This is a genomic window from Salegentibacter salegens (assembly GCF_900142975.1).
Taxonomy (GTDB): Bacteria; Bacteroidota; Bacteroidia; order Flavobacteriales; family Flavobacteriaceae; genus Salegentibacter; species Salegentibacter salegens.
In genome coordinates this window covers 401822-517164 of sequence record NZ_LT670848.1, presented here as the reverse complement: position 1 = coordinate 517164, position 115343 = coordinate 401822, and the positions used below count along the sequence as shown (strand labels likewise).

Genomic DNA, 115343 nt, shown 5'->3' with positions numbered 1-115343 from the left:
TCTATGGTAAAGGATATCAAAACCTGTATGCTGGTAACCGATTTTGGCAATAAACCCCTAAGCGCGGTGCCAATGACGACCAAAGAAGTAGATAAGGAAGGAAATATCTGGTTTTTTAGCAGGTTAGATAGCGACCACAACGGTGATATCGCAAAAGATAATGATGTACAGTTGTTATTTAGCGACACTTCAGATATGGAATTTATAAGTATCTATGGTAAAGCAAGTATTGAAACCAATGAGGGTGTTTTAAAAGAATTTTATGGAAAAATGGACGATGCCTGGTTTGACGGAGTAGATGATCCTAATTTAACCGCTATAAAAGTGGTTCCCAAAGAAGCCTACTTTTGGGATAACAAGCAAAATAAATTTGTGACTTTCTTAAAAATAGGAGCTGCAGCAGTAAGCGGTGATAAAAAAGGAGATATTGGAGAAAAAGGAAAATTGAATCTTTAAACTTAGAAATTTTTAAGGAAAGACCTTGTAACAGCGCATTTGTTATGAGGTCTTTTTTATTATTTCTATTTTAGCCGAATCTAAATTGAATATTATGAACGCATATATTTTTCCCGGCCAGGGAGCTCAGTTTTCAGGAATGGGTTTAGACCTGTTTGAAAAATCTACCAAAGCACAGGATCTATTTAAAAAAGCCAATTCAATTTTAGGCTTTTCTATCACTGATATTATGTTTGAAGGTTCTGCTGAAGACCTTAAGCAAACTAAAGTTACCCAACCGGCAGTATTTTTACACTCGGTTATTCTAAGCAAAGTTTTAGGCGAAGATTTTAAGCCCGATATGGTTGCCGGCCACTCTCTTGGAGAACTTTCTGCCCTAGTCGCCAATAACACCCTTTCTTTTGAAGACGGTTTAAAGTTGGTTTATAAACGCGCTATGGCGATGCAGGAGGCCTGCGAATTAGAACCTTCTACAATGGCCGCTGTTTTAGGTCTTGAAGATGAAGTTGTTGAAGCTGTTTGTGCCGAAACAGAAGGAATCGTAGTAGCTGCCAATTATAACTGCCCGGGACAATTAGTAATTTCTGGTGATGTAAAAGCTGTGGAAGCTGCCTGTGAAACTTTAAAAGAACGCGGTGCCAAAAGAGCAATGATCTTACCTGTGGGCGGTGCTTTCCACTCACCTTTAATGGAACCAGCCCGAAAAGAACTTGCAGCTGCAATAGAAAATACAACCTTCAATATCCCGACTTGCCCAATTTATCAAAACGTAAGTACTTTTGCGGTAACCGACCCGGAAGAGATTAAGAAAAACCTGGTTTTTCAATTAACCTCCCCGGTAAAATGGACGCAAAGTGTTCAAAATATGATTAAAGATGGCGCTACAAATTTTACCGAAGTAGGTCCCGGAAAAGTTTTACAGGGATTAGTAAAAAAGATAGACCGAAAAATGGAAACCGCTTCAGCTACTGTTTGAGACTGAAAAAAAATCATAATTAAAAGGCTTTTTGAATAACCAGCTTTCGTCAAGCTGAACGCGTTTCAGCTTCTAATATGTTAGATCCTGAAATAAATTCAGGATGACCTTCAAAACATCCTGGATTTCAATAGACCAAAGAAATTCCAAAAAATAAAAAATCCTGAAGTTCATAACTTCAGGATTTTTTATTTTTATGTGTTTACAGACAAAACTTCTCCACTCCGCTCGAAGTGACAAAGGAATTTAATTTTTATAGATCTTTCCTTCTTTCATTACAAATTTCACTTCTTTTAAAGTCTCAATATTCTTGGTAGGATCTTCGTCTACCGCAATAATGTCGGCATAAAAACCTTCAGCGATCTGGCCGATCTCATCTTCCATTTTTAAAATTTTAGCCGCAGTAATTGTAGCACTTTGAATTGCTTCCATTGCCGGCATTCCCGCTTCAGTCATATAAACAAACTCCCGTGCATTTTCACCGTGTTTAAATACACCGGCATCGGTACCAAAGGCAATACCCACGCCCCTTTTGTATGCCCGGCCAAACATATCCTGAATTTGGGGACCAATTTCCCTGGCTTTTGGCACTACGAGCTCAGGATAATAATTTTCAATTTCAGCATTTTGAGTTACCTCTTTCCCGGCTGTGATTGTTGGTACAAGATAAGCGTCATGCTCCTTCATTAAATCCATCGTTTCATCACTCATTTTTGTACCATGTTCAATGGTTTTTACACCGGCTCTAATGGCGCGTTGCATTCCTTCATCACCGTGCGCGTGCGCGGCCACATGAAAATCATAATCATTTGCCGTTTTTACAATAGCTCTTATTTCCTCTTCGGTAAACTGCGGATTTGAACTGCTTTTAGCTACACTTAAAACCCCGCCCGTAGCAGTAATTTTGATTAAATCGGCGCCATTTTTATAGCGTTGGCGTACTGCTTTGGCTGCCTCATCAGGCCCGTTAACCACCCCTTCTTTTGGTCCCGGATCTCCGGTTAATTCTTTATTCATTCCGTTACTGGGATCGGCGTGACCTCCTGTAGTTGCTAAAGATTTTCCGGCGGTAAAAATTCTAGGACCGTCAATTTTTCCTTTATTTATAGCATCGCGAAGGGCAATATTTACCCCGCTTCCGCCTAATTCCCTAACTGTAGTAAAACCGGCCAATAACGTGGTTTTAGCAAAACCAACCGAGTTAAACGCCGCATCTTCTGGATCGTTTATAAAACGCTCCATATATTTTTGCGGATTTGTTTCACTTTCCAGATGCACATGCATATCGGTTAGTCCCGGAAGCACGGTTTTATCACGTAGATCTATTACTGAATCATTTTCATTTTCCGGATTTACAAATCCGTTTTCTACACTTTTAATCCTTTTTTCAGAAACAATAATTGTTTTTTTAGTTAGTACTTTTCCTGATTTTGTATCTACCAATTTCCCGGCCTGTATGTAGAAATCCTGCGCCTGAAGCCCTGCAGATAAAAATATTCCGAAGCAAAAAATTAAAAGTTTTTTCATTTTTAAAATTTATGAGTTTAAAAATTCTTTGATTGTTTCGGTAATATAGTCAATTTGTTTTTTATTTAAATCAGCATCATTTGAAGATGAACTATTACAGGAATTAGCTAAAAAGTTAGATCTAAAATTGGAAAAGGCTTTAGCCGAAATGATGGTTATAAAGTTTTCGCAAAACAGGCCCAATTAATACTGAGATTTTATATATTAATATTTTTCATTACATTATTCTCAAATTTAATTAACTTTAATTATTCGGTTAATTCTTCAATTTATAAACTCCTATTAAACTATATTCTAATATTTTACTATGATTTGCGCTTCATATAGAAACCTATTATTACTCCCTTTATTTTTTATTACACTAAGTAGCCTAGCCCAAAATGAAATCACCAATGAAAAAGAATTGAAGGAAAAATATGCAGAATATTTTAAATTAAACAGAGAGGCAGTTTACCTACATCTTAATAAATCTACCTTTTTACCAAAGGAAAACATTTGGTTTGCTGCCTATGTAGTTGATCAGCAGCAAGGACTTCCATCCTTAGCAACAACCAATTTAAATGTTGAGTTATACGACTCACAGGGGGAGCATTTAAAAACAAAAACTCTTTTCATAAATGGCGGTAAAGGAACAGGTTTTTTTGAATTGGAGCCGGGTGAATACAGACCAGGAGATTATTTTATAAAGGCTTCAACGAGCTATATGAACAACTTTAAAGAAGACCTAAGTTTTGTTGTCAATTTTAAGATAGCAGGAGAAAATGAGAATAAGGAGATCAAACCCAATTATGAACTTTATATTTTACCCGAAGGCGGTCATTTACTGGCTGATGTTCAAAATACTCTTGGTATAAAACTCATAAATAGCGCCGGAGATGGAGTAAAGTTTAAAGACGCAAAGATTATAGACGATACTAATCAAGTAATTACCACATTTAAATCTAACCGATTTGGAATGGGAAAAGCAAGTTTCACCCCGGAATCGGGTAAAAGTTATAAGCTTCAATTAACCACCTCCAATGGTGATGTTATAAATAGAAATATTGAAAAGGCCGAAGAAACCGGGCTTACTTTAACGAATAATTTTTTAAAAGATAAACTTATAATTTCTCTAAAAACCAATGAGAAAACGCTTTCTCAAATTGAAAAGAAAGACTTTTTAGTTGCTATACATAAGAATGGAGAAATGAGACAGTATAAGTTTCAATTTCCAAAAGGGAAAACAATTGCGCCTATTGACATATCAACTGATTCACTTTTTTCTGGAGTCAACACCATCACGGTCTTCAATGAAGACTTTCAGCCATTGCTAGAACGACTTATTTTCAATTATTCAAAAATTAAAAGAGTTAATGTAAATGCCAAACAAGTAACTAAAGCAAGAGACAGCCTCGAAATTCAGCTAAATTCTAAACTGGATAATATTAGAAGTAATACGCTTAGCATATCTGTACTTCCCGGAAACACCAGCGCCTATGCAACTCAGCAAACAATACTTTCAGAATTTCTATTAGAGCCTTACGTTAAAGGTGAGGTTGAAAATTCGGCCTATTATTTCAGGAAAAAAACTGATAAAAGAAGAAGGAATTATGATCTGGACCTACTGTTATTAACCCAGGGCTGGAGCAAATATTCGTGGAATAATATTTTTAATGAGACTCCAAAAGAGCTTTATACTGCTGAAAAAGGCTTTACCATAAATGGTACGGTAAACGATAAAAAAGTTTCTGAAGACCAGCTTGTGTTCTTACAATCAGACAATTCAAGCCTTTTCGAGATATTACAATTGGATGATAGCAAAAGTTTTAAGGCTAAAAATTTATACCTTTTAGATAGTGCCGCTGTAAATATTGGCCTTGCCAAGAAAAATAACCGAATTAAGAAACCAGCTATGTACGCCACTGTTCTACCTCAAAAAAATGAATCAGAACTCGATGAAATTTTCTTAAGAAAAGAGCTTAAAAATTCAAATCCAAATCCGGGAATATCACCCGGAAGTATTGGCAACTTTATTAAAAATTCTGAAGCTTTAGATACAGTGGTTGTAAAAGCTAGTTCAAAAACCTCTAAAGAAATAGCTCAAAAGATGGGTTCTATGGGCCAAACAGAAATAATTGGTAAAGAAACAGGACAAGCCTTCACTTTCTTCACCAATTATTTAAAGATGCGAGGCTTCCAGGTAAAACGAAATGTAGGTAGTGGGGAATTACTAATTCTATCACAAAGAATGGGAAAAGCCTATCCGCCAATTATATTTATGGATGGCGTAAGGATGCAGAATTATGATTTTCTTACCCAATTACGCACATCAGAAGTAGAGGCAATATATATTAATAAAAGTGGCGGCGGTATTATGGGCCCCACTGGAGTTGGTGGAGTAATAAAAATAAAAACCGGCCAAAACTATAAAAGCAAAGATTCAGACGCAACTTACAACGATTCTACGTTTAAATTCATTACTGAAAATGGTTTTGCTTCAGATAAAGAATTCTATGCTCCAAAATACCGATCATATTCCAACAATTTATTTGAAGATTATGGTGTTATTCACTGGATAGGTGATACATTTTTGAATCAAGAAGGAAACACCAGTTTCAAAATACTTGACACACAAACTCCCAAAATAAAAATCTTCGTTGAAGGTATGACGGAAAATGGAGCATTGATTTCCGAAGAAATTAATTTAGAAACTCCTTAAAATTTCAGCCTCATCAAATTCTAGCTATTCAAAAATCTAAAATAGTTTTTGAAATATACTCAATTTGCTCATCATCCAATTCGGTATGCATTGGTAAGGAAAGTACTTCCTGAACCAAATGATTGGTCACCGGGAAATCGGCTTCGTTATATCTTGAATCTACATAAGCTTTTTGCTTGTGTAGTGGAATAGGATAATAAATCCCGAAAGGAATTCCTTTTTCCTGAAGATGTTTGGCCAGGGCGTCACGTTTTCCGTTTATAATTTTCAGTGTATATTGGTGATAAACGTGTGTATCTTCCTTGCCAAGAAGCACCGGTGTAATTACATCTTCCTGCCCTTTCAAAGCTTCAGAATACTTAACCGCCGATTTCTTTCTGGCTTCATTATAAGAATCTAATTTTGGAAGTTTTGCTCGTAAAACTGCCGCTTGCAAACTATCCAATCGGGAATTCACACCCACCACATCGTGATGATAACGCTCGTACATTCCGTGGTTCACAATGCCACGAATAGTATGCGCCATTTCATCATCATTGGTGAAAATCGCACCACCATCGCCGTAGCACCCTAAGTTTTTAGAAGGAAAAAACGAAGTAGCACCAATATGGCCAATAGCTCCCGTTTTTTGAGTTTTGCCATTTTTAGAATGGTAGTTTCCACCAATAGCTTGCGCATTATCTTCAATCACATAGAGATTATGTTCTTCGGCAATTTCCATAATCGCATCCATATTTGCCGGCTGGCCAAAAAGATGAACAGGAACAATGGCTTTTGTTTTTGGGGTAATCGCTTTTTTTATGGCTTCGGGATCTATATTAAAGGTATCGGGTTCTACATCTACCAACACTGGAGTAAGCTGAAGAAGCGCTATAACCTCAACCGTAGCCGCAAAAGTGAAATCGGCAGTAATTACTTCGTCTCCCGGTTTTAAACCAAGACCCATCATTGCTATTTGCAGCGCATCGGTACCGTTCGCACAGGGTATTACGTGTTTAACCTGAAGATAATCTTCTAAATCTTTCTGAAATTGCTGAACTTCAGGACCGTTAATAAATGCTGCATTTTCTATAACTTCCTGAAAAGAAGTATTCACCTGATCTTTTATGCCCTCATATTGACCCTTAAGATCAACCATTTGTATCTTTTTCATCTGTTTTTTTTGAGTAGCACGAAAATACGAAATAAGCTTTCTATTGCCAATCAATTTTAATTAAAGGCCTATTTTCGCATAAGAAACAAGTATTTTGAAACCACTTTACAACTTAGTCACAAAAATTGCCGAAAAAGCATTACCGTTGGCCGGCAGGTTTAATCCTAAACTCAAACTATTCATCGAAGGCCGTAAATCGGTTTTCGCTAAACTGGAGGCAGAAATAGATCCTGCTTCAGATTATCTTTGGTTTCACGCTGCTTCTTTAGGGGAGTTTGAACAAGCTTTACCCATTATTGAAGAGGTAAAAAATGAATTTTCGAAGTATAAGATTCTCATCACTTTTTTTTCACCTTCGGGATATGAAAACAAGAAAAATCACCCGCTGGCTGATGTGATTACCTATCTTCCGTTAGATACCCCAAATAATGCAAAACGATTCCTTGAGCTTGTGAATCCGAAAATTGCTTTCTTTATTAAATATGAAATCTGGCCCAATTTCTTAACCGAATTAAATAAACGAAACATTAAAAGTATATTGGTCTCTGGTGCCTTTAGAGAAAACCAGGTCTATTTTAAAGCTTACGGAGGTTTTATGCGGAAAGCGCTTTCAAATTTTGATCACTTTTTTGTTCAAAATGAAGCTTCAATGAATTTACTTCAATCTATTGGTTTGAATAACATCACCCTAAGTGGCGATACGCGCTTTGATCGTGTTTCAAGACAAATTCAGTATAACAATACACTTAATTTTGCTGAAGAGTTTATAAATAACAAAACCTGTCTGGTAGCTGGAAGTACCTGGCCCGAAGATGAAGAAATTTTGTTTCCATTTATTAATAAAACTTCCGCAGAAATCAAGATAATAATTGCTCCTCATGAGATTAAAGAAGAGAAAATAAAGGCGCTGGAACAAAAAATCAAAAAGAGATCTATTCGATATTCAAATATAGAAAACCAAGATCTGGCTAATTTCGATGTATTAATCTTAGACACCATAGGTTTGCTGGGCAAAGTTTACAGTTATGCCAATATTGCCTATGTAGGCGGTGCCGCCGGTAATACCGGACTTCATAACATTCTGGAACCTGCTACTTTTGGAATTCCGATTATTATTGGTGAAAATTATAAGAACTTTCCAGAAGCTATTCGGCTAAGACAACTTGCTGGTTTATTTTCGGTAGAAAACTCTTTAGAATTTAGTGAGGTGACAGAAAAACTTATTGCCAATAAAAAATACAGAGAGAAAACCGGGATGATTTCCGGTCACTTTATCAACAGTAATACCGGTGCTACCAAAACTGTAATTAAATACCTAAGGAGCTTACCCGGGTTTAGCTAAAATTTCCTAAAAAATAAATGCACCTAACATTTATATTGTAATTTCGGTGTATAAACCAATAAATTAAACATTATGAGACGAGTACTTATTACTGGAGTAATTTTACTGTTTACCGCAATGAGCTTTACTTCATGCCGGGAAACTACAGAAAAAGAAACCGTGGTTAGGGAAGTTGAAGTGGAAAAAGAGGAAACTGTTGAGCCCGAAGAAGAGCGCAAAGGGATCCTGGAACGTGCCGGTGAAAAAGTAGACGGAAAGGTAAATAAAGAAATAGACGAGGAGATAGATAAAATTGACGACAATTAAGCAAAAGCAATAAAACAGCTGAAAACAAACTGTTTTCGTGGTTTTTTAAGAAAATTTTAATATTGTTTCTGTTAAAATCCACTTTTACATTTCTAATTTTGCTTTAACAAACTAGAAACAACCAAATTTATGAAAAGATCAATTTTAATGCTCGCTATGTTTTTTACCCTTAGTACAGCTTTTACTTCTTGCCGTGAGGTTAATGAAGAAGAGAACGAAATGGAAATGGAGGGTGAAGAAATGGAAGGCGAAATGCACGAGGATATGGATCATGCTGGAGACGACATTGAAGACGCCGCCAACGATGCCGGGGACGCTGTAGAAAATGCGGCTAACGAAACCGGTGACGCAGTGGAAGATGCTGCCAACGAAGTTGAGGATGAAGTTGAAGGTAACGACGACTATTAATTCTATTAATAATTAACTAAACTTAGAACTATGAAAAAATTAATTTTAATGCTCGCTATTACCTTTAGTACCGCTGCGGTTTTTACTTCTTGTAGAGAAGAAAAATCTGGTGTGGAAAAAGCTGCAGACGATATTGAAGATGCTGCAGATGATGTAGGAGACGAAGTAGAAGATGCTACAGACGACATGTAGTAGCTGAAATTTTAACCAACCAAAGAAAAAATCCTTTTTGATTAAGTTCAAAAAGGATTTTTTTATTTAAGCCTGTTTCTTAAACGATTTTAATTCTCGTTTAAGATCTTCCATAGATTGTTTTAATTCTCTAAAAAGTCCGCTTTCTGAAGGATTATCTAAGTTAAAAGTAAGCTTGGAGTTTACCTGCCAGAGTTCCTGAATTTCGTTAATATTCACTTCAATTGGTAGATATTCTTCATTTAATGAAATTAAAAGAACCTTAGAAGCATCGGGGAGTTTTTGAAGTTTTTTAACCAGCACTGAATCCTGCAACACCACTACATAGATTTTATTATTACTGGCCTGATCTAAATCGGGAACGGCTTTAGCCAAAACCCATTCATTAGGATAATAATTGGGCAGCATACTATCTCCTTCAATTTGAAAACCGCGATAGGTTGCATTTCTAAATTCAGGTAACGGAATATCAAAAGCGGGTAATTGCTGGTACCATTCTACATCCTGAACGTTATGTGGATATCCGGCAGCAGCTTTTTGATTCACCATTACCATATTTTCATTATCTGAAGAATCTACGGTAACAACTTTTGGGCTTACATCGCCCTTGCTTAATTGCAAATATTTTTGCCCACTCTGTCCAAAAAGCCACAACGGATTTATCCCAAACTGACTTAAAAGCTCGGCTACCACTTTTCCTGATAGTTTAGTACGGCCGCGTTCAATATCGGCCGTAGAGTTTTTTATCCCTAAAAGTTCGGCAAATTCAGATTGCGTAAAGTTATTTTCCTCCCTTACTTCTTTAAAATGTTTAATGTCAATAGATGGTGGCTGCCCCATAATTTCTAATGTTTAGGAATTTATCCAATAATAATCAAATTTATTGGATAAATTCCATAATCGCAAAAGAAAATGTTTCCTATTCCTTGTTGGCAGCAAGTATTATTTCTATTTTTTCGGTAAGTTCTTCCACCTCAAATGGTTTTGCGATAAAATCGTTTGCTCCTGCATCTCTACATTTAGGCCCGGCATCGTGCAATGCCGACATCATAAGTACAGGGGTTTCGGCAATCTCCGGGTTTTTTCTTATTCCCGCACAAACATCGGTACCATCAACGCCAGAAATTAACATATCTAAAAGTACAATATCTATATTTTCCTTCTGAATTAATTCTTCTGCTATAAGTGGCTTTTCGGTGACAATTACCTCATAACCGTAAAATTCCAGTAATGTTTTTAACATTTCCCCAATTCCCGAATCATCATCTACCACTAGAATCTTTGTATTTTTCTCCATATTAATTATTTAAGAAGTAATTTGCTTGGCATCCAGAATAAATGAAAATTCTGAACCTTCGCCTAATTTACTTTTCACTTTTATTTCTCCGTTATGTCTTTCCATAATCTCGTTCGCCAAATATAATCCAATACCGAAACCAGAATAAGTTTCTTCACTTTTAACCCCAATCCTGTAAAATCGTTTAAAGATTTTTTTATGGTTTTCGGTACTTATTCCAATCCCATAATCTTTTACAATTACTTTTACCTTGTCTTTAGCTTCCTTTACAACGCTTACACTAATATTAAGGCTGCCGGGGGAATATTTTATAGCATTAATAATTAAATTAATAATTACCTGCCCAATACGGTCTCTATCTGCCATCACAACTCCGTTTACTTCACTCTCTAAGTCTATTTTATGCTGTGTATTGGTATAATTTATATCCTGAATAGTTTCGGAAACTAATTCATTTAAATTGAATTCTTCCCTCTTCAATTCCAATTGATTTTCCCGAATCCTGGAAAGATCAAGTATTTCTGAAATTAATCGTGTTAACCTTGAAACCTGGTGATTTATTCTTTCTAAAGAAGGTTGTAACGGCAATTTTGAAACTTCTGCTTCCTGCTGTTTTTTAATTAAACTTAGCAATAGTTGCACATAACCTTTTATAGAGGTAACCGGGGTTTTTAATTCGTGGCTTACCATTTTAAGGAATTCTTCTTTACGCTTTTCCTCTTCCTTAATTTTATCGATTTCAGTATTAGCGGCAATCCACATTTTCACTGAGCCATCGTCTTCCTTAACCGCTTCACACCGGCTTAAATGCCAGATATATTTCCCTTCTTTATTCTTTAATCGCAGTTGCATTTCTAGATCGCAGCCAGTGCCCAGACACTTTTCCCAGGCATCTAAATAAGATTGTTTTTCATCAGGGTGAATAAATGCTACCCAGCCAATTTCTTTAAGGTTTTCACTAGCCCGACCTGTAAAATCTAACCAGTTTTTATTGAAATAAATATCATTTCCATGTCCGTCGGTTTTTGAAACCATTCCCGGCATTAAATCGGCCATTTGCCTGAAATGAAATTCGCTTTCCTTCAACAGCATTTTAGATTTAACCGATTCGGTTACATCTATTGCCATATTTAAAATTCCGTAGATTTCCCCGTTTTTATCCCGTAGTGGTTTGTAAGTAAAGTTATAAAAGCCGGTATGCATTTCACCGTCTATAAGTAAATCTACTTTATCTTCTTTACCCCAATAGATTTCCCCTGTGGTAAACACATTTCTCAACAGTTCCAGGAAGGGCTGCCCATCTAATTCGGGGAGAGCCTTTTCTAAGGGCGTTCCTACAACCGATTTATTTTTTCCCCATAGCTTAAGCATAGCGTCGTTTGCCAACTCAATATTCATATCAATCCCGGTATAAATAGCGGTCGCTACCGTGGCTTCTTTCACTATGCCCTGTAAACGGTGTTCTTTTTCCCGCACCAGGTTTTCTTTTATCCTTTCGTCGTGTACATCTATAACAGTACCAATCATTCCCTCGTACTCGCCGTTGGAGTTAAACCGGGGGCTTCCTTTATCTATAACCCACCGGTAATCTCCCTTTGCACTTTGAAGACGAAAGGTGGAGCTGTAATGTTTTCTTTCCTTTTGGGCTTCAAGAAAAGTCTCTTTAGCACCTTTATAATCTTCAGGATGCGTTGTTTTTAACCAACCAAAGACTTTGGCATCTTCTACTTCCTGGCCGGTATAACTATACCAATTTTTATTTAAAAAGGTACTTTTTCCATTTTCATCGGTTATCCATATAATAGCCGGTACCGCATCAATCACCTGGTTTAACCGGTCTTCACTTTCTTCAATTTTTTTACGAGCCAGCACCTGCTCGGTCACATTAATAGCGTGGACAAAAACTCCATCTATTTTACCTTTTTTGTTCCGGGTAGGTTCATAAACAAAATTGAGGAAAGAATTTTTAATCTCTTCATTTTCGTCCTGAAGCTTAATTGGGGTTTCATTTCCAATATATGGTTCACCGGTAGAATAAACTGTATCTAAAAGATCTATAAAACCTTGATTTCCCACTTCTGGAAGAGCCTTTTTTACGGTTTTTCCTATAATATTTCTATTGCCAATTAATTTTAGGTAATTCTCATTAGCTACTTCAAAAATATGCTCGGGTCCTCTAAGAATGCAAATCGCAGCAGGCGCATTAGAAAGTATATTATCTACAATTTTATTAAAAACTTTCTCCTGGCGGGACAACCCCACACTTGATTTAAGTCTTTTAAAACTCAAGAGAATTAAAGAGTTTTTCTTTGGCAGGGAAAGTAAAGAAGCGTTTACCGAGAATTTTTTTCTTTCATTTTCTGAAAACTTCACCTCAACAGTGCTATCGGAAATCGTTTTTTCCCCGCTTTGAAGTTCTTCCAGAATTTCTCTGAATCCAGCAGTATCAAATTGCTTTTTATTAAAAGTAAAAACTGAACCCCCTTCTTCAATATTACTAATTCTAAATTTTTTCTCAAAATTAGCATTGTATGCCACAACATTTTGGCCTGTATCCAGTACCAATAAGGGCTCTCTAACGGTTTTAATAAATCCGTCAGCATAATTTTTAAGATTGTCTAATTCCTCTTTAGGAAGTTTAGAGGTGCCAGATTCTACCATAAAATGTTAACTAAATCTTCGGTTTAAATGTGCTAAATTAAAGGCACTAAAATACTATTTTTAAACAGTAATTTCCTTTTCTATTTCTTATGAAAATCATAAAGTTATAGATCAAAGAAGGGAGAAAAAATGGCAATAGAAAAACCGATAAAAATGACTTTCTACCGGTTTTGAAGATGTTAAATTGAAAAAAAATTATTGTGCTAAATATCCGCCATCTATAGGATAATAAGCTCCAGTAGCGAAAGACGACTTCTCACCAGCCAGCCACAAAAATAGCTGAGCCACCTCATCGGCTTCTCCTAATCTGCCAATTGGATGTACATTTACCAATTGCGATAATAAATCTTTATCTAAATCTTTTAACATTGGCGTATTTATAAACGCAGGCCCAACAGAATTCACCCTTATTCCTTTAGCTGAATATTCCAATGCAGCAGATTTTGTTAAACCTACCACCCCATGTTTTGCCGCTACATAAGCTGCCGAATTCGCAAAACCCACGCTTCCTAAAATAGAGGCCACATTAATAATTGAACCGTTTCCATTTTTGAGCATTGCTGGAATTTGATACCGCATTCCGTAGAAAACCCCTGAAAGATTTATCGCGATCACCTTATCCCAACCCTCCACAGGATATTCACCAACCGGATGCTGCGGCCCCCCAACCCCGGCATTATTTACGGCAATATCGAGTTTACCAAATTTCTTTACCACTTCGGCAACACTGTTTTCAGAATCTTTGGCTTTTGAAATATCTGCCTTAAAAAATACCGCTTCTCCTCCATCTTCAGTTATTTTCTTCACCAGTTTTTCTCCTTTTTCAACATCGATATCAGTTAAAAAAACCCGGGCACCTTCCTTTGCAAAAAGCAAAGCTGTACTTTCTCCTATTCCCGATGCCGCTCCAGTTATGAGCGCTACTTTACCTTTTAATTCCATGACCTGATTTATTTTAATTAAACAGCTTAAAATTAGCGTTTTAAAACTCTAAATAATATGATGAAGATCAGGAAATAATATTTTAAGTAACTTGGCTTAAAATTCAGTAAAAATGAAAAGCTTAACCTACCTTTTAATTTTTATAATTAACATTACACCAAGCCTGGCACAGGAGCACAAACTTCAAAAAGGTTTTGTATATGTTAATGAAAAAATTCCTGATATTAAATTAGATATTCGATATGCCCGGAGTAATAATTTCATAGGAAAACCGGTAAACGCCTACCATAAACCTGTTGCCATTTTAACGGAGGAAGCTGCCACATCGCTTGAAAAAGCTCAAAAAGATTTAATGGCTGAAGGTTATTGTTTAAAGATTTTTGATGCTTACCGTCCCCAAACCGCAGTAAACCATTTTATAGCATGGGCTAAAAAACCCGAAGACACACTTACCAAACAAAAATTCTATCCCGATGTGGCTAAAAAAGATCTTTTTCAGTTAGGATATATAGCTACTAAGTCTGGGCACTCCCGTGGCAGTACCGTAGATCTTAGCATTATTGATGCCCAGACAGGGGAAGAAGTAGATATGGGTAGCGGCTACGATTTCTTTGGTGATATTTCACACCACGGCACAAATAAGATCACTAAAGAACAAAAAGCCAATCGTTCTTTGCTAAAGCGAATAATGATTAAAAACGGGTTTAGACCTTATCCTGAAGAATGGTGGCATTATACTTTGCGAAATGAACCATATCCTGAAACTTACTTTGATTTTCCCGTTCAGTAATTCTTGAAATTTTATGCAGAAAACTTTACAATTCCCCTACGCTATTAAAATAATTAGTTTAGTCCTGATTCCGGTGACTCTGGCGCTTATAATTTTCTCAGAAAATCTTGCTACCTATTTTAAAGTCGAGAATGAACTACTAAGCTGGATTTCTAAAACCTTTTTCTTCCTGGCTTTAGTTTTACTAAGCCTTTCAAAGGAAAAAAATGAAAGTGAAGAATTAAAATTAATTAGACACAGGTATGCTTCGCAGGCACTAATGTTTGGTGTTTTTCTAATTTTCTATCATTTAATTTTAGAGTTTATTTCCTGGGATGGTAGTGTAGAACTGGAGAGCGGATACAATATAATGACCGCTCTTTTATTATTTTACCTGTTTCTTTTCCATTTTAGAAGAAGAAATAATAAAAAGTAGATATTTCTTATTTTAGCTCTATTATTTAAGCTTTTAACGGAAGTGAAATTAGATCAAGAAAACAAGCAGCGTTTATAAAAATTTCTTCGGAAGAAAACGTTTAAGCCTGAAACTCAGAAACGGAAAAACAAGACATCTTCCAGCTAAAGCCCAGAAAGAGATCCAGGAAATCCAGAATTTTATAAACTCGCAACAGAAAGTAACAAGTTAGATTCTGAAATGATCCCGAAGCGTCGGGACAGAATGACGAGTAAAACAAATCCCCGAAAACATAAAGTTTCCGGGGATTTTAATTAATTCTGACCTAAAAATTAAGCCTCTACATCTAACGCAGCATCTATCCTGGCGATTAGATCTTCCCAGTGATATTGGGTTAACGAATGATTTGTTCCAGATTTTCTTCGATTAATTTCACGCTTTAAAGTTTGCATTTCGCCTCGCATCAAAGGCAAAATATCAGACTTCAGCAATGCCTGGTTATCTTCAGCATTTAATTTCTTAAGATATTCTGAAGCAATATCTACATAAGAACGTTGCAGATTTCGCCGGTAAGCATCAACTTTATTTCGATTATAAAGTTCGCTAAAAATACCATCTCGCAGTTCTTTCATTAAATTCACAGCGGTATAGGCTTCGTCACCATTTACTTCTTCGTTGGCTATCATTCGGTTTAAGCGATCTTCATCCAGCAAATTATTCAGGGCACGGGTTTGTAAACCCTGCACCCGTTCTATCGCTCCCGAAGCTCCAATTCGGTTTAAAATTTCCTGGTTAAGCAACCAATCGGGCTTGGTAAACGCTTCTTCTACCAGGAAGTCAACAGCTTCTTTTTGTTTTTGCTTTGGCACATTTTCGTAAACCACTCCATCCTGATTTGAGGTTTTTCGGGTTTCGTAAACGCCGCCAACATTCGCAACCACGTGAGAAGTATAGCCCCGCCACATATAAGTTAATTCACGATACACTTCTTCAAGATCGTCATAAGCGTAACCATCTTTGGAAGTCCAGGTTATTAAATTTGGAACTACTTTTTTAAGATTTGCCAATCCATATTCGCTGGTTTTTACCTGGTCGTCTCCCAAACTTTCTCGTTGTGATTGCGGGTCTACCCCGGCATAACCATTTCCGAATTCATACCAGGGATCTCCTGCTTTTTCCAAAATCCATTTATCCAACTTTTCTTTTTCTGCTTCAGGAGAATCGGCTTCTGGAATATATCTATAACCCCAATTAATGGCATATTTATCGTACGGCCCCATCATTCTAATATACCGCACCCCTTCATCTTCGGGTTGTGCTACATAATTTACCCGGGCGTAATCCATTATAGAAGGAGTTAAACCATATTTCTGCGTGAATTCAGCCGATCTTAAAGAATCGGTTGGATAAGCCGAGCTGGCTTTCATATTATGCGGAAGTCCCAGCGCGTGGCCAACTTCGTGCGCAATCACCATACGCATCATTTCCCCAATTTCAGACTCGGGAGTGTTTAAGGTTCTCGCATCTTCGGTTTGCGCTCCAGCCTCAATCATATACCGATTTCGGTAAGACCGCAAATGATTGTGGTACCAGATAATATCACTTTCAATAATTTCCCCGGTTCTAGGATCGGTTACTGAAGGTCCCACCGCATTTCTGGTAGTACTCGCCACATAACGAACCACCGAATATCTCACATCTTCCGGGCTAAATTCAGGATCTTCTTCTTTGGTAGGCGGATCTTTAGCGATTATCGCGTTTTTAAAACCTGCTTCTTCAAAAGCTACATTCCAGTCTTCAATTCCCTGCTTAAAATATGGCCTCCATTTTTCTGGAGTGGCAGGATCCAAATAATAAACTATAGGTTCTTCAGGCTCTACGAGTTCTCCACGCTTATAGGCTTCAATATCTTTTGGCACCAATTTCCAGCGGCGAATTAGTTCATAATCATCGGCTTTTAATTCTTCCGAATTATAATCGTATTTATCTATGGTAAACCAGCCCACACGATGGTCTGCAATTCTTGGCTGCATTTTCGCATCGGGCAGTAAGATCATAGATTGATTCATCATCATAGAAATGGTCCCGGCCTGGTCTCTGGTTGGTGGCTCTTCGGCCTCGTAAGTCATTACGTGCTTTATCTCTACATTTTTTGGGTAAGCATTGGCAGATTCTATATAAGACCTGCTCTGGTCTAACTTTTTTACTTTATAACGCTTTCTAAGCGAAGATGAAAGTCCGTTAATAGCCCGTACTTCGTTTTCAAACAAATCTCCAACTTCTATTACCACACTTGTAGAATCGTTGTTATAAGCTTCAATTTTTGAGCTGAAAAGAATTGGAAAATAATTATTGGCCTGCACCGATTTATAAATAGGCGATTCTTCGTCGCTCATATTTTCAAAACTAATCACTTTTACATCTATATTTCCTTTACGTTTGGTCCAGCGAACCACCTGCTCGTTCACTTTAGAACCGGCATTCACATAACCGCCGCCATAACCGTCTGGAACTCCGGCAATACGGCTTACCAGTAGCATATCTTTATCCAGCATCTCCATTGGGATTTCAAAGTAAAGCTTATCGTCTACAAAATGTGTGGTAAAAAGCCCTTCATCAGACGCTGCTTCTGAAGTAATGACCTCTTTATAAGATTTTAATCCGTTTGTGGATTTTTTTGAAGTGTTCTCAGCCGACATATCTTTACCGCCAAAAACCGATTTTTCACTTCCGCAGCCGGCTGCAAGTAACGCCGCCAGCCCCAGAATTGGTAATTTTTTAATCATAGATTTTCATTTTGGCCTCAAGATAAGGAAACCTGCTAAAATTTTTAAAGTATAAGCAGGGAAGAATTTAGATATTTGAACGGCATCCTGAACTGGTTTCAGAGATTAAAAAATATTAATATTCACAAATTATATCCTGAAATAAATTCAGGATGACGTATTAAAACTTCTATAAATTTAAATGCCTTTTTATTCCGAAGAAATTTTAGAACTACTTTCGGTATTCATCCAGCGGTCCCAGAAGGTAAAATAAAGCCCGAAATTGGTCTTAAATTCGGCGTGATGAAAATGATGATGCGTGGCACCAATAAATAATTTTCCCAGGCGGCTTTTTATAAAAGCTTCGGGATAAATTTCAATATCTAAATGATTTATCACACTACTAAGCGTCATAAAAATTAAATAAACCCCAATTACAATTGGATGAACCGGTAAGACCAGTAAAATTGCGGGAATGATAAGCGCTTCCAGCAAAGATTCCCAGGGATGGAACGAAAATGCAGTCCAGGGACTGGGCACTAAACTATCGTGATGTACTTTGTGAATTTTTTTAAAAACTTTGGGGTTATGCATCCAACGGTGCACCCAGTAATAATAAGTTTCGTGAAGTAGAGAAAGTAAAATAAAACTTGACGGCAAATACCAGATTCCAAATTTTTCAATATCCAGATAAATCGCGGTAAAACCTTTTTGCCATAGAAAATAAGTTAGCGCTCCAAAAAACCCAAAAACAACCGAAGACCACATACTCCAGTAAATTTCCTTTTTTAACTGTCCTTTTCTAAAACCGCGCCTACTTAATCTTTTACTCCTGAATTTATCACTTCTTAAGCTATAATAATACCAGTAAAATATCCCTGCGGAAATTAAATATCTTAGAAAAACCGCGGCAAAGAAAATGCCCACACAAACTAAAAAAAGTCCCGGGTTATTAATTTCGAAGAATATCATACAAACCGAATGTAGCGAATAAGACGGTTATTTGAAAATCAAGTTTTCAGAAAATATTCTTAAAACTTAGTAGAATTCAATTGGCTTTGGGGTTTGCAAAACCTTATAATCTCTTCAATTTACTATCTTCGGGATAACTTAGCCAAAATGCCAGTTATGAAGAAAAAAATTGATCTTTTTTATCTGAAATTCATATTTCTAATCGGTTTCCTACTAATTAGCAGTTTACCTGTTAAAGCCCAGTTTCCGTTAGGAAACACTCAAAACAATGAAGCTGCCTCCCAGGAGATTCCTGAGGATATTTTAGGCAGAAGAACGCCACGAGGTACGGTAAACGGATTTATAAATGCTATGGCCGGGCAAAATTATAATCGCGCCGCGAGATATCTCAATTTTCCCGAGACTATTAACTCGGAAGAAGAAAAGGAACGGTTAGTCCTGGTTTTACAACGCTTATTCGATCAAAAAGGAAGTATTTTACCCTATTATTTAATTAGTGATGATCCTAAAGGAAAAACCGATGATGATTTTGAACCAAACCTGGAGAAAGTAGGAAGTATAAATCCTGACGATGAGTTAATTGAGATTTTCTTGAAACAGCACAAGGATGAAACAGGAAATCCAATCTGGCTTTTTTCTGCTGAAACTGTTGGAGCTATAAGCTCGGTTAGCCTTCAAAATTCTGCACTTGTAGATCAAATAATTCCCGGGGTTCTTAATAAGTATCTTTGGGGCGGTGTCCCCGCAGGTCAATGGATAGTTGCCTTGTTACTTATTGGTTTAAGTTACTTAATATCTTTTTTGGTTATTTCTGCACTAATCTTTCTTCTAAAAAAACTATGGAAAAGAATTAGAGAAGAACCAATTTCAGGAATAATTACAGCCGTTAAACTTCCTTTAAAATTATATGTTGCCGTTTGGATATTTGTGGCCCTCACCAGAAACCTTGAACTATCTATTATTTTACGCCAAAAATTTAGTGCGATCACCATAATAGTAGGCATTGTGGCCATCCTTATTCTTCTCTGGCGATTATCTGATTTTATTGGAAAGTTTAGTCAGGAAAAAATGCTATTACGCGGTAATCCGGCGGGAGTTTCAATAGTATTATTTCTTCAACGGGCTGCTAAAATAGCCATTGTAATTTTTGGTATTATATTTAGCTTAGGCGCAATTGGCATTGACGTTACGACTGGTTTGGCCGCCCTGGGAATTGGTGGTATCGCACTGGCCCTGGGTGCCCAAAAAACCATAGAAAATTTTGTGGGAAGTATAACCTTAATTGCCGATAGGCCAATTCGGGTAGGTGATTTTTGTCGGGTAGGAGAAGTAACTGGAAATATTGAAAAAATAGGTATTAGATCTACCCGAATTCGCACATTAGACCGCACCGTGGTAACCATTCCCAACGGAGCATTTTCTTCAGATACTATTGAAAATTATGCGCATCGGGATAGGTTTAGATTTGTAAGTGTCCTAAATTTTAGATACGAAACTTCACCTGACCAGCTACGTTATTTACTTACCGAGTTAAGAAAAGTACTTTATGCTCATCCCAAAGTTTATGAAGAACCTGCAAGAATTCGTTTTATTGGTTTTGGGGCACATTCTTTAGATGTTGAAATTTTTGCCTATCTGGATGCTTTAGACTTTAGTGGATTTATGGAAATTAGGGAAGATCTTATGCTAAGAATGATGGATGTTGTAGAGCGTAGCGGTACCGATTTCGCCTTCCCTTCACAAACTATTTACTTCGGAAAAGACCAGGGACTTTCTAAAGAAAAAACAGCTGAAGCTGAAGCTGCAGTAGAAAACCTAAAAAAGGAACGCGAAATGCCGCTTCCACAATTTACCAGGGAACAAATTGATGCCCTTAGAAACAAATCCAGTTATCCGCCCGAGGGTTCCAGCACATCTATTTAGAAAAATGGGGTTTAATTTCAGTTTCTACAAAATTTCAAGCTTTTTTCTTATTACAAAATTATAAAACCTAGTGATCACTTAAAACACACATTCTTAACAAATACCAGCTACAGATAGTTAATATTATCTTAAATTTATATATTAGCCCCTAACAAATGTTGTAAAAATGAAACTCCAAATTTCAGGACTAATAGCAATTCTTCTTTTGTTTATCGCTTGTGAAAATTCCTCTGAATCTAATGAGAGACCAGGGTCTCCCTATTGTAGTCCCTTATAACGATAGTATTTCTACTTATTCTTAGAACTAATAAGTAAACTACCTCGGGGCAAGCCCACGAGGCATTTTATAAGAAAAACGTTTTGATTCGAGACATCCCGGTGCTTCGGGACGGAGCATTTAAATTTCGATTATCGAGTAAAATCCCTATAGATTTTGGAAAACCTATGCTAGGGGTATAAATTTACATTCCAGCATAATTATAAATAATGAGTGAAACCAAGAGAAAAAGAAAATATCGTGGAGAAGAGGCAAAATGGCCTCATCAAATTCCAATATCTGGCTGGATAGATATTGGGAAACGGGTTTTTAAGGAGATGAAGTTAGATCATGTTCAAATAATTTCAGCCGGCGTAGCTTTTTATTTCTTTCTCGCTATTTTTCCAACTTTTATTGCAGCAATCTCTATCTATAGCCTGGTTTTAGAGCCTTCCGAAATTGAAAGTCAGATTGCACATTTAAGTTCAATTTTACCCAAACAGGCTTTTGGAATGATCACCGAATTCCTGGAACCTATTCTCAAGCGATCCAGAAAGGAAATTGGCTGGGGTTTGTTAATAAGTATTTCAGTAAGTATTTGGAGTGCCAACAAGGGTACAAATGCTCTTTTTGAAGGTGTAAATATTGCTTACGACGAAATTGATGGAAGGGGCATTATCAAAAAAAACCTTCTTAGCCTACTTTTTACCACGGGCGGTTTATTTGTTGGACTTATTAGTTTATTAATTGTTATTTTCTTTCCGTTATTGGTAAAAAACCTGGGATTAAACCCCAGTCTCGAAGCCATCTTGCAATGGTTTCGCTGGGTGTTTCTCGGATTTATTTTAATTCTTAATTTAACTATGATTTATAAAATTGCTCCTTATAGAACTAACCCCAAGTTTATCTGGGTGAGCTGGGGAGCCATAATTGGTGCAATATTTTGGCTTGCCGGTTCTATGTTATTCTCCTGGTATGTAGCTAATTTTGGTAGCTATGCAGATCTCTACGGAAGTTTTGCCGCAGTAGCTATTTTATTGTTATGGCTATTTCTAACCGCCTTTATTGTACTTATGGGCGCCGAAATAAATTCAGAAATGGAACATCAAACTCGCTACGACACCACAGTGGGATTAGAAAAACCCATGGGAGAAAGAAATGCCTACCACGCCGACCATTGCGCTGTAGAAGACCCGGAAGAAAATTGTTGATTGGCTGAAATAATTATAAATCGCATTCGAGATGAAGAAAAATTAGCTAAGATGGAAGAATGGAAAAGCCCGGTAAATGTATTTCGAAATTTGTCGAATAAATGCACGTCTTCCAATAAATTCAAATATTATCTGAAGATTAAGTAAAGCGATTAAAAAAAAGTTAATTTGAAAAGACAAACAACTATTCTATTCTTTTATAAACCTCAGCTTTTCTATCTATAACAACATCTAATTTATTATAGTTTGTATTTGAAATCATGTGCATGGTATTGCTATCAGGGAAAGCAATTTCATCTCGAACATTGCTACCATTCTCACCACTAATTCTATATTTTCCTTCGGAAAGTTGCTCCCAGTTTAAATTTGTAGTAGCCATTTCATTTAAAACACAATCTCCTAATGGTGAATGATAATGAACAGCTTCTAAATTGCCATTTACTTTAAAATAAAGCGTGCTTTTTTCAGAGCATTCAGAAGCTTCAGACTCCATAGTTTCTTCCTCTTCAGGATATTCTATAATACCATTATACCTCCATTTTCCTACAATAGGGTTATCAGAATCTCCTAAATGATCATCTCCGTTAGAACACGCAAATAGAACAAACGGTACTAATAATAAAATTCTTTTCATTAAAATGTGGTTTAAAAGCGCCAAATATAAAAACAACTTCTTTTGTAAAGAAAATATAAGTAAGCACATTCTTTATGGTGAGCTTCTGAGCTTTTCCAGATTAAATATAAATTAAAAAACTTATTACAGAATATTCTAAAGAGATTTAGAAATTGACATAAACAAAAAAGCCTTGAAAATCAGATGATTAACAAGGCTTTAAGTACTCGGGACGGTAGTGTTTCCTTAAAATTTTAAGTTCGTTTCCGATATCAACAAAAACCAGCATAAGCTTAGTAAAATCAACAGCTCACGGCACTATGTTGTCCCAGGTTAAATTGTTATGGATTGCGCAAAATTCTTTTATATTCTTCCTCGTGCGTACATTTTGCGTACAACAAAAATGAATATGTCTTATCTTTATAATTACTCAATAAATCCTTATGGCTACAATATATTTTCTTTACCGTTCCAAAAGGCAACATGCTCCACTTACAGTGCGCCTACAAGATAAGGATAATAATAACAAAAAGTTTCAATTTGAAGCTAAAACAGAGTTGGAGGTTCCAAAAGAGTATTGGAATACTACAAGGCATAAAAGGCGGGGTTTAGATGCAGTTGACAAAAGAAAAATAGCCGAAGTTAATTCAAAACTGTCCGAATTAGAAGACTTTCTTCTTTCTAAGTATAAGAAGCAAAAACCCAAACCTGAACAGAAAAATTGGCTTAAAGAAATTCTTTACAATTTTTACAATCCAGAGGAAGATGAACATGTGGATGATGAAATTAAAAGTGATTTAATAACAGATTGTATTCAAGAATTAATAGATCATTCTCATACCCGAGAAAATGCTCGAGGAGGCTTGGGAATCTCTTTAAGTAGGGTTAAATCCTATAAAAACCTTTTGAACGTTTTCAAAAAGTACCAAGGGGCTAAAAAGTATCGAGTGAAAGATGTAGATATCAAATTTGGTAGAAAATTTTTAGATTGGCTACTCAGTTCACAAAATTATTCTGAAGGTTATGCCAGAAAAAAAATTGATGATCTCAAGTCAGTCTGTGCAGATGCTGAAATAAATGGTTTAGAAGTTAGTCATCAACTTAAGAAGGTAAAAGGAGGAAAAACAAAAAATGACTTCATCATTTATTTAACTCCTGAAGAACTTCTTAAAATTGAAAAGGCCCAATTAGAATCTGATAGTCTTAAGAATGTCAGAAAATGGCTATTATTGGGTTGCAATATTGGTCAAAGGGGAGGTGATCTTCTACGTCTATCAGAGGATAATTTTATCACAAGAAATGGCTTGGAACTAATTGAACTGAAACAACAGAAGACAGGCAAAAATGTTAGTATACCTGTACTTCCCACCACAAAAGAAATTTTAAAGGAAGGACTACCCTACCCAATAGCCCTTCAAAATTTTAATAACGATTTAAAAATTCTATGTAAAACTGTTGGAATAAATTCACTTACAGAAGGAGCAAAAATTGTTATGCTTGGTGAAAACGGAGAAATACTTGAAAAAGATGAAAAAGGCAGGTATAAAGAGAAAGGTACTAAAAGAAAAATAACCGGCACTTTTCCCAAACACGAATTGATTACTTCTCACGTATGCCGCAGGACTTTTGCAACTAACCAATATGGTATATTTCCAACACCATTATTAATGAGAATCACCGCACATAGTACGGAAAAAATGTTCTTAGGATATATAGGAAAATCTGCTATGGATAGTGCCCAGCAAATAGCAGATTTATACGAAAAACTGGCGGCTAAAAGTTGATTTTAGTTAAATGGGAATTATTGTGAATCCAATCATATCGATCTAAAAGATGAAGCCGAAAAATATTGAATATAACCAGTTACAGCTACCAGTTTTAAAGCTATGTTCCTTAAAGCAATTCCAGGAAATCGATATCAATTCCGCATTTTACGATTTTTATTTTAAGAAAGCCCACGGAAGGTATTTTAAGGTTGATATGGAAATCTTTATGAGGGACCTGTATAACGATATTCTAATCTTCATCAATAATTATAAAGTCATGCCTTACCAGGTCAAGGCCTATTTCAATACTACTTATAAAAGACCTCTACTCTATAAAGGAGTACCGTTACAAACAAAAGAAAAATACCACTTTCTATTATTTGAAGCTATTGTTCAGCAAATAACAGGAGTCTTAGCTGTCGATAAAAATTTACCGAGCTTACCCATACAAAGTCAACCCCATCTACTTACTGAATATGATTTTATTCAAGCTTTTCATAATAAACTGGAGGAATTTCATCTTCCAGAGAAGGATAATATTATCACCGAATTTTTCACCTTCCATAATCCGCTACCACAATATTCCCAACAGGACACTCTAGATTTCAAAAAATCTATTCTCAGCCTTGATAAACATTATAAAGTAAATAGTATTTTACAAGAGCGGGAATTGAAAGAATTCCGCGAGGAAAATCGTATTAAATGGCTGGGTACTCCTCTCGAACTGGCCGAGTTAATTAAAGCACTTATCCAGGCTAAAAAAATTAATGGCGGATCCGAAAAAGAAGTATTTGATTTTTTTCAGCAACTATTAGATTTACCTTTTGACAAGCGTGAAAAACTTCAATCTATAAGAAAACGTTCCACAGACTTAACACCCTTAATTCACGAGCTGGAATTCCATTTGAAACAATGGATAAACCGATCTTAACTTAAGAAAAAGTTAAAGTTATGACGTACTAACGACATAGTATGCCAATGGTATGCCATTAGATTTTATTGATTTGCATTGTAAACCAAAAAACACAATGTAATGAAAAAAGTTATCCAACTACACCAGACAACTCCTGAAGAATTAGTAAACGTTATTCTACTTGGAGTGAAAAAAGAAATTGAAATCCTTAAACAAGAATTTCGTCCAAAGGAACCGGAAGAATACCTCACAAGAACTGAAGTTTCTAAAATGCTTAAAATTGACCTTTCAACTGTACACCACTGGACCAAGCGGGGCAAACTGAAACCATATGGATTGGGACGACGTGTGTATTATAAGCGAAGCGAAATTGAACAGGCACTTATTGATTTAAGCCCAATCCATTAGAACCGGTTTCTCAATCCACTTATAAATTTTATTCCTATGAACGGATACGAATTTTCAAGGGCGTGGTTTGATTTCAGTTTTAATCATCCTAACAAAGTTAAACCCGTACATACCGCTATTTACTTTTTTGCCATAGAACGCTGCAATAGATTAGGCTGGAAAGAAACATTTGGCTTTCCTACCGATCTGGCTATGGAAGCTTTGGGAATCAAGAACTATAAAACTTATATCCGCGCCCTTGAAGATCTAGTGGATTGGAATTTTATTCAATGGAAACAGAAAAGCAAAAACCAATACACCTCCAACATTATTGCTTTGGTAAAAAATACCAATGCACCGCCTAAAGCATTGGACAGAGCATTGCATAAAGCAGTGTCCGGGCACTGTACTCAGCAAGTCCGAAGCATTGCGAGTATAGATAAACAATTAAACCTTAAACTAAAAAACCTTAAAACTTTAAATAAAAAAGAATTTCTAAAAGTTGATAAATCTGAAATTCCTGAAAACTACCTGGTCTATTTCAACTGGGCGGTTAAATTTCAGCAACTCTTTTTAAAAAATTTAAAAAATAAAGGCGCACCAACAAAAAAAGTAGACCAGGCGGGATTCGATGATTGTTTGATGCCAATTCGATTGATGCTGGAAAAAGATGGTGTTTCAGAAGAACAACTTCAGCTTGCCTATGAGTTGCTAAATGGTTCTGAAGAATTTTGGAAAGGAATAATCCTAAGCACCCACAAACTCAGAGAGAAAATCGGGCAGTTGATCGCCCAGGGTAATAAGCCGATGAGACTTAAAACAATGGACTTACAGGTTCAGCATAAAATCCAGAGTTATGACTAGCACCCAGTTTCCAGATATTATATCAAAGCCTGTTGTAAAAAATAGGCAACCTGACTTTAAACGAACACTGGTTAGCAAACAAGTGTTCTGGAATTTATTTCGCACTCAGTATCCCGAATTCCAAATAACGGAGGAAAATCAACATATAGTTTTCAGCATTTTCCGGTATTTCCTCCAACAGCCTAATTTTAATGAGTTTGGTATAATAAAAAATAAACCAGGACTTGACAAAGGATTGTTGGTGTATGGAGGTTACGGCGTAGGAAAATCCACGCTTTTTGATGCCATTCATAACATTGGAAGAATAATTCTGGATCGAACCCGAAGTACACAACTTTGGTTTCCTCGGATCTCAACTGTTCACCTACTTACCAGGTATTACGAATCACAAAAAAATAAAAACAGCATTTTTAAACTAGAAGATTATTACCGCGGAAAACTTTATCTGGATGATGTGGGTAAAGAAGATAAAGCCTATAACCGGGAAGAGATCATCGGAAAATTGCTTTATGAAAGACACCAGCGAAGATTAAAAACTTTTGTGACTACCAATGAAAACCCCTCAGCAATATCGGCCCGGTATGGACATCATATTGGAGACCGGTTGCCGGAAATGTTCAATATCATTAAATGGGAAGGTAGAAGTTGGCGAGAATGATTAGTACTTACAAAGTCCTCACCACATTTTCCACGCCTTCGCAAAAGCTACAGCTTAGGAAAAAGAGGTTCGTCCAAAAAAGAGGATTCGGAAGTAAGCCAAAAAAAGAGTTTGATAGCCTAATTTTAGAAGCTCAAAACTAGAAAATGAATCAGGGAAATAAGATTACAGCTATTAACTTTTTTGACTTACCTCCTCAAGAGATTTTAGCCCTAAAAGAATCAAGGGAGAAAGTAGTCAAAGATGGATTTTAGAAAATTTTAAAGGAGTTCCAAGGCTGATCATTAAGCACATGATTTTAGTGATTTAGTGATGTGAAAAAGCTATTTAAATTTTAGAAGCGAAGCGGATGGAATTTGAATAGCAAGAGGGTAACCTGCTAAAGCAAGGTTACAATTTTCAAATTCCTGATATTCAATTATTTATGATTTTTAATACTTAAAACCCTGGTGTATAAACAATAAGGATTATTCGTTAGCTACTGAAAACAGGGGAATAATCTACTGTACATAGTGGATACTTAGGAGCCATACTTTAATTTAAAACACTGTTATTCAGTGCTTTATAAATTATTAAAAATATGTAATAAAATGATCGATGGAGCAAAAACCAGTTCTTTTGTCTGAACAAGCCCAGTAGCAAAGAAAAAAATTACTGTAATGGAAACAAATAAAGATAGAAAAAGCCTGTTTTCTGCAATTAGTATTAATCGTATCACGGCAGCACGATTTCGTAAGTTTTCAAAAAATGTAGCTCCCTCTCATTCGGAAAGCCTGGATGATATGATGGACTTTTTTGAAGTCACAAAGATTCATCCCAGGAGTCCAATTTTTAGGCACTATGTCGGGCTTTATAATTATATAATTGGCCGATTGGATTTTATTATTGCCCTGCTCAGGGAGCACGAAGAAAAATATCATAAGCCTACTTATAATATGCTTGCAGGACTTTTTGATAAAGCTGAAAAAATGGAGGCTAAAACAAGACCACTGGAGGAAACAAATATTAGAAGATTGACCAAGGAGGAATGGGAGCTAGAAGATGGGAAAGTTTCGCAGGAGGAATACGATTTGCTTAAAAATGCACGGCAAAAAGATCGAAGGGAATTTTCAGAAATGATCTCTAAGATTATCAAAGGGATAACTAAAGTAGAACCTACCTTTGGAAAGCCGTACTATAAAATAGATATTAATTTTACCGAACTAGATATTCTTAAAAGAAAATATGAAGAATAGGAAACCCATTATCTAAATAGAACAACGCCCCTATGCTTTTTTTACTTTACGCTTAATTTCCCGTACACTATAAAAACAGCATAGGATCCGGCGAAAGTTATGGTAGATATGGGGCTTAATCATCTTAAATTTGGCTAAGAAATCATATCAGCAAATGTATCTAAAATATTATCTAGAGTATTACAAGTAAATTATGAGGTTCTGCTCTAAACTAATATTACAACACTAATTTTCTAAAGAGGATACTGAACTGACAATGATATTAAAAAGAATCAGAAACTTAAATTCCAATTTAGTGTTTCGATAATTAGAAAAAGGGAGTGTTCTTAAAAATAAGGAAATCGGTGGTAGTTGAAGATTAAATTATCCGCCAGCTCTGCGCATCTTCCGAAGCTATTATAGGTGGACCAGTCAGAGAAAAAATTGCAATAGATTAGATCTCCTTGTTTTGCACAACCATTGCAGTAATCTTTTCATACTTTTGTATAATATGAAAATTCTGGCGATCATATTATCTGCTTATTTCCTGGGGCTTAACTTCATCCCCTGTGATGATGCCGTAGTTTATGATGGTCAGGAAGAATTTTCAGTAGTATTTGATGCTGATCAAGATCACCGGGAAAGTGATAGACAGGATGAATGTCCACCTTTCTGCCAGTGCCATTGCTGCCATGTCCACGTGATTCAATTCAGCACCATTACATTTGAAGTCTTAGAACCTGCCATTTCTACCTTAATTGTTCAAAAAGGAGAAAAATTTGGCGAAGAAATTCCCAATACCCACTTTCAGCCTCCCCGGGTTTAATTCAATTCACAGGATACTTATGTCCTTTTGATATTGATCATTCTTTGATCAATCACATTTTTAATTGAATTAAATCCTTTTTTATGATTAACAAGATCATTGATTTTTCGATCAATAATAAATTTATTATTGGGCTGCTTACCGTAGTCCTCATCGGGGCTGGAATTTGGAGCATGTTACAGGTTCCCGTAGATGCCCAGCCCGATATTACCAATAACCAGGTACAGGTGATTACCCAGGCTCCTAACCTGGGAACCGAAGATATTGAACAGTTCGTAACTTATCCTGTGGAAATTGCTATGAGTAATTTGCCGGGAGTAAATGAAATCAGGTCTGTTTCCAGATTCGGCCTTTCTGTTGTCACTATTGTTTTTGAGGATGATATGGGTACTTACCTCCCGCGGCAGCTTGTGGCTGAAAAGTTAGATGCCGTAAAAGAGGAAATACCCGAAGGTTTCGGCCAGCCCTCTATGGGTCCTATTTCTACAGGTTTGGGAGAGATTTACCAGTACACCCTTGAGGTCGAAGACGAGTTTAAAGATGATTATACCCCTACAGAACTCCGCACTATCCAGGACTGGATCGTTCGAAGACAGATGGCGATGGTGCCTGGCGTTGTAGAAGTGAACGGCGTGGGAGGAAAAATTAAACAATTTGAGGTCGCTGTAGATCCCGAAGAATTAAATGCCATAGGTCTTACGATTTCAGATGTATTCACTGCCCTGGAAAATAATAATCAAAATACAGGAGGTGCCTACATTGAAAAAAATCACCAGGCCAATTTCATTCGTGGGGAAGGTTTGGCCCGCAGTGTAGACGACCTTAAAAAGATCGTAGTTGCGAATCGCGGCGGAGTTCCCATAACCGTAGAAAATGTTGCCGATGTAAAAATAGGCAGTGCTGTAAGATACGGTGCACTTACCAAAAATGGACAGGGCGAGACTGTTGGTGGAATGGTGATGATGCTGAAAGGTGCTAACTCCAATAAAGTCATTGAAAATGTAAAGGAACGGATCGTCCAGATCCAAAAATCTCTTCCCGAAGGGGTCTCCATTGAACCTTTTCTGGATAGGAGTGAACTTATAAGTGATACCACTTCCACGGTTACCACTAATCTGCTCGAAGGAGGATTGATTGTGATTTTCGTACTGGTCATCCTACTTGGAAACTGGCGTGGTGGACTTATAGTGGCTTCTACTATTCCACTTTCCCTCCTTTTTGCTTTTATTCTTATGAATGCTTTTGGTGTATGGGCAAACCTTATGAGCCTGGGCGCAATTGACTTTGGAATTATAGTAGATGGTGCGGTAATTATCGTGGAAAGCACTGTCTTTATGATCTCCCAACGAATGAAGAAAAGAAACGAACTCACTAAATCTGAAAAGAATGAGATCGCAGCATCATCATCAAAAAAGATGATGAATTCTGCCTTTTTTGGGCAGCTAATTATTCTTATCGTATTTCTGCCCATTTTATTTCTGGAAGGTGTGGAAGGCAAGATGTTCAAACCAATGGCACTTACTTTTATTTTTGCAATGTTGGGAGCAATGATCCTGTGTCTCACCTACGTGCCAATGATCTCAGCTCTTTTTTTGAAAGAACCCAAAAACACAAAAAGATCTTTTGGAGATAAAGTGATCATCTGGCTTCAGAATAAATATGAGCCGCTATTGAACAAGTCCCTTAAAAGGGGAAAAATGATCCTCGGTCTTGCAGTTGGATTTTTTGCCCTGGCTGTTTTTATGTTTGCCAGGATGGGAGGAGAATTTATCCCCCAGCTGGATGAAGGGGATATCGCCTTTCATATCATTTTACAACCCGGAAGTTCTCTTGATGAAGGAATAGAAACTTCTACGAAAATCGAAAAATTATTACTGGCAGAATATCCCGAAATCGAGCAGGTAGTAACGCGCTTTGGAGTTTCAGATGTACCTACAGATCCTATGCCGATGGACATTGGAGATAGTTTTATTATTCTCAAAGATAAATCTGAATGGACTTCTGCAACAACAAAAGATGAGCTTATTGCAAAAATTAAGGAAACCATTGAAATTATTCCTGGAGTGAGCTATGAATTCACCCAGCCAGTGGAAATGCGGTTTAACGAGCTGCTCACCGGAGTTAGGGAAGATATAGCTGTCAAATTATACGGAGAAGATCTCGATCTTTTGGCCAGTAAAGCTCAGGAAATGGGTGTAATAATTGGTACTGTCGAAGGAGTTGCAGATATGAAAGTCGAGGCAACAGCAGGTCTGCCGCAAATTACCATAAATTATAACAGGAACAAGACCGCCCAATACGGGTTGCAGATCAAGGATCTAAACACCCTTGTTCAGTCTGCTTTTGCAGGCGGACAAGCAGGCGTAATATTTCAGGGGGAAAAGCGATTTGACCTAGTGGTAAGACTTCAGGAGGAAGATCGTACCAGCATAGAAAATATCCGAAATCTCTATGTTACATTACCCTCTGGAGCTCAGGTTCCATTAAAAGAAGTTGCGGACATTAGCTATCAACCGGGACCGATGCAGATTAGCCGGGATAACACAAACAGGAGAACTTATGTTGGAGTGAATATAAGGAACCGGGATGTTAAATCTGTCGTTGAAGATATACAGAAAAAACTGGATGCTCAGTTCGAATTGCCGCCCGGTTATTATATAAGATACGGCGGAGCCTTTGAAAATTTTGAAAGAGCCAGTAAGAGGTTGCAGGTAGTTGTGCCAATAGCGCTGCTACTTATTTTTATCCTTATCTACTTCGCTTTAAAATCTTTTAAACAAACGACAATGATCTATATAGCCATCCCGCTTGCGGCTATTGGAGGAGTGTTTTCGCTCTGGCTTCGGGATATGCCTTTTAGTATCTCAGCAGGTGTAGGATTTATCGTTTTGTTTGGAGTGGCCGTTCTTAATGGACTGGTACTTATTAGTGCCTTCAACGAATTGAAGGAGGATGGAATAAAAAACATCAACGAAAGGATTATGAAAGGCTCGAAACGCAGAATAAGACCTATTCTATTAACTGCACTAACAGATATTTTAGGCTTCCTGCCTATGGCGATTTCCAATTCGGCGGGAGCTGAAGTTCAAAGACCCCTGGCTACAGTAGTTATTGGAGGTTTGATCACTTCAACTTTATTGACTTTGTTCATTCTGCCAATCCTATACCAGTGGGTAGAAAGTAGAAAGACAAACGTAAACGTCAATAAAAAATTAGTATTAGGAGTAGCTGTTACAGTACTACTGTTATCGGTTCCCTCCACTTTTCAGGCTCAGGAGATTAGTCAGATAAATCCTGAAATTTCTCGTAAAAAAGCTGTGGAATTAGCACTGCAGGAGTATCCGCTTTTGAAAAATAAAAACCGGGAAATTGCGCGAGAACGGGCTTTTAAAAGTTCGGCCTGGAACCTGGGACAAACCCAAATATTTACGGGAGGTGAAGAAATTGGGGATAGTAGAGGAATCTATACAACTATAGGGTTCCAGCAACAAAACATTGATATTTTAGGTATACTTCCAAAGAAAAGATTAGCCGGAGAACGAATTGATCTTGCTGAAGAATCGTACGATCTTTCTCAACTGCAGGTAAGCCGGGAGGTGAAAAAAGCCTGGAGCAAAGCTTTCTTAGGAAAACAGCAGTATCTTTTGTATGAACGGCTCGATTCTCTTTATACTAGGTTGAAAAGATCGGTAGATCTTCGATATGAAGTGGAAGCTATTTCGCGCCTGGAAATGCTTACCGCGCAAAATAGGATAAGTGAGATAGAGATTGAAAAACAACAGGCTCAAAATGATTATATGACCGCCCTTCAAAAACTTAATTTATGGCTTGGCGATGATGCTGTTTACGGAGTTCCTGATGAGTTTGAAGCAGGATTTTTCCCAGGAGAAGAACTCCAGGTTCAGGCTGAACATCCTTTGCTCCAAATGGCTGAGCAGGAAGTCGCCGTCGCCCAGGCACTGGTTTCTGTAGAAAAAGCTGATTTCCTTCCGAAATTCAATTTGCAGTACGGGCTTCAGAAAGTCAACGGTGCCAGCGGATTTTACAGCTACCAGGCAGGAATAAGTATTCCTATTCTCTCCGGCTCTGATTATGCGGACGTCAAGGCAGCAAGAATCGAGAAAAAAATGGCAGAAGAGTCAGCAGCATTTGCAAAAGAGCAGGTGCAGTCGGAATATTTAGTTAAGCTTCAGAATTATAAAAAATGGAAGGCTTCCTGGGAATTTTACAGGGACGAAGTACTTCCATTGCTCGAAGAACAGCGACAGGGATCTCTTCTTGCTTTTAATGAAGGTGCTATTGAATATGTAGCTTTTATCCAGAATCTTGACAATGCCGTTCAATCAGAACTAAAAGCGCTTGAGGCTTATAAAAATTTCCAGATCGCCCTTGCCGAATTACAATTTTACCTTAACAACTAATAAATTCAATATGAAATTTGTAAATATATCATTGCTTTTCACCCTACTCTTTTTTGCTTCCTGTGGTGAGGAAAAGAAACCTGCCGAAAGTCCTCAGGAAGAAACTCCCCCATCTAATACAGCGGCACCGGTCAAAGAAGCTATGCTTTCACAGCAGCAGTACGACGCCCTGGGTATGAAGATCGACACTCTTGGCACCCGCTTGATGACAGGCTTTGTAGAGGCTAATGGGGAGCTGGAAGTACCGCCACAAAACGAGGCCACTGTCACCCCTGTAATTGGTGGAAACGTAGCAAACATTAGGGTAATTGAAGGAGAAAAGGTGAAAAAGGGAAGTGTACTGGCTTCCATTGAACACCCGGATATTATAAAGATCCAGACCGATTTTATTAATGCTGTAAACCAACGGAACTTTCAAGAGAAGGAATTCCAGAGACAGCAAAAATTGTATGATGCCGGAGTTGGTTCCGGGGAAACTTTTCAAAGAGCAGAAGCAGAATTTCAAAGCGTCAAAGGGCAGGTTTACGGCTTAGAGGCCCAGCTAAGGCAGTTGAATATTAATCCTGCTACCATTAAGAACGGAAACATTCAACGGCAAATACCAATTTTAAGTCCTATTGATGGGGCTGTACAAGCAGTCAATATAAAAACAGGACAATTCGTCCAGGCACAAACTAATATGTTTGAGATCATCAATACAGAACACGTTCACGTTGACCTTTTGGTGTTCGAAAAAGATGTGGCTAAGGTAGAGAAGGGCCAGACGGTTAAATTTTCCGTCGAGTCTTTACCGGGTACAGAATTAACTGCCGAAATCATATCCATCAGCCAGAATTTTGAACAGGATCCAAAAGCTTTGCACGTCCATGCTGAAATTAAAAATCGTCCAGACAATTTAGTGCCGGGGATGTATGTCCGTGGAAAAATTGCAGTTGACGATAAACGAAGTATCGCTCTTCCAGAATCTGCACTTGCAAAAGATGGAGATAAATTCTTTGTGTTCACCGCTGAAGAAGAAGGAGATGCCTGGAGCTTTAAACCCGTGAAAGTAATTCCCGGCACCGCAGAAAATGGATGGATTGAAATCAAGCTTTTAGAAGATCTTCCTGCAGATACCAGATTCGCCTTCAATAATGCATATTATTTAATGGCAGAGATGAACAAAGGTGAAGGTGGGCACAGTCATTAGAATTATAAAATAAATGAGATGAACGAAATCGAGAATTTCCTTACTGAAAACCAAATAAGGCCAACGGCCATGAGGATCCTTATCTATAAATTTTTAGCAACCAAGGATTTTGCTGTTTCTCTGGCTGACATTGAATTAGCATTTGAAAAATCTGAAAGGACTACGCTTTATCGTACCCTGAAAACATTTGAAGAAAAGGGAATTGTTCACCAGGTAGATGATGGAACAGGGATAACAAAATATGCATTATGTGAGGTTGGGTGTAACTGTGAAATAGGGACAGATCTTCATTTGCATTTTCATTGCACCTCTTGTGGTGAGACACAATGCCTGACAGAAAGGAAGATACCTGTAGTTAATCTTCCTAAAGGATATACGGCAACAGATGCTAACTTAGTCGTTAAGGGAGTATGCAAGAGATGTAATGTGAAATAATGCACTACTGTTGCATACCTATTTATTTTAGCTTTAACATCAAATAATACACAAGTAGAAATGGCTAAAGAAGACAAAGAGACAAAAGCTCCCGATTCAATGGAGATTTCCTCTCCCAGGACAGCGGAGAAACCAAGACCCAGAATGTCAAAAGAACAGGATGGTTGTTGCCTCCAAATGCTAAAATAGATGACGGTAAGGAGAAGAAAGATTCCTATATCCCTACCATTATTAGTTTAATTCTTCTTCTTGCCGGTATTGCTCTTGATTATTTTGGGACTGAATGGTTTAGCGGGTACATTCGGTTGCTGATTTTTGGAATATCTTACCTTCTCGTAGGAGCCAGAGTAATAAAGTATGCTCTGACCAATATCGCTAAGGGAGATGTTTTTAATGAATTCTTCCTAATGAGCATTGCAACTTTAGGCGCTTTTTACATTGGGGAATATGCTGAAGGAGTTGCGGTAATGTTATTTTACGTAATCGGGGAACATTTCCAGGAAGCTGCAGTTGCACGATCGAGAAGATCTATAAAAGCACTCATTGATAACAGACCAGAAGAAGTAGGTTTGGTGAAAGATGGACAGGTGGTGACAGCCAATCCTCAGACGGTAGGAATCGGTGAAATTATTCAAATTAAGGTAGGTGAAAAAGTTGCACTGGACGGGGAAATCCAGGGCAATGGATCTTCATTCAATACCGCTGCCCTGACCGGGGAGTCCAAACCAGCCAGTAAGACTAAAGGCGAAATGGTGCTCGCCGGAATGATTAACCTTGAGAAGGTGGTGGAAATTAAGGTTACTTCTGCTTATGAGGACAGTGCTTTATCTAAAATACTTCATCTGGTAGAAGAAGCAAGTGGACAAAAAGCAAAAACCCAGAAATTTATTACAAAGTTTGCCAAGATTTATACTCCTATTGTAGTCTTTATGGCGATTGCACTTACCTTATTACCTTTCTTCTTTGTAGAGAATTACATTTTTAATGATTGGCTCTATCGCGCTCTTGTCTTCCTAGTGATTTCGTGTCCTTGCGCTCTGGTCATCTCTATCCCGCTTGGGTATTTTGGAGGAATTGGTGCAGCCTCAAAAAATGGTATGCTTTTTAAGGGTGCGAATTTTTTGGATCTTATTACAGAAGTAAATACTGTGGTAATGGATAAAACCGGCACCCTTACCGAAGGTGTTTTTAAAGTGCAGGAAGTGGAGGTGCAGGAAATGGATGAAAATAAGTTTATTGCTCTTACCGCAGCGCTTGAAGCTAAATCTACCCACCCCATCGCTAAAGCAATTGTTGAATTTTTCGGGGATTCGCATATAAGAGAAACTGTTTCTGAAGTGGAAGAGATTGCCGGTCACGGTTTAAGAGGAAAATGGGAGAATAAAGAAGTTCTTGTAGGTAATACTAAGCTACTTCAGAAATACGATGTCACATTCCCTACCCGCATAACAGAAATAGTAGAAAGTATTGTGGTAGTTGCCATAGACGGCAAATACGCCGGATATATTACCATCGCTGATAAAATTAAGGAAGATGGACCTTCAGCCATTGCAAAACTTCGTGAATATGGAATAAAAACTATAGTTATGTTATCTGGTGATAAAGACACGATTGTTCAAAAAGTAGCTAAGGAATTGAAAATTGATATGGCTTTCGGTGGGTTGTTACCTCAGGATAAAGTTACCCGTGTAAAAGATCTCAAAGCCCAGGGGAAAAAAGTGGCATTTGTTGGTGACGGAATTAATGATGCACCTGTCATAACCTTAGCTGATGTTGGTTTTGCTATGGGAGCTTTAGGATCGGATGCAGCTATTGAAACTGCAGATGTAGTAATTCAGACAGATCAACCTTCCAAAATTGCAACTGCCATAAAAATTGGAAAGAAAACAAAGCAAGTTGTATGGCAGAATATAATCTTAGCCTTTGGAGTAAAAGCTCTTGTACTTGCCTTCGGAGCATTTGGAGTGGCTTCATTGTGGGAGGCAGTATTCGCAGATGTAGGAGTGGCATGCCTTGCAATTCTTAATGCGATAAGAATACAGCGGATGAGATTTTAAAAAATAATTCTTTTTAGATAATTTGTTTTATTATGATTCTGATTTTTCAAATTTTAATGTTATATCAACTTTAGTTTAAATATTCGAATATTGAACTTTTACTTAAATGTGTGCTACCTCTGTGAAACCTTAACAAAAAACTGGCTCTTTCAAGTCGGCTTATCCCTTGTGCCAGAGGATAAACTCGAACTATCACACCGTAAGTAACTAGATCCTAACTTCAAAGAATGAAGACTAAAACAAGACCTCTGGTAGAATAGCATTAGAAGATAGACCAGAGAAGAATGGGAGCCGGAAGGGGAAAATTAGGAAACTCATTAACTAATTCGAATAACGCCCCAATGCTGTTTTTACTTTACGCTTAACTTCCCGTATGCTATAAAAACAGCATAGGATCCGGCGGAAGTTATGGTAGATATGGGGGCTCGAAATAAATTTTAATTACAGTTTAGGTTTATTTTAATCCACAATAACCCTATTTTTAGCTATATTTGTTTACTATAACATACATTATGCTCAACCTCGTAACTATAAAGCAAACCAAAGAAGAACTCGGTAAATGGTGTAAACTTCAAAGAGATCGTTTTGAATTAAGCCAGCAAGAATTGGCTGATCAACTGGGAATATCTAGGTATACTATTCAGAAATTTGAAAGCGGGAGAAATTCAACAATCGATACTGTTTTAAAAATTGCCCATCATTTCGATGATCTGGAGAAGTTTTATAATGGTGTGAAAGCCTACAACGATCAAAATACCAATCGCTCCTTATATTAAAAAATTATGGCTAAAAACACAATTCTTAATGTAAAGCTTTTTAAAAAAGAGATTGGAAAGTTAGGTTACGATTTGGATCAACGTAAAAGTTTCTTTCAGTATAATCCGGAATTTTTAGAAACAAATCAATTACAAAACATTTTCCCATATATCATTAAACGAATAAAACCAGTTCAGGTATTCTCCGAATATGAAGGAAATACTTTTAAAGGACTACCTCCAGCCATAGCAGATTCCCTTCCAGATATGTTTGGAAATATCATTTTTAAGGAATGGTTTGAAGCTAATAATAAAGATAAAACTAAACTCACCCCACTGGAGCAGTTAACCTATGTAGCTAATCGTGGTATGGGTGCTCTGGAATATGAACCGGCACAAAATATTCCCAAAACTTCAGCAATTGACCTTGAAGAAATTATTAGTGTATTAAAGCAAGTTATAGATCAAAAAGAGCAAACTTCAGAAAAGAAGTTTGATAATCTCGCTTTATTAAATATTTTTAAAATGGGAACCTCTGCCGGTGGAGCCAGGCCTAAACTTTTAATTTCCGAAAACATTGAAACAGGAGAGATTATTCCGGGAGATATTGTTTCCTCTAAAGATTACAAGCATTACCTGGTAAAGCTTTCTTTAAATGAAGATAGTTATAATAAAGAAGTAATAGAATATGCTTACTTTAAGATGGCTAGCGCTGCAGGAATAACAATGATGCCTTCTAAATTAATTAATACCAAACATTTTATTACGCTGAGATATGATAGGCAAAACGGAGCAAAACAACACGTTTTAACTGCAAGCGGTATGACCGGATGGGACTTTCAAAAACCAGAGAACTCATCCTATGAAAATCTTTTCAAATTAGCTCTGGATTTAAAAGTACCATACAATGAGATTCAGGAACTTTTTAAGCGAATGGTTTTTAATCTGGTTTTTGCCAATATTGATGACCACTTAAAAAATCATTCTTTTATATATGATAAAAAAACAGACAAATGGAACCTGGCTCCTGCTTATGATCTCACCTACCCATTAAACGTAGACTTCAATTATCATAAAATCAGCCGTGCGTTGTCTATTAATAATAAACGTGATAACATCCAGTTACAGGATTTGCTTGCGTTAGCAGAAGAATTTTCGATAAAAAATCCAAAAGGGATAATCGAGAAAGTCCAGGAACAGATTTCTAATTGGCCGGTATTCACAAAGGAACTTAATATCCCAGAATACGTAGTAGAAAAAATCTCCAAAGACTTCAAAACCTTTATTTAACTACGGGTTTTCCCTTATTTTTTATAGGAAATCATAATTATTTTCAGTAATTATGTTAATCTTATTTGGCCTACCCTACTATTCCAAAAAATGAAAGCGACCCGTTAAGGCCGCTTTAAATGTTTTCACAACGGAATAATCCTTATTGTGAATTGCTTCAAAATTGTATAACAAGTATAAAACAAATATTTGAATTGTACAATGTGGATTTCCGTAAAGGGATAAAACTTGTATTAATTAACTTACCGAAAATCATAGTATATGAAACGTATTTTAGGACTGGATTTGGGTACAAATTCGATTGGATGGTCACTTATTGAGCAAGATTTTAATAAAAAAGAAGGGCAAATTCTGGGCATGGGTGCTCGAATAATTCCTATGAGTCAAGATATTCTTGGTAAGTTTGACAGTGGTAACTCTATTTCACAGACAGCTGAAAGAACTAGTTACCGTGGAATGCGAAGACTAAATGAACGATATTTATTACGTCGCCAACGCTTACATCGTGTTCTAAATATTCTGGGCTTCCTTCCAGATCACTATGCAGCATCCATTGATTTTCATAACAAATTAGGTCAGTTTCTTCCTGGGAAAGAAGTGAAGCTTAATTATATATTAAATGGTGGTCCGAAACATCATTTTATATTTCAGAATTCTTTTGATGAGATGGCAAAGGAATTTAAAATAAAACATCCTGACCTGAAAATCCCTTATGATTGGACTCTATATTATTTGCGCAAAAAAGCATTGAAAGATAAAATATCAAAAGAGGAGCTTGCTTGGTTAATTTTAAATTTTAATCAAAAACGTGGCTATTATCAGTTGCGTGGCGAGGAAGAAGAAATTAATAAAAACCAGGAATATGTTTCTCTAACGGTAAAAGAATTAGTTAATACTGGTGAAGCTGTAAAAGGAAAGTCACTTTACAAAGTTATTTTTGAAAACGGGTGGGAGTATGATCGCGAAATTACCAAAACAGAAGACTGGGAGAAGCAGGAGCGGGAATTTATTGTTACTACTAAAACTAATAAAGATGGCAGTCTTAAGCGTACATTTAAAAAAGTAGATTCTGAACAAGACTGGATTGCCATCAAAAAGAAAACAGAACAAAACATAGATGAAACTAACAAAACCGTAGGTGAATTCATTTATGAGACTCTGCTCAAAAAACCCAGTCAGAAAATACGAGGTAATTTGGTGAAAACCATTGACCGAAAATACTATAAAAATGAACTTATAAAAATCTTAGAAGTTCAAAAGAAATTTCATCCTGAATTAGAAAATAAAGATTTATATAAGAAATGCCTGAATGAGTTATATCCGCGAAATGAAGCTCATCAATCAAATATTAAGGAAAAGAATTTTACCTATTTATTTGTTGAAGATATTATTTTCTATCAACGCCCATTAAAAACCAAAAAATCTACTATTTCAAATTGCGCGTATGAGAAAAGGTATTTCAAAAAGGACGGAGAAATTCAAGAACAACCATTAAAGGGAATTCCCAAATCTAATCCATTTTATCAGGAATTTCGATTATGGCAGTTTATTCAAAACCTTAGAATTTATAAGAAAATTGCTTTAGATAAGAAAAAGGCAAAGATTGATGAAGACATTACAAGCCTTTTATTGCCTGACGCCGAGTCTATAGTCGAGTTATTTGATTTTTTGAATAATAGAAAAGAAATAGATCAAAACCAACTACTAAAATATTTTTCAGATTTAAGGTTAATTCCAAAACAAAAGAAAGATGCCCTCTCCTATCGATGGAATTATGTAGAGGACAAAAAATATCCCTGCAATACAACGCGAGCCGAGTTTTTGTCAAGATTAAAAAAAATTAAAGGCATACAAGAAAACTTTCTTGATAAAAAGACTGAAAAAGAATTATGGCATATTGTTTACTCGGTAAAAGACAAAAAAGATTTCGAAAAAGCTTTAGATACTTTTGCTAGAAAAAAACAAGTTTCAGAATCAGAATTTGTCGAAAATTTTAAGAAAATAGCTCCTTATTCAAATGATTACGGATCTTATTCAGAAAAAGCTATTAAAAAACTTTTACCGCTAATGCGGATGGGAAAATATTGGAATGAGGAATCTTTAAAACCTGAAATTAAGAACCGGATAAAGGATATTCAGGAACGATTAAGGGCTATTAATTTTAATAAAGATAAAATTGAGACGGTTGCCGATGATGCCTATAAAAAACAAGTATTAAAAAGCTTTGTCAAGTTTGAAAAGAAAGAAAATATTTTTGAAGGTTTAAATACTTATCAAGCCTGCTATGCAGTTTACGAGCGGCATTCGGAGGTTTCTGAAATAATCAATTGGCAGTCACCCTCAGACATCGAATTCTATTTAAACGAAACCTTTAAGCAACATCAACTTAAAAATCCGATTGTTGAGCAAGTGGTTCCTGAGACTTTAAGGGTTGTCCGGGATATTTGGAAATATTATGGTAATAGTAAACCGAATTTTTTCTCTGAAATCCATGTCGAATTAGGTCGAGAAATGAAAAATTCAGCTGAAAAAAGGCAACGATTAAGCAATCAAAATAACGAACGGGAGAATACAAACCTGCGTATAAAAGCGATTCTAGAAGAACTACAAGATGAAGGTGTTGAAGAAGTAAAACCTTATTCCCCAAATCAACAAGAAATTCTAAAATTATATGAGGAAGGTGTTTATTTTAACGCCAAATACGATCAGGTAGGTGAAGATGAAATTGAAGCGATAAGGAAAAAGAACTCGCCAACCAAGAAAGATATTTTACGCTATAAATTATGGTTAGAACAAGGGTATCGTTCACCATATACCGGAAATATAATTCCAATGAGTAAACTATTCACTACAGATTATCAAATTGAACACATTATTCCACAATCACGCTTCTTTGATGACTCTTTTAATAATAAAGTTATTTGCGAAAGTGCTATTAACCCCTACCCCTATAAGGATAACCAGACCGCATATGAGTTTATAAATAACAGCCGAGGATGTGTTGTGCCGGAATTAGGAATAAACGGCAAAGAATGTACAATTTTTACGGTGGAAGAATATGAAGCCCATTGCAAAAACTACTACAGCAAGAATCGAACAAAATTAAAATATCTGTTGAGCGAGGATATTCCAGAAGGTTTTATTACCAGGCAATTAAATGATAGCCGATATATAAGCAAATTCATAAAAGGTCTACTAAGCAATATTTTAAGAGAACCCAATGAAAGAGAAGCTACAGTAAAAAACCTAGTACCGGTAAATGGAGCTATAACCAGTCAACTTAAACAAGATTGGGGGCTAAACGATAAATGGAATGAAATTATCGCTCCGCGTTTCAAACGTATGAACGAAATTACAAAATCTAATGACTACGGCTATTGGGATAATAAAATTAATGCTTTTAGAACACAAGTTCCTAAGGATATTGAAACAGGCTTCAGCAAAAAACGCATAGATCACCGTCACCACGCCTTAGATGCCTTAGTAATTGCCTGTACAACTAAAGATCATATTAATTATATCACCTCAATTAACACCGAACGTAAGAATCACAGTTTAGTCAAAAAATTACGCAAAACTAAAGACATAGAATTAGGTGGTAAAAAACGCACTGTTGCAAAATCTTACAAACAGCCCTGGGAAGGTTTTACTATAGATGCCAAAAATGCTTTGGAAGAAATTGTGATTAGTTTTAAGAAGAATATCCGTGTAATAAATCGAACCAACAATAAAACCTGGCATTGGGAAAAGAAAGATGGGCAATGGAAAAAAGCTTTACAAATACAAAAGGGAAATAATTTTGCTGTTAGAAAACCACTTCACAAAGAAACTGTTTCCGGATTAATTGATATTCCCACTCCCAAAGGAAAAGTGGCTACTGCCACACGGACGAATATTTCAGATATAAAAAACCACAAACATATCGATAAAATTACTGATAAGAGCATACAAAAAATTCTAAGGAACCATGTCAAAAACCATCTAGATCAAAATGGGAAGGAAGATTTTGCAGAAGCATTCAGTCCTAAAGGAATTACTGATTTGAATCAAAATATAAAAGAATTAAACAAGGGTAAAAATCACCAACCCATTTATAAGGTAAGACAATATGAAGTAGGCAGTAAATTTAGTGTAGGAGAACGAAGTAATAAAACGGATAAGTATGTAGAAGCTGCAAAAGGAACAAATCTTTTCTTTGCGATATATTGGGACGATAAGAAGAAAAAGCGAAACTTTGAAACAATTCCCTTAAATGAAGTGGTAGAACACCAAAAACAATTGGCTCATATTCCAATTAAGGATAAACAGCCTATTCCTATTGATCATACCAAAGGAGAGTTTCTGTTTTATCTTTCACCGAATGATTTAATATATGTTCCCACCGAGGAAGATATGGTCTCAGGGGTAGTTCCTGAAAACTTCAAAAAAGAAAATATTTACAAAATAGTGAGTTTTACAAACAAAAGATTATATGGAATTCCTTTTTCAGTTGCGAAATCCATTACTAATAAATTAGAATTTAGCCAGTTAAATAAATTAGAATTTATTCAGGAAAAAAACTTGTGTTGGAAACTTCAGGTTGATCGTTTAGGGAATATTAAAAAGATCGTCAAATGATAAAACGCACCCTCTTTTTCGGCAATCCAGCCTATCTCAGTACAAAGAATGAGCAGTTAGTGGTTTCTTATCCGCTAGAAGAACTAGAGAGTAAGACTGTACCCATAGAAGATATCGGGATGTTAGTTTTAGAAAACTCACAAATCACCCTAACCAACGGACTAATTACTAAACTCATTCAAAATAAAGCGGCGGTAGTAAATTGCGATAAACAACACCTACCCTGCTCTATTTTACAACCCCTTGTTGGGCATACGGAACAAACCGAACGTTTTTCGGTTCAACTCAGCGCTAGTTTGCCTTTAAAGAAAAATTTATGGCAGCAAACCATTAGTGCTAAAATCAGCAACCAGGCGCAGCACCTTTTTCGCAGGAATAAAAACCATAAAAAACTGGCGCGTTGGGCGGGAGAGGTAAAAAGCGGCGATACTGAAAATCACGAAGCCATTGCAGCCGCCCATTATTGGCAGAACCTTTTTAGCATAGAAGGATTTACCAGATATCGGCACGGGGATCCTCCCAACAACCTTCTTAACTACGGCTATGCAATTCTTAGAGCAATTACTGCAAGAGCGCTAATTAGTTCCGGCTTACTGCCAGGTGTGGGAATCTTTCATCATAATAAATACAATGCCTTTGCCCTGGCCGATGATATTATGGAACCTTATCGTATTTATGTAGATGATCTGGTTTATGAAATGGTGGTTGCGGAAGAGAATATAGACGAGTTGACTACTGACCTGAAATCCCAACTTCTAAAAATTCCTGCCTTAGATGTTTTTATTGATGGAAAATGGAGTCCGCTAATGGTAGCCCTTAGTAGGACGACTAATTCACTTTACGAGTGTTTTGCTAATCTAAGCCGAAGGATTCTTTATCCAGTTTATCAATAATGATATTCGGTTTGGATAAAGTTGGAAATTCAATAGTAACTATATGGATGAAAAATTTTCACGCTTAAATCAGTATCGAAGTATGTGGGTATTAGTATTTTTTGATCTTCCAACGGAAACCAGGGTAGAACGAAAAGCAGCGACCCGTTTTAGAAAAGACCTCCTTGATGATGGTTTTGGAATGTTTCAGTTTTCTATTTATACCAGGTTTTGCGCCAGCCGAGAAAATGCTGATGTTCACACCAAACGAACCAAGAGAAATCTTCCAAAAAAAGGGAAAGTATGTATTATGCAAATAACAGATAAGCAGTTTGGCATGATTGAACTTTTTCACGGAAGAAAAGAAACCGCCCCAGAGGCACCTACCCAACAACTTGAACTTTTCTAGGATTTTAAATCTCCTAGTGAATGCAATCAAGACATCTCAAAACCTTCTTATTTTTTAATCCTAAGAGACACCTTAAAAAACAGGATACCAGCCTTTTATAGCGGGTATCCTGTGAATCCTGATTAAAAATACAATTCTGAAAGCAATTCACAACCAACTGTTAAAAGATGCAGGAACCCTTGAACCTGTGAATCCTGATTAAAAATACAATTCTGAAAGCAATTCACAACCCAGCGTGTATAAACATACCAGTTTAAAAACCTGTGAATCCTGATTAAAAATACAATTCTGAAAGCAATTCACAACCCCTTTCGCCTTCAGTTATAAAAACAATTCCTGTGAATCCTGATTAAAAATACAATTCTGAAAGCAATTCACAACTTTTTATTCCTGGGCTTCGTCGCCTGTAACCCTGTGAATCCTGATTAAAAATACAATTCTGAAAGCAATTCACAACTGGGAATCTTACAAGGTGTTGCGAATGGTTCCTGTGAATCCTGATTAAAAATACAATTCTGAAAGCAATTCACAACCTAGTGAAGGAAACGCACTTAATGTTAAATCCTGTGAATCCTGATTAAAAATACAATTCTGAAAGCAATTCACAACATGGCCGGCCAGGCTAAAATATCGCTGCTCCTGTGAATCCTGATTAAAAATACAATTCTGAAAGCAATTCACAACTAGAGTGTGGAAGCTAACTGGAAGGCAAGGCCTGTGAATCCTGATTAAAAATACAATTCTGAAAGCAATTCACAACCGCGAAGGCTCACAGGTTTTTAAAGTACGCCTGTGAATCCTGATTAAAAATACAATTCTGAAAGCAATTCACAACCGCGAAGGCTCACAGGTTTTTAAAGTACGACCTGTGAATCCTGATTAAAAATACAATTCTGAAAGCAATTCACAACTAGCTAAAAACGGTTATATATATTTTATTCCCTGTGAATCCTGATTAAAAATACAATTCTGAAAGCAATTCACAACTAATGAAGCCAATAAGAAACGCCAACGCTCCTGTGAATCCTGATTAAAAATACAATTCTGAAAGCAATTCACAACCGGTACTCCAGAATTCTATGATTTTATTGCCCTGTGAATCCTGATTAAAAATACAATTCTGAAAGCAATTCACAACTGATATCCTGGAAGAGCATTTTGCCGATATCCTGTGAATCCTGATTAAAAATACAATTCTGAAAGCAATTCACAACTAAAGTAGCAACATTAACCGCGCTACTCATCCTGTGAATCCTGATTAAAAATACAATTCTGAAAGCAATTCACAACCAGCATTCCAAACGCTCTCAAATCCGTAATCCTGTGAATCCTGATTAAAAATACAATTCTGAAAGCAATTCACAACTTTGAAAATGAACTCATCGAAATTAAAAAACCTGTGAATCCTGATTAAAAATACAATTCTGAAAGCAATTCACAACTAGGTTGGCATATTATAACTGTATTACTTTCCTGTGAATCCTGATTAAAAATACAATTCTGAAAGCAATTCACAACTAAGTCTAATAATGGATCAATATATCCGTTCCTGTGAATCCTGATTAAAAATACAATTCTGAAAGCAATTCACAACTAGGCTGTAACTGTCATAATTTCTAATTTTCCTGTGAATCCTGATTAAAAATACAATTCTGAAAGCAATTCACAACAAATCACTTGTTGATCCGTGGACAATGATCCTGTGAATCCTGATTAAAAATACAATTCTGAAAGCAATTCACAACTCTTAACGCGGTTTGTTGACGGTTCCCGTTCCTGTGAATCCTGATTAAAAATACAATTCTGAAAGCAATTCACAACAAGCAATATATGTTGACGCGGCGATTCCAACCTGTGAATCCTGATTAAAAATACAATTCTGAAAGCAATTCACAACTAAGGAACCACGATCGCAAAATCAAAAGACCTGTGAATCCTGATTAAAAATACAATTCTGAAAGCAATTCACAACTTGCTTACCGAGTTGGTTAAGCAAATGAAACCTGTGAATCCTGATTAAAAATACAATTCTGAAAGCAATTCACAACTGCGCCGGCTTCTATAGATATCCCGGTACACCTGTGAATCCTGATTAAAAATACAATTCTGAAAGCAATTCACAACCAGGTCTTTTAAGTTCCTATAAAACATTATCCTGTGAATCCTGATTAAAAATACAATTCTGAAAGCAATTCACAACCAATTTAACACACGCCCCAAAGCCACAGCTCCTGTGAATCCTGATTAAAAATACAATTCTGAAAGCAATTCACAACTGCGCTATGCTAAAAGCCTATAAAACAACACCTGTGAATCCTGATTAAAAATACAATTCTGAAAGCAATTCACAACCGGGGCCTTCGCTTTTAAGATCTCATTAAACCTGTGAATCCTGATTAAAAATACAATTCTGAAAGCAATTCACAACTGCTTTGATTTTGCTTCAATATTTGCTTTACCTGTGAATCCTGATTAAAAATACAATTCTGAAAGCAATTCACAACGGTGAGTTCATCAACCTGATCTTGAGTAAGCCTGTGAATCCTGATTAAAAATACAATTCTGAAAGCAATTCACAACTAGCTGCTAACAATGATATAGTAGCCGCACCCTGTGAATCCTGATTAAAAATACAATTCTGAAAGCAATTCACAACTACCAGGTTTAAAGCTGGTCTTTGTCTTTGCCTGTGAATCCTGATTAAAAATACAATTCTGAAAGCAATTCACAACCCTTTGACCTGGCTTTTATCATTACGCGGCCCTGTGAATCCTGATTAAAAATACAATTCTGAAAGCAATTCACAACTCTGGGAGTTTATGGATAAAACCACGTTCACCTGTGAATCCTGATTAAAAATACAATTCTGAAAGCAATTCACAACCTGGTCGCCTGGTTTAGTAAAACCCAGGCCCTGTGAATCCTGATTAAAAATACAATTCTGAAAGCAATTCACAACCCGTCTCCCTCAGGAGTTTCAGCGTGAATACCTGTGAATCCTGATTAAAAATACAATTCTGAAAGCAATTCACAACTCAATATCCTTTAAAGGAATAAGTATAACGCCTGTGAATCCTGATTAAAAATACAATTCTGAAAGCAATTCACAACTGGTAATCAAATCACTTCAATTCCTCAAGCCTGTGAATCCTGATTAAAAATACAATTCTGAAAGCAATTCACAACCACATTGGTGATCTGGAACTGCCCGAAGACCTGTGAATCCTGATTAAAAATACAATTCTGAAAGCAATTCACAACGATGAGGTCGTTATGGTTTTGGACCAATCTCCTGTGAATCCTGATTAAAAATACAATTCTGAAAGCAATTCACAACGATATTACCCTTATTACTGTTTTTTATCATCCTGTGAATCCTGATTAAAAATACAATTCTGAAAGCAATTCACAACGAAACCTGCCACTCTGAAATACATAGGAATCCTGTGAATCCTGATTAAAAATACAATTCTGAAAGCAATTCACAACGGTAAAGACCCCGATAATAACCGAAAACTCCTGTGAATCCTGATTAAAAATACAATTCTGAAAGCAATTCACAACTGTATATTTGTAGAGAACAAAAAACGCATACCTGTGAATCCTGATTAAAAATACAATTCTGAAAGCAATTCACAACATCATTACGAGGGCAAACCGTTATTTGATTCCTGTGAATCCTGATTAAAAATACAATTCTGAAAGCAATTCACAACGTTCTTTTAATGAGAATTTCCTAAGGTTCTCCTGTGAATCCTGATTAAAAATACAATTCTGAAAGCAATTCACAACAATATCGGAAAGGCGTAAATACAACAACTTCCTGTGAATCCTGATTAAAAATACAATTCTGAAAGCAATTCACAACGCTTGGTTATTCAATGGCGAGGGTCACGATCCTGTGAATCCTGATTAAAAATACAATTCTGAAAGCAATTCACAACCTGTATTGACAATAGACTACGCCATTGATTCCTGTGAATCCTGATTAAAAATACAATTCTGAAAGCAATTCACAACGCAATGACGTATATGTTTTTGGTCAGAATGCCTGTGAATCCTGATTAAAAATACAATTCTGAAAGCAATTCACAACGGAAGGCGCAAAATACATTATAGAAGATATCCTGTGAATCCTGATTAAAAATACAATTCTGAAAGCAATTCACAACGTGATTTTACAACCTGTTCACCCGTACAGACCTGTGAATCCTGATTAAAAATACAATTCTGAAAGCAATTCACAACAGGATGGGTTTCATATCCTCATCACCCAGGCCTGTGAATCCTGATTAAAAATACAATTCTGAAAGCAATTCACAACCTGTCGCTGCTTGTCGATGTATTAAACCCACCTGTGAATCCTGATTAAAAATACAATTCTGAAAGCAATTCACAACGGATGGATCCTTCGTCTTTATCTTTGGTTGCCTGTGAATCCTGATTAAAAATACAATTCTGAAAGCAATTCACAACAGCACGGCTATTGAAGAACGCCTGGGGATCCCTGTGAATCCTGATTAAAAATACAATTCTGAAAGCAATTCACAACCAACTCGATGAAGGGCAAAGAAACCGAGTTCCTGTGAATCCTGATTAAAAATACAATTCTGAAAGCAATTCACAACCGTTGGCATTATCGTTTAGGTCAATTAGCCCTGTGAATCCTGATTAAAAATACAATTCTGAAAGCAATTCACAACTAAAAATACTACAAAGGATTATTTACCATCATGTGAATCAGAATAAAAATAAATTCCATAGCGATATTTATAGTTCCATTTATATACGTTTTTTAAGCTCAGTTATAGCTATTTCGCGTTCTCGAGCTCTTCCTACTCGAAGTGCGTCTACCAAGGCTAATAATTCATGAAGATCATTATCTTTTAAAACAGCTTCGGGAGCTGAAGAATATAAAGGTATTATACTTTGTCCTCTCAACGTTCCTGTACCAGATGGCCAAACATAATTTTCACTACTTTTTATTTGATCCCTTAAAGGAGCGGCTGAGTGCGAAGTTGGAATACCACGTACTACCGGTCCCGGTTTTTGTGGAAAAACATATTTTAATCCGAATTGCAAAAAATCAATGAAAGCCAGTTTCATTACTTTTTTTCCTTTAGGATCTAATAGACCTGAATATTTAGAACGGGCTACCGATTCACTCACTTCAGATTGACTCATTCCTAAAGCCTCGGCTACATTTTTTTGTTTCCAAGTAACATCATCAATACTAATAATCTTTAGCAGCAATAGTATATCCTGAGGTTTCATATGTGTATTCAATCCTTTCGTAACGTATATTGCATATCGCGATATGCAATATAAAGATTAAAAACTAATAATATCATCATTTTAAAATTGCTTTTATCGATCGCTATACTCGAAAAAATAATAAGTATTTTAAAATTTAGCATTTATAAAATAGCTGAACAAGAAATCATAATATTTGATGCTATTTTGCAATATTTGTTGTTATATGATGTTATTTAATGTTATTTGTGAGTTTTTGTTAGTAGAAATATTAAAGCAATTTATGTTAGACTGATTCATTAACAAGATCGGAAAAATCTTACAGGATAAAGTTAAAATAGTGAATCTGATATTTTTTAACATTCTGCGTACAATTTAGCGTACAAATTAAATCTCAAAAACAAAAAAGCCTTGAAAATCAGATGATTAACAAGGCTTTAAGTACTCGGGACGGGACTTGAACCCGTACGGACACATTGTCCATTGGATTTTAAGTCCAACGTGTCTACCAATTCCACCACCCGAGCGTGGTAATATTATACATAAACGAAAAACAGCCCCATTTCTTCTGGAGAACCTGCGACTCGAAAGAGTTTTTCGATCATTCTGAGCGAAAAACGGGATTCGAACCCGCGACCTCCACCTTGGCAAGGTGGCGCTCTACCAACTGAGCTATTTTCGCGTGTTTAAAAGAACTTCCACGTTTAACGTGGCTGCAATAGCGTATTGCGGATGCAAATTTAATATAAATCTTATAATGTCAAAGCCTTTTTTCAAAAAATAAAAGAAATCTTAAATAAAAAATTATTCCAGTAAATCCTTTATAAAACCCGTACTAGATAACTACCTGTTTACCAACTAGTATAACAAATTGCTAGTAAAAATTATTAGCTTCACTACTTTCATAAAGTCAAAACTGAGAACCGACAACCCATAACAGAAAACAGCCTAAGCTTTCGCTTTAGCCTTTTCCTTACCAACTAAGGTTCTTTTAATCTCATTCAATTTCATTAATGCTTCTACGGGCGTTAGGGTATCAATATCTATAAGTAACAACTCTTCTTTCAATTCCTGCAGAATAGGGTCATCAAGGTTAAAGAAACTAAGCTGCATTTCTTCTTCCGCCGATCTCTTTAAAAGCTCCCCGGAATCTTGCATTTTGTGTGATTTTTCAAGTTTTTTAAGGATCTTATTAGCGCGATGCAATACCTGTTGTGGCATTCCAGCCATTTTGGCCACGTGAATCCCAAAGCTATGCTCGCTGCCTCCCGGCACCAGTTTCCGAAGAAAAAGGACATTATCTTTTAATTCTTTTACTGAAACATTAAAGTTCTTGATCCGCTCAAAAGTATCACACATCTCATTGAGTTCGTGGTAATGGGTAGCGAAAAGGGTTTTAGGTTTAGCGGGATGTTCATGCAAATACTCGCTTATGGCCCAGGCAATGGAAATCCCATCATAGGTGCTGGTTCCACGCCCAATTTCGTCTAGAAGCACCAAACTCCGGTCAGAAATATTATTAAGAATACTCGCGGTTTCGTTCATCTCTACCATAAAAGTAGACTCGCCCATAGAAATATTATCGCTGGCGCCAACGCGAGTAAAAATCTTATCTACCAAACCTATATTTGCGGCTTTTGCCGGCACAAAACTTCCCATTTGAGCCATTAAAACAATAAGCGCGGTTTGCCTTAAAATAGCCGACTTACCACTCATATTTGGCCCGGTAATCATAATTACCTGTTGGTTTTCCCGATCTAATGTGACATTGTTGGTAACGTAAGATTCCCCTATTGGAAGTTGCTTTTCAATAACCGGGTGCCTCCCCTCTTCTATATTTAGGTCGTGGTGTTCTTCAATATCAGGCTTGCAGTAATTTTCGGATTTTGCTTGCTGTGCAAAAGAACACAAACAATCTAATTGCGCGATAAGTTGCGCGTTTTGCTGTACCGGTTGAATATAATCGTTCATCCAAATTACCAACTTGACAAAAAGTTGTTGCTCCAGGTGCAAAATCTTTTCCTCGGCCCCTAAAATCTTTGCTTCATATTCCTTTAATTCTTCGGTAATATAACGCTCGGCATTTACCAGGGTTTGCTTTCTAATCCAGGTATCGGGGACTTTATCTTTATGCGTGTTACGTACTTCTATATAATAACCATAAACATTGTTACTGCCAATTTTAAGCGACGAAATTCCGGTAATTTGAGTTTCGCGCTTCAGCATATTATCCAGGTAATCTTTACCGGAAAATGCTATTTTTCTAAGATCATCCAGTTCTTCCGAAAAACCTTCAGCAATACAATTTCCTTTTAAAATATTTACCGGTGCGTCTTCGTGCAAACTTTCGGTTATTTTGCCCCGTAGCACTTCGCAGGAATGCAAATTATCGCCAATAATTTTAATGGCTTCATTTTTACTTTTTAGCGCGAGTTCTTTTATAGGAATTATAGCCTGTAACGAATGATTAAGCTGAAGTACCTCCCGTGGCGTTACTTTTCCTGTAGCGACTTTAGAAATAAGCCGTTCCAGGTCGCTTATTTTTTTAATATTTTGCTGAATTTCAGCTAAAACTGAAGGATTTTCCAATAAAAAACCTACCACTTCGTGACGCTTCCTAACTTTATCGGCATTCTTTAAAGGCAGCGCAAGCCATCGTTTTAAAAGCCTTCCACCCATTGGGGAAATGGTTTTATCAATCACATCCAACAAGGTCACCGCATTTGCTGCGTTAGAGTGATATAATTCCAAATTCCTGATCGTAAACCTGTCCATCCACACATATTCCTCTTCCGCAATGCGATTTATTGCGGTTATATGCTGAAGTTTTCGATGCTGGGTTTCGGCCAGATAATGTAAAATCGCACCCGAAGCAATAATCCCTTCTTCCAAATGCTCTATGCCAAAACCTTTTAAAGATTTTGTTTGAAAATGTTCGTTTAAGGTTTCGTAAGCGAAATCTTGTTTAAACACCCAGTCTTCCTGGTAGAACGTATGGAAATCTTCGCCAAAAATTTGCTTAAAATCCTTCTTATTTTTCTTCGGAATTAAGACCTCACTCGGACTAAAATTCTGAAGTAACTTATCTATATATTCTGAATTTCCCTGCGCCGTAAGAAACTCCCCGGTAGAAACATCTAAAAACGAAACGCCAAAGATTTTCTTCCCAAAGTGAATAGCACACAAAAAATTATTCGATTTGCTATGAAGCACCTCATCGCTTAAAGCCACACCCGGAGTCACCAGTTCGGTAACGCCGCGTTTTACGATGGTTTTGGTCATTTTAGGGTCTTCCAGCTGATCGCAAATAGCCACCCGCTCCCCTGCCTTTACTAATTTTGGCAAATAGGTATTTAAAGAATGATGTGGAAATCCTGCCAGCTCGGTGCGCTCGCTTCCATTATTTCTATTGGTGCAAATAATATTAAGAATTCTGGCCGTTTTTACTGCATCTTCCCCAAAGGTCTCATAGAAATCGCCCACGCGAAACAACAGCAAAGCATCAGGATATTTCACCTTGATGGCATTGTATTGCTTCATTAACGGGGTAACTTTAGGGGATTTCTTGGCTGTCAAAATTTTAATTTTTATTTCCCGCTAAAGTACAGAATCCCATATTTTAAAGGAAAATTATCTCTGGAAGTTATTCAATTTTTTCCACAATTATTCTACAAGAATTTCCCCTTTCGATCCATTTTTTGAAGGAATTAGCCGGTAAACTGCTTTTGGCTGCAGGCCTTTCTCTGTTCTATGCGATACAAAAACGATTGCTGTTTCACTTTCTTTTGCGATAAGATTAATTAGCGAAGTAATTTCCAGGGCGCTTTTATCGTCTAGTGAGGTGGTGGGTTCGTCTAAAATAAGTAATGGTGGGTGCTTGATCATCGCCCTGCCAATTAAAACCATTCTTTTATGCAACTCAGATAATTCTGTAAAAATTTTTCCCGATTTATTCTCCAAATTCAGGATTTTCAGCCATTCTCTAGCTAATCTTACATCTTTATCGCTCGGTTTTTGATACAATCCCACGCTATCTACCAAACCCGAAATAATCATTTCTAACACCGTATTTCTTCGGTTAAAAAGTTCGATAAGCGCTGGAGAGAAATAACCGATTTTCTTTTTAATTTCCCACACGCTTTCGCCGCTGCCCTTTTTGTTTCCAAACAAATATAAGTCTACACCATAAGCTTTTGGATTATCGCCATAAATCATAGAAAGCAAGGTGGTTTTCCCGGAACCGTTGGGCCCGATAAGTTGCCAGAAATCACCTTTTTTAATTTCCCAGCTAATATTTTCTAAAATTGATTTTCCTTCATAACTAACAGAAACATTATTCATTTTCACCAAAATCTCCGGAATTTCCTGAAAAGTTCCCGGCGCCGGCGGAATAGTTTTTATTTCTGAAAAATTGCTCACTTTTTGATTTTTCAAAAACCCTAAAGCATTTGAACTTTCTACTATCTTTTCCCCTTTAACCTTAAAAACTGTATCTACAAAAGGCAATAAATCTTCTTTGCGGTTAAAAACCTGAATGATAACAGTAGTTTTGGAAATATACTCCAACTCTTCTTCTAATTGAGCTACCGAAGCTTTATCGAGACTATCAAACGGATTGTCTAAAACAAGAAAATCAGGCTTTTGGCTAAGTAAATATTGTAAAAAAGCTTTTCTTTTTTCTCCACTGGAAAAAGTTCGTAAAGCACGATTTTCATTCGGAATTAAGGCAGAATTCCCGTGTTTATAATCTTCTTCTATAAAATCATTTAAAACGGTTTCAGAAAAAAGTAAGCCATTTTTTCCTTGTAATCCCTGGAATTCAGCTGGCGCATTACCTGCTAAAAGTTGCTTTATTAATTTTCCCTTTACTGAAAAGTCAGTTCCAAAAATGGCGTAATGTTTTAAATTCATGCTGAAATTAACTTTATTGATAACCCTGCGCCTGTAAATTGAATAATTCGGCATAGAGTTTATCGTTTTGCATCAGTTCCCGGTGTGTTCCAATTTCCAGTACGCTACCATTTTTTAAGACCATTATCCTATCGGCTATTCTTACCGTGCTAAAGCGATGCGAAATAATTACCGCAGTTTTACCTTCTGTTAATTTAATAAACCGGTCAAAAGCTTCGGTTTCGGCGCGGGCATCTAAGGCCGAAGTAGGTTCATCTAAAATTAAAACCTCAGCGTCTTTCATATAGGCACGGGCAATCGCGATCTTTTGCCACTGCCCGCCTGAAAGGTCTTTCCCTTGTTTAAAGCGTTTCCCTAATTGCTGATCGTAGCCGCGTGGCATTTCAGAAATTACCTCGTTCGCCAGACTTTTTTGTGCAGCATTGTCTATTCGGTTCTGATTTTTGATTTCTTCAATTTCACCCATGGCGATATTTTCCCGAAGGGTTAATTCAAACTTCACAAAATCCTGAAAAATCACTCCGAAATACTGCTGATATAGGGTTTGGTTGTATTCTTTTACTGGAATATTATCGAGTAAAATTTCGCCTTCCGTAGGTTCATAAAATCGAAGTAATAATTTGATAAGCGTGGTTTTCCCAGCGCCATTTTCTCCTACAAAAGCCAGTTTTTCGCCAGCTTTTAATTCAAAATTAATGTTCCGTACTACCCAGGCTTCAGATTTAGGATATTTAAAGCCTACGTTTTTAAATTCAAATCCTTTTTTAATTTTCTTCGGAAGTGGTAATTTTTCTTTCGAAGTTTCTTCGGCATATTTAAGGTCCAGGAATTCAAAATAATCCTGTAAATACAATGCACTTTCGGTAATAGCAGTAAAGCGGGTAAAAAAGCCCTGCAATTTAGATCTAAGTCTATTAAAAGAGCCTGAAAGGAAGGTAAGATCACCAAGTGTAAAAATTCCCGCCACAGTTCTAAAAACAATTAAAAGATAAGCGCCATAATAGGCTCCTGTTCCTATCACATTAAACAAAGAACCCCAGCCGGCGCGCTGTTTTGCCAACTTTTTACTCATTAAATAATAAGTATCAGAAAGATTTTTAAATCGGTCTGCCAGGTAATTTGAAAGTCCGAAAAGTTTTACCTCTTTTGCCGTTACATCACTGGCACCTACATAGCGTAAATAATCCAGTTCGCGTCGTTCTTGCGTCCAGCTTCTGGCCAGGGAATAACTGGTGCCGCTGAATTTAATTTCATTAATAATTGTTGGAACTACTGAAACTACTAATAATATAATCAACCAGGGCTCAAAGGCTACTACCCCGGCAAGCAAAGTAAAGATCACTACTAAATCTTCGGCCTGGGTGAGAATGTTAGACATTAGACCTACGCGGCCCGTGGTTTGCTGGCGGGCACGTTCCAGTTTATCGTAAAACTCGGAATCTTCCAGCTGATCCAGGTTTAATTCTGAAGTCTTTTTAATGATACGAACCGAAGTATCTATACTGTATTGATCTCCCAACAAACCATCAGTCAAACTAATCGCCCTACTCATTAGATCTGACAAAATAGCCAGACCGAATTCTGCTGCTACCAGCAACCATAATCTATCAAGGTCTTTTTCTTCTGCAGCTATCTGTAAAACCACTTCATCAATAATTAATTTCCCCACAATAAGGATAATTACCGGTAAAACAGCGTTAATAGTCCTTGCCAAAACATTAGCATAAAAAAGCAAAGGATTTACTTTCCTGATTTCCCTAAAAAACCGCGGTACAAATTTTAGGGAAGCAAAACTTCCTTTAAAACTGACTTTATTGGCTTCTAATGACTTTCTAGACCTTGGCAAGAATGATTTTTTCTTTGCAAGTTAGGCAAGATTTGAAAAAGTTTGTAATAATTGGTTAAAGATAAACACCCAGCCGAGTAAAGTAAGGGCTGGAAAAAACAAAAATATAGATTAAAGGTTGTCAACCTATACTTTCTCTTTTGACATTAGAGGGTGTAATCTCAAGTCTGTCTAGACTTTGAAAATTAAATTAAAATTTTTAGACTAGATTATGACACAAGAAGAGATTAAGGAATTAAAGGAAAAAGCATTAAAACAATTTTTATCAGGAGAATCCCTAACCGGCAAAAACGGCGCTTTTGCTCCAATGCTTAGGGAGTTTATGGAAGAGGCCCTGGAAGCAGAAATGTCTTCGCACCTTTCCGATGAAGAAAAAGGCTCAAAAGCAGGTAATAAGCGTAATGGCAAAGGCAAAAAGACCCTAAAGAGCAGCCAAGGGGACGTCACCATTAACACGCCCCAGGATCGTAACAGTACCTTTGAGCCGGAGATCGTAGCGAAACGCCAGCGTATCCTGGCCGATAATTTAGAAAAGCAGATTATAGGCATGTACGGGATGGGCAATAGCCTGCGGGATATCTCAGCTCATATAGAGGAAATGTATGATTCCAAGATATCCACACACGTTCTAAGTGATATTACGGACCGGGTGATTCCCAAGGTTAAGGAATGGCAGGATCGCCCCTTGGAGCCGGTATATTGCATCCTATGGCTCGACGCGATGCACTTCAAGGTACGCGAAGAAGGCAAAGTAAAGCACAAGGCCTTGTATAATATTTTAGGAATAAATAAAGCTGGAAGAAAGGAAGTGCTGGGTATGTATATCTCGGAAAGTGAAGGGGCCAATTTTTGGCTTCAGGTGCTGACCCAATTAAACAACCGTGGCTTAAAAGATATTCTGATTGCCTGTACGGATAATCTTACGGGCTTTAGTGAAGCCATTCATTCTGTTTATCCCAAGACTGATATTCAGCTATGTATTGTCCACCAGATCCGCAATAGTATGAAGTATGTGGCCAGTAAGGATCAAAAAGATTTTATGAAAGACCTTAAACTGGTGTACAAGGCTGACACCAAAGACCAGGCTGAATCGGCTTTACTGGATCTGGAAGAAAAATGGGGCAAAAGATATCCCATAGTGATCCGTTCCTGGAATGATAACTGGGACCGATTGAGTGCTTATTTTGAATATACCGCACCCATTAGAAAACTCATATACACCACAAATGCCGTAGAGGCTTTTCACCGGCAGGTAAGAAAAGTAACCAAGACCAAAGGCGCTTTTACCAATGATATGGCACTATTGAAGCTGGTTTACCTAGCTACCAGAAGAATTGAAAAGAAATGGAACGCCCCACTGCAGAACTGGGGTTTGGTAGTTCAACAATTAGCTATTAAATTTGAAGGTCGGCTAGAGTTGGACTTAGCCACCAATGAAACGAAAAACTAAAATTTTCTTCTCCCGGGGGTACCCCCGGGAGAAGAAGCAGACAGAGTTGAGCTAACACTCCCTGACATTACTCTTACCAGCCGATAAGAAATCGAGGAGCCATCCATAGGGGGATTTTTAATTTTTTTCTTTTTCACCTTTAGGTGATAAATATAACCGGGTTCATAATCAAAACCTTCTATGCTGTCTTCATAATAGAAAAGGCTCCAATCGTCAGTTCCTATCTGGTCTCCTTCCTGTACCAGCAGGCAGTTTCCCTCCATTTCTCCCACACATTCTTCGGTGTAGCTATTCACAACCATATCTACCACTCTTAGTTCTCCAATCAAGCTAGTACTAAAAAGTAAAAATACCAATCCCATAAGTCCGTGCTGCATCATATCATTATGTTTTTACCCAATTAAAGATAAGTGATTCTATGATTTACGAACTGGGGGTTTTCTCTTATTATATTCTAAAGTTGAATTTCAAAATAGTAAGCGAGAACTAATTACCTCTAATGTATTTCCACTTCATTCTATTGTTTAATTTCCTGAAGCATATTCTGTATATCCTCCCGGTTAATCACCTTCCCATTTTTTATCACGGCTATAATACCCTTTAAATGCTGAAGATTTTCCATAGGATTCTTTTCCAGCAGTAAAAGATCAGCAACTTTTCCTTCTTTTATACTGCCGTATTTTTCACTCATATCCATAAACTTGGGACCGTTAATTATAGAACTTTTTATGGCTTCTGCATTGCTTAAACCCGCCTCTGCCAGGGCATTTAATTCGCCGCGCAAAGATTCCCCGGGATAGACATAAGAATTAAAGGCTCCACAATCTGACCCTGCTAAAAGGCTAACTCCGGCATTTTGCATTGGCCTTATCATTCTTGTGCTAATTTCTTCCATTTTTTCCCGCATCTTACTGCCTGATGCTTTTGCCCGTTTAGCACCTTCAATTCTTCCCTGGTAAGTTTTTTGAATTCCGGGGCCAATATAATTTAACAGCGAATCTTGTTGATGATCTACATCTAAAATTTCCGCCAGGGTTTTCCCGATATAAAGTGTAGGGGTAACATATACATTTTCTTCACTCATTTTAGCAAAAACATCGTCGGCCAATTCTGGATCGTAAGTATCGATAAGCGGCTCCATCATTCCGTAGCCAAGATCGAGTTCAGTAAGACTATCGGCGGCGGGAGAACAGGCTTTTAGCGGATAATACATATGCTCGACACCATCAAGGCCAAGGGATACCGCTTTCATAAAATCGGCACTCATTGGCATATGCCCGGTGACTTTTAGGCCACGTTTTTCGGCTTCTTCGATGATCTTGTAATAATTTTCTGCGGGAAGATTTCCATCATAGGTCTTTACGTAATCTACCTCAAGGTTTTCCAGCGAATCGAGGGCTGCAACAATATCAGCTTCGCTAGTAACTTCAATAGAACCAGGCCAGGCTGGCTTATCGCCATCTAGTTTGGGACCGGAACTAAAAATTGTGGGTCCATCTAATTCACCATTAGCAATTTGATCTTTCCATTCCATTACACTCGGAGTGATATCGCCACCAGCGTCTCTTACCGTGGTAATTCCGTAGGCTAAAAAAAGTGGTAATAGATCTTTATTTTCATCTATTAAGGTATCGCCGCCTCTAAAATGTACGTGATTATCCCAAAGTCCAGGCATCACAAATTTTCCGTCGGCATCAATTAGTCTATCGGCTACAAATTGCTCCTTATCAATGCTTTTTCGAACCTCAACAATTTCTCCTTCAGAAATAAAAATTGATTGATTTTCGCTCATTTTTTCATTTTCCAAATCCAGAATTTGAGCATTATAAATCACCAGGTCGTAAGCTTTGGTTTCTTTATTATTACAGGAAGACAGTATTATTAGTACTAAAAAGAAACAGATAATTTTATTCATTTTAATTGTATTTTTGACTGAAAAGCCTAAGATAAACCAAATCTTAAAAGACTTTAGGGAATTGGCATAAAACACGAACGGAACACTTCCGAAGAAAACTTAGAAATACTATTTTTGCCGCTATGGAAAACCGAAAATTAAAAAACAGCGAACTGGACCGTAAATCAGTTGAAGAATTCAAGGAAGCTGAAAAAACGCCTATAATTGTGATTTTGGACAATATTAGAAGCCTGAATAATGTGGGTTCGGTTTTTCGTAGCGCCGATGCTTTTTTAATCGAAAAAATTTATCTCTGCGGAATTACCGCACAACCACCTCATAAAGACATCCAAAAAACCGCTTTGGGCGCGACCGAAACTGTAGCCTGGGAATATGCCGAAAACGTGCTGGATATAGTTGAGAAACTTCAACAAGAGAAAATAAAAGTTTTTTCAATCGAACAGGCTGAAGGCGCTGTAATGCTAAACGATTTTAAAGCTCAACCCGGTGAAAAAATCGCAGTGGTTTTTGGAAATGAGGTAAAAGGCGTACAGCAAAAAGTGGTTTCGGCGAGCGATGGCATAATTGAAATCCCGCAGTTGGGCAGTAAACATTCATTGAATATTGCGGTAAGTGCCGGTGTTGTTCTATGGGATCTATTCAATAAAATATCTTCCGGCAATCGCGAACAATCCTATATGAATCATTAAAATTTCGAATAACTTTAAACAGACCTCCAAGGTTTGCTATACCTTGCAGGGCATACAATGAGAAAAGTTCCCCCTTCGGGGGCTAGGGGGCTTTTTTTATTTCATCTAAAATCGCCAGATAATCGGCTCTATTATTCACAAAATCTTTTCCCGAAATATCTATAATCTGCACCTTCATATTGGTTTGGGTCTTTATAAAATTCAGGTAGCTTTTATTAATTTCCACTAAATAATCGGGCTGAATATTTTGCTCGTAATCTCGACCGCGAGTCTTGATATTTTCCAGCAATCGATCTGTATTTTGGTAGAGATAAATGTAGAGGTCTGGCTTTACCAGTTCCTTATACATTAAGTGAAAAAGCTTGTGATACAGCGCATATTCATCTTCGTGCAGCGTGATTTTAGCAAAAATCAACGATTTAAAAACATCGTAATCTGAAATTACAAAATCCTTAAAAAGATCATACTGCGCCAAATCGTCTGAAAGTTGCTGGTAGCGATCGGCTAGAAAAGACATTTCTAAGGGAAAAGCATACCGCTCTTTGTTCTCATAGAATTTTGGCAAAAACGGATTGTCTTTAAACCTTTCTAAAATGAGTTTTGCATTAAAATCTTCGGAAACCATGGTAGAAAAACTGGTTTTCCCGGCACCGATGTTTCCTTCAACCGCGATATAATTCAGTTTATTTAAATTGAAAGCTTTCTTAGGAACTTCAAGCCTTTCAGAAATCGCTTTTATTTCTGAATTGTCCTCCACCCGCTTAAGTAATTTTTCAATAGAAACTTTAAAAACGGGATGAATTTCTTTTGTAGCGATATCTGCCAAAGGAAGCAACACAAATTTTCGGTTTTGCATTGCAGGATGCGGCACTACCAAATCTGTAGTTTCTAAAATTTCATTTTCGAAAAGTAATATATCCAGATCCAGGCTTCGGTTTTGGTAATTTTTCGCATCAGAGCGCACCCGGCCGGCATCAGCTTCAATCTTTAATAATTTCCGAAGAATTTCTTCCGCAGAAAATCTGGTAGAAACAGCAATACAGGCGTTTAAAAAAGCATTTCCCTCAAAACCCCAGGCAGGTGTTTCATAAACCTGCGAAACCAGTTGCACTTCGCCAATTTCTAAATATATTTTATGCAATGCATTTTGCAGAAGCTCAAAGCGGTTACCCACATTGCTTCCCAGGGCGATATGTACTATTTTTGGGGAATTCAAACTAACTGAAGAAAATTATTAAAGCTTATCCTGTAAATTTCACAGCAAATTAAGTAAAACAAAATCACATACCCCTAATTTTGCAGGAAGACTTAAAAAATAAATTTGGCTAAACTTTTACTGAAAGACAAACTCGCAGCGCAACGTGTATATTTAATACTGGCAGGGCTTTTTATCGCCTCACTGGTTGTTTCAAATCTTATTTTTCAAAAATTCTTTTCGTGGGATTTCTTCGGAATTTACACTTTTGAAATATCTGTAGGCATTTTGCCTTATCCGGTTACTTTTTTGATCACCGATATTATTAGCGAGATCTATGGAAAGAAAAAAGCCAACCAGGTAGTAACTACGGGAATTTTTGCTTCGTTCTTTTCTTTGTTAATTATCTACACCGCAGATGCAGTACCCGCTACAGAATGGTCGCCCATAGATAACGACTTGTTCACAAAGGTTTTTGGAGCCACCACTATTGCCGTTTTCGCTTCTATGGTCGCCTATTTATTAGCGCAATATATAGATATTCACTTATTTCATTTTTGGAAAAGATTGACCAAAGGAAAACATTTATGGCTTCGGAATAACTTTTCTACCTTTCTCTCGCAGTTTGTAGATACGTTTTCGGTCTTGTTTTTGCTCTGTAGTTTTAATAAAATTGAATGGGACTTATTTGGCGCACTTTTATTTAGCGGATTTTTATTTAAAGTAATTGTTGCCGCGCTGGATACTCCCCTGCTCTATGCCGCGGTTTACGCGTTTAGAAAACGCTTTAAGCTGAAGCAAGGCGAAGAATTAAAATATAATTAATTTAAATAAACCAGCTTAATTGGTTTGAATTAAATAATATAGAAATGAAGAAAGTATTTAAAATAATCGGTATCGTATTACTCGTGATTGTAGTTATACTGGTTGTCGCACCATTTTTATTTGAATCACAAATAAAGGATTATGTGCGAAAAACCGCCAACGAAAGTGTGGATGCGCAGGTTGAATTTAGCGACATAAGTCTCAGCTTTTTTAGGAGTTTCCCTCAAGCTACCGTAGTAATTGAGAATTTTAGCGTGATCAATAATGAACCTTTTAAAGGCGATACACTTGCCATTGGGGAAGAAGCTCAATTGGAAATGTCTATTAAAGAATTATTTAAAGGTGCCGACGAGCCAAAGGTTCTGGATGATATTAAGCTGAATAATACTTTTCTAAATATTAAGGTAGATTCTTTAGGGAATGCCAATTACGATATCGCTATACAAGATACAACCGCTGCAGCTACAGATTCAGCTTCAACCGGATTTAGTTTTGATTTAAAGCATTACGAGATCAATAATTCCCGGGTGAAATATTTAGATGTAGGCCAAAAACTTTTACTGGATGTAGAAGAATTAAACCACCAGGGAACCGGAGATTTTTCTTTAGCTGAAAGTGAGCTGGATACCGAATCTACCGCATTGGTTTCTTTAGATTACGATGGCGTAAATTACCTGAACCGAAATAAGGTTTCCCTTGATGCCGTGATTCAGATGGACCTGAAAAATATGCGTTATACATTCCTTGAGAACGAAGCAATGATCAATCAGTTGCCGTTAACTTTTGAAGGATTTGTGCAGGTAAATGAAGATAATAACGAGATAGATCTAAGCTTCCAAACGCCTTCTTCAGACTTTAAAAACTTTCTAGCCGTAATTCCGGCGACCTACGCAAAAAACATAGAAAATGTAGAAACCAATGGAGATTTCATTGTAAATGGAAAAATACAGGGAATTGTAGATGATACTTATATTCCAAAAATGGATATTAAAGTGAGTTCTAATAACGCTTCTTTTAAATATCCCGATCTTCCTAAAAGTGTAGAAGATATTAATATTGATCTTCAAATTTTAAATGAAACCGGAATTTTAGAAGACACCTACCTTACTTTTGATAATGTAACCTTCAGAATAGACCAGGACAGGTTTGCCACCAACGGAAGCGTAAAAAACTTGATGGGAAATATGCTTGTAGATATGGCGCTTAAAGGCACGCTTAATTTAGCCAATCTTGAACAGGCGTATCCGCTGGAACTTGAGCAGGATCTTAACGGGGTGCTAACCGCAGATCTTACCACGCAATTTGATATGAATTCTATAGAAAAAGAACAATATCAAAATGTGAAAAGTAGTGGTACGGCCAGTCTTAGAAATTTCAGTTATAAATCGCCTGAGATTCCTAACGAGGTGAAGATCGCCAACGCCACTATGAATTTTAACCAGGGCAACGTGCGCGTACCCGAATTAAAACTCACCACCGGCCAAACCGACATCAATGCTTCGGGAAATATTGAAAACCTGATGGGCTTCCTGTTTACCGAACAGAATTTAAAAGGAAACTTCAATGTAAATTCTAATGTTTTTGCCATCAACGATTTTATGATTGCTGAAGCTGAAACCGATACAAAAGAAACTCCAGGAGAAATTTCTACTCCGAGTTCCAACGAAGCGGTAAAAATCCCTTCCTTTTTAGATACTGAAATTGCATTTAATGTAAACACCGTGATCTATGACAACCTGGAACTTAAAAACGCCACGGGAACTATTATTTTACGTGATGAAACTGCTACGTTGCAAAATATAACTACCAATATTTTCGGCGGAAATATCACCCTGGCAGGAAATGTTTCTACTAAAGGAGCAACGCCAACTTTTGATATGGACCTGGCGCTAAACGCGCTAAATATCGCTGAATCTTTTAACGGTTTGGAGATGTTACAGGGACTTGCACCGGTAGCCCAGGCATTGCAGGGTAAACTGCAAACCAATCTTAAATTAAACGGAAATTTAAATGAAGATCTTACTCCGCAATTATCAACTCTTGCCGGAAATGCACTTGCAGAAATTCTTACAGCAGAGATAAATCCTGAGAAACTCGCTTTGCTTTCACGCTTAGATCAGCAACTTGATTTTATCAATTTTAAAGATATAGACCTGGATAAACTTAAAACACGCCTAACATTTAGCGACGGTATGGTTCAAATTGAACCTTTCAATTTTAATGTAGAAGGCGTGAATGTTGAAGTTTCTGGGAGCCACGGATTTGATATGAATATGAATTACAATCTTAACCTCGATGTGCCAGCCAGAATGTTAGGCAGCCAGGTTGGAAACGCGCTTAGCAAGTTAAGTGGGGATGAAATACGAAATATGATGGTTGCACTGCCAATAGGCTTAAAAGGAACTTTTCAAAATCCACAAATTAATGTGAATATGCAACAAGCAGTTACTAACCTTACCCAAAGGATTGTTGCAAAGCAGAAAGAAAATCTTCAGGAAAGAGGTCAGGATGCGATTAGGGATATCATTAATAAACAAACAGGAAATCGAAACCAACAGCAACAAAAACCCGATACTACTGCTGTACAGGATTCTACACAAACCCAGGCTCCAAAAACCGAAGAAAAACCTAGAAGCCAGGAAGAGGAAGTTAAAGATGCGGCCAAAGATATTTTAGGAGGCATCCTGAGAAAAAGTAAGAAGAAAAAAGATACTACAAGTAACTAAAATAAAACCCTCACAGTTTCCAGTATTTTTTTTGGAAATTGTGAGGGTTTATAATTCCTCGTCATCGCGAGGAGACTATAGTCGCCGCGGCAATCTTTCAATTAATAGTTAAAATCTAGAGATTACTTCTCCCGATAAAAATCGGGAGAAGTAATGACGACTATAATCATGAAAAAATATTAAGATTCCTCTTTCAGTGAAAATTTTTAAAAAATCGTCATTGTGAAGAAGGAACGACTGAAGCTATCTGTAAATCCAATGATTACTTATCCCGTTTTCATAGGATTCTAACGTGTTTTAATTATCCTCATGTTAGATGCTGAAATAAATTCAGCATGACGTGCTTCTATCAGATTTATTCAATTAAAGTACACCTAACTCCACTACAAAACCTTCGTGGGCTCGGACGTTGAAAACGGTGCCGTCTTCAAAAATTAAGTATTGCCCTTTAATTCCTTTTAAAACGCCTTCGTAAAAGGGATTTTTACCCAAATTCAGGGTTTTTATTTTCTTTGGAAATTCCAGAACGGGGAATTCAATTTCCAGTTCTTTTCTATCACCCAGGTAATATTCTTTGGCTTCTTGAGGAATAAAATCTTTGAGCTTATCGCGTTCGTCAGCAAGGTTTAAATCTAAAACTTCGTTGGTCAACATTTTTCGCCAATTGGTTTTATCAGAAACGTGACTTTTTAAGGCTACTTCGGTGATTCCGGCGAGATACCTATTGGGAACTTCAACAATTTCAATAGCTTCATGTGCCCCCTGATCTATCCAACGGGTGGGAATTTGTGTCTTTTTAGTTACTCCAACTTTTACATTACTGGAATTGGCCAAATAAACCACGTGCGGCTGTAATTGCGCCTGTTTCTCAAAATCCAGGTCGCGGTCTTCTTCATCTAAATGCGCTTTACTCAATTCCGGGTTCATAATCCAGTCACCGGCTTGCGGGATAGAAGTAAAACAATCGTAACAATAGCCCTGGCGGAAAATCTTCTTTTGCAGTCCACAATTTAAACATTGAAAACGAAGAAAATTAAGACTTATTTTCTTCCCGAGAATCTGGTTCATATTAATAAAATCGTCTTCAAAAATGAGGTAATATTGTACCTTATCGGTAATCTCAGTTCTCATTTTTCTAAACACCCCTTCGTATCTCATCTTTTTTTCCCTATTTTTAACCGAAGTTGATTTGTAAGCTTCGAAGTTTAAATTAATTTTAGCCAGCCAACCAGCTGAAGCATGTCAGCGCGTAAAGATATAAAGAATAATGCCAATTCCATTAGTAAACTCCATTGCTTCGTGGTTCCTCAAGAAGCGAATTCATCAAATGGAGTTGTTTATAAAATACCCTCACGAAGTTCAGCACGAACTGCTTAGACACCTGCTTTCCAAAGCAAAAAACACCGAAATTGGTAATAAGTATGGCTTTTCAGAAATTAAAACCCATAGTGAATTCGCGAGGCGCGTTCCTATTCAACAATATGAAGATTATCAGGCTTGTATAGAACGTAGCCGGAAGGGCGAAACCAATATTTTTTGGCCCACGCCTATAAAATGGTTCGCCAAGTCTAGTGGTACCACCAGCGCAAAAAGTAAATTTATTCCGGTTAGCGAAGATTCTCTTGAACATTGTCATTACAACGCAGGCAAAGACTTGCTTTGTATGTATTTAAATAACAATCCGCAATCCCAGTTATTTACAGGGAAAAGTTTAAGACTGGGCGGCAGCAAGGAGATTTACAAAAATAATGGCACGGCTTACGGCGATCTTTCGGCAATTCTAATTGCGAATATGCCGTTTTGGGCTGAATTTAGCAGCACGCCCAGCAACGAAGTTTCCCTAATGAACGATTGGGAAGTAAAAATGCAGGCTATTGTTGATGAAACCATTAAAGAGAATGTGACCAGCCTGGCGGGTGTACCCAGTTGGATGCTCGTTTTACTCAATAATATTTTAGAAACCAGCGGAAAAGAAAACCTGTTTGAGGTTTGGCCAAACCTTGAAGTTTATTTTCACGGCGGAGTAAGTTTTGATCCTTACGCACCACAATACCAAAAGATATTACCCAAAGAAGATTTTAGATTTTACGAGATTTATAATGCTTCAGAAGGATTTTTTGCCTGCCAGGATCAAAATGATTCCAAAGAACTTTTACTGATGCTGGATTACGGAATTTACTACGAGTTTATTCCTATGAATATCTATGGAAGTGAAGCTGAAAAGGCAATTCCCCTTGCGGAAGTTGAAACCGGTAAAAATTATGCCGTGGTAATTACTACCAACGCCGGTTTATGGCGCTATAAAATAGGCGACACCGTTAAGTTTACTTCTATAAGTCCTTACCGAATAAAAGTAACCGGCAGGACCAAGCACCACATTAATGTTTTTGGGGAAGAATTAATTATTGAAAATGCTGAAGCCGCCTTAAAAAAGACTTCCCTGGTTACCAATTGCGAAATTGTAGATTATACCGCAGCGCCTATTTTTATGGAGGGAAAGGAAAAAGGCGCCCATGAGTGGATTATAGAATTCAAAAATCCGCCGCGAGATTTTGATAAATTTAAGTATGAACTCGATTTAGCCTTGCAACAGGTAAACAGCGATTATGAAGCAAAACGCTATAACAATATGACGCTGAATATGCCGAAAATTCACCAGGCACGCCAAAAATTATTTTACGATTGGTTAAAGAAAAACGATAAACTAGGCGGGCAGCATAAAATCCCAAGGCTTTCTAACTCCAGAAGTTATGTGGAGGAGTTATTGGAGATGAATTATTTGTAATACAAAAATAAACAGCTCCCCTCCTTTTAAAGGAGGGGAATGAATTCAGCTTTAGCTGAAGAAAGGGGTGCTTAAAGATTTAATAATTAAAATAGAATTTTTAAAAATTACCCCTCCGGCCTGCGGCCACCTCCCCTTGAAAAAAGGTGAGGAGCTCTTTTATTTTTCTATCAACTTATTATCTTTTCAAAGTAAAATTAGTTCCATAGTGATCGCTGGTGCCGTTTTGCATTTCAAACTCCACTCTAAACCAGTAATCGTCTGCGGGTAAAGTTCTACCATTATAGGTACCATCCCAGCCTTCACCGTTGGGAGTTAATTCTTTAATTAATTTTCCGTAACGATCAAAAACATAGAGTTTTTTAATCTGAATTTCAGCAGTATTTTCAATATTCCAGGTATCGTTATAACCATCAGAATTTGGAGTAAAAAATCGTGGATAACCCACCAGGTAAAATTCTTCAGAAGTAGTAATTCCGCAGCCATTAATTTCACGAGCACTAATAGTGTGGTAACCAGGATCTAAATTCCTAAACACCGCACTTTCCTGCCAGGCACCATTATCGGCGCGATATTCATAGGTGGTTTCACCTCCTATTCCCTTAGTAGCTTCAGCGTTAATTATATAACCGCCGGTAAAATCGCTGCCTTCAATCTCAACCAAAACATTTTCAGGCCGGGAATAAACTAATAAAGCGGTGGTGAACTCTATGTTACAGCCAGAGCGGTTATCGGTAACAATGAGAGTTACATTATTAAAATTTGGAGTTTCAGTAAAATTCAACACTGCTTCGGTACTAATTGTATTTCCTTCAGCTATCCATTCGTATTCATAATCGGCTCCTAAATCTTCGCCAATCCCTTGTTGGGCAAGCACAGTTCTATCCAAATCTACACAAACCACACTTTCTTCAGGTAGAAAATTTTCGGGTACAAAAGTTAGTTCTACACTAAAAAAAACTTCCTGTGAAACACAGCCACTTTCCACACCTTCTACCTGCGCAAAAATCTCCCTGGATTCTTCAACCGGAAAAGCCGAGGGATTAGAAATAGAGTTTTCATCTTCAATATCTTGTGCCGTTTCATAAAAATTAACCCGATAATCTTCTTCGGAAGTATTTCCGTTAAGAATTTGGGCTGAAGCTGAAGTTAAATCTATAGTGGTTTGATTTGGATCACAGATATAAAGATCATCTGGAACATTAGCTACGGGCTCATTATAGAATTTTATTTCAATTTCATCTTCATCGGCCTGGCCTGTTATATTTTCATATACTATTACTTTATAACGGCCCGAATCGGTTAGCGTTAAAGTAGGATTTTCTTCATTAGCAATTATTTCAAAATCATCTGTAGTTTCGTTAAATTGAAACCACTCATAACGCTCCACCCCTTCTGTGGTTGCATCTAAAGTTGTTTCATCCTCACCACAAAGAAACCTGTCGGGACCCAGCACTTCGTCTAAAATTCCACAATCTGTAGAACCAGAAGTAGCCTGATCGGAGTTTGTTTGGCGCAAACTTATAAAACCCGGCAACTCTTCGTAATTTGTAATCAAAACCACATAAACCTGGCCTGCTTCTGCATTAGGAATATACATTTGTTCTACCGTATCGGGTTCGTAGCTACAGTCTACAATATTTAATTCGCTTAAAGAATCGTCGGTACAATAATCCTCGGTTCGTTCAAAAGGCCCCCATACAATAAAATCTACATCGTACTGAGAACCGCCACCATTTTCATTTTGAAATTGAGAAATATTAAACCGAAGATTTCCAGTTTCTTCTACCTGTAAATAAAACCAGGCGGGATAAGGCTGTGATAGCAAACAACCGTAATCTGGCCCCGGCTCACCGTTTACGATACTACTATTTGTTGAGTTTGAATTAGGAAAAACGAGCTCCTCGTCCCCGGCGCAAAATGGATCTAAACTCTCACAAGAACTACCCTGGCCAAAAACACTAAAACTCCCGTAAAGAAAGAAAATACAAAAAAGAAGTAGGGATTCTTGTTTCATAATAGGTTTAAGAAGTTACAAAATAACAAATATCTATTTAAACCCCGGCTTTTATGATTACATAAAAACCTATTAAATATGTATCTTTGCAAGCCAAACAATCGGTTTACGACTATTATTGTAAAAACGGTATGAAAATAGACAAAATTTTGAATGAAATTGATGAGCAGGGAGATGCCCACGTAGGCACCAGTGCAGAAACCCCTCTTCGTGAAGATGCTTTTGAATTGAGCGATATTGAAAAAGTAGCGCTCATCAATAAAGATGTAAAAAAAATCATGGAAACTTTAGGCCTTGATCTTACTGATGATAGCCTAAAAGGAACTCCACAACGGGTAGCAAAAATGTTTGTAAATGAAATTTTTGCAGGCCTGGATCCTGAAAAAAAACCCATTGCATCTACTTTTGAAAACAAGTATAAATATGGTGAAATGCTGGTAGAAAAGAACATTACCGTTTATTCTACGTGCGAACACCATTTACTTCCCATAGTTGGAAAAGCCCACGTGGCCTATATTTCTAAAGGTCGCGTTATCGGACTTTCTAAAATGAACCGAATTGTAGATTATTTCGCGAAAAGACCACAGGTGCAGGAACGAATGACGATGCAAATTGTTCAGGAATTACAAAAAGCCCTGGGTACGCCAGATGTTGCCTGTGTGGTAGATGCCAAGCACCTTTGTGTGAACAGCCGCGGAATTAGAGATATAGACAGCAGCACGGTAACCAGTGAATTTGGCGGAGCTTTCAAGGATAAATCTGTAAAAAGAGAATTTCTTGACTATATAAAACTTGACACTTCTTTTTAAAAATTTCTATTTCTTAATAACCAACAACTAACTATCTATGGCGCTTTACCAGGAACAAAGCTTGAAAATGTACAATTCTATGAGCGGGGAAAAGGAAGTCTTTGAACCCATAAACGAAGGAAACGTTGGAATGTATGTTTGCGGCCCCACTGTTTACAGTAATGTTCATTTAGGTAATTGCCGAACTTTTATCTCTTTTGACCTGGTTTTTCGTTACCTGAAGCACCTGGGATATAAGGTAAGATATGTTAGAAATATCACCGATGCCGGTCACCTGGAAAACGACGCTGATAGCGGAGAAGATAGAATTGCCAAAAAAGCCCGTTTAGAACAAATAGAACCTATGGAAGTAGTGCAACGCTACACCATAGATTTTCATAATATTCTACAGAAATTCAACAATTTACCGCCAAGTATAGAGCCTACGGCTACAGGCCATATTGTTGAACAAATCGAGATCGTTAAAACCATCATTGAAAAAGGTTTTGCTTACGAGGTAAATGGATCGGTTTATTTTGATGTAAAGAAATTTAATGAAACCAACCACTACGGTAAGTTAAGCGGAAGGGATATTGAGAATATGGTCGCTAACACCCGCGAACTTGCCGCACAGAGCGATAAGAAGAATCCGCAGGATTTTGCGCTTTGGAAAAAAGCCGAACCACAGCATATTATGCGCTGGCCTTCGCCCTGGAGCGATGGTTTTCCCGGCTGGCATTTAGAGTGTACCGTAATGAGTACAAAATATTTGGGTGAAGAATTTGATATTCACGGCGGCGGAATGGATCTAAAATTTCCGCACCACGAATGTGAAATTGCCCAGGGAGAAGCTGCTACCGGGAAAAATCCGGTGCATTACTGGCTGCACGCCAATATGCTTACTTTAAACGGTAAGAAAATGGCAAAAAGTACCGGAAACAATATTCTTCCGGAAGAAATTTTCTCCGGAAATAATGACATTTTAGACAAACCATTTTCACCAAATGTGACACGATTTTTTATGCTTCAGGCGAATTACCGCAGCATTCTGGATTTTTCAGATGAAGCATTAAAAGCAAGCGAAAAAGGTTTTAACCGATTAATGGATGCCTATCACGCGATAGATGAGCTTCCCGTTTCAGATAAATCTAGCGTAGATATTAAGAGCTGGAAACAGTCTTGCTACGACGCGATGAACGATGATTTTAACAGTCCGATTTTAATCGCTAAACTTTTTGATGCGGTTAAAATGATTAACAACATCAAAGAAGAAGCGGTCACAATTATTACGGAAGATAAAGAGGAACTACAAAAAACAATGTCGGCTTTTATGTTTGATGTTTTGGGACTTCTGGATAAGGTTTCAGAAAACAACGATACTTCAGATAAGCTTTCTTCAACAATAGACCTACTTATTAAACTAAGAGCTGAAGCCAGAAACAATAAAGATTTTGCTTTAAGTGATCAAATTAGAGATCAGTTACAGGAAATGGGAATTCAGCTTAAAGACGGGAAAGAAGGCACCACTTTCACTATTAAGCCAGCATGATGCTGGACGCAAAAGTGGCAAAAATTAGAGGAATGATTAAAAATCTATGCTGAATTCCAAGGTTTATGCCAAAATTATAAACATCTAAAAACAGGAAAAACAATGCTTAAAAAATGGTTGGCATATCCGTTTATCCTGTTGGTAAAATTTTACCAGAATTTTATTTCCCCACTTACACCGGCAACTTGTCGCTACACCCCAACATGTTCGCAATACAGTTTAACGGCACTACAACGCTTTGGCATTTTTAAAGGTGGCTGGCTTAGCTTAAAACGTATTTTTAGCTGCAACCCGTGGGGCGGAAAAGGCTACGACCCGGTTCCCGAAAAAACAGAAACCAAAATATAGGGCAACTACTTGCAAATATGTATCTTTACCCTACTAATCAATTTTAATTTATGCTTTTTAACGCAATCACCTGGAGCCCTTCAGAAGGTTTAGACTTAGGTTTTTTTACCCTTCACTATTACAGTTTAATGTTTTTGATAGCCTTCGGACTTGGCTGGTACATTATGAAAAGCATTTTTGTGAGGGAAAAAGTCTCGATAGAGAAATTGGACTCCCTTTTTATTTACACGGTTTTAGCAACATTAATAGGCGCAAGATTAGGGCACGTGATTTTTTATGATTGGGATTATTTTCAAAATCATTTATTAGAAATATTCTTACCGGTTCGCTTTGAGCCCGAATTTGAATTTACCGGCTTTAGAGGCCTTGCCAGTCACGGTGCAGCTATTGGGATTATTATCGCTATGTACCTTTACCGTAAACGTGTTTTAGACAAACCCGTGCTTTGGGTTTTAGACCGAATTGTTATTCCAGTAGCCAGTGGTGCCATTTTTGTAAGAATAGGGAATTTTATGAATTCTGAAATTATAGGAAAACCAACGAACTCAGATTACGGAGTGGTTTTCGCAAATTTAGGAGAAACTTTTCCGAGGCATCCAGCCCAGTTATATGAATCTTTTTGCTATTTACTTATCTTTATATTGCTATGGTTTTTATACTGGAAAACCGAAAAACGCCATAAAGTAGGTTATCTATTTGGTCTTTTCCTTGTTTTACTTTGGACGGTAAGATTCTTTGTTGAATTTGTAAAGGAAGCCCAGGTAGAAGAGCGTACCACCTGGTTATTAAATACCGGGCAATGGCTTAGTATTCCGTTTATAATTGCAGGATTATACTTTATGTATCGTCCCACCAAACCAAGAACTGTATGATACGTAAATCCATAATTTTATCGGCTGTTTTAGCGGCTTCTTTCTTATCTGCTTGCAAAGACGATAACACTACTGAAGCACCCATAGAAACGGAAGAAATCACGTTCACCAAAGAAGGGGAAGCAACTTTGCTTAAGCCTAATGGAGATACTATTCAGCAAATTGATATTGAAATTGCCGATAACGCCTATGAAAGGGAAACGGGTTTAATGTACCGCGAGAGTATGGAAGACGAACAGGGAATGCTTTTTATTTACAATAATGAAGCGCCCAGGTCTTTTTATATGAAAAACACTTATATAGCCTTAGATATTATTTATTTCGCTTCAGATAGTACTGCGGTGAGTTTTCAGAAGAATGCTCAGCCCCAGGATGAAACTTCTTTACCATCTCGAGAACCGGCTCAGTTTGTTCTTGAATTAAACGCCGGACTTGCTGACGACTGGAATATAGAAGTAGGTGATAAAATAGATTTTCAAAGGATAGATTAGGTTTTTAATCTAGCTTGTTTATTTACTAAATTAGCTCAGCACAGGGATTTTTTATAGTCTTTTGTAGTTTTGAACCATTACTGAATGATCCCGGTTATTGGCCAGTTGGGAGTAAGGGAACGCGGATTTGTCGGCTTAATATTAGTTTGTTGATCAAGTTAACTATTTTCTTCCTAGCGCTACCACCTATATGCAGTGAACCGTTGTTCTATGCAGGTTTTTTATTTCGTTAACTGGTAATTAGTTACTAAAACAGAAGCGGAAATATGTAGGATTTTTTCAAGTTCTCTAATCATATCTACTGACAATCTTTTCTTTTTATTCAGGATTTCTGAAACTCTACTCTTTCCTCCAATTACTCCAACTAAATCTTTTTGTTTTAGATTCATTTCTTTCATTCTGATTTTTATTGCTTCAATAGGGTCAGGAGCATCAATTGGATAATGTTCATTTTCGTAATTGTCAATCATCATAGAAAGGATCTCCGCTTCATCCCCCTCCTCAGAATCAGTTGGAGCATCAAATATTACTTCTAGCCTTTCTAAAGCTCTCTCGTAATCCTCTTCGTTTTTTAAAGGTTTAATTTTCATAGCTCTAATTTTTAAATTGTGTTAGCATCTATTTTATCATATTCTGCATGTGTACCAACAAATCTTATAAAGGCCCACTGTCTTTCATAATTGAATTTCACAATTAATCTATATGAGTTTCCTTTAGTATTAAAAACAACTCTACTATCTTTTAAAATGCTAGCATTTATATAAGTTTTCTTCACATCATTTGGAGAACTCCAATTGGAACTTTTAGTTGTTTCGTGCCAGGTCTTTAAATATTGTTCTGAATCAGAATGCTTTTCCCAGAATTCTCTCAATGTCTTTTTTGAAACTATTCTCTTCATTATAAAAAATCTAAAACAAAGATAATTAAAGTTCTCTATTTTAGAACTTTTCAGAAGAAAAAAAATTGCACTGGGGCTTCCCAATTTCACGGTAACAAGGTTTACGCAATCAAAAACCTGGTTTCAACAAAACCAAGCCATAAAAAAAGCGCCCCGAATAGGAGCGCTTTTTACTTTATATATTTCCGAAGAAATCTTAAGCAGTAGTTGCTTCAGAATCTTCTTCAATTTTTTTCTTCTTTTCGATCTTAGATTTATCGGTCACACTGTCAAACATAACAGGTGTTGCGATAAATAAAGAGGAATAAGTACCTACAATTACACCAATGATCAAGGCGAACATAAAGCCTCTGATGCTTTCCCCTCCAAAGATAAAGATAGCAAGCAGCACGATTAAGGTGGTAAGCGAGGTGTTCAATGTACGGCTAATAGTACTATCTAAAGCGCTATTCACAGTTCTACCTAAGGGCCAGCTGGTATGCTCGTTTACAAATTCCCTAATCCTATCAAATACAACCACGGTATCGTTTAATGAGTAACCAATTACCGTAAGTATTGCAGCGATAAATGCCTGGTTAATTTCCATACTAAATGGCATCACTTTATAAAGAAGTGAGAAAATACCAAGCACTATAATAACATCGTGTGCTACTGCGGCAACGGCACCAATACTAAACTGCCATTTTCTAAATCGCAGTAAGATGTATAGGAAAATAACCACGAGCGATCCTAAAATTGCCCAGAGTGAATCATTTTTAATATCATCGGCAATAGTTGGGCCTACTTTCATAGACTGCATAATACCGATTTCCTTTTCGGCACCGCCAGTAGTAAACTCATCGAAAGTAAGATCGGCAGGAAGATAAGATTGTAAAGCAGAGAACATAGATTCCTGGATCTCGTTATCTACTTCAGTGCTCTCTTCATCTACTTTATATTTTGTAGTGATTTTTAACTGATTATTTGGTCCGAAAGTTTTTGCTTCGGCACTTCCAAATTCAGCAATAAGATCCTGTTCAACATCGGTTGGATTAACATCTTTATCAAAACGCACAGTATAAGTTCTACCTCCAAGAAAATCAACTCCCTGATTTAATCCCTGAACTAACAATGAACCAACACTTAGAATAATTAAAATTCCGGAGATTACATAAGCTACCTTACGTTTCCCAAGCCAATCAACTTTTACATTTCTGAAAAGATTTTTGGTTGCACCGGTAGAGAATTCAAGTGATTTCCCGTTTTTACCATATCCATCTATAAATAACCTGGTGATGAAAATTGCAGTAAATAAAGAAGTTGCGATACCTATTAATAAGGTAGTGGCAAAACCTTTTATTGGGCCTGTACCTAAGATCAATAAGATAAAACCAGTTAAACCGGTAGTAATATTCGCATCTAAAATTGAAGAAAGCGCATTATTAAATCCGTCTTTAATAGCATCTTTCTGCATTTTACCTTTAGCAAGTTCCTCACGGATTCTTTCAAAGATAAGTACGTTTGCATCTACCGAAATACCAATGGTTAATACAATACCGGCAATACCAGGCAATGTTAACACAGCTCCTAAACCGGCAAGAATTCCGAAGATAAATAAGATGTTTACTGCAAGGGCTACATCGGCAAAAATACCGGCCTTACCGTAGTAGAAAATCATCCATATCAATACAAAAATAAGCGCGATTCCGAAAGACCAAATCCCGCTGTCTATAGCTTCCTGACCTAAACTTGGTCCTACAATTTCACTCTGAATAATATCTGCGGAAGCAGGAAGTTTACCTGCTCTAAGCACATTGGCCAAATCCTGACCTTCAGTAATACTAAAATCTCCACTAATTTCGCTTCTTCCACCTGAAATAGGCCCGGTTGAAACTCCGGGAGCTGAATATACTGTATTATCTAAAACGATAGCTATGTTACTCTGTTGCGTTGAAGCCTGGCCGGTCATTTCTTCCCATAGCTTAGCTCCTCTTCCATCCATTTGCATAGAAACTGCAACACGGCCCATTTGGTCGTAAGTTTGTTGCGCATCTGTAATCACGTCTCCACTAAGTGGTGGCTCCATGTTACGATTACCCTTTAATGCATAAAGACCAACTACACCTTCTTCGTCTTCCGGGATTCCCCAGGCAAATTTAGCGTAACGTTGTTCTCCAGTTAGAATAGACCTAACCTGGGACATTTCAAGATAATTATTAACTTTTGCGGTATCCTGTACAGAAAAATATGCTATTACCGGACCTCCCTGGAAGCCTGGACCTTGCACCAATTCAAATAAAGGATTGTTTCCTGTAGCTACTTCGGTAGTATCATCTTCACTTTCAGCAAGAAGTTCGTCTATATCACTATCGCTTTCTGTTGCTGTAGTATCAGTTTCAGTTTCTGCTTCATCTTTATTTACAACATCCTTAAGAACATTATTAGCCTGAGCAAGGAAATTACCTAATTCGGTGTTTTTGTAAACGTGCCAGAATTCAAGTTGTGCAGTACTCTGCAGCAAACCTTTTACCCTGTTAATATCTTTTGCGCCCGGTAATTCAACAAGAATTCTTCCTGAATTTCCTAAACGCTGAATATTGGGTTGGGTTACCCCAAACTTATCAATACGCTTTCTTAATACTTCAAAAGCCGAAGTAATAGATTCATCAACCTTTCTTCGAATAACGGTTTCGACCTCGTCATTAGACATATCAAAATTGATGTCGTCGCTTAAGGTTTTATTAGCAAAGATATCTGGAGATGCAAGTTCAGCATCGGGAATATCATTAAAAGCTTCAAAGAAAAGATCAATATAATCATCCTGGCTATCTTTAGAAGCTTCATCAGCTTCAGCAATGGCCTGGTTAAAAGCAGGATCGTCGGTATTATTAGCTAATCCGGCAAGAATATCTTTAACCGAAATTTGAAGAATTACGTTAATCCCTCCTTTAAGGTCAAGCCCTTTATTTAGCTCCTTGTCTTTCGCGTCACTGTATGTGATGCCGGCAATTACCTCATTATTCGCTACCGAATCTAGATACCTTTCTTCTTCAGCATCTCGCAACGCCGAATAATCTTCTACATTTTCGCTAATTCTTTGCGTGGCAAAATCTTCAGCTTCACTTTCTACACTATTCGTAATAAAAGTAAAAGACAACTGATATATACATACCAGCCCAAATAAAATTGCAAAAACCTTAATCAGTCCTTTGTTCTGCATTATTCCTTAAGTTATAATTAATTAGGTCGATTTTAAAAACGGACAAATATAGGGTTTCAAAAATGAAATGCCAACAATTTTTTTTTGAATAATTTAACTTTTAAACATAAAAAAGGCCGCAAGTTTTGCGGCCTTTTTTAACATATATTCAAGTTTAAAACTACTTATAGTTCTAATAGGGCATTGGTTTTATTCACGCCCTCTGCACTTTCTTTAATCTTATTAGACTCTGCATCATCAAGCTCGATCTCAACAATTTTTTCAAGTCCGTCTTTACCTAAAATCGCAGGTACTCCAATACAAATATCATTTAATCCGTACTCACCTTCTAACATTGCCGAGCAAGGGAACATTTTCTTTTGGTCACAAGCAATTGCCTGAACCAAAGCTGAAACTGCAGCTCCCGGTGCATACCAGGCACTGGTTCCTAATAATTTAGTAAGGGTTGCTCCACCTACTTTAGTATCTTCTGAAACCTGGTTTAAGCGATCTTCAGATAAAAATGCTGATACAGGTACAGAATTTCTTGTAGCCAATCTAGTTAGCGGCACCATCCCGGTATCACTGTGACCTCCAATTACCATCCCATCAACATCTGATGGTGGGCATTCTAAAGCTTCACTCAATCTAAATTTAAAACGTGCGCTATCTAAAGCTCCACCCATTCCAATAATTTTATTCTTTGGAAGGCCGGTGGTTTTATGCACAAGGTAAGTCATGGTATCCATAGGATTACTTACCACGATTAAGGTTACATTTGGAGAATGCTTAATAAGGTTTGAAGAAACTTCTTTTACAATCCCGGCGTTTATTCCTATTAATTCCTCACGTGTCATTCCCGGTTTACGCGGAATACCACTGGTAATTACTGCTACATCACTGCCGGCAGTTTTAGAATAATCGTTTGTAGTTCCTGTAATTTTAGTATCAAAACCGTTTAGCGTTGCGGTTTGCATTAAATCCATTGCTTTCCCTTCGGCTACTCCTTCTTTAATATCGAGTAAAACCACTTCTGAAGCAAAATCTTTAATAGCAACATATTCTGCACAACTGGCGCCTACGGCACCTGCTCCTACTATAGTAACTTTCATCTTATATTTTATTTAAATCGATTAATATTTGATTCCAAAAATACAAATATTGCTATAGTATTACTATAAGATATGGTTAAAACTATGGGTTTTATATTCTAAAATGCAAGCCGGCGTTAAGGTGAAAAAACTTACCTGCAGTGGCCATGGTACTAATTTTAAATTTATTGAAGTAAATATTAAAACCTAAATCGGCTTTAAATTGTGCCTGACTTTGATCTAAACCGCGTAATGCCGAATTAATTGGCCCTAAAGCAACACCCGAACCGCCCATTGCATAATTAAAGTTTGAGTTTGTTGCTCCTAAAGCTCCAAAAACTTCAAAACTATCGCCGTACAATTTAGATCCCATAACAGATGCCATCCACAGGTTAGAGTTTACGTTTACCAAATTCAAGTTTACAACGTTATCTATATTTACAGGACTAAATTCATACTCTACATCAAATTTACTGTAAGCGATTATAGCAGCGGCTTGAAAGTCTTCTTCATTATTAAATTTAAAATATTGCGAGAAATTATGTTTTACTCCGGCGCCATAAGTTGTGATAGCCACTCCATCTACAGTTAACTGAGGTAAAAATCTTGCCGAAAATTCTGTTTCATAAGGTAAACCTACATTAGCCTGAACAAAAGGATATGCTACCACACTTTTATTCACGCCTTCGAGAGCCTGAAATTCAAAAGATTCTCCTAATAAAGTTCCTTCAAAATAAACATCAGTTTCTTCACCAAAAGCTGTAGGCACTACAGCATTACTTTCATCTCCTTTAAGACTCAAAATTGGACCACCACTCTCGTGAACACCCGCAAGATCACCATTTGATATTGTAAAAGATTGCCTGTTAGAAGGAACAAATAAAGCATTTCCCTGAAAGGAAATCTCTACTTTCCACGGTTTTAAAGCAGTTGCTGAAGTAAACCAACCGGCCCCGGCCTGATAAGCAACCCCTTCGGCTGCAGGTCCTGCAAATTCATCTGCAATATACAGCATCTCATTTGCGAATTTTGTAACATCGCCCTCCTGAGCGTAGGAATTAACTGAAAATAATAAAAATAGAATGAGGTATTTAGCTTGAAATTTCAAAATAAGTAGGTGTTAAGTTATGGGGGTAAAAATAGCAAAAAATATTTTTCAAAAATAATGTTAATTCAAGGTATTAAAAAACCCGTAAGCGCGCTTACGGGTTTCAAATTTTGTGGGAATTAAAATTGCTTAAGCATCAATATTAGCATACTTAGCATTTTTCTCAATAAATTCACGTCTTGGCGGCACTTCATCTCCCATTAACATAGAGAAAATTCTATCGGCTTCCCCACTATTATCAATATTCACCTGTCTTAGTTTACGTCTTTCAGGATCCATAGTGGTATCCCAAAGTTGCTCAGCATTCATCTCACCAAGACCTTTATAACGTTGAATCTGAACTCCACCACTGTAACTTTCAGCAATTTCATCACGTTCTTCTTCGCTCCAGGCATAGCGCTTCCTGCTTCCTTTTTTAACTAAATATAAAGGCGGAGTTGCGATAAAAATATGGCCTCCTTCTATTAATTCTTTCATATATCTATAAAAGAACGTCAGGATTAGTGTTTCAATGTGACTACCATCTACATCGGCATCACACATTATCACTACTTTATGATATCTTAATTTATCGGTATTCAAAGCTTTACTATCTTCTTCAGTACCAATAGTCACCCCCAGCGCAGTGTAAATATTTTTTATCTCTTCATTATCAAATACACGATGTGTCATCGCTTTTTCAACATTCAAAATTTTACCTCTTAACGGAAGAATAGCCTGGAATCTACGGTCTCTACCTTGCTTGGCAGTACCACCTGCAGAGTCACCCTCTACAAGAAATACTTCACTTTGAACCGGATCCTGCTCAGAACAGTCAGATAATTTCCCAGGTAAACCGCCAATACTCATTGCGGTTTTACGCTGCACCATATCACGGGCTTTTTTAGCCGCGTTCCTGGCCTGGGCGGCAAGAATCACTTTCTGAATAATGGTTTTGGCATCATTCGGGTTTTCTTCAAGGTAATTTTCAAGCATTTCGGAAACAGATTGTGAAACCGCCGAAGTCACTTCCCTGTTTCCAAGTTTTGTTTTCGTTTGCCCTTCAAACTGAGGTTCGGCAACTTTTACTGAAATTATTGCGGTTAATCCCTCACGGAAATCATCTCCAACAATCTCAAACTTCAGTTTATCCAACATCCCAGAGGCGTCGGCATATTTTTTAAGTGTAGTTGTTAAACCACGTCTAAACCCAGATAAATGGGTACCACCCTCGTGGGTATTAATATTATTTACGTAAGAATGAAGGTTTTCGCTAAACGAGGTATTGTAAATCATCGCAACCTCAACAGGAATATCGTTCTTTTCGCTTTCCATCGCGATCACATGACTTATAATTGGCTCGCGATTTCCATCAAGAAATTTAATAAATTCTTTTAATCCTTCTTCAGAATAAAACCTTTCAGAAAGATATTCTCCTTTATCATTAACTTCACGCTTATCGGTAAGTGTAATTTGAATTCCTTTGTTTAAAAAAGCCAACTCACGCATCCTGCTAGCCAAAGTGTCGTAGTTATAATCTACACTTTGCTGAAAAATACTGGAATCTGGCTTAAACGTAATCACTGTACCGTTTAGTTCTGTTTCACCAGCAGGTTTAACCGGGTACATCGGTTTTCCTTTTTCATATTCCTGTTCCCAAATCTGGTTATCCCTGTAAACCGTGGCTTTAAGTGTAGAAGAAAGTGCATTTACACAACTTACCCCAACCCCGTGCAGTCCGCCGGAAACTTTATAAGAATCTTTATCGAATTTACCACCGGCACCAATTTTGGTCATTACAACCTCAAGGGCAGAAACACCTTCTTTTTTGTGAAGGTCTACAGGAATTCCCCGTCCGTTATCTTCGGTAGTTACCGAGCCATCTTCATTTATGGTTACTTTAATCGTATCACAATGGCCGGCCATAGCCTCATCTATAGAGTTATCTACCACCTCGTACACCAAATGGTGCAAACCTCTTACACCGGTATCCCCAATATACATTGAAGGCCTAAGGCGCACGTGCTCCATTCCTTCTAAAGCCTGAATACTATCGGCCGAATAACTTTGTTTTTTGGGTTCTTCGCTCATATATTTTGCTAATTAAATTCGTCTATTTTGAATAACGAACAAATATAACAAAACGCACATTTTTAATAGGCTAAGAAGCTTGACAAGGGTTTTAAGTTATTAACAATTTGTGCAAAAAAAAGCCCAAAATACAGCGAAATTGATGCTGCATTTCGGGCATAACAAACCACACGATTGTTTACTTTATATTTGGGCTAATTCTTCAAGTTGTTTTTTAGCATTTGTCGCCACGTGAGATGTGTTTGCTCTTCCACTTGGATCCAGGTCTTCCTGCCATTTCGGAATCCATCTTTTTACTGTTTTTGCGGCGTTTTCCTGTGGGTAATGACTATGGAATATTTCTCTGTAGAAATAAGCTTCTTTAGTAGCCGGTGTGTTGTAAGGATACTTCTCTGCAGCCGTTGCCATTTGTTCATCACTAACTCTTGCTGAAGCGTGGGCAATAAGCTCGTCTATCCAGCTATAACCAACACCATCGCTAAATTGTTCTTTTTGTCTCCATAAAACCTCATCTGGTAAAAATGGCTGTTCTGGAGTATCAAAAGCTTTTCTAAGAATATATTTCTCAACTCCATCATAGGTTTTTGGCAGTTTATGAACAGCTTCAGTTTCCATTGCTGTTTTTAAGAAGGCTTTATCTAAGAATGGCACCCTTGCTTCCAGGCCGTGGGCCATTGTAGATTTATCTGCTCGCAGGCAATCTGCAGTAGCAAGTCTTTGTACCCGTCTAATGGTTTCTTTTTGGAAATCATCAGGAGTTGGTGCGTTTTTAAAGTAAAGGTAGCCTCCAAAGATCTCATCGGCTCCTTCCCCGCTTAAAACCACTTTTACGCCTTTTTCTTTAATTCCTTTAGAAAGGAAATACATTGGTGTGCTGGCTCTTATTGAAGTTACATCGTAAGTTTCTAAATGCCATACCAGTTTTTTTAGGATATCAATTCCTTCTTCAACGGTAAAATGGATTTCAGAATGCTCGGTTCCCAGGAATTCAGCAACTTTTCTCGCAGCAACAAGATCTGGTGCAGTTTCATCTAAACCAATAGAGAACGAGTGTAATTTTTGACCGCTATCTTTCATTAATCTGGCAGCGATAGAAGAAGTTAAAGATGAATCTAAACCTCCACTTAATAAAACTCCCAGAGGAACATCGGCCATTAATCTTTTACGAGTTGCCTCAATTAAGCTTTCTCTTATTTTTGAAAGATCTAATTCTTTCGTAGCTTTTTTATAATCAAACCAATCTGGAGTATAATATTCTACAAAACCGGTTTGTGGCGTATAATAATGCCCGGGAGGAAAAGCTGCAAAACTACTACATTGATCTACCAAGGTTTTCATTTCACTGGCAAACCAAATAGAACCTTCATCATCTGTTCCGTAGTAAAGCGGTTTTACTCCAATTGGATCCCTTGCAGCGATAAAATCTTTACCATCTACCACAACAAAAGAAAATACTCCGTCTAATTTATCAAGAAAATCTACTCCAAATTCTTCATATAAATGAACAATTACTTCTGAGTCTCCTGTTGTTCTAAAAGAATGATCTTTTAATTCATTATTTCGCAGTGCCTGGTGGTTATAAATCTCGCCGTTATGAATCATCCAGGCTGTTGAAGTTCCCTGGATAGGTTGTTTTCCGGTTTCAAGATCTACAATAGACAATCTTTCGTGACTTAATACATAACCTTCTTCGGTTACATGTACATCACTTTCATCTGGACCGCGGTGCGACATTCTTTTGGATAGACCGCCGATCTTTTCTTCTGATAATCGTTTTCCGATTACTGCTAAAATTCCACACATAACATTTGCATTAATAATTCCATACAAATATGCGTCAGAGATTACATTATATAAACACAAATTAGTATATTGGTATAATGTGAAAATATTATTCACGAAATTAGAATTCAGAAGTAAGCAAATTGTATTGAAAAAGCTTACAAACTTTACATCTGTAAAAATTCAATAATTTAACAGCAACTAAATAAATCTTTAACACCTTAAGAAATAACAGTAAACTATCTTTAACCTTAAAAATCAAATACAATGAAGAAAATACTTTTAACTACACTATGTTTAATTGGATTTCTGGGATTCCAGAATTTAAACGCCCAGGAAACAGAAAATACCAACGGACCTAATTTTCCAAAGTTAGATACCAGCCCGATGGATATGATTATACACCGAGACCAAAAAGATGAGGTAATTATGCGGGTAATTTACAGCCGTCCTCAAACACGAGATCGTGAAATATTTGGTAAACTGGTGCCTTACGGAGAAGTTTGGAGAACCGGCGCTAACGAAGCCACTGAAATCACTTTTTATAAAGACATGGAAATAGGTGGTAAAACTGTAAATGCAGGTACTTATACATTATATACAATTCCAGATGAAAAAGAGTGGACTGTTATTCTAAACCAATCTACTCATATCTGGGGAGCTTATGAATATACCGACAAACAGGATTATGTAAGAATTAAAGTTCCTGTTAGAAATTCTAGCCAGAAAATTGAGAATTTCTCAATGGCTATAGAGCAGAAAGAAAATGAAGCTGGCGCAAATCTATTAATGGGTTGGGCCGATAAATATATTAAAGTCCCTTTCTCGCCCGCGGGATAGGAATAAATTAATTATTACTAAAAACGGCTGTTTGAGTTACAAACAGCCGTTTTTTTATGGAATGTTGAGATATTTAGGATGTAGCTGATGCAAAAATTATTAGACAAATCGTCATCCTGAATTTATTTCAGGATCTAATAAGATATATCAGTAACAACTTAGAAGCTGAAACCAGTTCAGCTTGACGGCCTCCACTTTTGAGTCAATTTATTTTTTTATGGAATATTAAGATATTTATGCGTTTGAAGCGAAACTTTCCACTTCGGGTTTTTCATTACAAAATCTACAATTAGTGGCATCATTTTATCCCGGTTGCTCCATTCTGGCTGCAAATATAGAATGCAATTCTCACTAACTTTTTCGGCCTGTTCCTCAGCAAACTTAAAATCGTGCTTATTAAAAATTATCACTTTAAGCTCGTGGGCCAGCGGATAAATTTCTTCGGTAGGTAATTTTATTTTCTTTGGCGATAAACAAATCCAATCCCATTGTCCGGTTAATTTATATGCCCCCGAAGTTTCAATATGAATATCACAACCTTTATCTTTTAGCGCACCGGTAAGCCTCGTCATATCCCAGGTTAACGGCTCTCCCCCCGTAATTACAATAGTTTTACTACTTGCAACCGCTTTTTCAACAATCTCCCCAATATGCGTTGGCGGGTGAATATTCGGGTCCCAGCTCTCTTTCACATCACACCAGTGGCATCCTACATCACAGCCTCCAATTCTAATAAAATAAGCGGCCGTTCCTTTATGAAATCCCTCTCCCTGGATGGTGTAAAATTCTTCCATTAGCGGAAGCATAATCCCATCGTCTACCAGTGCCTTAGTCTCTTCTGTAATCATAGCCTGCAAAGATACGTAATCTCTTATTTTTAAGCTGTGCTTCCGGCTGAATTACTTTCTAATCTAAAATAAGCGCATTTTCTACCTGGAATTTTTCATCGGAAAGATCTATCAGAAATCCGTTAATAACCGCGTATTCTAATTCCCCATCTTTTTCGAGAAAGAAATGAGGCTGCAGACTTTCTGAAATTTTAAACTCTTCAGAAACAATATTAATGGGAATTTCTGTAAAATCTTCTTCGGGAAGTTCATTTAAAGCAACATAAGCATACCCATCGCGAAGTATTTCTGAAATATTTTCCTGCTGAAGCTCAGCTAAATTCTGAAAACTTTCAGGATAAAGTTTTCCTGCCACTAATTTATAACCAGAAGCATCCAACGCTTCATAGCCGTAAAATGTAGAAAGATCGCCCCTGTCTGCTATATAGCCATCGTAAAAATAATCCAGGTTTTCGTCCTGAACTTCTCGCTGATTAATTCCTAAATCTAATATATATTCTTCTCCCAACAGCTCATAGGTAAGTCCGGTGAGCTTAAGATCAAAAAGTTTACGGTCATTATTCGGTATTTTCTCGTATTCAGATATCTCAGCATTTTTATAATCTTCTTCAGCAATAGAAAAAACTGCAGCAAGAATTGAAACGAAATTTAACTTTCTAATCTCCTGCTTTTCGGGATCATTTGGGTAGCCACCCGATTCAATTAAAATAGTGCTGGTTCCCCATTTTTGAATATTATCTCCAAAAGCTCTGGGTTCAAAATCGTCGTTATATCGCCCAACCTGGCCCGGGGCGTATTCCTGCAGAATATTATTCATTTGAACAATTACCTGCATTGCGGCGGCACGAACATCATTTATAGATTTTTCATAATTATAGGCTGGCGCCAGATATGAAATAGTTGCTGGTTTGGGGGTTCTTTCGGCATTATAATAAGTGCTTTGATCGTGAAGGTTAAATCCAAAATCGGCATCCAAACTATCCCGCACTCTTTTTAAAGTCTTACTTTCTGGCGATTGTAAACGTAAAGCATCGCGATTAATATCTACTCCCAACAAGTTTCTACGCTGAAAACGCTGAGCGCCATCAGGATTCAACATTGGTAAAAAGTGAAGTTTTACATTTTTCAATAGTTGCTCTTTTTCTTCTGAAAATGCTTCAGAATCAATAAAATTGAGAATATCGAAAATCGCCAGGGTAGCCGTAGATTCGTCACCGTGCATTTGCGACCAGAGAAAAACGTCTACATCCCCTGAACCAACTGAAATTAACTGAAGCGGCCTGCCCTCTATGGACGCTCCAACTTTTGCTACCTCAAAATTCTCTTTTTCCTGAAATTTTTCTATTAAAGGCTGAATTTTAGCTTGTGTAAATCGGCGTTTTTCAATAGAATTTTCTTTAAAATCTTCATAGGAATTATACAACGCTTTATAAAGTGCTTTTTCCTGTGCTGAGCTAACTGAAACAGTAAAAAACCCGCATAAAAAGAAGAGGAAACTTATATTTTTGAAATTCATTTTTTATTGATTTTTTGGTACCGGTTTAAAATTAAGGTTTTTAGTTTTTTCCCGCACTTTTTGCATAAAATCTTTTCCGGGATCGGTCTTTTGGGTTCGGTAAGACTTATCTTTTTCTAACCATAATTCGTGGCCTTCAAACTGCGGATATTCGTAATGCCCCAGCAAATATTCTATATTATATTTTTCACTTAAATATTTCACTAAATCAATATTAGCTTTAAGTTGAGCTTTAGTAAGCGGAGTCGTTTTAGTACCACCAACATTTTCTACTCCAATCGCGGCATGGTTTAATCCAATAACGTGTCTTGCCATCGTTGTTTCAGGCATTAAGCGGTAAATTATTCCATCCCTATCTACAAGAAAATGTGCTGAAACATTTAAAGCCCCGCCCTCTTGAATATCTTCTCTTGCGCCGGGTAATTTAACAGGATTAAATGCACGAAAAGAGCTTTCCAAATCTGGTATAGCCGTCCAGTGTAACACAATCATTTTTGGAATTATTTCGGGAGCCGATTGTTCTAAATCGTAACGTGCCTTTAAATAATCCAGGCTAAGTTGCTTTCGTTCTTCATTAAAAATAATTGGGCGATCAATAATTTCTTCAGAAATATCAGCACTTTTACAACTGAATAGAAAAATAGTGAAAATTATAAGTACATATCTCATTTTAAAAGTATTTAAAACTAAAATCTCCCGGGCAGGCCGGGAGATTTGAAGTTATTGTTTTTTATAAAGATTTATTCGTCCCACCAAACATTACCATAAATACTATCATCACCACCAAACTGTCGCTCAATAGCATCATTGTAATTTTCTTCGTTATTAAAGGCCTCATTATCTGGGTAGCTTAAGCGGGTTGGCACGGCCATTCCATTTGGCTCTACCAGGTCATTTGGATACCCAGTTCTTCTCCATTCGGACCAGGCTTCATAACCAAACATATAAAGGTGTACCCAACGCTGATTTGCTATACTTTCAATAGCATTATTAGCATCAAAAGCCACTTCAGGATTGCTTAAAAAATCTTCCACACCTTCACTACTGCCAGTCCATTGTTCCATAGATGCTTCAATAGCCATATTGTAATAATCTTCGGCATCTCCTGTAATCCAATCTCGCTCAACAGCTTCAGCCATAGCAAATAAAACCTGCCCATAGGTTACTAAATAAACGGGGGCATCTTGGGCATAAATATCAGAACCTAGTAAAGAGAATTCTTCGGTTTCAGTACCGGTTACTTCCTCTTTTCCAAACTCAAGTCCTACATACTCCCCAGAACTTCTCGCTGGATCTCCATAAACAACTAAACGTGGATCATCTACAGGTTTCATTTCTTCAACTAAGGTTTCAGAAAGCGCCCACCATTCGCGATTTTGATTTACCACCTGTCCAAACCAATAATTTTGATTATCGGCATCTGCCAAATGACGATATACAAGGTTATCACTATTAGATTCAAAGACCCCATCATTTACAGCTTCGTTAAATTCAGTGCTTCCTTTTTCAGGGTCAACTTCAGACAATCTCAAAGCCATTAACATTCTTACGGTATTGGCAAACTTTTGCCATTTTTCCATATCACCATTATAGACTATATCATTATTGATACTTCCTGAAACAATCATCCCCCTTGCTTCTTTTAGTTCCTCAAAAAGGTCATAATAAATTTCTTCTTGAGGATCATAAACTGGGGTATAATTATCGCCTCCCTGGAGGGCGTCAAAATAAGGTACATCACCCCATCTATCTGTAATATTCCAAAAATAATATGCTTTTAGAATTTTAGCTACTGCTTTTTGATTGGCCACAGGTCCATCATTTCCATTCAATTCTTCTGAATCTATAACAGTTTGTAAATTAATTAAGGGGCTTTGATACCAGCTATAAAAACTTGTACTTTCCTGCGGATAAAGCGACTGACCAACATACTGGGTCTCTGCAAGATATTGTGCCATAAAAGCTCCTTTTGGGGATGAACTTAATCCCGGAAGAGATAATTGGGCGCTTGCAATTAATTGGGTTCCGGAAGCTTCACTTGGCCGGTTTGGGTTCGTATTTATCTCGTCGTCGAACTTGTTGCAACTCCAAATAAATAAACTACTGAATAATACTATATATATTTTTTTCATCGTTTTCTATTTAAAATGTAATATTTAGGTTTAAGCCGTAAGACCTAACCGAAATTAATTGGCCAGATTCATACCAGCTAATATCCTGACTACCAGTAGATATTTCTGAAGGATCTATACCTTCCGGGGCATTTTGCCAGAGCATCGCCGGGTTTCTTGCTATAAATGCAAGGTTTACAGCTTCAAAAGGAAGTTTCTCCATTAATCCAGGACCAAATGTATAGCCTAACCTAACTTCTCTTAATTTAATATAAGAAGCATCATATAACCATTCTTCGTAAATTCTTCTTCCTAATACATTACGATAATAAGACCTGGCATCGACAAAGGCATTAACCTCTTCTCCTGTTTCTGCGGAAATCCCATTAACTTCAACGCCCCCGCCTTCTTCAAGCGGATCTCTTACATTTGCTCCGTTAGAATTGGTAGCTACAGTTATTGGGTCCTGTCCTGTTCTTACTGCCAGCATTTTAGATCTGCTAAAAAATTGTCCGCCTTTTTGGAAATCTATCATAGCTGCAAGATTAAAATTTCCAAACTGGATATTATTCTGAAACCCTCCGGTTAGGTCTGGCAATACGCTCCCGAAGTTATGCGTTGCATCAGTATACAAAGGCATATTATTGGCGTCTAACAAAATTTCTCCTGAGGCTTCATCTCGTTGATAGGCCTGACCTACCAAACTCCCAAAAGGTTCACCTTCATAAGAATTTAAATAACTATTTACCGAAGAATAGGTTGTGGAACCATACTGGTACACATCTATACCTGGATGAAGTTCTACAACTTCACTTCTGTTTCTGTTTAAATTTAAAGTTGCATCCCACCTAAAGTTATTCGTCTTCACTGGAGTACCAGTAAGGGATAATTCTATACCATTGTTTGTAATTTCACCTGCATTTAAAATCCGGGAACTATATCCCGTTGCACCTGAAATATCCAAATCTATTATTTGATCTTTATTTCTTTGTTCGTAATAAGTAACATCAAGTCCTAAACGGTTATTTAAAAACCTAAGATCTACCCCTATTTCATAAGAATGAGCAAATGAAGGAAGAATGTTTGGGTTAGGCAGAGAATTTGGTACTGATAGAGTATTTATATTATTATAGACCGTCCCTACAGTATAAAAATTACTGGTTTGGTAAGGAGCTAAGTCTGATCCTGCTTGCGCATAACTAGCTCTAAGCTTACCAAAAGTAAGTGGTTTCCAATCGGTGAGTTCGCTAAAAACCATACTTCCTGAAACTGAAGGATACCAGTAAGAATTATTTTCTTCCGGTAAAGTCGAAGAATTATCATTTCTTATACTTGCCTCTACAAAGTATGTGTCCTGGTATCCTACAGAAGCCATTGCAAACCCAGATCTAATTTGCTTTCGTAATAGATAAGAAGTTGTTGTTGGCCTATCTATGGATGCATCAATATTGTAAAAACCTGGAGTAGTTAACCCTCCTTCTGTTGCTTGGTAAACATAAGAATACCTTCTATCGAAGATGTTCCCACCTATTGTACCATTAAGAGAAAAATCTCCAAATTCTTTATTATATTGAGCTAATAACTCGTAATTCATTTCAGTATTTTGATACTTCCCTACGGTGTAACCAGGCACTCCTGTTCCTCCAAAACCTCTACGGGTTTCAATATTCTGAGTATACATATCTGAACGCACGTTGGCACTAAGCTCTAATTCAGGTAAAACCTGGTAAGTCACACCAATATTTCCAAAGAAACGATGGGAGTGTTAGCTCAACTCTGTCTGCTTCTTCTCCCGGGGGTACCCCCGGGAGAAGAAAATTTTAGTTTTTCGTTTCATTGGTGGCTAAGTCCAACTCTAGCCGACCTTCAAATTTAATAGCTAATTGTTGAACTACCAAACCCCAGTTCTGCAGTGGGGCGTTCCATTTCTTTTCAATTCTTCTGGTAGCTAGGTAAACCAGCTTCAATAGTGCCATATCATTGGTAAAAGCGCCTTTGGTCTTGGTTACTTTTCTTACCTGCCGGTGAAAAGCCTCTACGGCATTTGTGGTGTATATGAGTTTTCTAATGGGTGCGGTATATTCAAAATAAGCACTCAATCGGTCCCAGTTATCATTCCAGGAACGGATCACTATGGGATATCTTTTGCCCCATTTTTCTTCCAGATCCAGTAAAGCCGATTCAGCCTGGTCTTTGGTGTCAGCCTTGTACACCAGTTTAAGGTCTTTCATAAAATCTTTTTGATCCTTACTGGCCACATACTTCATACTATTGCGGATCTGGTGGACAATACATAGCTGAATATCAGTCTTGGGATAAACAGAATGAATGGCTTCACTAAAGCCCGTAAGATTATCCGTACAGGCAATCAGAATATCTTTTAAGCCACGGTTGTTTAATTGGGTCAGCACCTGAAGCCAAAAATTGGCCCCTTCACTTTCCGAGATATACATACCCAGCACTTCCTTTCTTCCAGCTTTATTTATTCCTAAAATATTATACAAGGCCTTGTGCTTTACTTTGCCTTCTTCGCGTACCTTGAAGTGCATCGCGTCGAGCCATAGGATGCAATATACCGGCTCCAAGGGGCGATCCTGCCATTCCTTAACCTTGGGAATCACCCGGTCCGTAATATCACTTAGAACGTGTGTGGATATCTTGGAATCATACATTTCCTCTATATGAGCTGAGATATCCCGCAGGCTATTGCCCATCCCGTACATGCCTATAATCTGCTTTTCTAAATTATCGGCCAGGATACGCTGGCGTTTCGCTACGATCTCCGGCTCAAAGGTACTGTTACGATCCTGGGGCGTGTTAATGGTGACGTCCCCTTGGCTGCTCTTTAGGGTCTTTTTGCCTTTGCCATTACGCTTATTACCTGCTTTTGAGCCTTTTTCTTCATCGGAAAGGTGCGAAGACATTTCTGCTTCCAGGGCCTCTTCCATAAACTCCCTAAGCATTGGAGCAAAAGCGCCGTTTTTGCCGGTTAGGGATTCTCCTGATAAAAATTGTTTTAATGCTTTTTCCTTTAATTCCTTAATCTCTTCTTGTGTCATAATCTAGTCTAAAAATTTTAATTTAATTTTCAAAGTCTAGACAGACTTGAGATTACACCCTCGAAACGATCCCTTCTATCATTATTGGTGTTTTCATAAGCCTCAAAGTATGGATTATTCCAGTATAGCGGACTAAAATTAGTGATTTCACCAGTAGTTGAACTTGGTGAGCGTAAATTCCAGTGTTGAAATGTTCCATCAGCATACTGATAGTTTTCAAGCTTATTCATATCTATATTACGCTGAAACCATTGTACAAAGTAACCAGTCCCATATTCAGAACCCTGTTGAGGCCTTTGCGCATCATTACGCGCATAATTCACATTTGAATTAACCGTGATTTTATCATTTACATCAAGACTGGTGTTTAATCCAATATTATTTCTCTTTAGATAAGTATTAGGCTCAACACCTTCAATACGAGTATCATTTACACTTAAACGATAAGAAGTATTTTCATTACCTCCACTTATACTAATATTATTATTGATATTGTGACCCGTTTCGTAAAAATTTTCAATATTATCTGGTTGCGGACTAAAAGGCGCTAATTCACCATAACCAGGATCCTGTGGATAAAAACTCCAGGCATGTCTTACAGGAGTACCATCCATTCTAGGGCCCCAACTTTCATCTACCCCAAGTGCTACATATGGATCACCGTTTGGTAATGTGCTAAAACTTTGGGAAGAACCAGCCCCATACATATTTTGTACTGGCATAAAATTACCGGCACGTTCTATTGATACATTAGAACTTAATTGTACCCGGGTATCTTTTACGCCTTTCGCACCATCCTTAGTGGTTATCATAATCACCCCATACTGTCCTCTAATACCATACAATGCGGAAGCCGTAGGACCTTTTAGTACATTTACAGATTCTATATCATTAGGATTTATATCCTGCCCCAGGTTTCCATAATCTGCACCAGCACTTCCAGCAAAATTCGCATTAGAAATTGGTGTTCCATCTACAACAAGCAAAGGTTCACCTCCTCCGCTCAAGGAATTTATTCCACGAATTTTTATCTTTTGGGTTCCACCCATACTTGATCCGGAAGCCCCTGTAACCTGCACGCCGGCAACTCTACCCGACAGTGATCCCAAAACGTTTTGCTCATTGGTAAGGGTAAAGTTTTCCCCGTCAACTTCCTGAGTTGCATAACCCAAAGATTTTCTATCCCTGGAAATTCCAAGTGCTGTAACTACTACTTCATCCAAACCTTCAAGATCTTCAGTCATAATTACATCAATTATATTCCGTCCATTCACCGGTTGCTCCTGGCGCTCAAAACCCAGGGATGAAAATACTAAAACTGCATCTTCTGCAACCTCAATAGCATAATTCCCGTCCATATCGGTTACGGTACCGTTGCTGGTTCCTTTTTCCATGACATTTACGCCTGGCAGTGTCATTCCGTCACTGGCCACAGTAACCGTCCCGGTTACTTCTTGTTGCTGGGCAAAAACCAGGCTAACCTGGAAAAATGCCAGCAAGGCCATAATTGTTAATTTGTTTCTCATTCCTTTTGTGTTAAAGTTTTCTGAATTATAAATTAAATATACCGAAAAGCGCCAGAAGCAGACAAATTTGTTGACTTAAAAATTAAACTTTTATTAACTTCTTACTAATTAAATTAACTTTGTGCTAATTTTTTAAAAATTATCAAACCTGTTTAAAATTTTATAATCGTGAAAATCTACCCGACTTTTAAATTATTACTGAAAAACTCCGTTTTTTTCTTAATTATAATTGCGCTTGCTTCGTGTTCAACTACACGCAAAATCAGCAAGCCCTTAGATAAAATTTTTACTCAATCCCCGGTTTTTGAACAGGGATTTGCAGGATTTATGCTTGTAGATCCCGAAAAAGACAAAACTATTTATAGCCATAATGCCGATAAATATTTCACCCCGGCCTCCAATACCAAACTATTTACATTCTATGCAGGCCTAAAAATATTAGGTGATTCTATTCCTGCGCTTAAATATTCTATTAAAAACGATACGCTTTATTTTAAAGCCACAGGAGACCCATCATTTCTAAATGAAAATTTACCAAAATCATCAATTTTTGAATTTTTAAAAAACAACTCACATCATTTAGTTTATGTAGAACCATCCTATATAGAGAAACACCAGGGACCGGGTTGGGCCTGGGACGATTATAACGCCTATTATTCAGCTGAGCGGACTGCCTTTCCTATTTATGGCAATATGGTAGGATTTAAGTTTAAAAAAAATGAGGAGTTCCCCGTGGTTTCTCCTTCAATTTTTAAAGATTCACTGATAAGTTCTAAAGAAAGCTTCGTTTCAACCCGGCTTAGGCGTGATTTAGGTAAGAATAGTTTTCAATTTAATAATCAAAAAAAGCAATCGGAGTTTTCACAATCTGTACCCTTTAAATATTCTTCGGAAATTCTCCTGAAACTTCTAAATGATACCCTACAAAAACCTATTAGCCTGGTTCAAAATTCAGAAATAAATAAAAATCTGGACAATACACGCTACAGTATTCCCAGTGATAGTGTATATAAAGAAATGCTGAAAGTAAGCGATAATTTTATTGCTGAACAGATTCTAATAATGGCGGCCGGGAAAATTTCAGACACTTTAAAATCTAATATTGCAATAGATTATATGAAGGAAAATCATTTGAAAGACCTGCCCGATGAACCTATGTGGTACGACGGCTCCGGGCTTTCACGCTATAATCTTTTTACGCCCCGAAGCATCGTTAAATTGCTCAAGAAAATTAGAGCTGAAGTACCTGAAAAAGAACTACTGGATATGCTGCCTACCGGTGGACATTCAGGAACAATAAAAAATTATTACAAAGCAGATGAGCCGTATGTTTTTGCCAAAACGGGGACTTTAAAAAACAATCACAGCCTTAGCGGATACCTAAAAACCAAAAGCGGAAAAATTCTCATTTTCAGTTTTATGAATAGTAATTACACCGTCCCGACCACGGTTTTAAAAGCCGAAATGGAAAAAGTACTGCTCAACATTCGTGATAATTACTAACTTTAATTTTTATAAATCATCACAAATGCAACGTAGAAAATTCATTCAAAATATAGGAATTGGAAGTTTAGCTTTTCCGCTGGCAAATTTTACTGAAATTGATAAAATCGCCCCAGCAAATAATTCGGTTATAATTCCGCAGGGATTAAAAGAAGGCGATACGGTTGGTGTGGTGAGCCCTTCCAGCGCGATTTTTGAAACCGAACCTTACGAAATTGCTAAAGAAAGCCTGGAGGCTATGGGCTTAAAAGTGAAATTCGGCAAGTTCGTAAAAAGTAGCTACGGGCACCTCGCAGGAACCGATAAAGAGCGTGCCGGGGAACTCAACAATATGTTTCGCGACCATTCTATAAAAGCGATAATGGCGCTTCGTGGTGGATCTGGTGCGGCGAGAATCCTGGACAAATTAGATTACGAAGCTATAAAAAACAATCCAAAAATTTTTATAGGCTATAGCGATATTACTGCACTACACCTGGCTATTTACGAAAAAACAGGCCTGGTAACTTACCACGGACCATTGGCGGTTTCTACCTGGAATTCTTTCAGTTTTGATCATTTTAAGCGTTTGTTATTCGATAAAGAGAAAATCACTTTTACCAATCCTGAGGATAAAGGTGACAATCTTGTGCAAACTAAAAATCGAATTAGAACTATTCAACCCGGCGAGGCTACCGGCCGACTTATAGGCGGAAATCTTTCGGTACTTACGGGCATTATGGGATCAGAATATTTTCCTACAAACTGGGAAAATAATATCCTGTATTTAGAAGATGTAGGCGAACAAATTTATGCCGTAGACCGTATGATGAGTCAGTTGCAATTGGGTGGAGTTTTGAATAAAATTAGCGGATTTGTTTTCGGCAAATGCACCAGCTGCAATCCCGGTGGCTCTGGTTATGGATCCCTAACCATGGAAGAAGTAATGGATCATTATATAAAACCTTTACATATTCCTGCTTTTTCTGGAGCGATGATTGGCCATATAGACGATAACATTACCGTTCCTAATGGATTGAAAGCGAAGATAAACGCTACAAAGGGAAACATAGAACTTTTAGAAAATCCAGTGAAATAATTTTTTCATTTAAAGTAAATTGGCTTAAAACCAGCAATTATTCCCAACAATTCTTATTTTTAAGGAAATTTGAAACGTGGATAAGACACAAGAATTTGTAAATCATATTCGCAATGCCTACCAACCCAAAGGAGATTATATTCATTTGGGTGCGGCAATGCTAAACGGTGAAACTTTTGCTGATGCGGCGGTTAAAATTCCGCTAAAAACCATGAACCGCCACGGCTTGATCGCCGGAGCAACAGGAACAGGAAAATCGAAAACACTGCAAATTCTTGCTGAAAACCTTTCGCAAAAAGGTGTCCCGGTTTTATTAATGGATGTAAAAGGAGATCTTAGTGGGATCGCAAAACCCTCGTCTGGAGAAGAATTTCTTCACGAAAGACATAAAAAAATTGGTTTCCCATTTGAAGTTTCAAAATCACCGGTTGAATTTCTTACAATTTCAGAGCAGGATGGCGTTCGTTTAAGGGCCACAGTAAGTGAATTTGGCCCTATTCTTTTATCACGAATTTTAGATGTTACCCCAACCCAGGAAGGGATTCTCGCCATCATCTTTAAATACTGCGACGATCATCAATTGCCGTTATTGGATCTTAAAGATCTTAAAAAAATGCTTCAGTATGTTACAAATGAAGGTAGGGAAACTATAGAAAATGAATACGGAAGAATTTCCAGCGCATCAACAGGAGCTATTTTAAGAAAAATTGTAGCACTGGAGCAGCAAGGGGCAGAACGCTTCTTTGGTGAACGCTCTTTTGAAGTAACCGATCTTACAAGAAAAGATGAAAATGGCCACGGTTATGTAAATATAATGCGGCTTACCGATATTCAGGGTAAACCGAAGTTATTTTCAACTTTTATGCTGAGTTTACTCGCAGAAATTTACACCACTTTTCCCGAAGAAGGCGATAGCGACAAACCTAAGCTCGTTTTATTTATAGATGAAGCTCACCTTATTTTTAAGGAAGCTTCAGGTGCATTGAGGGATCAAATTGAAAGTATTGTAAAGTTAATTAGATCTAAAGGCGTGGGAATTTATTTTGTGACCCAAAATCCCACCGATGTTCCTGCAGAAGTATTAGGCCAGCTTGGTTTAAAAATTCAGCATGCTTTAAGAGCATTTACTGCCAAAGACCGAAAAGCCATAAAATTATCGGCTGAAAATTATCCGATTTCCGAATATTACGATACCAAAAACCAGCTTACCTCGTTAGGTATTGGTGAAGCGCTCGTTTCGGCATTAGACGAGAAAGGACGACCTTCTGCCCTGGCTGCTACAATGCTAAGAGCACCAATGAGCAGGATGGATGTTTTAACCAATACCGAACTTGAAGAACTTATTTTACAATCTAAACTACGGCCAAAATATAACGAAGAAATTGATCGTGAGAGCGCTTATGAACTTCTGAATAAAAAAATAGAGGAAGCCGAAGCAAAAGAAGCCAGGGAAAAGTCAACTGCTGAAGCTTTAGAACGTGAAAAGGCCAGTAGTAAAACAGCCAGAAAGACGACCAGCAAAACCCAGGGAGCAGTAATTAAAGTGCTTACCAGTGCTACTTTTATAAGAGGCGTAATGGGCGTGCTCAACAAATTATTAAAATAAACACCATCAATATTCAATCTAAAAAATGAAAAAATTCTTGCTACTTATTCTAGGTTTAACTTTAAGTTTAACCTCCTGTCAAAAAGATGAAGACAATCCTTTTTTAATTACTGCTAACCAGGTTGGCCCTGTTAACCGGGATATTAAAATTAACCAGTTAGACTCCCTATTTTCTGAAGATTCTCTAGTAAAACAAAAAAGTGGCGCTGATGAGTTTCGGGCTACCAGCGAAATAAAAGTTTTTGAAAAAGGCGGTAAACCCTTAATGATTTTAGAGCCACTGCAGGAATTTGATTCTACCAGCACTGTCGGCTACATAAGAGTTCTTGATCCTAGATATGAAACTAAAACAGGTTTGAGTACAGCCAGTACTTTTAAAGAAATTATGGAAGATTATAATATTTCCAGAATTGAAAATACACTTAATGCGGCGGTGGTTTTTCTCGATGAGATAAACGCTTACATCACCATAGATAAAAAGGAACTACCATCAGATCTTAGGTATGATACCGATTCTAAAATTAGAGCTTCACAAATACCCGATGAGGCTAAAATTAAATATTTTATGATCTACTGGGACTAAAATTTAAAAGATGAAAATTTTCCGCTTTAGGATTTGTTTGGGATTACTTCTCATTTTTTCTGCCTGTAAAACCTCAAAAGATTTAGGAAAATTACCAACCAAAACCATTGATGGAAATTACCGGGCAGTAATTGAAATTCCGGCAGGAACCAATAAAAAAATTGAATATCATAAAACCAAAAAGAAGTTTTTAATAGACCAAAGAGATGGTAAAGATCGTATTATAAACTTTCTCCCTTATCCCGGGAATTATGGATTTATTCCTTCAACATTTTCTGATCCCAAACAAGGCGGTGATAGTGATGCGGTAGATGTGTTAGTGCTGGGTGAAAGTCAAAAAACTGGCAGCATCATAGAAATTATCCCTATTGCAGTGGTTAAATTAATAGACGAGAATGAACTTGATTATAAGATAATTGCTATTCCTGCGGAATTAAAGAATCAAATTATTAGCGTTGAAAATTATAAAACTTTCACTTCAAATTATCCTGAAGTAATTAAAATCCTGGAAAGCTGGTTTACTTATTATGATAAATCTCAGGTTTTAGAAATTAAAGGTTGGGGTGATGAAACTGAAGCAATTTCAGAAATAGAAAAATGGACTCCAAAACCATAGGCTTGTTTCTTTAAGAAATGTTAATCGCACTTTGATTTTCAAACATTTGGTTACCTTTAATCTCCTAACCAAAACATTTTAGTTATGATTAAAATCTTAGGAATTATCTTAACCGTTGGCGGTGCTATTGCATTGGTAATGGGAATTCTGGGAATTTTTGGAAGTATTGCTCTTATGTTAAGCCCCTGGGCACTGGCCATTATTGGCTTTATTTTCTTTATTTCAGGGATTTCTCTCATTAAAAGAAGAAAGGATACCGAAGATATTGAAGCCGAGAAAAAAACTTAAATAAGTGGTTTTATAAAATCAAAAAAGGTGCCCATTGCGAGGCACCTTTTTTTATGAACAGTAATATAAAAAAGATTGGTGTTAGTCTACATTATCGTGTAAAAAGGAATTGTTTCTTCTAAAATGAAGATCATCATTATCGTCTTTTCCTAAAGAAGTTCGCGATAATTTTCCTTCTCCTGGTTGATTTTTTTCCAGGTCTACGCCCTGTCTTTTATAAGCAGGTTGCTTTTCAATTTCATCAATTTGGGCGGCATTACTTCTAAACTTATAATTAAATTCTTTCATTTTTGCCCTACGCTCGGCTGCACGCTCTATTAAAACTTCAGAAATAGGATTGTTAAACGGGTCTTCTCCCCCTTCATTTTCTTCCTGTTTTTTCTCAGGATTTTGAGGTTCCGGTTTTACTGTTTTCTTTTCGAAAGCGATAGTTTCGTCTTTTGGCTCTTCTTTCTTCTTAGGCTGGGGCTTTGATTTGTCTAAAGATTGCTCAAATTCCATATAATCGTCCAGGCTGTAACGTTTCACCCCGCGAGTAGAACTCTCGGTTACCGGTACGACCTCCACAGGCTCATTTACTTCAATATTTTTAGACTCATCTTCTTCAAGCTGATGTCTAACCTCCTGCTTTTGCTCTGTTTTTGGTTGCTGAGCCTTGGGCTGTTCCTGCTTAGGTTCCTCCTGTTTTGGCTCTTCTTTTTTCTCCTGATTTATAGGAAAATCGAAAGTAAACATTATCTGATCGTCATTATCATTCTGAACCTCTTCTGGCTCATTCACTTCCATAGATTTTATTTCTTCTGAAGTATCGTTAATGATAAAATCATCTGGATTTATTTCTTCATAAGAAACTTCCATATCCCGCGCCGATTTTGGCGTTTTGTATAATTCGTCTTCTTTCACCTGAATATTCCCAATCTCGTCTACTTCCTCTACACTATCGTCCAGGGTATGCACAATAGTACTGTCTGGTTCGGGAGTATTAGATTCTTGTTCCTGTTTCGGTTCTTCAATCTGTTGATTGTATTTTGGGTAAAAACCTCTTTTCTTCGGATCTAATTTCTGTTCCGCTTTTTGATCATCCTCCAGGGTGTGGATAATCTTTTTGGTTTCAGTATTTACAATTTCGTTTTGTTGCTCTACGTTAAACCCCGTAGCGATAATTGTTACCGAAATTGCATCATCTAAAGCTTCATCTTCACCTACACCCATAATAATATTGGCGCTGTGCCCGGCTTCTGCCTGGATATGGTCGTTGATTTCTCCAATTTCATCGATAGTAATTTCCTCGCCACCCGAAACGATTAGCAGTAATACGTTTTGGGCACCGGTAATCTTATTATCGTTCAATAAAGGAGAATCCAATGCTTTACTTATAGCATCCTGAGCCCTGGTTGCACCAGTGGCCTGGGCCGATCCCATAATTGCAGTTCCGCTGTTACTTAATACGGTTTTCGCATCCCTAAGGTCAATGTTTTGCGTGTAGTGATGTGTAATAACTTCAGCAATACCCCTTGAGGCGGTTGCTAAAACTTCATCAGCTTTAGAGAAACCGGCTTTAAACCCAAGATTCCCGTATACTTCCCGAAGTTTATTATTATTGATTACAATTAAGGAATCTACGTGACTTCTTAATTTTTCTACCCCAAGTTGCGCTTGCTCATTCCTCATTTTCCCTTCAAACTGAAAAGGAATGGTCACGATCCCAACGGTAAGGATATCCATATCTTTTGCCTGTTTCGCAATTACAGGAGCCGCACCTGTACCGGTACCACCTCCCATACCTGCAGTGATAAATACCATTTTGGTATTTACATCAAGCATTTGTTTAATTTCATCAAAACTTTCTACGGCTGCCTGCTCCCCAATTAACGGGTTAGCACCGGCTCCTAATCCTTCGGTTAGGCTTACACCTAACTGTATTTTATTAGGAACGGGGCTATTATCAAGGGCTTGTGCATCGGTATTGCAAACCACGAAATCTACTCCTTTTATCCCTAACTGGAACATGTGGTTTATGGCATTGCTGCCTCCGCCACCTACACCAATAACTTTAATGACGTTCGATTGATTCTTTGGCAAATCGAATGCAATGTTGTCGAATTCTGTACTGCTCATAAATTCTGTTTTACTGGTTCTCTCTTTTACTCACTAAGTGAGATTTTATATGCTTCGACGCTTACGCCGAAATGTTTTTACTTTTTAATTCTATTCCTCGTGGGATTACCTCGAGGTATTTACTCTGCGTTATCCAAAAAATCTTTAAACTTCTCGGCCCATTTATCGAAAATGCTCTTTTTGGGCGGTCTTTTGGGAGCTTCGGGATCTTGTTTTAAATCATCACCCTCTGGCATATTTTGTTCAAAATCTTTCTGCAACTCCTCTTCTTCCCTTTCTCTTTCTTCTTTGCTTTTCAGCACTACTTCTTCCTGAAACTTCTTTTCACCGTGTTCCAGGCTATTCATTACCAAACCTACCGCGGTGGCATAAACCGGGCTGGTGGTTTCGGTATCGTTATTTCCTGCCAGGTGCTCGTTAGGATATCCAATTCTGGTATCCATCCCGGTAATGTATTCAGCAAGTTGTTTAATATGCTTCAACTGTGCGCCACCACCTGTTAAGACCATTCCGGCAATTAATTTTTTCTTTTGTTCTTCGTGCCCATAGTTTTTAATTTCCAGGTAAACCTGCTCAATAATCTCAACTACACGAGCGTGGATAATTTTTGAAAGATTCTTTAAGGTAATTTCCTTAGGCTCTCTTCCGCGTAAACCGGGAATAGAAACAATCTCATTGTCTTTATTTTCCCCAGGCCAGGCAGAACCGAATTTAATTTTCAACAATTCAGCCTGTTTTTCTATAATTGAACATCCTTCTTTGATGTCTTCAGTAATTACATTTCCACCGAAAGGAATTACCGCGGTATGCCTGATTATTCCGTCTTTAAAAATGGCTAAATCGGTAGTCCCGCCACCTATATCGATAAGCGCAACCCCGGCCTCCTTTTCTTCCTGGCTCAATACTGCGTTAGCTGAAGCCAATGGCTCTAGAGTCACTGCCGAAAGTTCTAAACCGGCACTTTTCACACATCTTCCAATATTTCTAATGGAAGAAACCTGGCCCACTACCACGTGGAAATTGGCTTCCAATCTTCCGCCATACATCCCGATAGGTTCCTTAATTTCTGCTTGCCCATCTACCTTGAATTCCTGTGGTAAAACGTGAATAATTTCTTCGCCCGGCAACATCACAAGCTTGTGAACCTGGTTGCAAAGGCTGTGAATATCATCGGCGTCAATTACCTCGTCTGGGTTTGGCCTGGTAATGTAATCGCTGTGTTGAAGGCTTCTTATATGCTGGCCGGCAATACCAACCACTACATCGCTAATTTTTAATCCTGAATCTGCTTCAGCTTCCTGAATAGCCTGCTGTATAGACTGAATGGTTTGGGTAATATTATTTACCACTCCACGGTGCACACCAAGGCTTTTGGATTTCCCAATACCTACGATCTCTACCTTTCCATACTCGTTCTTACGTCCAATCATGGCCACTATTTTTGTGGTACCAATATCTAATCCTACGGCTATCTCGTTGTGTTCCATAATTTACTTTTTAGTGCAAACAACCTGATCTCCAAATTGTAAATTCACTTTTTTGTAGGTCTCTAATTTCCCGTCTTGTAAAGCTTTTTTATAAAATGCTTTAAAATTGTTGAACTTTAAGGCTATATTATCGGCCTTACCGAAATATACCTTAAAGTCAAGTTTTCTCATTTCTAATTCAAATTTATCTCCGTGCAAACGTTTTACGGCGGTAATATGCCTCGTTAAAAATTCGTCTTTCTGAATATAATCTACCACAGGATATGCTTTGTTTACATTACTGGAATCTACTCCCATAACCAATGGTACTCGTGCAGCATAATATGGCGAAAGCGGCATTACACGACCATTTCTGTCTAAATAAAAAGAAGAATATCCCACTATTCTGCCAATGGGTTTACGCTGACTTATTTTAGTTTGGAGCTTGCCGTCCAGACTTAAAAAAGCTTCAGCATTTTCTATCATATCGTGATTGTTCAAAAGGCTTTCTACCCTATTCAAATCTAAAATTTCTTTGTCTATGCCCGCCGCGGCCACATCATTTTGTATCAACAACTTATTAACCGCTTCCTCAGTAACATACAGGTTTTCACCCGTTACAAATTGCACTTTTACTTCGCTTATTTTACGTGCATTATTCCGTTTTTCAGCAAAACCGAACAGAAAACCCACCAAAATGAGTAAAACAGGTAGTTTTATGTACTTAAGTTTAAGCTTCATCTTGCAAGGCGTTTTTTATAGATTCCACTTCTTCTCCAATACTACCGGCGCCCATAAGCACCACAACTTCGGGATTTGAACTTTTTATTTCTTCAATAATATTTTCTACCTGAATTAATTTTTTATTTGAATTCTGAACTTTCTCCAAAAGCCAGCTTGAAGTAACTCCTTCAATTGGCAATTCCCGCGCCGGATAAATATCCAGCAACAGCAACTCATCAAACAAAGCAAGGGTTTCAGCAAAATCATCGGCAAAATCTTTAGTTCTGCTGAATAAATGTGGCTGAAAAACTGCTAAAACCTTCTTCCCTGGATGCATTTCCCTTATAGCCTGATTCACCGCAGCAATCTCTGCGGGGTGATGTGCATAATCGTCTATAAGCACCAGCTTATCTGACTTAATTTTATAAGAAAATCTACGTTTAACACCTTTAAAACTATATAACGCCCTGGCTAGCTTGGGGATTGGGGATCCATACTGGATAGCCATCGCCAGGGCGGTTATAGCATTTAGCAAATTGTGTTTGCCGGGTAGATTAAACATAAAATCTTCAATAACTCCGCTAGGAGTTTTTAGATCAAAATGGTAGCTACCATTTTCAATCTTTATATTTTGCGCCGAATAATCGGCATTGTCTTCTATTCCAAAAGTAATTCCGTCCAGCGGCAAGCCATTTTTCACAAAGAGCGTTCCGTATTCTGGCACAAGAGTGGCAAATTGCCTAAAGGTATTTTCCAGCTCCTCTTTTTTGCCATAAATATCTAAATGATCGGCATCCATAGAAGTGATAGCCGCGATATTTGGCGAAAGATGAAGAAATGAACGGTCAAATTCATCGGCTTCAACTACAATAACTTCGTCGCCTTTTAGGATTAAATTACTTTGAATATCTTCGCTAATTCCGCCTAAAAACCCGGTGACTTTTGCTCCTGTTTCTTTAAGCAGATGACCTAAAATTGCCGTGGTTGTAGTTTTACCGTGAGTTCCCGCTACGGCCAGCGTGGTTTTTCCTTTAGAGATCAACCCAAGCACAGCAGCTCTTTTCTTTAGCGTAAATTCATTTTCCTGAAAATAAACCAGTTGGTCGTGTGCTGCAGGAACTGCGGGCGTGTAAACCACAAGCGTATTTTCTTTCTGCATAAATTCAGCAGGAACAGCATTCATTATTTCATCATAAACCACAACAATATCTTCGGCCTCCAGCGTTCTGGTAAGCGAAGTTGAAGTTTTATCATAACCGGCCACATTTTTTCCCTGGAATTTAAAGTAACGCGCCAACGCACTCATCCCAATACCGCCAATGCCGATAAAATAAATGTTTTGTATGTGATTTAAATCCTGCATTCTATTTTCTTGAGACCTCACAGGTTTAAGAAACCTGTGAGGTCTTGATATCTTTATTTAATCAATTTTTCTACTTCGTCTACAATCCTGGCGGTTGCATTTGGCAAAGCCAGTTTCTTTATATTTTCTCCCAGTTCTTTTTGCTTCTCTTCTGAAGACATTAAACCAAAAAACTGGGTTTCAAATTTTTCATCCAGTTCATTTTCCTTCAACATCATCGCGGCATTTTTCTTTACTACCGCCATTGCGTTTTTTGCCTGGTGGTCTTCAGCTACATTTGGTGACGGAACAAAAAGCACGGGTTTTCCCACAATGCTTAATTCTGAAACCGTGCCGGCTCCAGCCCTGGAAATAATCGCATCTGCAGCACCGTACGCCAGGTTCATTTCATTCAGAAATAAATGCGTTTGCACCAAACCTGAATTATACTTTTTATATTCTTCGAAATACAGCTTGCCCGTTTGCCAGATAAGCTGAATATTTTCTTCTTTAAATCTTTCTAAATTGGCTTCCACCAATTGATTAATTCTTCTTGCACCAAGACTTCCTCCTAAAACCAGAACCACTTTTTTATCTTTTTCAAGATTAAAATGTGCAAGGGCTTTTTCCCTGTTTTCGTCAATCTTCAGCAAATCCTGTCTTACCGGGTTGCCGGTAATTATAGTTTTTTCGGCAGGAAAAAATCTTTTTACTTCCTCATAAGCGGCACAAATTTTATCAGCTTGTTTTGCTAAAAGCTTATTGGTAATTCCCGGAAACGAATTCTGCTCCTGTATTAAGCTCGGAATTCCTTTAGAGCTTGCCACTTTTAGTAATGGTCCGCTAGCAAATCCGCCGGTTCCAATTACAATATCTGGTTTGAATTCCCTGATTATTCTTCTGGATTTTGCCAGACTACTCAATAATTTGAAAGGAAACATAAAATTGCTAAAAGTTAACTTTCGCTGAATTCCACTAATCCAAAGACCTTCTATCTTGTAACCTGCCTGTGGCACCTTTTCCATTTCCATCCTGTCACTGGCACCAACAAACAATATTTTTGCTTCAGGATAACGTACTTTTATCTCGTTGGCAATAGCAATGGCCGGGTAAATATGCCCGCCGGTGCCGCCTCCAGATAATATTACACGTAAATCCTTTTTCATCATTTTAAATTTTAATCCCTATTTTAAAACTTAATCATATACTTTTAATCACATTCATCTCTTTCACAAATTATTGTGTCCAGCATCATGCTGGTTAGATGGCTTCGCTTAAAATATCTAACGGATTTTCATCATCCAATTCTTTTTCAGCTTCTTCCCTTTCTTTCATTTCCTCACGTTTGGCGCTTACGCTTAATATAATTCCCAGCGCCATGCAGGTCATCCAAATAGAAGTTCCCCCACTACTTATTAAAGGCAAAGTTTGTCCCGTAACCGGGAACAACTCTACCGCAACGCCCATATTAATTAAAGCCTGAAAGATTATTGGCAAACCAACGCCCATAACCAGTAATTTTCCAAAAACCGTATTGGCCTTTGTCGCTACGATCACAATCCTGAAAAGCAATAACAAATACGCGAGCATCACTCCAAAGGCACCTATTAACCCCATTTCTTCTACAATTATCGCGTAGATAAAATCTGAAGAAGATTGCGGTAAAAAATTTCTTTGTACACTTTTTCCAATCCCGGTTCCGGCAACGCCACCGGTGGCTATCGCAATTTTTGCTTTTTCAATTTGATAATCTGCTTCGGTATCTTCATCGTTAGAAAAGCTTTCAATTCGGCTTGCCCAGGTATCTACCCTATTTGGTAAAAGTCCGGGGAAAGCTTTAGCTGTTAAAATGAACATGGTGAGCAAAATCAAACCTGCCGCTACGATAATTCCAAGGTATTTCATAGGATATCCGCCTAAGAACATCAATACCAGTACCATAGCAAAAACAATGGCAGTAGTGGAGAAATTGGCCGGCAAAATTAAGGATAATACTACTCCTACAGGCAGCCAAAGCGGTAAAATTGACTCTTTAAAAGTGAGATTTTCATTAGTTTTTTTTGAAAGGTAACGTGCCACATAAATCATTAAAACTACCGATGCCAGGGTAGATGACTGAAACGAAACCCCTAAGCCCGGAATTTGGATCCATCTACTTGCATAAGCCCCATCTATCATTGTTCCCTGGGCAACTGTATAAATTAACAATACAATTACCACCGGTAAGAATAAAATGGAAAGTCCTCTAAAATAATGATAGGGAATTTTATGCACGGCAAAGAGCAAACAGAAGCCTAAAAGCAAATGGAAGAAATGCACCACCACATACTGGAAGGTGCTACCATCTCCATATAGATACGCAAGGTTACTACTGGCACTGTAAACCGGCAGAAATGAAAATATAGCCAACAGCCCGGCCGTAGCCCAGATAACCTTATCGCCTTTAAGATTTGAAAAAATGTTGCTCATTTAATTTTTAATAATATTCTCTTAGCTATCGTCATCCTGAACTTGTTTCAGGATCTAAGTTCTTAGTAATAAATGTTAGAAGCTGAAACAAGTTCAGCTTGACGAAATAAAGCATTATAGATCTCTAACCGCATCTTTAAACTGGCGACCTCTATCCTCGTAATTTTCAAAAAGGTCAAAACTCGCACAGGCAGGAGAAAGCAATACCGAATCTCCTCTTTCGGCAAGACTGTAGGCCATTCTTACAGCTTCTTTCATAGATTCTGTTTCTACAATGGTATCTACACAATTCCCGAAATTCTGCATCAGTTTTTGATTGTCTACTCCCAGGCAAATAATTGCCTTTACTTTTTCGTTTACCAATGGTAAAAGATCGTCGTAAACGTTTCCTTTATCTACACCTCCAACAATCCAAACGGTTTCGCTTTCCATACTCTCCAAAGCATAAAAAGTTGCGTTTACATTGGTTGCTTTAGAATCGTTTATATACTGAACATTATTTATTTTCAGTACTTTTTCCAGACGATGTTCTACCCCCTGAAAACTCTCCATACTCTCACGAATAGTTTCTTTTCTAATTCGTAGTAACTGGGAAACAGTGGCCGCAGCCATAGCATTTTTAGTATTGTGTTTACCCTGTAAACCTAATTTTGTTGTTGGCATATTAAATTGGTTGTTTTTTATATTAACTATAATATTTTCGTTCTCTATATATGAACCATTTTCTACTTTTTGCTGAAGAGAAAATGGTAATTGTTGTGCCCTAACCGGATTCTTATCTAACCAGTTTTTAATAATTTCATCGTCTAAATCGTAGATGAAAAAATCTTCTTCAGTCTGGTTTTCGGCAATTCTGAATTTTGAAAAAACATAATTCTCGAGTTTATGCTCGTAGCGGTCTAAATGATCGGGTGTGATATTGGTTAAAACTGCAATATCCGGCCTAAAATCTTTAATTCCGTCTAACTGAAAACTGCTTAATTCCAATACAAACCAGTCGGGTTTTGTTTCAGCCACTTGCTTTGCGAAGCTGTCACCTACATTGCCTGCCATTCCCACTTTTATGCCTGCATTTTTTAAAATATGATGTACAAATTTTGTGGTGGTGGTTTTCCCGTTACTTCCCGTAATCCCAATAATTTTTGCTGAAGTAAAAGCCGCGGCAAATTCAATTTCTGAAATCACCGGAATGCCTTTTTCTTCCAGCTGTTTTACAATAGCTACTGAATCTGGTATTCCCGGGCTTTTCATTACTACCTCAGCATTTAAAATTTTAGCTTCGGTATGTTTTTCTTCTTCCCAATCGATCTTCAATTCTTCAAAAACCGACTTATATTTTTCTTTAATTTTTCCTTTATCTGAAACAAAAACCTCAAAACCTTCTTTAACTCCCAAAATGGCAGTCCCTGCACCGCTTTCGCCGCCGCCGAGAATCACCAGTTTTTTACCAGAGTTGTTAGTATTTTGAGTTTCAGTTTTCACTATTTCTTATCTTACTTTTAGTGTGATTATAGTTACAATGGCCAGGAAAATTCCAATAATCCAAAAGCGAACAACTATTTTACTTTCGTGATATCCTCTTTTTTGATAATGATGATGTAAAGGAGACATCAGGAAAATCCTTCTACCTTCACCATACTTTTTCTTAGTAATTTTAAACCAGGCAACCTGCAGCACCACCGAAAGGTTTTCCATTAAAAAAATTCCGCATAAAATAGGGATCAATAATTCTTTCCTGGTGGCGATTGCGATAACGGCTATAATTCCGCCAATTGTCAAGCTTCCCGTATCTCCCATAAAAACCTGCGCCGGATAGGTGTTATACCATAAAAATCCAACCAAAGCTCCTGCAAAAGCACTTATAAAAATCGTCATCTCACCAGATCGCGGGATGTACATAATGTTCAGGTAATCTGAGAAAATTATGTTACCCGAAACCCAGGCGAAAATACCTAGCGTGAGTACAATTATCGCTGAAGAACCTGCCGCGAGGCCGTCTATTCCATCGGTTAAATTGGCCCCGTTAGATACCGCGGTCACAATAAAAATCACAATGGGAATAAAGATCAACCAGGCATAATTTGCCAAAGCAGGATTTATCCAACTAATTAAACTCGAATAATCGAATTCATTATTTTTAACAAAAGGAATTGTAGTGGTGGTCGTTTTAAGCTCAGGGCCCATTTCCCGCATATTTTGAAAGCTATCTACCAACTCCTGCTGCTCTGGAGCAGGTTGATTGGTTTCCTCTTTTACCGTCACTCCCGGATGAAAAAACAAAGTTCCTCCTACAATTATTCCCAGGCCAACCTGGCCTAAAATTTTAAATTTACCCTGCAGGCCTTCTTTATCCTTTTTAAAAGTTTTAATGTAATCGTCTATAAAACCTATAGCGCCCATCCAAAGGGTGGTTACTATTAGCAGGATTACATAAATATTTTCAAGCTTAGCAAATAGCAAAACCGGAATAAGCGTAGCAAAAATGATGATCACCCCACCCATTGTTGGTGTTCCCGCTTTTTCACTTTGCCCCCTTAAACCAAGGTCGCGAACACTTTCGCCAACCTGTTTAGCCTGCAAATAATTAATTATTCTCTTCCCATAAATGGTAGATATTGCCAAAGAAAGAATAATAGCCATCGCCGATCTAAAGGAGATATACTCAAACAAGCGCGCCCCGGGCACCTGGTATTCTGCATCTAAATATTGAAATAAATAGTATAACATATCTTCTGGTTACTCTTCCAAATGGAAAAAGTGGGCTTACTTATTTAACTGTTTCAAAAACTCGGTCACTATCTTTAGATCGTCAAAATCTTTACGTTCCCCATTTACCTCCTGATAGGTCTCGTGGCCTTTTCCGGCTATAAGAATTATATCGTTCTCCCCGGCAATTTGGCAGGCGGTTTTTATAGCCTGTTTTCTATTGGTTACCGACATAATTTTCTTGTAATTCTGCGGTTCAACACCGGCTTCAACATCTTCAATAATCTTCTCGGGATCTTCGGTTCTTGGGTTATCGCTGGTAAAAATTACCTTCGTGCTTAAAGCCGAAGCGATATGCCCCATTTTTGGTCTTTTGGTGGTATCACGATCTCCGCCACACCCCACAACAGTTATGAGCTCTTCATTTTTTGTACGAATACTGTTTATAGTTTCCAGTACATTTTTTAAAGCATCGGGCGTGTGGGCATAATCTACAATTGCGGTTACCTTTTCTTTTTCTGAAATAATATATTGAAACCGCCCGCTCACCGAACTGAGTTCACTTATAATCTTTAAACTCTCCAGGGTTTCCAGTCCTAAAAGTTCTGCAGTAGCGTAAATCGCCAAGACATTGTAAGCGTTAAAACTCCCAATTAGGCGGGTCCATAATTCCTGGTCGTTTACTTTTAATAGTAAACCTGTGAAAGAATTTTCAAGGATCTGCGCTTTATAATCGGCGTAAGATTTTAAAGCGTAAGTATATTTTTGCGCCTTAGTATTCTGAAGCATTACCTGCCCGTTCTTATCATCTGAATTTGTTAAGGCAAATGCCGAAGCTGGTAATTCATCAAAAAACCGCTTTTTTACATCGCGGTATTCAGCGAAACTATTGTGGTAATCTAAATGATCGTGGCTTAAATTTGTGAAAATTCCACCGGCAAATTCAAGGCCCGTGGTTCTATGCTGATCTATTCCGTGCGAACTCACTTCCATAAAGCAAAACTCCACGCCTTCATCGTTCATTTGCTTTAAATAATCGTTGATCGTAATAGAATCTGGAGTAGTTCTAACCGCATCAAAAGAATTTTCAGCAACCATTACTTTTACCGTAGAGAGTAAACCGACTTTAAAACCTGCTTTTGTAAACAAGTTGTATAAAAGTGTGGCAATGGTAGTTTTCCCGTTGGTTCCGGTAACGCCTATCAGTTTTAATTTTTCTGAAGGATTATCGTAATAATTGGCAGCCATAAAAGCTAATGCCTGCTGGGCATTTCCTACTTTTATATAGGTAATCCCATTTATTATTTCCTTCGGAAATTCTTCGCAAATAACCGCTAGTGCGCCCTGATTTATCGCCTGATCTATGAATTTATGCCCATCTGAAATACTTCCGCGAATAGCTACAAAAGCATCGTTTAATTCAACTTTTCTCGAATCAAACTGAAGCTTGTTTATAGTTACCGAAGTATTTCCAACCACGGCGTCGATTTGCACTTTATATAATATGTCTTTTAAGACTCTCAACCTATATTTAAATTTACTTGCTGATTAGTTTTTATTTTCTGTCCTGCCGAAATGGACTGTCCGTTAACTTTTCCTGTTCCCTTAAAAACTACTTTTAAACCTAGATTTTCTAAAAGCGAAACAGCATCCATAGCCGGCATTCCGGTTACATCGGGCATTACGATTTTCTCGTTATTAATTTTCGCGAAATAAGCTTCAAAGTCGTCTGTCACTTTATCATTTTGGATATCGAGCGAGGGTAAAGTATCCATCACCGGAGTATCGGTATAAATTTTTTGGGCGATTTGTTTAAAAACCGGTGCGGCAACGATATTTCCGTAATATCCTTTGCTTTTCTTAGGTTTGTGAATAATCACAATGCAGGAATATTTTGGATCTTCGGCAGGAAAATACCCTGCGAAAGAAGAAATATATCTTCCCGGCTCTATCCAGTATTCCACCTGGCAGGTACCTGTTTTACCCGCCATAGAAAAGTTGGGCGTATAAATATTTGCAGCAGTGCCTTTTTCTACAGTTTGCTGCATCATTTTTTGAAGTTTTTTAGCGGTTTCAGGAGAACAAATTCTTGGATTCATCACTTCTTTATCCACCTTTAAAATACTTTTATCCCATTCTTTTACTTCTTTTATAAACCGTGGCTTTACCATTTCACCATTATTGGCTATAGCATTGTAAAAGTTCAAAGTTTGTAAAGGTGTAATGGAAACTCCGTATCCAAAAGCCATCCATGGCAGGCTCAAACCGTTCCAGTTTTTATCGTTTGGATGTGGAATTCTTGGAGAGCCCTCACCTTTTATATCCAGACCTATTTTACTGTTTAGACCCATATCGTATAAACGGTCTACGAATTTGGCCGGATTATCTTTGTAACCTTCAGTTATAATTTTTGTAAAAGCGGTATTAGAAGAAACTTCAAACGCTTTGGCAGCAGAGATCTTCCCATAACCTCCACGACGGGAATCCCTAACAGCTCTACCGTAATATCGTACCACGCCATTCTCGGTATCTATTACCGAGCTGGTGTCTATCACATTATCCTCAAGCGCGGCGGTCATTGCCATTAGCTTGAAAGTTGAGCCAGGCTCGTGCGATTCATAAACCGCGTAATTTCTTTTTTCAAAATAAGTTCCGGTCTCCGTGCGCCCAAGGTTGGACATCGCCTTTATTTCACCGGTTTTGGTTTCCATAACCACCACCGTGCCGTGATCGGCTTCAAAATATTCAAGTTGCTTCAATAGAGCGTGATGCGCAATATCCTGAATATTCACATCTATGGTAGATATAACATCGTAACCATCTTTAGGCTCTACTTCGTTATTATCACTAATTGGTTTCCACTGGCCTTTGGCTATTTTTTGTTTTAATCTACGGCCATCGGTTCCTCTTAAATATGAACTAAAAGCACCTTCCAGGCCAACACGGGTAAAATAGCCGTTTTCATCCTGGCGCTCGTAACCAACCGTACGTTCTCCCATTTTCCCAAGCGGATGTTCACGAACTGTTCTTTGTTCAACAATCATCCCGCCTCTATACGTTCCTAAACTGAACATAGGAAAGCTTTTTACTTTCATATATTCTGAATAGCCAAGATTTTTTGCAATTGGCAAATAACGCTGGCCGTTAGCTCTTGCCTGTCTTAAGTATTGAGACCAGTAAGCAGCAGATTTTCCAAACATTTCAGTAAGGTTATTGGAAAGCGGCACTATATTTTCCTGAAAATTTTTATCTGAAACGGTAACCGCATCAAACCTAATATCATACTTAGGAACTGAAGTCGCTAAAAGATTGCCCTTGGTATCGTATAAATTTCCACGGCTCGCAGGAATTTTAAAACTTCGTACCGTGCGCTCTTCAGCCAGCTCACGATAATGATCTCCTTCAACAAACTGAATATCTAGCAACTTCACGCCTACCCCAATGGCGAAAATGAACATACAGGCCGCAACCACGTACAATCTATTCAATATGCCTTTTTCAGATGTAGCCATTTACTCTTTTATATTCACTTTAATTTTATAAGGTGGATTCTCGGAAGGGAGAATTCCCCTGTTTTTCATTTTTTGCGTAATTGTAGATTCC

At 37.5% G+C, this 115343-nt stretch carries 88 protein-coding genes, 2 tRNA genes and 1 CRISPR repeat array (2 of these 91 running past the window's edge); of the genes, 45 read left to right on the top strand and 45 right to left on the bottom strand.

The annotated features are described in order from the left end of the window. Positions 1–456, top strand: the 3' portion of a protein-coding gene (locus tag B5488_RS02235) for a pyridoxamine 5'-phosphate oxidase family protein (protein ID WP_079733792.1). The gene continues 48 nt to the left of window position 1, outside the view; only the last 456 of its 504 coding nucleotides appear in the window; its start codon lies beyond the left edge, outside the window; its stop codon occupies positions 454–456. Positions 457–550: 94 nt separating this feature from the next. Beyond that, positions 551–1432 carry an ACP S-malonyltransferase gene (fabD, locus tag B5488_RS02230; RefSeq protein ID WP_079733791.1) on the top strand — a complete coding sequence of 294 codons (882 nt, stop codon included), beginning with the start codon at positions 551–553 and terminating at the stop codon, positions 1430–1432. 246 nt (positions 1433–1678) lie between these two features. On the opposite strand, the gene B5488_RS02225 is transcribed toward fabD, so the two are convergent. Continuing rightward, entirely contained in the window at positions 1679–2959 is a 1281-nt protein-coding gene (locus B5488_RS02225; RefSeq protein ID WP_079733790.1) for a metal-dependent hydrolase family protein, read from the bottom strand. A gap of 307 nt (positions 2960–3266) precedes the next feature. Between B5488_RS02225 and B5488_RS02220 the strand changes: the two genes are divergently transcribed. Further along, positions 3267–5657, top strand: coding sequence for a hypothetical protein (locus B5488_RS02220; RefSeq protein WP_079733789.1), 2391 nt, complete (start codon positions 3267–3269; stop codon positions 5655–5657). Between the two features lie 28 nt (positions 5658–5685). Here the strand turns inward: B5488_RS02220 and B5488_RS02215 are convergent, their stop codons facing one another. Beyond that, positions 5686–6810 carry a DegT/DnrJ/EryC1/StrS family aminotransferase gene (locus B5488_RS02215; RefSeq protein ID WP_079733788.1) on the bottom strand — a complete coding sequence of 375 codons (1125 nt, stop codon included), beginning with the start codon at positions 6808–6810 and terminating at the stop codon, positions 5686–5688. Between the two features lie 94 nt (positions 6811–6904). Here B5488_RS02215 and B5488_RS02210 point away from each other — a divergent pair, with 94 nt between their 5' ends. From B5488_RS02210 to B5488_RS17960, 4 genes are all read left to right on the top strand, one after another. After that, positions 6905–8152: a 3-deoxy-D-manno-octulosonic acid transferase gene (locus tag B5488_RS02210; RefSeq protein ID WP_079733787.1), complete on the top strand. Its 1248-nt coding sequence runs from the start codon at positions 6905–6907 to the stop codon at positions 8150–8152. A gap of 72 nt (positions 8153–8224) precedes the next feature. Continuing rightward, complete coding sequence (locus B5488_RS02205) at positions 8225–8458, top strand: hypothetical protein (protein ID WP_079733786.1); 234 nt, start codon at positions 8225–8227, stop codon at positions 8456–8458. 129 nt (positions 8459–8587) lie between these two features. Continuing rightward, entirely contained in the window at positions 8588–8866 is a 279-nt protein-coding gene (locus B5488_RS02200; RefSeq protein WP_079733785.1) for a hypothetical protein, read from the top strand. A 30-nt stretch (positions 8867–8896) separates the two neighbouring features. Beyond that, positions 8897–9058, top strand: coding sequence for a Vmc-like lipoprotein signal peptide domain-containing protein (locus B5488_RS17960; RefSeq protein ID WP_170065283.1), 162 nt, complete (start codon positions 8897–8899; stop codon positions 9056–9058). A gap of 66 nt (positions 9059–9124) precedes the next feature. Here the strand turns inward: B5488_RS17960 and B5488_RS02195 are convergent, their stop codons facing one another. The 4 genes from B5488_RS02195 to B5488_RS02180 all read right to left on the bottom strand — a co-directional run bounded on the left by B5488_RS02195 (position 9125) and on the right by B5488_RS02180 (position 13958). Further along, a complete protein-coding gene (locus B5488_RS02195) occupies positions 9125–9898 on the bottom strand; it encodes an XRE family transcriptional regulator (RefSeq protein WP_079733784.1) in 774 nt (257 codons plus the stop codon). Between the two features lie 79 nt (positions 9899–9977). Next, the gene (locus B5488_RS02190) at positions 9978–10355 is read right to left on the bottom strand and encodes a response regulator transcription factor (protein ID WP_079733783.1); all 378 of its coding nucleotides are present in this window, start codon (positions 10353–10355) and stop codon (positions 9978–9980) included. Between the two features lie 9 nt (positions 10356–10364). Beyond that, positions 10365–13016 carry a PAS domain-containing sensor histidine kinase gene (locus B5488_RS02185; RefSeq protein WP_079733782.1) on the bottom strand — a complete coding sequence of 884 codons (2652 nt, stop codon included), beginning with the start codon at positions 13014–13016 and terminating at the stop codon, positions 10365–10367. Between the two features lie 195 nt (positions 13017–13211). Further along, positions 13212–13958: an SDR family NAD(P)-dependent oxidoreductase gene (locus B5488_RS02180; protein ID WP_079733781.1), complete on the bottom strand. Its 747-nt coding sequence runs from the start codon at positions 13956–13958 to the stop codon at positions 13212–13214. Positions 13959–14070: 112 nt separating this feature from the next. On the opposite strand from B5488_RS02180, the gene B5488_RS02175 reads away from it, so the two are divergent. Both B5488_RS02175 and B5488_RS02170 read left to right on the top strand, forming a co-directional pair. Continuing rightward, the gene (locus tag B5488_RS02175; RefSeq protein ID WP_079733780.1) at positions 14071–14748 is read left to right on the top strand and encodes a M15 family metallopeptidase; all 678 of its coding nucleotides are present in this window, start codon (positions 14071–14073) and stop codon (positions 14746–14748) included. Between the two features lie 13 nt (positions 14749–14761). Further along, positions 14762–15163, top strand: a complete 402-nt coding sequence (locus B5488_RS02170) for a hypothetical protein (RefSeq protein ID WP_079733779.1) — start codon at positions 14762–14764, stop codon at positions 15161–15163. A gap of 311 nt (positions 15164–15474) precedes the next feature. Here the strand turns inward: B5488_RS02170 and B5488_RS02165 are convergent, their stop codons facing one another. Further along, on the bottom strand, positions 15475–17928 hold the full coding sequence (locus tag B5488_RS02165) for a zinc-dependent metalloprotease (RefSeq protein ID WP_079733778.1): 2454 nt from the start codon (positions 17926–17928) through the stop codon (positions 15475–15477). Between the two features lie 189 nt (positions 17929–18117). Beyond that, positions 18118–18879, bottom strand: a complete 762-nt coding sequence (locus B5488_RS02160) for a sterol desaturase family protein (RefSeq protein WP_079733777.1) — start codon at positions 18877–18879, stop codon at positions 18118–18120. Positions 18880–19035: 156 nt separating this feature from the next. Here B5488_RS02160 and B5488_RS02155 point away from each other — a divergent pair, with 156 nt between their 5' ends. Together B5488_RS02155 and B5488_RS02150 are read left to right on the top strand one after the other, a co-directional pair. Next, complete coding sequence (locus tag B5488_RS02155) at positions 19036–20802, top strand: mechanosensitive ion channel family protein (protein ID WP_079733776.1); 1767 nt, start codon at positions 19036–19038, stop codon at positions 20800–20802. Between the two features lie 486 nt (positions 20803–21288). Beyond that, a complete protein-coding gene (locus B5488_RS02150; RefSeq protein ID WP_079733775.1) occupies positions 21289–22269 on the top strand; it encodes a YihY/virulence factor BrkB family protein in 981 nt (326 codons plus the stop codon). Between the two features lie 184 nt (positions 22270–22453). On the opposite strand, the gene B5488_RS02145 is transcribed toward B5488_RS02150, so the two are convergent. Then, positions 22454–22903: a hypothetical protein gene (locus B5488_RS02145; protein ID WP_079733774.1), complete on the bottom strand. Its 450-nt coding sequence runs from the start codon at positions 22901–22903 to the stop codon at positions 22454–22456. A 422-nt stretch (positions 22904–23325) separates the two neighbouring features. On the opposite strand from B5488_RS02145, the gene B5488_RS02140 reads away from it, so the two are divergent. The 17 genes from B5488_RS02140 (at position 23326) to cas2 (ending at position 45555) form a co-directional block, all read left to right on the top strand. Beyond that, positions 23326–24666: a phage integrase SAM-like domain-containing protein gene (locus tag B5488_RS02140; RefSeq protein ID WP_079733773.1), complete on the top strand. Its 1341-nt coding sequence runs from the start codon at positions 23326–23328 to the stop codon at positions 24664–24666. A 49-nt stretch (positions 24667–24715) separates the two neighbouring features. Continuing rightward, on the top strand, positions 24716–25579 hold the full coding sequence (locus B5488_RS02135; RefSeq protein ID WP_079733772.1) for an RteC domain-containing protein: 864 nt from the start codon (positions 24716–24718) through the stop codon (positions 25577–25579). Positions 25580–25681: 102 nt separating this feature from the next. After that, on the top strand, positions 25682–25969 hold the full coding sequence (locus tag B5488_RS02130; protein ID WP_057480593.1) for a helix-turn-helix domain-containing protein: 288 nt from the start codon (positions 25682–25684) through the stop codon (positions 25967–25969). A 36-nt stretch (positions 25970–26005) separates the two neighbouring features. Further along, positions 26006–26812: a hypothetical protein gene (locus B5488_RS02125; protein WP_079733771.1), complete on the top strand. Its 807-nt coding sequence runs from the start codon at positions 26006–26008 to the stop codon at positions 26810–26812. Next, a complete protein-coding gene (locus tag B5488_RS02120; protein WP_079733770.1) occupies positions 26805–27470 on the top strand; it encodes a P-loop NTPase family protein in 666 nt (221 codons plus the stop codon). The genes B5488_RS02125 and B5488_RS02120 overlap by 8 nt, the downstream gene beginning before the upstream one ends. 659 nt (positions 27471–28129) lie before the next feature. Beyond that, complete coding sequence (locus B5488_RS02115; RefSeq protein ID WP_079733769.1) at positions 28130–28705, top strand: BfmA/BtgA family mobilization protein; 576 nt, start codon at positions 28130–28132, stop codon at positions 28703–28705. A 490-nt stretch (positions 28706–29195) separates the two neighbouring features. Then, entirely contained in the window at positions 29196–29510 is a 315-nt protein-coding gene (locus B5488_RS02110) for a DUF6660 family protein (RefSeq protein ID WP_079733768.1), read from the top strand. Between the two features lie 83 nt (positions 29511–29593). After that, a complete protein-coding gene (locus tag B5488_RS02105) occupies positions 29594–33931 on the top strand; it encodes a CusA/CzcA family heavy metal efflux RND transporter (protein WP_079733767.1) in 4338 nt (1445 codons plus the stop codon). A gap of 10 nt (positions 33932–33941) precedes the next feature. Continuing rightward, positions 33942–35120 (top strand): efflux RND transporter periplasmic adaptor subunit, encoded by a 1179-nt coding sequence (locus B5488_RS02100; RefSeq protein WP_079736497.1) that lies wholly within the window; start codon positions 33942–33944, stop codon positions 35118–35120. A gap of 18 nt (positions 35121–35138) precedes the next feature. Next, positions 35139–35555, top strand: a complete 417-nt coding sequence (locus tag B5488_RS02095; protein WP_079733766.1) for a Fur family transcriptional regulator — start codon at positions 35139–35141, stop codon at positions 35553–35555. A gap of 60 nt (positions 35556–35615) precedes the next feature. Further along, on the top strand, positions 35616–35744 hold the full coding sequence (locus B5488_RS18250; RefSeq protein WP_262507335.1) for a hypothetical protein: 129 nt from the start codon (positions 35616–35618) through the stop codon (positions 35742–35744). Further along, complete coding sequence (locus B5488_RS02090) at positions 35720–37612, top strand: heavy metal translocating P-type ATPase (protein ID WP_079733765.1); 1893 nt, start codon at positions 35720–35722, stop codon at positions 37610–37612. Before B5488_RS18250 ends, B5488_RS02090 begins: the two co-directional genes overlap by 25 nt. Before the next feature lie 512 nt (positions 37613–38124). Further along, positions 38125–38388 (top strand): helix-turn-helix domain-containing protein, encoded by a 264-nt coding sequence (locus B5488_RS02085; protein WP_079733764.1) that lies wholly within the window; start codon positions 38125–38127, stop codon positions 38386–38388. 6 nt (positions 38389–38394) lie between these two features. After that, a complete protein-coding gene (locus tag B5488_RS02080) occupies positions 38395–39657 on the top strand; it encodes a type II toxin-antitoxin system HipA family toxin (protein WP_079733763.1) in 1263 nt (420 codons plus the stop codon). A gap of 261 nt (positions 39658–39918) precedes the next feature. Beyond that, entirely contained in the window at positions 39919–44274 is a 4356-nt protein-coding gene (cas9, locus tag B5488_RS02075; RefSeq protein WP_079733762.1) for a type II CRISPR RNA-guided endonuclease Cas9, read from the top strand. Next, positions 44271–45167, top strand: coding sequence for a type II CRISPR-associated endonuclease Cas1 (gene cas1, locus B5488_RS02070; protein ID WP_079733761.1), 897 nt, complete (start codon positions 44271–44273; stop codon positions 45165–45167). The genes cas9 and cas1 overlap by 4 nt, the downstream gene beginning before the upstream one ends. Before the next feature lie 43 nt (positions 45168–45210). Beyond that, positions 45211–45555, top strand: coding sequence for a CRISPR-associated endonuclease Cas2 (gene cas2, locus B5488_RS02065; protein WP_079733760.1), 345 nt, complete (start codon positions 45211–45213; stop codon positions 45553–45555). A 108-nt stretch (positions 45556–45663) separates the two neighbouring features. Then, positions 45664–50258: a CRISPR direct-repeat array (repeat unit 46 nt; unit sequence CCTGTGAATCCTGATTAAAAATACAATTCTGAAAGCAATTCACAAC). 79 nt (positions 50259–50337) lie between these two features. On the opposite strand, the gene B5488_RS02060 is transcribed toward cas2, so the two are convergent. From B5488_RS02060 to B5488_RS02035, 6 genes are all read right to left on the bottom strand, one after another. Next, positions 50338–50829 (bottom strand): hypothetical protein, encoded by a 492-nt coding sequence (locus B5488_RS02060; RefSeq protein WP_079733759.1) that lies wholly within the window; start codon positions 50827–50829, stop codon positions 50338–50340. Positions 50830–51250: 421 nt separating this feature from the next. Beyond that, positions 51251–51335: transfer RNA gene (locus B5488_RS02055), tRNA-Leu, on the bottom strand. Between the two features lie 82 nt (positions 51336–51417). Continuing rightward, positions 51418–51490: transfer RNA gene (locus B5488_RS02050), tRNA-Gly, on the bottom strand. 266 nt (positions 51491–51756) lie between these two features. After that, the gene (gene mutS / locus B5488_RS02045) at positions 51757–54348 is read right to left on the bottom strand and encodes a DNA mismatch repair protein MutS (protein WP_079733758.1); all 2592 of its coding nucleotides are present in this window, start codon (positions 54346–54348) and stop codon (positions 51757–51759) included. 123 nt (positions 54349–54471) lie between these two features. Then, positions 54472–55719, bottom strand: a complete 1248-nt coding sequence (locus B5488_RS02040; protein ID WP_079736496.1) for an ATP-binding cassette domain-containing protein — start codon at positions 55717–55719, stop codon at positions 54472–54474. A gap of 13 nt (positions 55720–55732) precedes the next feature. Next, positions 55733–57565, bottom strand: a complete 1833-nt coding sequence (locus tag B5488_RS02035; protein ID WP_079733757.1) for an ABC transporter ATP-binding protein — start codon at positions 57563–57565, stop codon at positions 55733–55735. Between the two features lie 211 nt (positions 57566–57776). Here B5488_RS02035 and B5488_RS02030 point away from each other — a divergent pair, with 211 nt between their 5' ends. After that, positions 57777–59015, top strand: coding sequence for an IS256 family transposase (locus B5488_RS02030; protein WP_079733433.1), 1239 nt, complete (start codon positions 57777–57779; stop codon positions 59013–59015). On the opposite strand, the gene B5488_RS02025 is transcribed toward B5488_RS02030, so the two are convergent. Continuing rightward, on the bottom strand, positions 59012–59395 hold the full coding sequence (locus B5488_RS02025) for a DUF4377 domain-containing protein (RefSeq protein ID WP_079733756.1): 384 nt from the start codon (positions 59393–59395) through the stop codon (positions 59012–59014). The two genes, B5488_RS02030 and B5488_RS02025, sit on opposite strands and share 4 nt — an antisense overlap. Positions 59396–59532: 137 nt before the next feature. Then, positions 59533–60930 carry an amidohydrolase family protein gene (locus B5488_RS02020; RefSeq protein WP_079733755.1) on the bottom strand — a complete coding sequence of 466 codons (1398 nt, stop codon included), beginning with the start codon at positions 60928–60930 and terminating at the stop codon, positions 59533–59535. 122 nt (positions 60931–61052) lie between these two features. Between B5488_RS02020 and B5488_RS02015 the strand changes: the two genes are divergently transcribed. Further along, positions 61053–61619 carry an RNA methyltransferase gene (locus tag B5488_RS02015; RefSeq protein ID WP_079733754.1) on the top strand — a complete coding sequence of 189 codons (567 nt, stop codon included), beginning with the start codon at positions 61053–61055 and terminating at the stop codon, positions 61617–61619. Between the two features lie 82 nt (positions 61620–61701). Here B5488_RS02015 and folK read toward each other — a convergent pair whose 3' ends face one another. Beyond that, positions 61702–62835 carry a 2-amino-4-hydroxy-6-hydroxymethyldihydropteridine diphosphokinase gene (folK, locus tag B5488_RS02010; RefSeq protein ID WP_079733753.1) on the bottom strand — a complete coding sequence of 378 codons (1134 nt, stop codon included), beginning with the start codon at positions 62833–62835 and terminating at the stop codon, positions 61702–61704. 105 nt (positions 62836–62940) lie between these two features. On the opposite strand from folK, the gene B5488_RS02005 reads away from it, so the two are divergent. Both B5488_RS02005 and B5488_RS02000 read left to right on the top strand, forming a co-directional pair. Continuing rightward, the gene (locus B5488_RS02005) at positions 62941–63639 is read left to right on the top strand and encodes a queuosine precursor transporter (RefSeq protein ID WP_079733752.1); all 699 of its coding nucleotides are present in this window, start codon (positions 62941–62943) and stop codon (positions 63637–63639) included. 44 nt (positions 63640–63683) lie between these two features. After that, the gene (locus tag B5488_RS02000; protein WP_079733751.1) at positions 63684–66365 is read left to right on the top strand and encodes an AsmA-like C-terminal region-containing protein; all 2682 of its coding nucleotides are present in this window, start codon (positions 63684–63686) and stop codon (positions 66363–66365) included. Positions 66366–66728: 363 nt separating this feature from the next. Here B5488_RS02000 and B5488_RS01995 read toward each other — a convergent pair whose 3' ends face one another. Continuing rightward, complete coding sequence (locus B5488_RS01995; RefSeq protein ID WP_079733750.1) at positions 66729–67523, bottom strand: DUF2797 domain-containing protein; 795 nt, start codon at positions 67521–67523, stop codon at positions 66729–66731. A gap of 109 nt (positions 67524–67632) precedes the next feature. Between B5488_RS01995 and B5488_RS01990 the strand changes: the two genes are divergently transcribed. Further along, a complete protein-coding gene (locus B5488_RS01990) occupies positions 67633–69150 on the top strand; it encodes a GH3 auxin-responsive promoter family protein (RefSeq protein WP_079733749.1) in 1518 nt (505 codons plus the stop codon). Between the two features lie 178 nt (positions 69151–69328). Here the strand turns inward: B5488_RS01990 and B5488_RS01985 are convergent, their stop codons facing one another. Beyond that, entirely contained in the window at positions 69329–71167 is a 1839-nt protein-coding gene (locus B5488_RS01985) for a T9SS type B sorting domain-containing protein (protein ID WP_079733748.1), read from the bottom strand. Between the two features lie 131 nt (positions 71168–71298). Between B5488_RS01985 and folE the strand changes: the two genes are divergently transcribed. From folE to B5488_RS01960, 5 genes are all read left to right on the top strand, one after another. Then, on the top strand, positions 71299–71976 hold the full coding sequence (gene folE, locus B5488_RS01980) for a GTP cyclohydrolase I FolE (protein ID WP_079733747.1): 678 nt from the start codon (positions 71299–71301) through the stop codon (positions 71974–71976). Between the two features lie 37 nt (positions 71977–72013). Further along, a complete protein-coding gene (gene cysS, locus B5488_RS01975; RefSeq protein ID WP_079733746.1) occupies positions 72014–73504 on the top strand; it encodes a cysteine--tRNA ligase in 1491 nt (496 codons plus the stop codon). A gap of 102 nt (positions 73505–73606) precedes the next feature. Next, positions 73607–73852 (top strand): membrane protein insertion efficiency factor YidD, encoded by a 246-nt coding sequence (gene yidD, locus B5488_RS01970; protein ID WP_079733745.1) that lies wholly within the window; start codon positions 73607–73609, stop codon positions 73850–73852. A 50-nt stretch (positions 73853–73902) separates the two neighbouring features. Further along, positions 73903–74724, top strand: a complete 822-nt coding sequence (lgt, locus tag B5488_RS01965; protein WP_079733744.1) for a prolipoprotein diacylglyceryl transferase — start codon at positions 73903–73905, stop codon at positions 74722–74724. Continuing rightward, positions 74721–75215: a DUF192 domain-containing protein gene (locus tag B5488_RS01960; protein WP_079733743.1), complete on the top strand. Its 495-nt coding sequence runs from the start codon at positions 74721–74723 to the stop codon at positions 75213–75215. The genes lgt and B5488_RS01960 overlap by 4 nt, the downstream gene beginning before the upstream one ends. A gap of 221 nt (positions 75216–75436) precedes the next feature. On the opposite strand, the gene B5488_RS01955 is transcribed toward B5488_RS01960, so the two are convergent. The 7 genes from B5488_RS01955 to asnB all read right to left on the bottom strand — a co-directional run bounded on the left by B5488_RS01955 (position 75437) and on the right by asnB (position 85363). Continuing rightward, a complete protein-coding gene (locus B5488_RS01955; protein WP_079733742.1) occupies positions 75437–75805 on the bottom strand; it encodes a helix-turn-helix domain-containing protein in 369 nt (122 codons plus the stop codon). A gap of 11 nt (positions 75806–75816) precedes the next feature. Next, complete coding sequence (locus B5488_RS01950) at positions 75817–76113, bottom strand: type II toxin-antitoxin system HigB family toxin (protein ID WP_079736495.1); 297 nt, start codon at positions 76111–76113, stop codon at positions 75817–75819. Between the two features lie 196 nt (positions 76114–76309). After that, on the bottom strand, positions 76310–79312 hold the full coding sequence (gene secDF / locus B5488_RS01945) for a protein translocase subunit SecDF (RefSeq protein WP_079733741.1): 3003 nt from the start codon (positions 79310–79312) through the stop codon (positions 76310–76312). A 164-nt stretch (positions 79313–79476) separates the two neighbouring features. After that, positions 79477–80403, bottom strand: coding sequence for a malate dehydrogenase (mdh, locus tag B5488_RS01940; protein WP_079733740.1), 927 nt, complete (start codon positions 80401–80403; stop codon positions 79477–79479). Between the two features lie 91 nt (positions 80404–80494). Further along, positions 80495–81490, bottom strand: a complete 996-nt coding sequence (locus tag B5488_RS01935) for a DUF6588 family protein (protein WP_079733739.1) — start codon at positions 81488–81490, stop codon at positions 80495–80497. Positions 81491–81619: 129 nt separating this feature from the next. Continuing rightward, positions 81620–83560, bottom strand: a complete 1941-nt coding sequence (gene gyrB / locus B5488_RS01930) for a DNA topoisomerase (ATP-hydrolyzing) subunit B (protein WP_079733738.1) — start codon at positions 83558–83560, stop codon at positions 81620–81622. Positions 83561–83743: 183 nt separating this feature from the next. Beyond that, entirely contained in the window at positions 83744–85363 is a 1620-nt protein-coding gene (asnB, locus tag B5488_RS01925; protein ID WP_079733737.1) for an asparagine synthase B, read from the bottom strand. Between the two features lie 246 nt (positions 85364–85609). Here asnB and B5488_RS01920 point away from each other — a divergent pair, with 246 nt between their 5' ends. After that, positions 85610–86182, top strand: a complete 573-nt coding sequence (locus B5488_RS01920; protein WP_079733736.1) for a DUF2911 domain-containing protein — start codon at positions 85610–85612, stop codon at positions 86180–86182. Between the two features lie 215 nt (positions 86183–86397). Here the strand turns inward: B5488_RS01920 and B5488_RS01915 are convergent, their stop codons facing one another. The 7 genes from B5488_RS01915 to B5488_RS01885 all read right to left on the bottom strand — a co-directional run bounded on the left by B5488_RS01915 (position 86398) and on the right by B5488_RS01885 (position 95242). Next, on the bottom strand, positions 86398–87030 hold the full coding sequence (locus tag B5488_RS01915; protein WP_079733735.1) for a 7-carboxy-7-deazaguanine synthase QueE: 633 nt from the start codon (positions 87028–87030) through the stop codon (positions 86398–86400). A gap of 58 nt (positions 87031–87088) precedes the next feature. Continuing rightward, positions 87089–88546, bottom strand: coding sequence for a M14 family metallopeptidase (locus tag B5488_RS01910; protein ID WP_079733734.1), 1458 nt, complete (start codon positions 88544–88546; stop codon positions 87089–87091). 3 nt (positions 88547–88549) lie between these two features. Beyond that, the gene (locus B5488_RS01905) at positions 88550–89215 is read right to left on the bottom strand and encodes a peptidoglycan recognition protein family protein (protein WP_079733733.1); all 666 of its coding nucleotides are present in this window, start codon (positions 89213–89215) and stop codon (positions 88550–88552) included. A 71-nt stretch (positions 89216–89286) separates the two neighbouring features. After that, entirely contained in the window at positions 89287–90678 is a 1392-nt protein-coding gene (locus B5488_RS01900) for a SusD/RagB family nutrient-binding outer membrane lipoprotein (protein WP_079733732.1), read from the bottom strand. A 10-nt stretch (positions 90679–90688) separates the two neighbouring features. Beyond that, positions 90689–92392 carry a SusC/RagA family TonB-linked outer membrane protein gene (locus B5488_RS01895; protein ID WP_231919788.1) on the bottom strand — a complete coding sequence of 568 codons (1704 nt, stop codon included), beginning with the start codon at positions 92390–92392 and terminating at the stop codon, positions 90689–90691. An 85-nt stretch (positions 92393–92477) separates the two neighbouring features. Beyond that, positions 92478–93716: an IS256 family transposase gene (locus B5488_RS01890; protein WP_079733433.1), complete on the bottom strand. Its 1239-nt coding sequence runs from the start codon at positions 93714–93716 to the stop codon at positions 92478–92480. A 29-nt stretch (positions 93717–93745) separates the two neighbouring features. Further along, entirely contained in the window at positions 93746–95242 is a 1497-nt protein-coding gene (locus B5488_RS01885) for a carboxypeptidase-like regulatory domain-containing protein (RefSeq protein ID WP_079733730.1), read from the bottom strand. Positions 95243–95410: 168 nt separating this feature from the next. On the opposite strand from B5488_RS01885, the gene dacB reads away from it, so the two are divergent. From dacB to B5488_RS01855, 6 genes are all read left to right on the top strand, one after another. Beyond that, entirely contained in the window at positions 95411–96745 is a 1335-nt protein-coding gene (dacB, locus tag B5488_RS01880) for a D-alanyl-D-alanine carboxypeptidase/D-alanyl-D-alanine endopeptidase (protein WP_231919787.1), read from the top strand. A gap of 25 nt (positions 96746–96770) precedes the next feature. Beyond that, positions 96771–97823, top strand: a complete 1053-nt coding sequence (locus B5488_RS01875) for a S66 peptidase family protein (protein WP_079733729.1) — start codon at positions 96771–96773, stop codon at positions 97821–97823. 76 nt (positions 97824–97899) lie between these two features. Then, a complete protein-coding gene (locus B5488_RS01870) occupies positions 97900–99429 on the top strand; it encodes a helicase HerA-like domain-containing protein (RefSeq protein ID WP_079733728.1) in 1530 nt (509 codons plus the stop codon). A 25-nt stretch (positions 99430–99454) separates the two neighbouring features. Then, positions 99455–100012 (top strand): hypothetical protein, encoded by a 558-nt coding sequence (locus B5488_RS01865; protein WP_079733727.1) that lies wholly within the window; start codon positions 99455–99457, stop codon positions 100010–100012. A gap of 10 nt (positions 100013–100022) precedes the next feature. After that, positions 100023–100628: an inorganic diphosphatase gene (locus B5488_RS01860; protein WP_079733726.1), complete on the top strand. Its 606-nt coding sequence runs from the start codon at positions 100023–100025 to the stop codon at positions 100626–100628. Positions 100629–100712: 84 nt separating this feature from the next. Then, on the top strand, positions 100713–100916 hold the full coding sequence (locus tag B5488_RS01855; protein ID WP_079733725.1) for a hypothetical protein: 204 nt from the start codon (positions 100713–100715) through the stop codon (positions 100914–100916). A gap of 81 nt (positions 100917–100997) precedes the next feature. Here the strand turns inward: B5488_RS01855 and ftsZ are convergent, their stop codons facing one another. The 11 genes from ftsZ to B5488_RS01800 form a co-directional block, all read right to left on the bottom strand. Then, positions 100998–103034, bottom strand: coding sequence for a cell division protein FtsZ (ftsZ, locus tag B5488_RS01850; RefSeq protein WP_079733724.1), 2037 nt, complete (start codon positions 103032–103034; stop codon positions 100998–101000). 119 nt (positions 103035–103153) lie between these two features. Further along, on the bottom strand, positions 103154–104521 hold the full coding sequence (gene ftsA, locus B5488_RS01845; RefSeq protein WP_079733723.1) for a cell division protein FtsA: 1368 nt from the start codon (positions 104519–104521) through the stop codon (positions 103154–103156). 3 nt (positions 104522–104524) lie between these two features. Beyond that, the gene (locus B5488_RS01840) at positions 104525–105241 is read right to left on the bottom strand and encodes a cell division protein FtsQ/DivIB (protein WP_079733722.1); all 717 of its coding nucleotides are present in this window, start codon (positions 105239–105241) and stop codon (positions 104525–104527) included. Beyond that, entirely contained in the window at positions 105231–106586 is a 1356-nt protein-coding gene (gene murC / locus B5488_RS01835) for a UDP-N-acetylmuramate--L-alanine ligase (protein WP_079733721.1), read from the bottom strand. Before murC ends, B5488_RS01840 begins: the two co-directional genes overlap by 11 nt. 53 nt (positions 106587–106639) lie before the next feature. After that, positions 106640–107731: an undecaprenyldiphospho-muramoylpentapeptide beta-N-acetylglucosaminyltransferase gene (gene murG / locus B5488_RS01830; protein ID WP_079733720.1), complete on the bottom strand. Its 1092-nt coding sequence runs from the start codon at positions 107729–107731 to the stop codon at positions 106640–106642. 94 nt (positions 107732–107825) lie between these two features. Beyond that, complete coding sequence (locus B5488_RS01825) at positions 107826–109034, bottom strand: FtsW/RodA/SpoVE family cell cycle protein (RefSeq protein ID WP_079733719.1); 1209 nt, start codon at positions 109032–109034, stop codon at positions 107826–107828. A 114-nt stretch (positions 109035–109148) separates the two neighbouring features. Continuing rightward, positions 109149–110516, bottom strand: a complete 1368-nt coding sequence (gene murD, locus B5488_RS01820; protein WP_079733718.1) for a UDP-N-acetylmuramoyl-L-alanine--D-glutamate ligase — start codon at positions 110514–110516, stop codon at positions 109149–109151. A 6-nt stretch (positions 110517–110522) separates the two neighbouring features. Then, positions 110523–111761, bottom strand: coding sequence for a phospho-N-acetylmuramoyl-pentapeptide-transferase (gene mraY / locus B5488_RS01815; RefSeq protein ID WP_079733717.1), 1239 nt, complete (start codon positions 111759–111761; stop codon positions 110523–110525). A gap of 36 nt (positions 111762–111797) precedes the next feature. After that, a complete protein-coding gene (locus B5488_RS01810; RefSeq protein WP_079733716.1) occupies positions 111798–113264 on the bottom strand; it encodes a UDP-N-acetylmuramoyl-L-alanyl-D-glutamate--2,6-diaminopimelate ligase in 1467 nt (488 codons plus the stop codon). Further along, positions 113261–115252: a penicillin-binding protein gene (locus tag B5488_RS01805; RefSeq protein WP_079733715.1), complete on the bottom strand. Its 1992-nt coding sequence runs from the start codon at positions 115250–115252 to the stop codon at positions 113261–113263. The genes B5488_RS01810 and B5488_RS01805 overlap by 4 nt, the downstream gene beginning before the upstream one ends. Beyond that, on the bottom strand, positions 115253–115343 hold the final stretch of the coding sequence (locus B5488_RS01800) for an FtsL-like putative cell division protein (protein ID WP_079733714.1). 227 nt of this gene lie beyond the right edge of the window; 91 of the gene's 318 nt are visible here — the last part of the coding sequence; its start codon lies off the right edge, out of view; the stop codon is at positions 115253–115255.

Coding starts and splice junctions, on each gene's coding strand:
- B5488_RS02175 (WP_079733780.1), top strand. CDS start 14,071: ATGAAAAGCTTAACCTACCTTTTAATTTTTATAATTAACATTACACCA.
- B5488_RS02000 (WP_079733751.1), top strand. CDS start 63,684: ATGAAGAAAGTATTTAAAATAATCGGTATCGTATTACTCGTGATTGTA.
- B5488_RS02110 (WP_079733768.1), top strand. CDS start 29,196: ATGAAAATTCTGGCGATCATATTATCTGCTTATTTCCTGGGGCTTAAC.
- B5488_RS01865 (WP_079733727.1), top strand. CDS start 99,455: ATGAAAAAATTCTTGCTACTTATTCTAGGTTTAACTTTAAGTTTAACC.
- B5488_RS02125 (WP_079733771.1), top strand. CDS start 26,006: ATGAACGGATACGAATTTTCAAGGGCGTGGTTTGATTTCAGTTTTAAT.
- B5488_RS01900 (WP_079733732.1), bottom strand. CDS start 90,678: ATGAAAAAAATATATATAGTATTATTCAGTAGTTTATTTATTTGGAGT.
- B5488_RS02190 (WP_079733783.1), bottom strand. CDS start 10,355: ATGGAGAAAAATACAAAGATTCTAGTGGTAGATGATGATTCGGGAATT.
- B5488_RS02105 (WP_079733767.1), top strand. CDS start 29,594: ATGATTAACAAGATCATTGATTTTTCGATCAATAATAAATTTATTATT.
- B5488_RS02130 (WP_057480593.1), top strand. CDS start 25,682: ATGAAAAAAGTTATCCAACTACACCAGACAACTCCTGAAGAATTAGTA.
- B5488_RS02025 (WP_079733756.1), bottom strand. CDS start 59,395: ATGATGCAGCACGGACTTATGGGATTGGTATTTTTACTTTTTAGTACT.
- B5488_RS01950 (WP_079736495.1), bottom strand. CDS start 76,113: ATGAAGAGAATAGTTTCAAAAAAGACATTGAGAGAATTCTGGGAAAAG.
- B5488_RS02140 (WP_079733773.1), top strand. CDS start 23,326: ATGGCTACAATATATTTTCTTTACCGTTCCAAAAGGCAACATGCTCCA.
- B5488_RS01855 (WP_079733725.1), top strand. CDS start 100,713: ATGATTAAAATCTTAGGAATTATCTTAACCGTTGGCGGTGCTATTGCA.
- B5488_RS02185 (WP_079733782.1), bottom strand. CDS start 13,016: ATGGTAGAATCTGGCACCTCTAAACTTCCTAAAGAGGAATTAGACAAT.
- cysS (WP_079733746.1), top strand. CDS start 72,014: ATGGCGCTTTACCAGGAACAAAGCTTGAAAATGTACAATTCTATGAGC.
- ftsZ (WP_079733724.1), bottom strand. CDS start 103,034: ATGAGCAGTACAGAATTCGACAACATTGCATTCGATTTGCCAAAGAAT.
- B5488_RS01985 (WP_079733748.1), bottom strand. CDS start 71,167: ATGAAACAAGAATCCCTACTTCTTTTTTGTATTTTCTTTCTTTACGGG.
- B5488_RS02120 (WP_079733770.1), top strand. CDS start 26,805: ATGACTAGCACCCAGTTTCCAGATATTATATCAAAGCCTGTTGTAAAA.
- B5488_RS02205 (WP_079733786.1), top strand. CDS start 8,225: ATGAGACGAGTACTTATTACTGGAGTAATTTTACTGTTTACCGCAATG.
- murC (WP_079733721.1), bottom strand. CDS start 106,586: ATGCAGGATTTAAATCACATACAAAACATTTATTTTATCGGCATTGGC.
- B5488_RS02015 (WP_079733754.1), top strand. CDS start 61,053: ATGGAAAACCGAAAATTAAAAAACAGCGAACTGGACCGTAAATCAGTT.
- B5488_RS01890 (WP_079733433.1), bottom strand. CDS start 93,716: ATGACACAAGAAGAGATTAAGGAATTAAAGGAAAAAGCATTAAAACAA.
- murG (WP_079733720.1), bottom strand. CDS start 107,731: ATGAAAAAGGATTTACGTGTAATATTATCTGGAGGCGGCACCGGCGGG.
- B5488_RS02170 (WP_079733779.1), top strand. CDS start 14,762: ATGCAGAAAACTTTACAATTCCCCTACGCTATTAAAATAATTAGTTTA.
- fabD (WP_079733791.1), top strand. CDS start 551: ATGAACGCATATATTTTTCCCGGCCAGGGAGCTCAGTTTTCAGGAATG.
- mraY (WP_079733717.1), bottom strand. CDS start 111,761: ATGTTATACTATTTATTTCAATATTTAGATGCAGAATACCAGGTGCCC.
- B5488_RS02060 (WP_079733759.1), bottom strand. CDS start 50,829: ATGAAACCTCAGGATATACTATTGCTGCTAAAGATTATTAGTATTGAT.
- B5488_RS01910 (WP_079733734.1), bottom strand. CDS start 88,546: ATGAATTTCAAAAATATAAGTTTCCTCTTCTTTTTATGCGGGTTTTTT.
- B5488_RS02180 (WP_079733781.1), bottom strand. CDS start 13,958: ATGGAATTAAAAGGTAAAGTAGCGCTCATAACTGGAGCGGCATCGGGA.
- B5488_RS02085 (WP_079733764.1), top strand. CDS start 38,125: ATGCTCAACCTCGTAACTATAAAGCAAACCAAAGAAGAACTCGGTAAA.
- B5488_RS02020 (WP_079733755.1), bottom strand. CDS start 60,930: ATGAATAAAATTATCTGTTTCTTTTTAGTACTAATAATACTGTCTTCC.
- B5488_RS01990 (WP_079733749.1), top strand. CDS start 67,633: ATGCCAATTCCATTAGTAAACTCCATTGCTTCGTGGTTCCTCAAGAAG.
- B5488_RS02080 (WP_079733763.1), top strand. CDS start 38,395: ATGGCTAAAAACACAATTCTTAATGTAAAGCTTTTTAAAAAAGAGATT.
- folE (WP_079733747.1), top strand. CDS start 71,299: ATGAAAATAGACAAAATTTTGAATGAAATTGATGAGCAGGGAGATGCC.
- B5488_RS02165 (WP_079733778.1), bottom strand. CDS start 17,928: ATGATTAAAAAATTACCAATTCTGGGGCTGGCGGCGTTACTTGCAGCC.
- yidD (WP_079733745.1), top strand. CDS start 73,607: ATGCTTAAAAAATGGTTGGCATATCCGTTTATCCTGTTGGTAAAATTT.
- B5488_RS02220 (WP_079733789.1), top strand. CDS start 3,267: ATGATTTGCGCTTCATATAGAAACCTATTATTACTCCCTTTATTTTTT.
- B5488_RS02160 (WP_079733777.1), bottom strand. CDS start 18,879: ATGATATTCTTCGAAATTAATAACCCGGGACTTTTTTTAGTTTGTGTG.
- B5488_RS02195 (WP_079733784.1), bottom strand. CDS start 9,898: ATGGGGCAGCCACCATCTATTGACATTAAACATTTTAAAGAAGTAAGG.
- cas9 (WP_079733762.1), top strand. CDS start 39,919: ATGAAACGTATTTTAGGACTGGATTTGGGTACAAATTCGATTGGATGG.
- B5488_RS01885 (WP_079733730.1), bottom strand. CDS start 95,242: ATGAGAAACAAATTAACAATTATGGCCTTGCTGGCATTTTTCCAGGTT.
- B5488_RS01825 (WP_079733719.1), bottom strand. CDS start 109,034: ATGAGCAACATTTTTTCAAATCTTAAAGGCGATAAGGTTATCTGGGCT.
- B5488_RS02150 (WP_079733775.1), top strand. CDS start 21,289: ATGAGTGAAACCAAGAGAAAAAGAAAATATCGTGGAGAAGAGGCAAAA.
- B5488_RS02095 (WP_079733766.1), top strand. CDS start 35,139: ATGAACGAAATCGAGAATTTCCTTACTGAAAACCAAATAAGGCCAACG.
- B5488_RS01860 (WP_079733726.1), top strand. CDS start 100,023: ATGAAAATTTTCCGCTTTAGGATTTGTTTGGGATTACTTCTCATTTTT.
- B5488_RS02225 (WP_079733790.1), bottom strand. CDS start 2,959: ATGAAAAAACTTTTAATTTTTTGCTTCGGAATATTTTTATCTGCAGGG.
- B5488_RS02135 (WP_079733772.1), top strand. CDS start 24,716: ATGAAGCCGAAAAATATTGAATATAACCAGTTACAGCTACCAGTTTTA.
- lgt (WP_079733744.1), top strand. CDS start 73,903: ATGCTTTTTAACGCAATCACCTGGAGCCCTTCAGAAGGTTTAGACTTA.
- asnB (WP_079733737.1), bottom strand. CDS start 85,363: ATGTGTGGAATTTTAGCAGTAATCGGAAAACGATTATCAGAAGAAAAG.
- B5488_RS02115 (WP_079733769.1), top strand. CDS start 28,130: ATGGAAACAAATAAAGATAGAAAAAGCCTGTTTTCTGCAATTAGTATT.
- mdh (WP_079733740.1), bottom strand. CDS start 80,403: ATGAAAGTTACTATAGTAGGAGCAGGTGCCGTAGGCGCCAGTTGTGCA.
- mutS (WP_079733758.1), bottom strand. CDS start 54,348: ATGAAGCAATACAATGCCATCAAGGTGAAATATCCTGATGCTTTGCTG.
- B5488_RS02155 (WP_079733776.1), top strand. CDS start 19,036: ATGAAGAAAAAAATTGATCTTTTTTATCTGAAATTCATATTTCTAATC.
- B5488_RS01905 (WP_079733733.1), bottom strand. CDS start 89,215: ATGAGATATGTACTTATAATTTTCACTATTTTTCTATTCAGTTGTAAA.
- B5488_RS01875 (WP_079733729.1), top strand. CDS start 96,771: ATGCAACGTAGAAAATTCATTCAAAATATAGGAATTGGAAGTTTAGCT.
- gyrB (WP_079733738.1), bottom strand. CDS start 83,560: ATGAGCGAAGAACCCAAAAAACAAAGTTATTCGGCCGATAGTATTCAG.
- B5488_RS02215 (WP_079733788.1), bottom strand. CDS start 6,810: ATGAAAAAGATACAAATGGTTGATCTTAAGGGTCAATATGAGGGCATA.
- B5488_RS02030 (WP_079733433.1), top strand. CDS start 57,777: ATGACACAAGAAGAGATTAAGGAATTAAAGGAAAAAGCATTAAAACAA.
- B5488_RS17960 (WP_170065283.1), top strand. CDS start 8,897: ATGAAAAAATTAATTTTAATGCTCGCTATTACCTTTAGTACCGCTGCG.
- B5488_RS01920 (WP_079733736.1), top strand. CDS start 85,610: ATGAAGAAAATACTTTTAACTACACTATGTTTAATTGGATTTCTGGGA.
- B5488_RS01960 (WP_079733743.1), top strand. CDS start 74,721: ATGATACGTAAATCCATAATTTTATCGGCTGTTTTAGCGGCTTCTTTC.
- secDF (WP_079733741.1), bottom strand. CDS start 79,312: ATGCAGAACAAAGGACTGATTAAGGTTTTTGCAATTTTATTTGGGCTG.
- B5488_RS02200 (WP_079733785.1), top strand. CDS start 8,588: ATGAAAAGATCAATTTTAATGCTCGCTATGTTTTTTACCCTTAGTACA.
- B5488_RS01995 (WP_079733750.1), bottom strand. CDS start 67,523: ATGAGATACGAAGGGGTGTTTAGAAAAATGAGAACTGAGATTACCGAT.
- B5488_RS02100 (WP_079736497.1), top strand. CDS start 33,942: ATGAAATTTGTAAATATATCATTGCTTTTCACCCTACTCTTTTTTGCT.
- B5488_RS01915 (WP_079733735.1), bottom strand. CDS start 87,030: ATGATTACAGAAGAGACTAAGGCACTGGTAGACGATGGGATTATGCTT.
- cas2 (WP_079733760.1), top strand. CDS start 45,211: ATGGATGAAAAATTTTCACGCTTAAATCAGTATCGAAGTATGTGGGTA.
- B5488_RS18250 (WP_262507335.1), top strand. CDS start 35,616: ATGGCTAAAGAAGACAAAGAGACAAAAGCTCCCGATTCAATGGAGATT.
- B5488_RS01955 (WP_079733742.1), bottom strand. CDS start 75,805: ATGAAAATTAAACCTTTAAAAAACGAAGAGGATTACGAGAGAGCTTTA.
- ftsA (WP_079733723.1), bottom strand. CDS start 104,521: ATGGAACACAACGAGATAGCCGTAGGATTAGATATTGGTACCACAAAA.
- B5488_RS01805 (WP_079733715.1), bottom strand. CDS start 115,252: ATGGCTACATCTGAAAAAGGCATATTGAATAGATTGTACGTGGTTGCG.
- B5488_RS01840 (WP_079733722.1), bottom strand. CDS start 105,241: ATGAAGCTTAAACTTAAGTACATAAAACTACCTGTTTTACTCATTTTG.
- cas1 (WP_079733761.1), top strand. CDS start 44,271: ATGATAAAACGCACCCTCTTTTTCGGCAATCCAGCCTATCTCAGTACA.
- B5488_RS02145 (WP_079733774.1), bottom strand. CDS start 22,903: ATGAAAAGAATTTTATTATTAGTACCGTTTGTTCTATTTGCGTGTTCT.
- B5488_RS02040 (WP_079736496.1), bottom strand. CDS start 55,719: ATGAATTTAAAACATTACGCCATTTTTGGAACTGACTTTTCAGTAAAG.